The organism is Streptomyces sp. NPDC079020 (assembly GCF_044542225.1).
Classification (GTDB): Bacteria; Actinomycetota; Actinomycetes; order Streptomycetales; family Streptomycetaceae; genus Streptomyces.
In genome coordinates this window covers 224,189-338,946 of the sequence record NZ_JBITUB010000005.1, presented here as the reverse complement: position 1 = coordinate 338,946, position 114,758 = coordinate 224,189, and the positions used below count along the sequence as shown (strand labels likewise).

At 70.7% G+C, this 114,758-nt stretch carries 95 protein-coding genes and 1 pseudogene (2 of these 96 running past the window's edge); 46 read left to right on the top strand and 50 right to left on the bottom strand.

Annotation, left to right across the window (positions count from 1 at the left end):
• On the bottom strand, positions 1 to 1,361 hold the 5' portion of the coding sequence (locus tag ACIGJO_RS13290; RefSeq protein ID WP_399956567.1) for a methylmalonyl-CoA mutase family protein. The gene continues 499 nt to the left of window position 1, outside the view; only the first 1,361 of its 1,860 coding nucleotides appear in the window; it begins with the start codon at positions 1,359 to 1,361; the stop codon falls past the left edge of the window.
• 261 nt (positions 1,362 to 1,622) lie between these two features.
• Here ACIGJO_RS13290 and ACIGJO_RS13285 point away from each other — a divergent pair, with 261 nt between their 5' ends.
• The 3 genes from ACIGJO_RS13285 (at position 1,623) to ACIGJO_RS13275 (ending at position 4,273) form a co-directional block, all read left to right on the top strand.
• Complete coding sequence (locus ACIGJO_RS13285) at positions 1,623 to 2,420, top strand: tyrosine-protein phosphatase (protein WP_399956564.1); 798 nt, start codon at positions 1,623 to 1,625, stop codon at positions 2,418 to 2,420.
• Between the two features lie 126 nt (positions 2,421 to 2,546).
• Positions 2,547 to 3,470: a hypothetical protein gene (locus tag ACIGJO_RS13280; RefSeq protein ID WP_399956562.1), complete on the top strand. Its 924-nt coding sequence runs from the start codon at positions 2,547 to 2,549 to the stop codon at positions 3,468 to 3,470.
• Between the two features lie 164 nt (positions 3,471 to 3,634).
• Entirely contained in the window at positions 3,635 to 4,273 is a 639-nt protein-coding gene (locus ACIGJO_RS13275) for a GNAT family N-acetyltransferase (protein WP_399956559.1), read from the top strand.
• Positions 4,274 to 4,388: 115 nt separating this feature from the next.
• Here ACIGJO_RS13275 and ACIGJO_RS13270 read toward each other — a convergent pair whose 3' ends face one another.
• The 6 genes from ACIGJO_RS13270 to ACIGJO_RS13245 form a co-directional block, all read right to left on the bottom strand.
• On the bottom strand, positions 4,389 to 5,057 hold the full coding sequence (locus tag ACIGJO_RS13270; RefSeq protein WP_399956556.1) for a hypothetical protein: 669 nt from the start codon (positions 5,055 to 5,057) through the stop codon (positions 4,389 to 4,391).
• A gap of 303 nt (positions 5,058 to 5,360) precedes the next feature.
• Positions 5,361 to 6,356, bottom strand: coding sequence for an ArsR/SmtB family transcription factor (locus ACIGJO_RS13265; protein WP_399956553.1), 996 nt, complete (start codon positions 6,354 to 6,356; stop codon positions 5,361 to 5,363).
• A 251-nt stretch (positions 6,357 to 6,607) separates the two neighbouring features.
• Positions 6,608 to 7,030, bottom strand: a complete 423-nt coding sequence (locus ACIGJO_RS13260) for a lasso peptide biosynthesis B2 protein (protein ID WP_399956550.1) — start codon at positions 7,028 to 7,030, stop codon at positions 6,608 to 6,610.
• Entirely contained in the window at positions 7,027 to 7,290 is a 264-nt protein-coding gene (locus ACIGJO_RS13255) for a lasso peptide biosynthesis PqqD family chaperone (RefSeq protein WP_399956547.1), read from the bottom strand. Before ACIGJO_RS13255 ends, ACIGJO_RS13260 begins: the two co-directional genes overlap by 4 nt.
• Positions 7,268 to 9,106, bottom strand: a complete 1,839-nt coding sequence (locus ACIGJO_RS13250) for a lasso peptide isopeptide bond-forming cyclase (protein ID WP_399956544.1) — start codon at positions 9,104 to 9,106, stop codon at positions 7,268 to 7,270. Before ACIGJO_RS13250 ends, ACIGJO_RS13255 begins: the two co-directional genes overlap by 23 nt.
• 9 nt (positions 9,107 to 9,115) lie before the next feature.
• Complete coding sequence (locus tag ACIGJO_RS13245) at positions 9,116 to 9,250, bottom strand: lasso RiPP family leader peptide-containing protein (RefSeq protein ID WP_399956541.1); 135 nt, start codon at positions 9,248 to 9,250, stop codon at positions 9,116 to 9,118.
• A gap of 502 nt (positions 9,251 to 9,752) precedes the next feature.
• Here ACIGJO_RS13245 and ACIGJO_RS13240 point away from each other — a divergent pair.
• Complete coding sequence (locus tag ACIGJO_RS13240; RefSeq protein ID WP_399956538.1) at positions 9,753 to 10,964, top strand: MFS transporter; 1,212 nt, start codon at positions 9,753 to 9,755, stop codon at positions 10,962 to 10,964.
• A 125-nt stretch (positions 10,965 to 11,089) separates the two neighbouring features.
• Positions 11,090 to 12,211: an IS701 family transposase gene (locus ACIGJO_RS13235; RefSeq protein ID WP_399956535.1), complete on the top strand. Its 1,122-nt coding sequence runs from the start codon at positions 11,090 to 11,092 to the stop codon at positions 12,209 to 12,211.
• Between the two features lie 17 nt (positions 12,212 to 12,228).
• Here the strand turns inward: ACIGJO_RS13235 and ACIGJO_RS13230 are convergent, their stop codons facing one another.
• The 6 genes from ACIGJO_RS13230 to ACIGJO_RS13205 all read right to left on the bottom strand — a co-directional run bounded on the left by ACIGJO_RS13230 (position 12,229) and on the right by ACIGJO_RS13205 (position 23,934).
• Positions 12,229 to 13,017: a BTAD domain-containing putative transcriptional regulator gene (locus tag ACIGJO_RS13230; protein ID WP_399956532.1), complete on the bottom strand. Its 789-nt coding sequence runs from the start codon at positions 13,015 to 13,017 to the stop codon at positions 12,229 to 12,231.
• Between the two features lie 256 nt (positions 13,018 to 13,273).
• Positions 13,274 to 14,197, bottom strand: coding sequence for an LLM class flavin-dependent oxidoreductase (locus ACIGJO_RS13225; RefSeq protein ID WP_399956529.1), 924 nt, complete (start codon positions 14,195 to 14,197; stop codon positions 13,274 to 13,276).
• Positions 14,194 to 15,351: an acyl-CoA dehydrogenase family protein gene (locus tag ACIGJO_RS13220; protein ID WP_399956526.1), complete on the bottom strand. Its 1,158-nt coding sequence runs from the start codon at positions 15,349 to 15,351 to the stop codon at positions 14,194 to 14,196. The genes ACIGJO_RS13225 and ACIGJO_RS13220 overlap by 4 nt, the downstream gene beginning before the upstream one ends.
• Positions 15,352 to 15,404: 53 nt before the next feature.
• On the bottom strand, positions 15,405 to 16,388 hold the full coding sequence (locus tag ACIGJO_RS13215) for a TauD/TfdA family dioxygenase (RefSeq protein ID WP_399956523.1): 984 nt from the start codon (positions 16,386 to 16,388) through the stop codon (positions 15,405 to 15,407).
• A gap of 53 nt (positions 16,389 to 16,441) precedes the next feature.
• The gene (locus ACIGJO_RS13210) at positions 16,442 to 23,647 is read right to left on the bottom strand and encodes an amino acid adenylation domain-containing protein (protein WP_399956520.1); all 7,206 of its coding nucleotides are present in this window, start codon (positions 23,645 to 23,647) and stop codon (positions 16,442 to 16,444) included.
• 62 nt (positions 23,648 to 23,709) lie between these two features.
• The gene (locus ACIGJO_RS13205; protein WP_399956517.1) at positions 23,710 to 23,934 is read right to left on the bottom strand and encodes an MbtH family protein; all 225 of its coding nucleotides are present in this window, start codon (positions 23,932 to 23,934) and stop codon (positions 23,710 to 23,712) included.
• A 349-nt stretch (positions 23,935 to 24,283) separates the two neighbouring features.
• Here ACIGJO_RS13205 and ACIGJO_RS13200 point away from each other — a divergent pair, with 349 nt between their 5' ends.
• The 7 genes from ACIGJO_RS13200 (at position 24,284) to ACIGJO_RS13170 (ending at position 32,915) form a co-directional block, all read left to right on the top strand.
• Positions 24,284 to 26,101, top strand: a complete 1,818-nt coding sequence (locus ACIGJO_RS13200) for an amino acid adenylation domain-containing protein (protein WP_399956514.1) — start codon at positions 24,284 to 24,286, stop codon at positions 26,099 to 26,101.
• Positions 26,102 to 26,177: 76 nt separating this feature from the next.
• Positions 26,178 to 27,539, top strand: coding sequence for a DUF6002 family protein (locus ACIGJO_RS13195; protein ID WP_399956511.1), 1,362 nt, complete (start codon positions 26,178 to 26,180; stop codon positions 27,537 to 27,539).
• Positions 27,540 to 27,590: 51 nt separating this feature from the next.
• The gene (panD, locus tag ACIGJO_RS13190) at positions 27,591 to 28,010 is read left to right on the top strand and encodes an aspartate 1-decarboxylase (RefSeq protein ID WP_399956507.1); all 420 of its coding nucleotides are present in this window, start codon (positions 27,591 to 27,593) and stop codon (positions 28,008 to 28,010) included.
• A complete protein-coding gene (locus ACIGJO_RS13185; protein WP_399956504.1) occupies positions 28,007 to 29,152 on the top strand; it encodes a GNAT family N-acetyltransferase in 1,146 nt (381 codons plus the stop codon). Before panD ends, ACIGJO_RS13185 begins: the two co-directional genes overlap by 4 nt.
• A gap of 21 nt (positions 29,153 to 29,173) precedes the next feature.
• Positions 29,174 to 30,994 carry an asparagine synthase (glutamine-hydrolyzing) gene (asnB, locus tag ACIGJO_RS13180; protein WP_399956501.1) on the top strand — a complete coding sequence of 607 codons (1,821 nt, stop codon included), beginning with the start codon at positions 29,174 to 29,176 and terminating at the stop codon, positions 30,992 to 30,994.
• A gap of 45 nt (positions 30,995 to 31,039) precedes the next feature.
• Positions 31,040 to 32,722, top strand: coding sequence for a DUF885 family protein (locus tag ACIGJO_RS13175; protein WP_399956498.1), 1,683 nt, complete (start codon positions 31,040 to 31,042; stop codon positions 32,720 to 32,722).
• On the top strand, positions 32,682 to 32,915 hold the full coding sequence (locus ACIGJO_RS13170; protein WP_399956495.1) for a hypothetical protein: 234 nt from the start codon (positions 32,682 to 32,684) through the stop codon (positions 32,913 to 32,915). The genes ACIGJO_RS13175 and ACIGJO_RS13170 overlap by 41 nt, the downstream gene beginning before the upstream one ends.
• Before the next feature lie 127 nt (positions 32,916 to 33,042).
• On the opposite strand, the gene ACIGJO_RS13165 is transcribed toward ACIGJO_RS13170, so the two are convergent.
• Entirely contained in the window at positions 33,043 to 33,429 is a 387-nt protein-coding gene (locus ACIGJO_RS13165) for a VOC family protein (protein WP_399956492.1), read from the bottom strand.
• Positions 33,430 to 33,798: 369 nt separating this feature from the next.
• On the opposite strand from ACIGJO_RS13165, the gene ACIGJO_RS13160 reads away from it, so the two are divergent.
• Entirely contained in the window at positions 33,799 to 34,377 is a 579-nt protein-coding gene (locus ACIGJO_RS13160) for a DUF6328 family protein (protein ID WP_399956489.1), read from the top strand.
• 38 nt (positions 34,378 to 34,415) lie between these two features.
• Here the strand turns inward: ACIGJO_RS13160 and ACIGJO_RS13155 are convergent, their stop codons facing one another.
• Positions 34,416 to 35,240: a VOC family protein gene (locus ACIGJO_RS13155; RefSeq protein WP_399956486.1), complete on the bottom strand. Its 825-nt coding sequence runs from the start codon at positions 35,238 to 35,240 to the stop codon at positions 34,416 to 34,418.
• A 13-nt stretch (positions 35,241 to 35,253) separates the two neighbouring features.
• Positions 35,254 to 35,589, bottom strand: a complete 336-nt coding sequence (locus ACIGJO_RS13150) for a DUF6479 family protein (RefSeq protein WP_399956484.1) — start codon at positions 35,587 to 35,589, stop codon at positions 35,254 to 35,256.
• Between the two features lie 194 nt (positions 35,590 to 35,783).
• Here ACIGJO_RS13150 and ACIGJO_RS13145 point away from each other — a divergent pair, with 194 nt between their 5' ends.
• From ACIGJO_RS13145 to ACIGJO_RS13115, 7 genes are all read left to right on the top strand, one after another.
• A complete protein-coding gene (locus ACIGJO_RS13145) occupies positions 35,784 to 36,170 on the top strand; it encodes a hypothetical protein (protein WP_399956482.1) in 387 nt (128 codons plus the stop codon).
• A complete protein-coding gene (locus ACIGJO_RS13140; protein ID WP_399956480.1) occupies positions 36,170 to 36,736 on the top strand; it encodes a 2Fe-2S iron-sulfur cluster-binding protein in 567 nt (188 codons plus the stop codon). Before ACIGJO_RS13145 ends, ACIGJO_RS13140 begins: the two co-directional genes overlap by 1 nt.
• The gene (locus ACIGJO_RS13135; protein ID WP_399956478.1) at positions 36,733 to 37,767 is read left to right on the top strand and encodes an FAD binding domain-containing protein; all 1,035 of its coding nucleotides are present in this window, start codon (positions 36,733 to 36,735) and stop codon (positions 37,765 to 37,767) included. Before ACIGJO_RS13140 ends, ACIGJO_RS13135 begins: the two co-directional genes overlap by 4 nt.
• Before the next feature lie 47 nt (positions 37,768 to 37,814).
• Complete coding sequence (locus ACIGJO_RS13130; RefSeq protein WP_399956476.1) at positions 37,815 to 39,914, top strand: xanthine dehydrogenase family protein molybdopterin-binding subunit; 2,100 nt, start codon at positions 37,815 to 37,817, stop codon at positions 39,912 to 39,914.
• A 170-nt stretch (positions 39,915 to 40,084) separates the two neighbouring features.
• Complete coding sequence (locus tag ACIGJO_RS13125; protein ID WP_399956473.1) at positions 40,085 to 40,543, top strand: ATP-binding protein; 459 nt, start codon at positions 40,085 to 40,087, stop codon at positions 40,541 to 40,543.
• 147 nt (positions 40,544 to 40,690) lie between these two features.
• The gene (locus ACIGJO_RS13120; protein WP_399956470.1) at positions 40,691 to 42,103 is read left to right on the top strand and encodes an NADP-dependent succinic semialdehyde dehydrogenase; all 1,413 of its coding nucleotides are present in this window, start codon (positions 40,691 to 40,693) and stop codon (positions 42,101 to 42,103) included.
• A gap of 91 nt (positions 42,104 to 42,194) precedes the next feature.
• Positions 42,195 to 43,154 (top strand): D-2-hydroxyacid dehydrogenase family protein, encoded by a 960-nt coding sequence (locus tag ACIGJO_RS13115; protein ID WP_399956467.1) that lies wholly within the window; start codon positions 42,195 to 42,197, stop codon positions 43,152 to 43,154.
• Between the two features lie 67 nt (positions 43,155 to 43,221).
• Here the strand turns inward: ACIGJO_RS13115 and ACIGJO_RS13110 are convergent, their stop codons facing one another.
• Entirely contained in the window at positions 43,222 to 44,340 is a 1,119-nt protein-coding gene (locus ACIGJO_RS13110) for a chemotaxis protein (RefSeq protein WP_399956464.1), read from the bottom strand.
• A gap of 164 nt (positions 44,341 to 44,504) precedes the next feature.
• Here ACIGJO_RS13110 and glsA point away from each other — a divergent pair, with 164 nt between their 5' ends.
• Positions 44,505 to 45,863, top strand: coding sequence for a glutaminase A (gene glsA / locus ACIGJO_RS13105; RefSeq protein WP_399956462.1), 1,359 nt, complete (start codon positions 44,505 to 44,507; stop codon positions 45,861 to 45,863).
• Between the two features lie 45 nt (positions 45,864 to 45,908).
• On the opposite strand, the gene ACIGJO_RS13100 is transcribed toward glsA, so the two are convergent.
• A complete protein-coding gene (locus tag ACIGJO_RS13100) occupies positions 45,909 to 46,727 on the bottom strand; it encodes an endonuclease I family protein (RefSeq protein ID WP_399956459.1) in 819 nt (272 codons plus the stop codon).
• A 259-nt stretch (positions 46,728 to 46,986) separates the two neighbouring features.
• Here ACIGJO_RS13100 and ACIGJO_RS13095 point away from each other — a divergent pair, with 259 nt between their 5' ends.
• The 3 genes from ACIGJO_RS13095 (at position 46,987) to ACIGJO_RS13085 (ending at position 49,785) form a co-directional block, all read left to right on the top strand.
• Positions 46,987 to 47,205: a hypothetical protein gene (locus tag ACIGJO_RS13095; protein WP_399956456.1), complete on the top strand. Its 219-nt coding sequence runs from the start codon at positions 46,987 to 46,989 to the stop codon at positions 47,203 to 47,205.
• 103 nt (positions 47,206 to 47,308) lie between these two features.
• Positions 47,309 to 48,466 (top strand): methyltransferase, encoded by a 1,158-nt coding sequence (locus ACIGJO_RS13090; protein ID WP_399956453.1) that lies wholly within the window; start codon positions 47,309 to 47,311, stop codon positions 48,464 to 48,466.
• A gap of 128 nt (positions 48,467 to 48,594) precedes the next feature.
• Positions 48,595 to 49,785: an acyl-CoA dehydrogenase family protein gene (locus tag ACIGJO_RS13085; protein WP_399956449.1), complete on the top strand. Its 1,191-nt coding sequence runs from the start codon at positions 48,595 to 48,597 to the stop codon at positions 49,783 to 49,785.
• A 303-nt stretch (positions 49,786 to 50,088) separates the two neighbouring features.
• Here ACIGJO_RS13085 and ACIGJO_RS13080 read toward each other — a convergent pair whose 3' ends face one another.
• The 8 genes from ACIGJO_RS13080 to ACIGJO_RS13045 all read right to left on the bottom strand — a co-directional run bounded on the left by ACIGJO_RS13080 (position 50,089) and on the right by ACIGJO_RS13045 (position 60,690).
• The gene (locus ACIGJO_RS13080; protein WP_399956446.1) at positions 50,089 to 50,427 is read right to left on the bottom strand and encodes a winged helix-turn-helix domain-containing protein; all 339 of its coding nucleotides are present in this window, start codon (positions 50,425 to 50,427) and stop codon (positions 50,089 to 50,091) included.
• Positions 50,428 to 50,523: 96 nt separating this feature from the next.
• Positions 50,524 to 50,670, bottom strand: a complete 147-nt coding sequence (locus tag ACIGJO_RS13075; RefSeq protein ID WP_399956443.1) for a hypothetical protein — start codon at positions 50,668 to 50,670, stop codon at positions 50,524 to 50,526.
• Positions 50,671 to 50,731: 61 nt separating this feature from the next.
• Positions 50,732 to 52,033, bottom strand: coding sequence for a Wadjet anti-phage system protein JetD domain-containing protein (locus ACIGJO_RS13070; protein ID WP_399956440.1), 1,302 nt, complete (start codon positions 52,031 to 52,033; stop codon positions 50,732 to 50,734).
• Positions 52,017 to 56,258 (bottom strand): TIGR02680 family protein, encoded by a 4,242-nt coding sequence (locus ACIGJO_RS13065; protein WP_399956437.1) that lies wholly within the window; start codon positions 56,256 to 56,258, stop codon positions 52,017 to 52,019. Before ACIGJO_RS13065 ends, ACIGJO_RS13070 begins: the two co-directional genes overlap by 17 nt.
• Positions 56,245 to 57,483, bottom strand: a complete 1,239-nt coding sequence (locus tag ACIGJO_RS13060) for a TIGR02678 family protein (protein ID WP_399956433.1) — start codon at positions 57,481 to 57,483, stop codon at positions 56,245 to 56,247. Before ACIGJO_RS13060 ends, ACIGJO_RS13065 begins: the two co-directional genes overlap by 14 nt.
• Positions 57,480 to 59,036: a TIGR02677 family protein gene (locus ACIGJO_RS13055; RefSeq protein WP_399956430.1), complete on the bottom strand. Its 1,557-nt coding sequence runs from the start codon at positions 59,034 to 59,036 to the stop codon at positions 57,480 to 57,482. Before ACIGJO_RS13055 ends, ACIGJO_RS13060 begins: the two co-directional genes overlap by 4 nt.
• Positions 59,037 to 60,285: 1,249 nt before the next feature.
• Entirely contained in the window at positions 60,286 to 60,480 is a 195-nt protein-coding gene (locus ACIGJO_RS13050; RefSeq protein ID WP_399956427.1) for a hypothetical protein, read from the bottom strand.
• Positions 60,481 to 60,507: 27 nt separating this feature from the next.
• On the bottom strand, positions 60,508 to 60,690 hold the full coding sequence (locus tag ACIGJO_RS13045) for a hypothetical protein (RefSeq protein WP_399956424.1): 183 nt from the start codon (positions 60,688 to 60,690) through the stop codon (positions 60,508 to 60,510).
• Between the two features lie 417 nt (positions 60,691 to 61,107).
• Between ACIGJO_RS13045 and ACIGJO_RS13040 the strand changes: the two genes are divergently transcribed.
• Entirely contained in the window at positions 61,108 to 61,401 is a 294-nt protein-coding gene (locus tag ACIGJO_RS13040; RefSeq protein ID WP_399956421.1) for a hypothetical protein, read from the top strand.
• A gap of 6 nt (positions 61,402 to 61,407) precedes the next feature.
• Here ACIGJO_RS13040 and ACIGJO_RS13035 read toward each other — a convergent pair.
• From ACIGJO_RS13035 to dacB, 3 genes and pseudogenes are all read right to left on the bottom strand, one after another.
• A pseudogene (locus tag ACIGJO_RS13035) lies at positions 61,408 to 61,823 on the bottom strand (prenyltransferase); the annotation flags it as partial.
• A gap of 38 nt (positions 61,824 to 61,861) precedes the next feature.
• Complete coding sequence (locus ACIGJO_RS13030; protein WP_399956419.1) at positions 61,862 to 62,305, bottom strand: DUF6228 family protein; 444 nt, start codon at positions 62,303 to 62,305, stop codon at positions 61,862 to 61,864.
• Positions 62,306 to 62,560: 255 nt separating this feature from the next.
• On the bottom strand, positions 62,561 to 64,114 hold the full coding sequence (dacB, locus tag ACIGJO_RS13025; RefSeq protein ID WP_399956944.1) for a D-alanyl-D-alanine carboxypeptidase/D-alanyl-D-alanine-endopeptidase: 1,554 nt from the start codon (positions 64,112 to 64,114) through the stop codon (positions 62,561 to 62,563).
• On the opposite strand from dacB, the gene ACIGJO_RS13020 reads away from it, so the two are divergent.
• Positions 64,098 to 64,283: a hypothetical protein gene (locus ACIGJO_RS13020; protein ID WP_399956988.1), complete on the top strand. Its 186-nt coding sequence runs from the start codon at positions 64,098 to 64,100 to the stop codon at positions 64,281 to 64,283. The genes dacB and ACIGJO_RS13020 overlap by 17 nt on opposite strands.
• 431 nt (positions 64,284 to 64,714) lie before the next feature.
• Here ACIGJO_RS13020 and ACIGJO_RS13015 read toward each other — a convergent pair whose 3' ends face one another.
• From ACIGJO_RS13015 to ACIGJO_RS13005, 3 genes are all read right to left on the bottom strand, one after another.
• Positions 64,715 to 65,527 (bottom strand): DUF4097 family beta strand repeat-containing protein, encoded by an 813-nt coding sequence (locus tag ACIGJO_RS13015; protein WP_399956416.1) that lies wholly within the window; start codon positions 65,525 to 65,527, stop codon positions 64,715 to 64,717.
• Between the two features lie 242 nt (positions 65,528 to 65,769).
• The gene (locus ACIGJO_RS13010) at positions 65,770 to 67,107 is read right to left on the bottom strand and encodes an FtsX-like permease family protein (RefSeq protein ID WP_399956413.1); all 1,338 of its coding nucleotides are present in this window, start codon (positions 67,105 to 67,107) and stop codon (positions 65,770 to 65,772) included.
• Positions 67,107 to 67,847 carry an ABC transporter ATP-binding protein gene (locus ACIGJO_RS13005; RefSeq protein WP_399956410.1) on the bottom strand — a complete coding sequence of 247 codons (741 nt, stop codon included), beginning with the start codon at positions 67,845 to 67,847 and terminating at the stop codon, positions 67,107 to 67,109. The genes ACIGJO_RS13010 and ACIGJO_RS13005 overlap by 1 nt, the downstream gene beginning before the upstream one ends.
• A 146-nt stretch (positions 67,848 to 67,993) precedes the next feature.
• Here ACIGJO_RS13005 and ACIGJO_RS13000 point away from each other — a divergent pair, with 146 nt between their 5' ends.
• The 5 genes from ACIGJO_RS13000 to ACIGJO_RS12980 all read left to right on the top strand — a co-directional run bounded on the left by ACIGJO_RS13000 (position 67,994) and on the right by ACIGJO_RS12980 (position 74,573).
• Positions 67,994 to 69,172, top strand: coding sequence for a sensor histidine kinase (locus tag ACIGJO_RS13000; RefSeq protein WP_399956407.1), 1,179 nt, complete (start codon positions 67,994 to 67,996; stop codon positions 69,170 to 69,172).
• A gap of 35 nt (positions 69,173 to 69,207) precedes the next feature.
• Positions 69,208 to 69,873, top strand: a complete 666-nt coding sequence (locus ACIGJO_RS12995) for a response regulator (RefSeq protein WP_399956404.1) — start codon at positions 69,208 to 69,210, stop codon at positions 69,871 to 69,873.
• A gap of 598 nt (positions 69,874 to 70,471) precedes the next feature.
• A complete protein-coding gene (locus tag ACIGJO_RS12990; RefSeq protein WP_399956941.1) occupies positions 70,472 to 71,212 on the top strand; it encodes a class I SAM-dependent methyltransferase in 741 nt (246 codons plus the stop codon).
• A gap of 102 nt (positions 71,213 to 71,314) precedes the next feature.
• Positions 71,315 to 72,205 carry an oxygenase MpaB family protein gene (locus tag ACIGJO_RS12985; protein WP_399956401.1) on the top strand — a complete coding sequence of 297 codons (891 nt, stop codon included), beginning with the start codon at positions 71,315 to 71,317 and terminating at the stop codon, positions 72,203 to 72,205.
• Positions 72,206 to 72,233: 28 nt separating this feature from the next.
• On the top strand, positions 72,234 to 74,573 hold the full coding sequence (locus ACIGJO_RS12980; protein WP_399956398.1) for a tetratricopeptide repeat protein: 2,340 nt from the start codon (positions 72,234 to 72,236) through the stop codon (positions 74,571 to 74,573).
• Between the two features lie 210 nt (positions 74,574 to 74,783).
• On the opposite strand, the gene ACIGJO_RS12975 is transcribed toward ACIGJO_RS12980, so the two are convergent.
• The 11 genes from ACIGJO_RS12975 to ACIGJO_RS12925 all read right to left on the bottom strand — a co-directional run bounded on the left by ACIGJO_RS12975 (position 74,784) and on the right by ACIGJO_RS12925 (position 88,830).
• On the bottom strand, positions 74,784 to 75,758 hold the full coding sequence (locus tag ACIGJO_RS12975; protein ID WP_399956395.1) for an acetylxylan esterase: 975 nt from the start codon (positions 75,756 to 75,758) through the stop codon (positions 74,784 to 74,786).
• A gap of 4 nt (positions 75,759 to 75,762) precedes the next feature.
• Positions 75,763 to 78,201 (bottom strand): polysaccharide lyase 8 family protein, encoded by a 2,439-nt coding sequence (locus ACIGJO_RS12970; RefSeq protein WP_399956392.1) that lies wholly within the window; start codon positions 78,199 to 78,201, stop codon positions 75,763 to 75,765.
• A gap of 11 nt (positions 78,202 to 78,212) precedes the next feature.
• Entirely contained in the window at positions 78,213 to 79,379 is a 1,167-nt protein-coding gene (locus tag ACIGJO_RS12965) for an SGNH/GDSL hydrolase family protein (RefSeq protein WP_399956389.1), read from the bottom strand.
• Entirely contained in the window at positions 79,367 to 80,449 is a 1,083-nt protein-coding gene (locus ACIGJO_RS12960) for a right-handed parallel beta-helix repeat-containing protein (RefSeq protein WP_266928730.1), read from the bottom strand. Before ACIGJO_RS12960 ends, ACIGJO_RS12965 begins: the two co-directional genes overlap by 13 nt.
• Entirely contained in the window at positions 80,446 to 81,072 is a 627-nt protein-coding gene (locus ACIGJO_RS12955) for a DUF624 domain-containing protein (protein WP_399956386.1), read from the bottom strand. Before ACIGJO_RS12955 ends, ACIGJO_RS12960 begins: the two co-directional genes overlap by 4 nt.
• Before the next feature lie 3 nt (positions 81,073 to 81,075).
• Positions 81,076 to 83,088, bottom strand: coding sequence for a hypothetical protein (locus ACIGJO_RS12950; RefSeq protein WP_399956383.1), 2,013 nt, complete (start codon positions 83,086 to 83,088; stop codon positions 81,076 to 81,078).
• A 3-nt stretch (positions 83,089 to 83,091) separates the two neighbouring features.
• Entirely contained in the window at positions 83,092 to 84,885 is a 1,794-nt protein-coding gene (locus tag ACIGJO_RS12945) for a heparinase II/III family protein (RefSeq protein ID WP_399956380.1), read from the bottom strand.
• On the bottom strand, positions 84,873 to 85,637 hold the full coding sequence (locus ACIGJO_RS12940; RefSeq protein WP_399956377.1) for an SDR family NAD(P)-dependent oxidoreductase: 765 nt from the start codon (positions 85,635 to 85,637) through the stop codon (positions 84,873 to 84,875). The genes ACIGJO_RS12945 and ACIGJO_RS12940 overlap by 13 nt, the downstream gene beginning before the upstream one ends.
• A gap of 45 nt (positions 85,638 to 85,682) precedes the next feature.
• On the bottom strand, positions 85,683 to 86,600 hold the full coding sequence (locus ACIGJO_RS12935) for a carbohydrate ABC transporter permease (protein ID WP_399956374.1): 918 nt from the start codon (positions 86,598 to 86,600) through the stop codon (positions 85,683 to 85,685).
• Positions 86,587 to 87,423 carry a carbohydrate ABC transporter permease gene (locus tag ACIGJO_RS12930; protein ID WP_399956371.1) on the bottom strand — a complete coding sequence of 279 codons (837 nt, stop codon included), beginning with the start codon at positions 87,421 to 87,423 and terminating at the stop codon, positions 86,587 to 86,589. Before ACIGJO_RS12930 ends, ACIGJO_RS12935 begins: the two co-directional genes overlap by 14 nt.
• A gap of 141 nt (positions 87,424 to 87,564) precedes the next feature.
• A complete protein-coding gene (locus ACIGJO_RS12925) occupies positions 87,565 to 88,830 on the bottom strand; it encodes an ABC transporter substrate-binding protein (RefSeq protein WP_399956368.1) in 1,266 nt (421 codons plus the stop codon).
• Between the two features lie 225 nt (positions 88,831 to 89,055).
• Here ACIGJO_RS12925 and ACIGJO_RS12920 point away from each other — a divergent pair, with 225 nt between their 5' ends.
• On the top strand, positions 89,056 to 90,153 hold the full coding sequence (locus ACIGJO_RS12920) for a LacI family DNA-binding transcriptional regulator (RefSeq protein WP_399956365.1): 1,098 nt from the start codon (positions 89,056 to 89,058) through the stop codon (positions 90,151 to 90,153).
• Between the two features lie 56 nt (positions 90,154 to 90,209).
• On the opposite strand, the gene ACIGJO_RS12915 is transcribed toward ACIGJO_RS12920, so the two are convergent.
• A complete protein-coding gene (locus ACIGJO_RS12915) occupies positions 90,210 to 92,063 on the bottom strand; it encodes a serine hydrolase (RefSeq protein ID WP_399956362.1) in 1,854 nt (617 codons plus the stop codon).
• 223 nt (positions 92,064 to 92,286) lie between these two features.
• Between ACIGJO_RS12915 and ACIGJO_RS12910 the strand changes: the two genes are divergently transcribed.
• Together ACIGJO_RS12910 and ACIGJO_RS12905 are read left to right on the top strand one after the other, a co-directional pair.
• Entirely contained in the window at positions 92,287 to 93,396 is a 1,110-nt protein-coding gene (locus ACIGJO_RS12910) for an NAD(P)H-dependent flavin oxidoreductase (protein ID WP_399956359.1), read from the top strand.
• Positions 93,393 to 94,943: an acyl-CoA synthetase gene (locus ACIGJO_RS12905; RefSeq protein WP_399956356.1), complete on the top strand. Its 1,551-nt coding sequence runs from the start codon at positions 93,393 to 93,395 to the stop codon at positions 94,941 to 94,943. Before ACIGJO_RS12910 ends, ACIGJO_RS12905 begins: the two co-directional genes overlap by 4 nt.
• An 83-nt stretch (positions 94,944 to 95,026) precedes the next feature.
• On the opposite strand, the gene ACIGJO_RS12900 is transcribed toward ACIGJO_RS12905, so the two are convergent.
• Positions 95,027 to 97,438 (bottom strand): penicillin acylase family protein, encoded by a 2,412-nt coding sequence (locus tag ACIGJO_RS12900; protein ID WP_399956353.1) that lies wholly within the window; start codon positions 97,436 to 97,438, stop codon positions 95,027 to 95,029.
• 150 nt (positions 97,439 to 97,588) lie between these two features.
• Between ACIGJO_RS12900 and ACIGJO_RS12895 the strand changes: the two genes are divergently transcribed.
• The 3 genes from ACIGJO_RS12895 (at position 97,589) to ACIGJO_RS12885 (ending at position 100,899) form a co-directional block, all read left to right on the top strand.
• Positions 97,589 to 99,097, top strand: a complete 1,509-nt coding sequence (locus ACIGJO_RS12895) for an acyl-CoA synthetase (protein WP_399956350.1) — start codon at positions 97,589 to 97,591, stop codon at positions 99,095 to 99,097.
• A gap of 301 nt (positions 99,098 to 99,398) precedes the next feature.
• On the top strand, positions 99,399 to 99,905 hold the full coding sequence (locus tag ACIGJO_RS12890; RefSeq protein WP_399956347.1) for a sortase: 507 nt from the start codon (positions 99,399 to 99,401) through the stop codon (positions 99,903 to 99,905).
• Between the two features lie 445 nt (positions 99,906 to 100,350).
• The gene (locus tag ACIGJO_RS12885) at positions 100,351 to 100,899 is read left to right on the top strand and encodes a class F sortase (RefSeq protein ID WP_399956938.1); all 549 of its coding nucleotides are present in this window, start codon (positions 100,351 to 100,353) and stop codon (positions 100,897 to 100,899) included.
• Between the two features lie 94 nt (positions 100,900 to 100,993).
• On the opposite strand, the gene paaK is transcribed toward ACIGJO_RS12885, so the two are convergent.
• Both paaK and ACIGJO_RS12875 read right to left on the bottom strand, forming a co-directional pair.
• Positions 100,994 to 102,283: a phenylacetate--CoA ligase PaaK gene (paaK, locus tag ACIGJO_RS12880; protein ID WP_399956345.1), complete on the bottom strand. Its 1,290-nt coding sequence runs from the start codon at positions 102,281 to 102,283 to the stop codon at positions 100,994 to 100,996.
• A gap of 147 nt (positions 102,284 to 102,430) precedes the next feature.
• A complete protein-coding gene (locus tag ACIGJO_RS12875; RefSeq protein ID WP_399956342.1) occupies positions 102,431 to 104,092 on the bottom strand; it encodes an FAD-dependent oxidoreductase in 1,662 nt (553 codons plus the stop codon).
• Between the two features lie 266 nt (positions 104,093 to 104,358).
• Here ACIGJO_RS12875 and ACIGJO_RS12870 point away from each other — a divergent pair, with 266 nt between their 5' ends.
• The 7 genes from ACIGJO_RS12870 to ACIGJO_RS12840 all read left to right on the top strand — a co-directional run bounded on the left by ACIGJO_RS12870 (position 104,359) and on the right by ACIGJO_RS12840 (position 109,646).
• On the top strand, positions 104,359 to 105,477 hold the full coding sequence (locus tag ACIGJO_RS12870) for a TcmI family type II polyketide cyclase (protein WP_399956339.1): 1,119 nt from the start codon (positions 104,359 to 104,361) through the stop codon (positions 105,475 to 105,477).
• A gap of 96 nt (positions 105,478 to 105,573) precedes the next feature.
• Positions 105,574 to 106,023 (top strand): cupin domain-containing protein, encoded by a 450-nt coding sequence (locus ACIGJO_RS12865; protein ID WP_399956336.1) that lies wholly within the window; start codon positions 105,574 to 105,576, stop codon positions 106,021 to 106,023.
• Complete coding sequence (locus ACIGJO_RS12860; RefSeq protein WP_399956333.1) at positions 106,020 to 107,288, top strand: beta-ketoacyl-[acyl-carrier-protein] synthase family protein; 1,269 nt, start codon at positions 106,020 to 106,022, stop codon at positions 107,286 to 107,288. The genes ACIGJO_RS12865 and ACIGJO_RS12860 overlap by 4 nt, the downstream gene beginning before the upstream one ends.
• On the top strand, positions 107,285 to 108,535 hold the full coding sequence (locus ACIGJO_RS12855) for a ketosynthase chain-length factor (protein ID WP_399956330.1): 1,251 nt from the start codon (positions 107,285 to 107,287) through the stop codon (positions 108,533 to 108,535). The genes ACIGJO_RS12860 and ACIGJO_RS12855 overlap by 4 nt, the downstream gene beginning before the upstream one ends.
• A 16-nt stretch (positions 108,536 to 108,551) precedes the next feature.
• Positions 108,552 to 108,809: an acyl carrier protein gene (locus ACIGJO_RS12850; protein WP_399956327.1), complete on the top strand. Its 258-nt coding sequence runs from the start codon at positions 108,552 to 108,554 to the stop codon at positions 108,807 to 108,809.
• 2 nt (positions 108,810 to 108,811) lie between these two features.
• Positions 108,812 to 109,291 (top strand): SRPBCC family protein, encoded by a 480-nt coding sequence (locus ACIGJO_RS12845; protein WP_399956325.1) that lies wholly within the window; start codon positions 108,812 to 108,814, stop codon positions 109,289 to 109,291.
• A 22-nt stretch (positions 109,292 to 109,313) separates the two neighbouring features.
• Entirely contained in the window at positions 109,314 to 109,646 is a 333-nt protein-coding gene (locus tag ACIGJO_RS12840) for a TcmI family type II polyketide cyclase (RefSeq protein ID WP_399956322.1), read from the top strand.
• Positions 109,647 to 109,742: 96 nt separating this feature from the next.
• Here ACIGJO_RS12840 and ACIGJO_RS12835 read toward each other — a convergent pair whose 3' ends face one another.
• From ACIGJO_RS12835 to ACIGJO_RS12825, 3 genes are all read right to left on the bottom strand, one after another.
• Positions 109,743 to 110,822 carry a methyltransferase gene (locus ACIGJO_RS12835; protein ID WP_399956319.1) on the bottom strand — a complete coding sequence of 360 codons (1,080 nt, stop codon included), beginning with the start codon at positions 110,820 to 110,822 and terminating at the stop codon, positions 109,743 to 109,745.
• A gap of 35 nt (positions 110,823 to 110,857) precedes the next feature.
• Positions 110,858 to 111,928, bottom strand: coding sequence for a nitrous oxide reductase family maturation protein NosD (locus ACIGJO_RS12830; protein ID WP_399956316.1), 1,071 nt, complete (start codon positions 111,926 to 111,928; stop codon positions 110,858 to 110,860).
• Positions 111,929 to 112,127: 199 nt separating this feature from the next.
• Positions 112,128 to 113,756, bottom strand: coding sequence for an acyl-CoA synthetase (locus ACIGJO_RS12825; RefSeq protein ID WP_399956313.1), 1,629 nt, complete (start codon positions 113,754 to 113,756; stop codon positions 112,128 to 112,130).
• A gap of 168 nt (positions 113,757 to 113,924) precedes the next feature.
• Here ACIGJO_RS12825 and ACIGJO_RS12820 point away from each other — a divergent pair, with 168 nt between their 5' ends.
• Positions 113,925 to 114,725 (top strand): crotonase/enoyl-CoA hydratase family protein, encoded by an 801-nt coding sequence (locus ACIGJO_RS12820; protein ID WP_399956310.1) that lies wholly within the window; start codon positions 113,925 to 113,927, stop codon positions 114,723 to 114,725.
• A 15-nt stretch (positions 114,726 to 114,740) separates the two neighbouring features.
• On the top strand, positions 114,741 to 114,758 hold the 5' end (the start) of the coding sequence (locus ACIGJO_RS12815) for a Zn-ribbon domain-containing OB-fold protein (RefSeq protein WP_399956308.1). The gene runs 939 nt beyond the window's last position; only the first 18 of its 957 coding nucleotides appear in the window; the start codon lies at positions 114,741 to 114,743; its stop codon lies beyond the right edge, outside the window.

The window sequence follows — 114,758 nt, the reverse complement described above, 5'->3', positions numbered from 1 at the left end:
GACAGCTGCGGGAACTCGCCGACCCCGGTCACCGGCTCCTTGCGCCGCGCCAGGTCCTTGGACCGGGCGGCCCAGGTCGCGGCGAGCCGCTCACCCACCATCCCGGAACGCAGCGCGGCGGCCTGGCCGCCCGCCCGCTCGATCTCCTGGAAGAAGGACCAGGCGGAGGCGGCCAGTTCGTCGGTGAGCCGCTCCACGTACCAGGAGCCGCCCGCCGGATCGATGACCCGCGCCAGATGCGACTCCTCCATCAGGATGGCCGAGGTGTTGCGGGCGATCCGCCGGGCGAACGCGTCCGGCAGGCCCAGCGCGTGATCGAACGGCAGCACGGTCACGGAGTCGGCGCCGCCGACACCCGCCCCCAGACAGGCCAGCGTGGTCCGGAGCATGTTCACCCAGGGATCACGACGCGTCATCATCACCGGCGACGTCACGGCGTGCTGACGCTGCGCACCTGCCGCGGCGGCCCCGCAGACCTCGGCCACCCGCGCCCACAGCCGGCGCGCGGCCCGCAGCTTGGCGATGGTCAGGAACTGGTCGGCGGTGGCCGCGTAGCGGAACTCCAGCTGTGCGCAGGCCTCTTCGACGGACATGCCGGCCCCGGTCAGCTCCCGCAGACAGGCCACTCCGGTGGCCAGGGAGAGGCCCAGTTCCTCGGCGGCCGAACCGCCGGCCCCGTGGTACGGCAACGCGTCCACGCTCAGCGCGCGCAGCCCGGGATACTCGCGCTCGCACACCTGCGCCCAGTGGACGGCGGCCGAGAAGTCGGCCTCGGCGCCCGTGCGGGCCGCACGGCCGAGAGGGTCCGCGCCGAGACTGCCGCGCACGGCGTCGGCCGCCACCCCGCGCTCCTGGCAGAGCCGGATCAACTCCCTCGCGGCGGAGTCGAATTCGGACGCGGCGTCGAGGGCGACGGGGGCCAGGTCGAGAAGGACACCGTCCAGCGCGCGGGCGAGGCCGGAGACCGGAACCCCGTCGGGGCCGCCCACGGCCAGCCACAGCGAGGTGACACCGTTCTCCAGATCGCCGAGCAGGGCCTCGTTGAGCCGGGCGGGGTCGGTCAGCGCGTGCCGCTGCCGTACGTCCCAGCCGCCCGCCGCGGTTCCCTCGGCCCTGCTTCCCCGGGTGAAGGGGGCGAAGCCGGGAAAACCGGTGTCGGGCGAGGTGTCGTGCGAGGTGTAGAGGGGGCGGGTGGTGAGCCCGTCCTCCAGTGTGGTGGACAGCGCTTCCTCGGCTGCCGCGCCCGAGACTTCCTTGCCCGACTTGCGCAGTACGCCTTCGACAAGGCTCTGCCACTGGTCGCGGGAGGGGTCAGGGAACTCGGCGGCCAGGGAGAGCCCGTCAGCAGGCAGGACCGTCATGCTCAGATGTTAGGTCAGGGCATGGAATGAGCAGCAGGGGAACCGCCTGTGACCTTGCCCTCTCCGGAACGCACTTGATCCTTTACGGACCGTGGCGTAACCGGGGCGGCCCGTGTGCGCGCCGGAGCGGCGCGGACGGGCGAGCGGCCGATGCCCCCGGGTGGTATCCGGCGTTTTCCGTTGTCGATTCGTGCGGCGCGTGCGACTTTGATCCTGATATGTGTAATTCGTTGAACTCATAGGGGAAAGAGGCATTTCATCGTGCAGACCGCCCGGGCCGTCCCGGCCGCCACTGTTGTCAATCTGCGCGATCTGGGCGGTATCGCCCTGGGGTGCGGCCGCCGGGTGCGGCAGGGGGTGCTCCTGCGTTCGGGGCAATTGAGTGACTACGACCCGCAGGGGGACATGGCGGTGGCCGCCCTCGGTATCCGTACCGTCGTCGACCTGCGTACCGCCGACGAGCGCCAGTGGGCGCCGGACCGGCTGCCCGCCGGGGCCCGACTGTTCGTCGCCGATGTGCTGGGCGGAAACCCCGGGGTCGCGCCGGCCCGGCTGCGCGCGCTGCTCGCGGACCCGGCCGAGGCGGGCCGTGCGCTCGGTGGGGGCAGGGCCGAGGGGCTGTTCGCCGACACCTACCGGCAGCTGGTGCTCTCGCCGTCCGCCGCGGCCGCCTACCGGGCCTTTCTGGAGACGGCGGCCGACGCGCGGGCCAGGCCCGTGCTCTTCCACTGCACGGCGGGCAAGGACCGTACCGGCTGGGCGGCGGCCGTCCTGCTGATGATCGTGGGCGCCCCGCGGGAGACCGTACGCGCGGAGTTCCTGGCGGTGAACCCTGCGGTGCGGGCCGCCTTCGCGCCGTACGTCCAGAAGTTCCTGGACGCGGGCGGGGACCCCGGCATCGCCGCCGCGATCACCGAGGTCCGCCCCCGCTATCTGGACGTGGCGCTGGACGCGATGGAGGAGCGGTGGGGCGGGCTCGACGGATATGTGCGCAACGGGCTGCGGATTCCCGAACCGACGGTGGAGCGGCTGCGCGGCGAGCTGGTGGTGTCCGGCTGAGTGGCCCCCAGGCTTGACTTCATACCCCCAGGGGGTATGTTCTCGGTGTCGGGAGGAACACCCGTCCTTGGCGTCCGCCATCGACCGTGCCCGTCATCGACATCCGTCGGCCACAGGGAGACCGTCATGAACACCGGACTGAGGATCACCGCCTTCGCCGCCGCGCTCGCCGCGACGTTCGGTACCGCCTACGGCGTGGGCCGGGGTGTCGACCCGGTGTTCGAGGCCGCGCCCGGTCATGCCGCGCCCGGCCGTGCCGCGCAGCAGCCGGACGGGCACGGCGGACACCAGGAGGAAGCGGCGGGGGCGGCCGAAGGCGGGGAGGGCGCGGACCGGGGGGCGGCCGGCGGGCTGCAGGTGTCCGAGGGCGGCTACACCCTGGACCTCGACACCCCCACCCTGGCCGCCGGGGTCCGGAGCGAGATCCGCTTCGCGATCAAGGACGAGCACGGCCGCAAGGTCACCGCGTTCCAGCGCGAGCACACCAAGGAACTGCACTTCATCATCGCCTCGCGCGACCTGACCGAATACCGCCATGTGCACCCCGTGCGCGCGGCGGACGGCACCTGGTCCACCGTCGTCAGGCTGCCGGACGCCGGCGGGTACCGCGCCTTCGCCGACTTCACCCCGGCGGGCAAGGGCGCCACCGGCCTCACGCTCGGGGCGGACCTGGCCGTCGCGGGCGACGCCCGCCCGCAGCCCCTGCCGCCGGTCCGCGACACCGCCGCGGCCGACGGGTACGAGGTCACCCTCGACGGCACCCTGCCCGCCGGGAAGCCGGGCGAGCTCAAGCTCACCGTGAGCAGGGGCGGCCGCCCGGTCACCGACCTCCAGCCCTACCTCGGGGCGTACGGGCACCTTGTCGCCCTGCGCTCGGGCGACCTCGCCTATCTGCACGTTCACCCGAACGAGGGCGGCCCCGGTCCGGAGGTGTCCTTCACGGCCACCGCGCCCAGCAGCGGCACCTACCGGTTGTTCCTGGACTTCCGGCACGAAGGAAAGGTCCGCACCGTGGCGTTCACCGTTCACGCCGGTCACGCCGGTTCCTGACCCGGCGGGGCGGTGCGCTCCGGGGAGGAGGGGTGATCCTGATGCCGCCCGAGGGGCCGCCGGTCGGCCCGCGTCCGACGGGGGTGGCGCTCACGCGGCGTGCGAGTGCCGCCCGGCAGCCTTGCCCGGCAGTCCCCGCCCGGTCGATGAGTAATACTCCGTGTATGACTTCAGGCATTACGTTCCCCGGGGGCGGTACGCACCGCGACGACGTGGTGATCAGGCGGGCGACGGCGGGCGACGCCAAACGGCTCACCCGTCTGGTCAGGACCTCGCGTGCCTACGAAGGCCCCTACGCGCCGATGATCGCGGGCTACCGGGTCGGGCCGGACTACATCGAGGCACACCAGGTGTTCGTGGCCACCGCGGGCGCGGGAGCCGCCACGGCACCGGGCGTCGGTACGGGACCGGGCGTCGGTACGGGACCGGGCGTCGGTACGGGACCGGGCGCCGGTACCGGACCGGGTGTCGGCACGGACAAGGGCGCGGCCGCCGGTACGGGTGCCGGGGCTGGCACCGGGACCGGCCGGGTACTCGGCTTCTACTCGCTGATCCTGTCGCCTCCCGAACTCGACCTGATGTTCGTCGCCGACGACGCCCAGGGGCTCGGCATCGGGCGTCTGCTCGTCGGTCATCTGCGCGACGAGGCGCGGCGGGCCGGGCTGAGCCGGGTGCGTATCGTCTCGCACCCGCCGTCCGAGGGCTTCTACCGCAGCGTCGGAGCCGAGCGTGTCGGAACCCTGACCGCCAACCCGCCCGCGGTGATGTGGGACCGGCCCGAACTGGTGCTGCCGGTCGTGTGAGCGGCCCGCGAGGCCGACTCCCGGGCGCCGCGCCCGGCGGTCCCCTCATGGTGTGATGAGGTGACGCTGCTCAGCGGTCGGGCGCTCTGCCCGTCCTGCGCGATCGTCGGACCGGTCACCGCGGGGAATCCGGTGTCCCACGACACGGTTCGATCTCCGGCGTGGGGGATTCGATCTCCGGTGCGGGGAAGCCGCCGAGGGGGCGGTTTCGGCGGGTGAGGGTCCGGTCGAGCAGCTGTGCCAGGTGGGGCACGGTCGCCGGAGGCAGGTATGCCTCGGCGCCTGCGTCGAGCAGGCGCCGGACGGGGCCCTGATAGCTGACTCCGAGTTCGTCGTCCTCGATCTCGGCGACGACGACCCGGGCCCCGGGGAACGCCGACCGCAGGCTCCCGATCAGCTGCGGGCTGACCGGCGGCACCAGCAGGACATCGGCCGATACGGGCGCGGCGTGGATGTCGAGCACGAGGTAGTCCGCGCCGAGTCGCTCGGAGAGCGAGGCGCGGGCCGAATCCGACAGCTTCATCGCCGTCACGACCACCGTGACGCCTTTACCGGCGGGCGACGGCTCCTCGTCGGCCGCGCTCGGCGTGACCGGATCCACGACGGTGCCGATGACGACGGCGCCGGGGACGCCGGAGATCCTCGCGACCGGTTCGCCGCCCCGGGTGATCACCAGGTCCTCCCCGGGGGCGAGGGCGTCGATACGGGCCATGACGTCCGCGGGCAATCGCGTCGCGTCGATCGCCCGCGCGGCGCGCTCATCGGACGCGAATGCCCGGCTCATGATCCTGCCGCGGTGCGCCGCTCCGGCTTCCGGCGGTCACTGTGACCGGTCCCGGGACGCGTACGGGCATTCCTTCTCCAAAAGTCATCCGTCACATACGAGGCCATGGTTTCGGAGAATAACGCGGGAGGGGGCTGCCCCCGGGACCGGCTCGCCCGCCGGCGGCGGTCCTCACCGGGCACCTCGTCTCCGTGCCGGAGGGGCGGGCGTCACAGGGGGAGCCGAGGGGGCCGGAGCGTCCGCCCGGTCTCGCGGGCCGGTGCGCGCGACTCGGCGTGGCGTATGCCGGACGGGCCCGTCGGCTCAGCCGGACTGGGCGTCCACCAGGGTCGTGCCCGTGGCCGAGCGGGAGTAGAGGACCGACCGGCCCGCGCGTCTGCGCTGGATCAGGCGGGCCTCAAGCAGGATCTTGAGGTGCCGTCCCACCGAGCCCAGGCCCTGGCCGGTCAGGGCAACCAGCTGCGTGGTGCTCTTCGGGGTGTCGAGCAGCATGAGGACGGCAGCACGCCCGGTGCCGAGCAGCGCACCCAGGGACTCGGGAACAGGGGCGCGGCCGGCCCCGGCCAGAGCGCCGGCGCACGGGTAGACCACGGCGCACCGGCGCACCGTGCGGTCGGCGGGCACGGTCGGCGTGTTCCAGCAGACCCAGCTCTGACTCGGGGTGACGGGGACGAACATCAGCTGTGCGCCGGAGACTTCGAGCGATGGGCTGTCACAGGTGGTGATCTGCAGCCGGTTCTGTCCGAGCCAGCGCATGCCCGGACGCATGCCGGCGAGGGCCGCGGCCCAGCCGCCCTGCCCCAGCCGGGCCGTGCGGGCCACGACATCGGCCTCGATGATGTGCTTGCGCGCCGGCCACGAGGGCAGCACCGTCTCGGTCCATACCCATGCGAGCAGGTCGGCCGCGCGCTCCGCGAGGTCGTCGCTGTGGTCGAGGGGAGCGGGCAGCGGGCCGGACAGCGACTCGCGCAGATCGGCGCGGGCGGTGGCCGCGGGGGTCCGGCGGACTTGTTCGACTTCCTCGGCGAACGTGCGGTCGCCCTCGTCGGCGGGTGTCGGCGTGAGGAACGTGGCATTCCAGCTGCGCCCGAGCGCGGCACGTACCAGCGACGCCGTGGTCGCGTCCCGCGCCAGCCGCTCCCGGTAGCGCGGCAGATGGGCACCGAGCCAGTCACGCTCGCCGCCGTGCGCCGCCGCGCCCCGGTGCAGGATCTTGAGGCAGGCCGTGGTCTCGGCGAGCGGAGACGTGACGAACCGGCTCGTGGCCAGTGTGTCGGCGCTGACCTGCCACCAGCTCATGCTTCGGCCTCCCGGCGAAACAATAACGCCGCGCCGGACCGCGCGGGACGACTTCCCGCGTGCTGATGGATCAAGAAATCTGCCGCACCGCGGAGTTCACTCCGCTTCTCCTCGCGTCCGCCCCTCCGGCAGGCAGGACATGGCCGGCCCCCGGTACATGGCCGGCACCCGGTCGGGACGGTCACCACCGGCCGGCCGGCGGAGGACCGAGGCCAACTGGTCCTCCCGGGCCGGTGGGTGGCCTTCGGGACTCATCGGCTGTCCGCCGGCGGGACGGTGAGCAGCGGCCGGTAGTGACCGGCGGGGTGGGGTTCACCGATCGGTTCCCCCTCCGCTTCCACCCACGCGTGGGCGGCGAAGGGATTGGTACGCACACCGGTGCACCAGGTCGGCCACGCGCCCTTGCTGCGACAGAGCAGAGCGGTGGCGATGGAGCGCTGGAGGCACGCCTGCCCTGCGCAGCGCATGCTCACAGCCACCACGTCCCGGCGCGCCTTCGTCGCCTGTTCGGCCGTGGCGGGCCTGGCACCGAGGCGCGCGTGTTCCAGAACCCATCGAAGACGGGCCGGGCGCAACCTGGCCAGCAGCCTGGAAACGGCGACGATGAGCAGTGGCCAAAGGCGCCGGTGCAGCGGCAGGCGCGGGCGCCGCGACAGAGCTACGGGGATGCTCATGGACCCGTCTCCAGCAGGCGGGCCGAACTCAACTGCTCGGAGAGCCGGGCTATGTCACGACGTGCCTGATCCTCTTCGATCCTGTACTGGGTGGACAGGGCGGAGACGACCTGGTCGACGCTGCTTCCCTCCAACAGGCTGCGCAGGACGTACGCCCCTGAGGAGTTGAGCTGCCAGTACCGCCCGGTTCGCTGATGGAGCAGGACAACACCGTCATCCGTGTCGGTGGTCGCTACATCAGGATGTAGGCGCAAGGCCATCGATCCTCCTCAGGTTGATGCGTCGTCGGGTGGACCGGAACCAGGTCTCACAGCCAAGGAGGTGCTCGATGGCTATATACATCGTGCCGTCGGCCTGGGGTGCCAGCAATTTCGTCCGCAGTACATCCGTGTCGATCAGGCCATGGGCGGCCAAGGCCGAGTCGGAGAAGGTCTCCAGAATCGCAGGAAGATTTCGCCGCCAGCCGGTGTACAGGTCCCTGCTGAACTCGCCTTTCGTCGAGCGGTCCAGCACCGCATCGGGCACGATCCCACGCATGGCGTCGGCCAGCAGCGGTTTGTAACGCCACGGCATGGCTCGTTCATGAAGACGGACGGCCAGAGCCGCTTCTACGACACGATCGTCCAAATAGGGCATGTGCAAGGAGACATGGGCCTCGGAGAAAAGGTGCGCCAACTGCCGGTATGCGGCCCCGGTGGTGCGCAGTGCGAGGAGGAACTGATGCTGGCCCCGGTCCGGCGCCAGCGGGCGAACGCTCTCCGCTGTGCGGCGCAATTCCTCACGTGCGGCGGCCGAGGTGTCCTCGGTTACCCATTCGGCGGCGCGCAAGGGCGTGAAACCCCAACTCAGAGAGGGATATCTCGGTGATGGCGGTGGCGCCAGAAGGCTGTCCGCCTGGGCCCGCCACCACGACGAGACATCGCCCCTGTCGGCCAGTTGGGCGACCGTGGCGCCAAGAGGCCAACGGCTCAGGGCGTAGTGGGCGCGCACATGCCGAAGCCCGGTCCGTGGCCTTCGCCTCAGCAGCCCGTGCACATAGCCGGGAAACTTGAAGAAGAGCTCGTCGCCGCCATGTCCGGCAAGGTGCAACCGCGATCCGTGCTCGGCCAGCAGACCGGCCGTGTAGCGCATCCTGGCGGCAGTGCGCGTGAAGAGGTACGGCTGCTCGGTGTCGGCCGGCGTGTCCGGATCGGCGAAGACATCCGGCAGCCGGCTCTGCGGCGCGATCAGATGCTGCGCCTGCGGCAGGGACTGTGCGGCATGAGTGGCGAAGAAGGCATCGTCGTTGCCCGGGTCGGCCTCACCCCAGCGAAAGGTGATCAGGTCCGGGGTGTCCCTGGACGCCAGAAAGCACAGCGACGTCGAGTCCATCCCGCCGGACAGATCCGCGCTCAGCCGGCCACTGACGGGACGCCGAGGCACGGTTGCCGTCATCAACGCGTCTCGGACCGCTTCGGAGCCCTGCTCGAGCGACTGCTCCGGAACCGGTGGTCGCCACCAGCGGATTTCACGGATGCCGTCGGGTTCCATGATCAGGGCATGGTCCGGGGGCAGTGTCGTGACGCCCTCCCACATGCTCTGTTCCCCCAGTGGCGGCGGCAGCAGACCACCGCAGGCCACGCGGACGGCAAGAGCCTGCTCGTCGACCCGGGCATCCTTCATCGCGGCCAGGGTCACCGCGGAATCGGAGGCAACCGGCAGCCCGCCGAGCTTCGCGTGAAACACGCGCCGCAGACCGGTGACGCTTCCTTGGACCCGTACACGTCCCCGGGATGCGGCGACGAGGTGAAAACTCCCCGGCAGCGCCCGGGCCAGAGTGTCGATGTCTGACAAATCTCCTGTTCGCCCGGTCATTTCGACCAGACGGGCCGTGGTGACCGGGCAGAACCCGATCACCACGACATGCACTGGGCCGACGTTTGCCACGAGCATCTCGTCAGGTGACCAATGGCCGATGAGCCATGGCCGCCCGGACGGATGTGCCAGCACCTGCGGCGCCTCGAACGGAACCGAGACACCGGAAATCTGTGCCGCGGGCACATCCGGCAGAACGACGAACCCAGTGCGAACCGTCATCGACCGGCCTCAGGAGAAAAGCTGGCCGGCGGCGTCGGGGTAGCGGAACCCGAAGCCCAGCGTGTCCTCGGAGAACTCGCCGACCTCCACGAGGGCCGGGGGCTCATACAGGTCCGCGATGACCTTTTCTTCCGTATTCTCCATCACATGCCTCCTGTTATACGGGCGCACTCGGAGCGTGAATACGCTTTCACGTCAATCTATAGAACTGGACGATAAGGAACACCGTTTTTCCGGTCAGTTGATCACGTCGCTCATCTCTGCTTCAGGTCAGGAAGGAAGATGCCCCTTCCCTATCGTGACCAGCACGTGGATATTCGCATCCTGGTGACGGCGCGGGGGAATCGGCCAGATCCGGGCTTCTGGGGCCTGGCGATTTGTCGTCCGTGCGGAGTGCGCACGGTATCGCCCGTCGCACCGAAAACCGGGACTTCGTTTCCTTGTACGGAACTCGTGGCGGATTGTCGCGGCGGTGCGGCGAAGAGCCGACGCGGAGCGGGCGGGCCCGTGGGCAAACGAGGTGGGTGCGGAGTCACCGGTGCGCACCCATGGGAGCCGCGCGGGCGCCCGGCCGGGGAGGCTCATTGGTTTCGCCTCCCCGCGAAAATCTGGCGATCCGTGGATGATGCCGGAGAGAATCGCCGCCATGCGTACTTATCGGGAACTCTTCGTTACCAAGGAGTTCACCCCGCTCTTCCTCGCCTCCGCCGGGCAGACCGCGGCTCAGACGGTGAGCGGACTGGCCCTCGGCATCCTGGTGTACCAGCAGACCGGCTCGGCGCTGCTGTCCTCGCTGGCGATGTTCGCCCCCGCGCTCGCCCATATGGTGGGGGCGGCGACCGTGCTGTCCGGGGCGGACCGGCTGCCGCCGCGGGCCGCCATGACGGGCCTCAGTCTGCTCTTCGCCACGGGTACGGCCCTGCAGGCGATCCCCGGGCTCCCGGTCTGGGCGCTGTTCCTGGTGCTGCTGGGGCTCGGCGTCGTCGGGTCGGTCAGCGGCGGGGTGCGGTACGGGCTGCTCAACGAGATCCTGACCAGGGACGGCTACCTGATGGGGCGGTCCGTCCTCAACATGTCGGTCGGGATCATCCAGATCTGCGGATTCGCGCTCGGCGGCGCCCTGGTGATGATGTTCTCGGCGCGCGGCACACTGCTCCTGTCCGCCGTCCTGTATCTGCTGGCCGGCGTGGTGGCGCGCTGTGGGCTCACCAGGCGGCCGCCCCGGGGCGCCGGAAAGACGTCGGTCGCCGAGACCTGGCGCGTCAACGCACGGCTCTGGTCCTCGGTTCCCCGTCGGTACGTCTACCTCGCGCTGTGGGTGCCCAACGGCCTGATCGTGGGGGTGGAGTCGCTCTACGTCCCGTACTCGCCCAGCGACGCCGGGCTGCTCTTCGCCTTCGGTGCCGTGGGAATGCTGGTCGGGGACATCGTCGCCGGCCGCTTCCTGCCCGCCCGGTGGCGGGACCGGCTGGCGGTCCCGCTCTGTGTGCTGCTCGCAGCCCCCTATCTGCTGTTCGCGCTGCATCCGGGCCTGCCGATCGCCCTGGTGCTGGTCACGGTCGCCACGCTCGGGTACGCGGCCGGGCTGCTGCTCCAGAACCAGCTGATGGCGCTGACCCCCGACGAGCTGAGCGGGCAGGCTCTGGGCCTGCACAGCTCGGGGATGCTCACCATGCAGGGGGTCGGAGCGGCCTTGGCCGGCTCGGTGGCCGAGCTCACGTCGCCGTCCACCGGGATCGTGGTGACGGCCGCGGCGTCGCTGGTCACGACCCTGCTCCTGGCCCCCGGACTGCGCAGGGCGACGACGGCGGGCCGGAAGGAAGACCCGGATCAGGACGCCGTCCCCGCCCAGCGGTAGCGCTCCCGCCACCCCCGGCACGCCGTGGCGGGCGCAACGCCGGCCGCGTACGCCGGCCGTGCCGGTACACGTGGCTTCAACCTCGCTTCCATCCGGCTTCCATCGACGCCGCGCAGCCTGGACCGGTGCTGACTTCGAGCGATGACCTGTCCCGGTTCTGTGCCTTCCTGTTCACATCGATGTCCCGTGCCGACCAGCGCCGCTGGGGAGAGGTGTACGTGCGCGGCCTGGTGGAGGTTCCCGGCCGGAAATCGGTGCGCCGGATCTCCGAGCGGGTCCTGGGGCGGCGGGCCGATCAGAGTCTGCAGCAGTTCGTCAACCAGAGCTCCTGGGCATGGGAACCGGTCCGCCGGAACCTCGCCCAGGAGACCGCCACCGCCCTGCGCCCCACGGCCTGGGTGGTCGGGGAAGTCGTGATGCCGAAGAACGGCAGGAGTTCCGTCGGCGTCGACCGGCAGTTCTCGCAGTCCGCCGGCCGGGTGCTCAACTGTCAACTGGGGCTCACCGTCATGCTGGTGTGCCCGGACGGTGCCGTACCGGTCAACTGGCGGCTGCTGCTGCCGCCGTCCTGGGACGCCGACGAGGAGCGTCGCTCCCGCAGCAGGGTGCCGGGCCGCGAGCGGCACCGTTCGCGCTGGCACTATCTGTTCGAGGCCCTGGACGAGATGGTCGTCACCTGGGGCATGCAACCGCCGCCGGTGGTGGTGGAAGCGCGGGGGAACCCCTCGGCGGACCTGTTGATCCGCGGTCTGGAGGTTCGTGGACTGCAGTACATCGTACGGGCCTCGGCCACCGCCCCCCTGGCGCGCCTCGACTCCGGTGAGGTGGTGACCGGCGCCGAAGGTCTGGCCCGGTCCGTCGGCCGCCGGGGCACGTCACCGCACTGGCGCCACGGCCGGCCCCGCGGTCCCCGCTACGTCACGGCCCCGCTGCCGCCCGGCGCGCCGCCGTACGGCGCGGGCGGCGCCGCACGTCCGCAGCGGGCCCGGAAGGTGATCGCGGAGTGTCCCCCGGACCGCGGCTGCCCCGAGTCGGTGTGGATCACCAATGTCGAAGTCGCCCGGACCGCCGCGGTGTTCGAGTTCCTGTCCCTGCAGTCCAAGGCAGCCCGGGAGCTGGAGGAGCTGAGCGAGACGGTCGGACTGCGGCACTTCGAGGGCCGGTCGTTCTGCGGCTGGCACCATCACGTCACGCTGGCGTCGGCGGCGCACGCCTATGGTCTGTCCCAGCGCGCGGCGCGGTACTGACACGTGTCCCTTCCGGCTCAGGCGACCGGGCCGCCGGTGAGCAGATCGAGGGTGCGCGCCAGCGCGCCGGACCGGCAACGGGGCGGTTCGAGCTCGGGGTCGGCCGAGAGCAACGCCTCGTGCAGCCGCTTGATCCGCCGGGACGGCTCGATGCCGAGCTCTTCGGCCAGTGTGCGGTGCAGCTTGCGGAAGACGGCGAGGGCCTGTGCCTGGCGCCCGGACCGGAAGAGGGCGACCATCAGTTGCGCGTGCAGATTCTCGTGGACGGGGAACTCCTCGGCCAAGCCCACGAGTTCACCGATCAGTTCGTTGTGCATCCCGAGCTTCAGCTCGGCCTCGATGCGCAGTTCCAGGCTGTTGAAGCGGACTTCCCGCAACCGGGCGAGATGGGTCGCGATGATCGGGCCCGCGTGGATGTCGACGAGTGGCGGTCCCTGCCAGAGCCCGAGCGCCTCGTTGAGTGTCGCGGCCCCGCGCTCACAGTTGTCGTCGGAGAAGGCGCGCTTCGCGTCGTCGACACAGTCCATGAAGCGGAACAGATCGAGTTCGGGCCGCGCGACGGTCAGCAGGTAGCCGCGCTGGCGGGTGTGCAGTTCCGTGCCGGTCGGCACGGGGCCCGTGCGGGCCTCGTGCAGGGCCCGCCGTATCCGCATCGCGTAGGTACGGACCGTGGTGACCGCGCTGGGCGGTGGGCTGGTCGCCCACAACTCGTCGATGCACATGGAGGTGGAGACGACCTCGTTGGCGTGCAGCGCGAGGAGCGCGAGGAGCTGGCGCGGCTTCGGCGCACTGGGTGCGCAGTCCACTTCTGTGTCCGCACCTCCGAGAAACAGCGGCCCCAAGACTTTGACCTGCACGAACGCCCCCCGAGATGAAGCCGGATCACATCTGCAGCCGCAGGGGCGAGGACGTCCGGCTCGCCCACACGGACGGTCGCTCTGCTCCGCCTCCCCCCATCGCGCTGCATCGTATGCAGCGCTCAGGGGCGACTCAATGAATCCGGGCGGAAGTGGCCTGTTCCGGGTGCTTGACGATCCCCGCCGGGCACCGGCCCGACGGGGATCACCTGGAGGCCAGGGCGGCGTCGACGGCCGTCTCGAAAGCGTCCCGGCTCCCACCGAATATCCCCTGTGTACGGGGATAGTTGACTACTACATCGGTGAAGCCGAGCTCCCGGCAGCGCCCCAGCACATCCAGGAAACGTTCCGGTGACGCGTACGGTGACTCGACCACCCGGCTGACATTGACCAGCCGGTCGATGTCCGGCACCGCGCGTCCCACCCGCTCACAGGCCTCGTCCAGCCGGGAGTGCTGCAGGGCGAGGAGCTTCCAGCTCTCCTCCTCCGTGCGGCTGCCCGGCTGCCGGGCGTCGCCGATGGTCACCCAGCACTGCCCGTACCGGGCCGCGAGCTCCAGGCCCCGCCTCCCGGCCGCCGCGATGGCGAAGGGTACCCGGGGCCGCTGGACGCAGCCGGGGATCATGCGGGCGTCCACGGTGTCGAAGTAGGCGCCCCGGTATGTGGTGACCGGATGCCGCAGCAGCAGATCGGACAGTTCCACGAACTCCGCGAACCGGTCGGCGCGTTGGGACGGTGACAGATCCGGCGTGCCCAGCAGCCGCGCGTCGGCCCCGGGGGCGCCGGCCCCGATTCCGAGCACGAAGCGGCCGGAGGAGATCTCGTCCATGGTCATCACGTGCTTGGCGAGCACCGCGGGGTGCCGGAAGTTGGGCGAGGCCACCATGGTGCCGAGGCGGATCCGGTCGGTGACCGCGGCGGCCGCGGTGAGCGTGCTGAGCGCGTCGTACCACGGCTCGTCCCGCAACGAGCGCCACGAGTGGTGGTCGAAGGACCAGGCGTGGTCGAGGCCGAGCCGGTCGAGGCTCTGCCAGATCGCCCGTGTCCGCTGCCACGTGTACTCCGGCAGGACAACCGCACCGATCCGCGGTGTCCCGTTCCCGGAGCCGGTCGTGGTTCCCCCGGTCACGAAGTGCCCAGACCGGAGGTGACCAGTTCGCGGCAGAGATAGTTGGGCGGGCCCATCAGGGTGACCGCACGCGCGTCCTGGGCGAGCCGGTTCAGCGGATGGGTGCGGGAGAAGGCGGCGCTGCCCGCGATCTCCTGCGCGCCCCGGCAGATCGTCTCGGCCGTCTCCGAGGCGAACACCTTGGCGGTCAGGGCGGGCACCGTACGGTCGCCGTCCGCACGGGTGGCAGCGTCGACCACGCCCCGGACGGCCGCGAGCCGGGAGCCGAGCTCGAAGAGGAGATGCCGGTAGAGCGGGCTGTCCACGAGGGAGCGCCGCCGGGCGGCCTCCAGGGCCAGGTCGTGGGCGGTCTCGGCGACACCGAGCGCGACAGCCCCGAGTGTCAGGCCGAGGACATGGGGATGGCCGATGACCGTCGGGGTGTCGGCGGACCGGGCGAGCATGTCCCCGGGCCCGGCCGCATAGGCGTCGAGCCGGATGAGGCCGGTCGCCGAGCGTCGCATACCCGCCAGGTCCAGGACCCCGTCGACCTCGAAGCCGGCCCCGGCCGCCTCGACGACGAAGATGCCCTGGTTCGTCTGGCCGTAACTGCCCGTGGCAGGGCCGGAGTCGCCGGTACGGGCCAGGATCAGATAGAGGTCCGCGACCCCGGCACCCGTGGTGAACGTCTTGGCACCGCTGAGGTCCCAACCGCCGTCCGCGCGCGCGGTCGCCGTCGTGGCGATGTGCTGCTTGGCGGCGCCCGCGCCCGGCTCGCTCCAGGACGAGGCGAAGATCTGCCCGTCCCGGGTGATCGCCGTCAGACAGCGCTTCTTCTGCTTCTCCGAACCCCAGTCGATGACCCGGCTGACGGCCGCGTGATGCAGGAACAGGATGATGCCCATGGAGGCGTCGACCCGGGCCAGCGACGTGATCGCCGCGTTCACGTCGCGCCAGGAGGCGCCCAGGCCGCCGTACTCCACCGGGACGGGCAGCCGGAGCAGCCCGCTCCCGCGCAGCGCGGCCAGGGCGGTGTCGCTGGGCCGTCCCCCGGCATCGTCGCCGGCCTCGCCGCGGAGCGCGTCGAGCAGGCCGGTCAGATCCGGTAGCTGCGGGGGCCGAAATGTGGTGGACCAGTCCATGGTTGCTCGCTGACTCTGATCGGTGTTTGGCATGGAGCCCCTTCCTGACGGGCCGTCGCCCCTGGCTCTCGGCGCGCAGTGGCGGTCTAGCGGACGAGTACGTGGCCGTCGTCGGTCCGGTAGGAGCGGGAGCGGCGCAGGTCCGTCATGGCGAAGGTGCGCTGGACCCAGCGGTCCCTGCCGTCGTAGCGCGGCCGGAAGGCGGTGCGGCCGTGCAGGCAGAGGCGGTTGTCGACGATCGCGAGATCACCGGAGAACATGCGCACGGTGCGCGAGACGCTCGCGAGCACCGCGGACAGCTCACCGAGCGCGGCCCGGCCCTGTTCGGTCAGACCGGCGGTGGCCGCGAAGTCGACCCGGATATCCGGATCGTCGGGGTCGCCGGTCAGCACGGCGTGCTGGGGCACGGCCTCGCTGCCCCCGCCGAACGACGGCGGCGGCTGAGTGGTGAACTCGGGCCGTGCCAGGCATTCCCTCGTACGCTCGGACAGCAGGGGGAGCGCCTCACGGATGCAGGCCGTCGACAGCCCGGCCCGCCGTTCGTGGTCCGGCCGTAAGCACAGGAGCATCACGAAGTCGGGCCGGTGCAGGTGGAAGGCGTTCTCGTTGTGCATCATCAGGTCCACCGAACCGGCGTTGCCCTGGAACTGTTCCTGCCCCGGCACCGGCACGACGTCCTGCACCAGGGCGCCGGACTTCTCCGCCAGGAACGCGGCCGGGTCACCGAGGCCGCACGCCGTCATCACCAGCAGCGCGGCCACCTCCGTCGCCGTCTGCTGGACGGAGCCCGCGGTCATCGGTGTGTCGCCCGCTGTTCCCTCGTCCACCGGGAGCCCACGCATGATCAGGGCGCCGCCCGGTCCGGGGTCGCGGCGGAATTCCCGTATCCGGCGCCGGTAGGCGGCCGGCAGGTCCTCCCAGGCGGAGCGGGCCGCGTCCACCCAGTCGATGTCGTCGATCTTGTCCGCCGCCGACATCAGCCGCCGGACGACCCGGCTCATCGCCGCCGCATCCGGCGCGGACACCGTATGGACGGGATCCGCGGCACCTGCCTGCGCGGTGTTCAGCATGGTTTCCTCCCCAAGGGACCTCGATTGACTGGTGAACTCCGTTGCCCGGAGGGTCAGGTCCGCAGTGCTCGGAGTCTGCGCGCGACGATCGCGCCGATCAGACCCGCCGGCCGGCCGTGCATCATGTCGCCGTGCAGACAGCCGACGGGGTGGACCTCAAGGCCCTCCGAGACGAAGGGCCGCCAGGCGCCCCAGTCCCCCGACTCCTGATCGTCCGCAGCGCTGAAGAACAGCGCGTCCCCGCGGAACACCGTCGGGGTGTGGCCGCGTCCCAGGGCCGCGTGCCGCAGGAAGGCCCGCCCCATGGCGGACACCGTCTCCTCGTCGAGGCCGGCCAGCGGTCCCTCGCCCACCCCGGTCAGCCGCACCAGGTCGCCGATCTCCAGCGGCCTGCCGGGGGTGCTCTCCGCGTTCCCGCCCAGCGAGGCGAGGAGTTCGGCGAGCGGGTCCCGCACCGGCGGGCCCTCCTCGCCCCGCCCGGCCGGATAGCCGTCGAGCATCGCGAGCAGCTCCACCTCCTCGCCCCGCTCCTGCAGGTGCGTGGCCATGGCATGGGCGACCACCCCGCCGAAGGACCAGCCGAGCAGGCGATAGGGGCCGGTGGCCTGGACGGCGCGGATCTGCCCGACGTAGTCGGCCGCCATTTCCGCGACGCTCGCCGGGCCCGGCTCCGCGTCGCGCAGGGCGCGGGCCTGGAGGGCGTACACCGGCTGGTCCGGGTCGAGTGCGCCGAGCAGTGCCGTGTAGACGGAGCCGATTCCGGCCCCGGGGTGCACACAGAACAGCGGCGTGGTCCCGTCGCCCGTGCGCAGCGCGAGCAGGCACTCCGGCGTGTCCTGCCGCTCCCCGCCCTCCAGGCGGGAGGCGAGCGCCGCCACGGTGGGCGCAGTGAACAGATCCTGGATGGTCAGGCGCACGCCGAGCACCGGCCGCGCCCGTGACACCAGGCGCGCGGCGAGCAGCGAGTGGCCGCCCAGGGCGAAGAACCCCTCGTCCAGGCCGACCTGTTCCAGGCCGAGCACCTCGGCGAACAGGGTGCACAGCGCCTTCTCCAGCGCCGTCGACGGCTCGCGGCCCGGCGGTGCCTGCCCGAGGTCCGGTGCGGGCAGCGCCGGGCGGTCGAGTTTGCCGTTCCTGGTCAGCGGCAGCCGGTCGATCACGGTGTACGACGAGGGGCGCATGTACTCGGGCAGCAGACCGACGGCTCCCGCCCGTACGGCGTCCACGTCGATCGGCCCGGCCGCGGCGGGCACCAGGTACGCCGCCAGACTGCTGCCGCCGATCACCGTGGCGGCCGCCGAGGCGACGCCGGGCTGTGCCGAGAGCACCGCTTCGACCTCGCCGAGTTCGACCCGGAAGCCGCGCACCTTGACCTGGTCGTCGACCCGGCCGACGAACTCCACCTGGCCGCTCCGGTGCCGGCGCACCAGGTCGCCGGTCCGGTACATACGGGTGCCGGGCGGGCCGTAGGGGTCGGGCAGGAACTTCTCCGCCGTCGCGTCCGGCTGGTTCAGATAGCCGCGCGCCAGGAGCCCGCCGCCGATGTGCAGCTCCCCGACGACGCCCGCCGGCACGGGGGAGAGCGCCGCGTCGAGGATGTACCACTGGGTGTTCCAGATCGGATGACCGATGGTGACGCCGCCGGTGGGCACCGCATCGCCCGGTGCGATACGGAACTCGGCGCAGCCCACCGTGGTCTCCGTCGGCCCGTACTCGTTGACCACGGTCACACCGGGGTGCCGGGCCCGCCATTCGTCGAGGGCGGCGCCGAGCAGGAGTTCGCCGCCGAGGACCAGCTCGCCGGTCGGGGCGTATGTGTCGGGCAGGATCTGGAAGAGCGCGAGGTGCGAGGGGGTGGCCTTGACAAAGGTCGGCTGCCGCACGTCGTCGGGGCGGGCGTCGTCGAGGGTCACCAGCTCCACGGCGCCGCCCGCGGTCAGGGGGCCCCACAGGCCGGTGACCGTGAGGTCGAAGGCCACGGGCGAGTGCAGCAGCGCGCGGCCCGCCATGGCCGGATAGGCCTGCCGGGCCCAGGCCAGGTACAGGTTGAGCGAGCCGTGTTCGATCACCACGCCCTTGGGCTCACCCGTGGAGCCGGAGGTGTGGATCACATAGGCGGCGCTCCGCGGGGTCAGCCGCGCCGTGCGCTCGCGCGCGGTCAGGCCGTGCGCGGCGCGCCGCCGGACGGCCGCGGCGGTCCGGGGGGCGTCGAGCACACAGAGCGGCAGCCCGGGAAGCCGGTGCGCCAGCGCCTCGGTGGTCACCGCCAGGACGGGTGCCGCGCCCGCGACGACCTTGGCGATGCGCTCGGCGGGCTGGTCCGGGTCCAGGGGCAGATATCCGGCCCCGGCCTTGAGGACGCCGAGCAGCGCGGCCACGAGCTCGGGTGTCCTTGGCAGGGCCACCGCGACCAGCGTCTCCGGCCCGGCGCCGAGGTCCATCAGATGCCGGGCCAACCGGTTGGAGCGCTCGTTCAGTTCCGCGTACGTCACCGTGGTGGCGCCCTCGTGCACGGCGGGCGCGTACGGGGTTCGCCGGGCGTGCTCCTCGAAGAGCTCCGGAACGGTTCTCTCCGGGACCTCGGCCGCGGTGTCGTTCCCCTCGGCGACGAGGCCGCGGCGCTCGTCGGCGGTGAGCAGGTCGAGCGAGCCGATCCGGCGGTCCGGGTCGGCGACGACCTGTTCCAGGAGGCGGTGCAGGCGGGCGGCGAGCGTCTCGGCGGTGCCGCGGTCGAAGAGGGCCGTGGCGTACTCGAGGACACCATCGATCCCGGCCGGTGCGCCGGCGGCGTCCCGGTGGTCCACGAGGCCGAGCCGCAGGTCGAACTTGGACACGTCGAAGCCCACCGGCTCCTCGGCGCAGTCGAGTCCGGGCAGCTCCAGACCGTCGGCCACGCTCCCGTCCAGCTGGAGGACCACCTGGAAGAGGGGATGGCGGGACAGGGACCGGTCGGGGTTGACGGCCTCCACCACACGTTCGAAGGGCAGTTCCGCATGGTCGTACGCGGACAGATCCGACTCCCTCACCCGGTCCAGGAGGTGCGCGAAGGTGGGGTTCCCCGACACATCGGTGCGCAGCACCAGTGTGTTGATGAAGAACCCGACCAGGTCCTCCAGGGCCTCGTCGGCGCGCCCGGCCACCGGCGCGCCGATCGGGATGTCGGTGCCCGCGCCGAGGCGGGACAGCAGCGTGGCGAGGGCGGCCTGCAGAACCATGAAGACGGTGCAGCCGTGCTCACCGGCCCGGCGCAGGAGCCGCTCGTGGAGCGCGGCGTCGAGCTCGACGGGGACCGTGGCGCCGGAGCTGTCCGCCTGCGGGGGCCGCGGCCGGTCGTAGGGCAGTTCCAGTTCGGCCGGTACGCCGGCCAGGCACTCCCGCCAGAAGGCCAGTTGCCGGGCGGCCGGGCTGTCCGGGTCGTCCTCGTCGCCGAGCACCGTGTGCTGCCACAGGGTGTAGTCCGCGTACTGGACGAGCAGCGGCGCGAGAGAGGGGTCCCGTCCCTCACGCCGCGCGGTGTAGGCGGCCGACAGGTCGCGCAGGAGCACGCCCAACGACCAGCCGTCCGAGGCGATGTGATGGGCTACCAGGGCCAGGACATGGTCGTCGGCGCCCGTCCGGTACAGGGCGGTGCGCAGCGGGGGCTCGGTCTCCAGGTCGAACTCCCGTGCCCCGAGGGCGGCGAGTGTGCGCGCGAGGCCGGCCGGAGGGCAGTCGACGGGCTCCACCGTCACCGGTACCGCCTCGGCCGGCAGGATGTGCTGCCGGGGCTCGCCGTCGTGCTCGGGGAAGACCGTGCGCAGTGCCTCGTGCCGGGCCACCACGTCGGTGAGCGCGGCCCGCAGTGCTCCGGAGTCCAGCGGACCGCGCAGACGCAGGGCGAAGGGCAGGTTGTAGTCGGAGCCCTGGCCGATCCGGCTGAGGAACCACACACGCCGCTGCGCCGCGGACAGCGGCAGCACGGCGGGGCGCTGCGCCGGCGTGAGCGCCGTGCGGGAGCCCGAGGCCCGGGAGAGGCGCGCCGCGAGGCCCGCGACGGTCGGGCTCTTGAAGAGGTCGCGGATGCCGAGTTCGACGCCGAGAGCGGAGCGGGCCCTGGCGATCAGCCGGGTGGCGAGCAGCGAGTGCCCCCCGAGGTCGAAGAAGCCGTCCTCGGCACCGACCCGTGGCAGGGCGAGGACCTCGGCGAACAGGCCCGCGAGAATCTCCTCCTGGGGGCCGCGGGGCGGGCGTGAACCGGTGTCGGAGTCCTGGCCGGGCGCGGGCAGCTCCATGCGCAGCAGCGCTCGGCGGTCGAGTTTCCCGGTCGCGGTGAGCGGCAGCCGGGGGACGGTGACGAAGTAGCCGGGGATGAGGTAGTCGGGCAGCGACTCGGCCAGCCGTCCGCGGAGCCGGGCCGGGGCCGGGGGTACCGGATCGTCCGTCGTGAGATAGGCGACGAGGCGGCGGTCGCCGGGTGCGACCTCGACCGGGAGTACGGCGGCCTCCCTGACGTGCGGCAGCGCTCGCAGCCCGGCCTCGACCTCGGCGGGCTCCACTCGGTAGCCGCGGATCTTGACCTGGTCGTCGGCGCGGCCGAGGAACTCCACGGCGCCGTCGTGCCGCCACCGCACCAGGTCGCCCGTGCGATACATCAGCCGCCCGGGTCCGTCGCCGAACGGGGACGGCAGGAACCGCTCTGCGGTGAGACCGGGGCTGCCCACGTAGCCGCGCGCCGGCCAGGGTTTGGTGACGTAGAGCTCGCCGGGCACCCCGACGGGGACGGGCCGGAGCCGTTCGTCCAGGACGTGGACGCGGGTGTTGGCGATGGGGGTGCCGATGGGCGGGTGCGTCGGCCAGTGCTCCGGTGGGCCGGTCATCAGGTGGGCCACCACCGCGTGGGTCTCGGTGGGACCGCACTGGTTCTCCAGTACGACGCCCGGCAGCCGGGCCAGGAAGGCACGGATCTCCGCGGTGAGGACGAGCCGTTCGCCGGCCGTGACGATCTCCCGCAGGGGGAGGGGGGCCGCGGCCTCGGCGGCGTCCTGGACGGCGAGTTGTTCGAGGACCATCGGCGGGCAGAACAGCCGCCGGACGTCGTGCGCGCGGATGGCGGCGAGCACCCGCCGCGGGTCGCGGCGCTCCTCCTCGCTGATCAGCACGAGGGCGCGGCCGGTGAGGAGAGTGGTGAACAGCTCCTGGAACGAGGCGTCGAAGTGAAGTGCGGAGAACTGCAGCGTATGTCCGGTGACGGTGGTCCGGTCGATCTGCCACTGGATGAGGTTGACCAGCGGCGCGTGGGACATGGCGACGCCCTTGGGCCGCCCGGTGGAGCCGGAGGTGTAGATCATGTAGCAGAGGTTGTCCGCGCCGGCCGCGGGCTCCGGGTCGGTGTCCGGCCGGTCCGCTGGGGCATCGTGGCCGAGCGGGACGGCGACCGTGGCGGGCGGCAGCAGTGAGCTGAGCGTACGGTCGGTGACGGCGGTGCGCGCCCCCGCGTCGTCGATCAGGTGGGCGATGCGCTCCGCGGGCTGCGTCGGGTCGAGCGGCAGGTATCCGGCACCGGCCTTGAGCACACCGAGCAGCGCCGTCACGAAGCCGGCGCCGCGCGGCAGCAGCAGCGCCACCGGTTCGTCGGTCCGTACGCCGCGGGCGCGCAGCTCGTGGGCCAGCCGGTTGGCACGGGCGTTCAACTCGCGGTAGGAGAGCCGTAGGCCGCCGTCGATCAGCGCCACGGCGTGGGGGGCGCGGCGGACCTGCCGTTCGAAGGCGTCGGTCACGGTGCCTTCGGGCACCGGGCGGTCGGTGTCGTTCCAGGCGGCCAGGGTCGCGTCGAGCTGTCCGGAGTCGGCGATCGGCAGATCCGCCACCGGGCGGTCCGGGCCGAGTGCGGCCTCGCCCAGCAGATGCGCGTAGTGGCGGGCGAAGCCGCGCACCGTGGACTCGTCGAAGAGGTCGGTCGCATAGACCAGTTCGCCCTGGAGCGGCCCCGATCCCGGGTCGGTCAGATGCAGCGCCAGGTCGAAGTTGGTGGAGGTGTGCCGGGGCCGCACGCGCTCGACGACGGTGTCGGCGAGCGTGGCCGTGGCGGGGGCCTCCGAGAGGTCGAACCAGGTCTGGACGACAGGGTTGTGACTGACTTCGCGGGGCGGCGCGAGCTCCTCGATGAGGTGCTGGAAGGGCACGTCCTGGTGCGCGAACGCGTCGAGGACCGTGCCCCTGGTCCGGTCGACGAGGTGCGCGAACGTGGGGTTGTCGGTGAGGTCCGCCCGCAGGGGGAGGGTGTTGACGAAGAAGCCGACCATGTCCTCCAGTTCGGCCTGTGTACGGCCCGCCGACGGACAGCCGACGAGGAAGTCGACGCTGTGGGCGTAGCGGGAGAGCAGGACCTGGTACGCGGCCAGCGTGGTCATGAACAGCGTCGCACCGTGGGCGCGGGACAGAACGCGCAGCCGCTCCGCGGCGTCCTCGGGGACGGTGAAGCCGACCCTGGCCCCGTGGTATCCGGGGGTCGCCGGGCGCGGCCGGTCGGTGGGCAGCTCCAAGGTGGTGGGGGCGCCCCGGAGGGCGGTGCGCCAGTGGTCGAGGTGCGGGGCCAGGCGCTCCGGCGTCAGACGGCGTTGCTGCCAGGCCGCGTAATCGCCGTACTCGACAGGCAGTTCGGTCCAGGCCGGATCGGCACCGGAGCGGGCGGCGCGGTAGGCCAGGTCCAGGTCACGCTCGAAGACGGCGGTGGACCAGCCGTCGAAGGCGATGTGGTGGATGACCGCGACGAGCACATGGTCGTCGTCGCCGAGGCGCAGCAGGCGCGCGCGCAGGAGCGGCCCGGTGCCCAGGTCGAAGGGGGTGCGCACCTCCGCGGCGATGATGTCGTCGGCGGCTTCCTCGGGGGCGCGGCGGTCGCTGAGGTCGGTCACCGGCAGGGTGACGCGGTCGGCCGGTCCGGCGACCGCGTGGGGATCGCCCCCGTCGTCGGCGAAGTGAGAGCGCAGGGGGGTGTGACGCGTGACCACCAGGTGGAGAGCCCGGCGCAGGGCGGGGACGTCGAGCGGGCCCCTGACGCGGTACACGGTGTCCGCGGTGATGTAGGCGATCGAGCCGGGGTGCAACTGCTCGATGAACCACAGGCGTTGCTGGGCGAAGGACAGGGGGGTGCGGTCACCGACGTGCCCCCGGACCAGGGCCGTCGACCGGTCCGTGCGGGCGGGAGCCGCGCCGCGCAGACGGCGGGCGAGCAGCTCGGCCTGGGCGGCGGAGAGCTGCGAAGAGTGCTCGACTGACATGGACCCTCCGAACGTGTGACCGGGGCGCGTAGCTGTGGCTGCGGCGGACGGGGCCGCCGTGGCTACGGCGTCGGGCTGCTCACGTCCCGCTCGGCCAGGGCTCTGCGGACGCTGAGCGGCGTGATGTCGGTCCAGACCCGGTTGATGTGGTCGAGACACTCCGCCCTGCCGCCCTCGACCCCGGCCTCGCTCCAGCCGGCCGGGGTCGCACGGTCGGCCGGCCAGATCGAGTACTGCTCCTCATGGTTGACCACAACCTTGTACGCGGCGTCGGCACCGTTCGGCATGGCGCGTCCTCTTCTTCGAGGGAGTGGGGAGCGGGCAGCGGCCCCGGGAGGAGAGGCAGCGGCGCGGGCGGCGCCCGGCCCGAGGGTGTCCGGCCCTGGAAGATCATCAATAGACGGCCGCCGCGGCGCGGAGCAAGAACCCCCGGCAAAGTCCCGGGGTACTACGTTCAGTCCGATGCTGGGCCGACGTTTTGTTTGGTTTTATGGCCAATTATGCGTGGCAAGAACCGCGCGCTACTTCGTTCAATCGGCGTTGTTCGCGCCGATGAGGGTCGCAGATGCTGTTGGCGATCAACCTGTCCATGTCCGCAGCGCAGCCGGATCGCCGTGTCCGTAACAAGGAGCCGCCTTGGACATCATCGAGCGTTTCGAGGAACGGGCGAGCCTCGACCCTGACGCCACAGCGCTCGTGGCGGCTCAGGAGCGGATGACCTACCGCGAACTCGACTCCCGTGCCGACCGGCTGGCACATCTGCTGCAGCGGCGCGGTGCCGGCCCCGAGACGGTCGTCGGTCTGTGCATGGACCGCAGGCCCGAGGCGTTCGTGGCGATGCTCGCCGTGCTCAAGACCGGCGGCGCCGTCCTGCCGATGGACCCCGGCCACCCCGCGCAGCGGCTGCGGGACAACCTGGCCGCGTGCGGGGCGCTGCTCCTGCTCACCGAAGCCGCCCACACCGATGCGTTCCAGGGCCTGGACATCCCGGTGCTGCCGTGCGAGGAGCTCGCGGACACCGTGGCGGAGTACCCCGCGACCCGCCCCGCCAGGTTCCTGCACGAGGCGGCACTGCGCCATGTCCTGTTCACCTCCGGATCCACCGGGCGCCCCAAGGGCATCGGCCTGCCCTCGGCCAGCGTCCGCAACGTCGCCGAGTGGGCGGTGCACCGCCTCGACGGGCCGCAGGTCTTCCTGCAGTTCACCTCGCTCGGCTTCGACGTCTCCCTGCAGGAGATCTTCGGCGCCCTGCTCAGCGGCGGCTCCCTGGTCCTGGTGCGGGAGGAGCACCGTCAGGACCCGGCGGCCCTGCTCGATCTCATGGTGCGCGAGCGCGTGGAGCGGATCTATCTGTCCCCGGCCTTTCTGCGCCAGCTGGCGCGCGCCGCGCTCCAGGACAAGGCCCGGCTGAGCGCGCTCGTCCTGACGGAGATCGTGTCGGCCGGGGAGCCGCTGCGTCTGACGCCCGAAGTCCGGGAATTCATCGGGGCGTTGCCCGGCACCGTCCTGGAGAACCAGTACGGCCCCTCGGAGACGCACCAGGCCACCGCCTGCACCCTGACCGGCGGCCTGGAGCGATGGCCGGACACCCCGCCGCTGGGCCGTCCGCTGCCCGGCGTGCGCGGCCACGTCCTGGACGGGCGTCTCGCCCCGGTCGCGGACGGGCAGCCCGGTGAGCTGTACCTCACCGGCGTCGGCGTCAGCCGGGGCTACCTCGGGCGGCCCGAGCTGACCGCCTCGCGTTTCCTGCCCGACCCCCACGGAGCCCCCGGCGGCCGGATGTACCGCACCGGCGACGTCGTACGCCGCAGTAGCACTGGTGAGTTCGAGTTCGTCGGCCGGTCCGACGGCCAGGTCAAGATCCGCGGCCACCGCGTCGAACCGGGCGAGGTGGACGCGGTGTTCACCTCGCACCCGCGGATACGGGAGGCCGCGACCGTCGCCCACCGGGCGGGCGACGGCACCTGGGAGCTGACCGCGTATCTGGTGCCGCGGCCGGGTGCCGTGCTGCCGGCCGCGGCGGAGCTGCGCGCCTTCGCCGGGCAGCGGCTGCCCGACTACATGGTGCCCGGTGCGCTGATGGCCCTGGAGGAGCTGCCGCTCAACAAGAACGGCAAGGTCGACCGCGCCGCACTGCCCCGGCCCGACGGGGTGTGGCGTGACGGCTCCACCGCGTACATCCCGGCGCGGAACCCGCAGCAGGTCCTCATCCGGGACATCTGGGCCCAGGCCCTGGAGCGGGATCCCGGACACATCGGCATCGACGACGCCTTCCTCGACCTCGGCGGCAACTCCCTGCGCGCCATGCAGGTACTCGCGCGTGTCCGGCAGGTCTTCGACGTGGACCTCCCGGTCCGTGTCCTCTTCGATTCCCCCACGGTCAGGCGGCTGGCCCGGGCCGTGGAGGAGGCCATCATCGCGGACCTCTCGGCCGCACCGGCCTCCGACTCCTGACCCCGACCTCCCGACACCACGTCTCGCGTCCCTGACGACCCATGTACGAACGGATTCCAGAAGGAGTGGTTCACTCATGTCTGCTGCGGGCCAGGCAGCCGGTACCGGCGGCGTCGTGCGCAACGTACTCGACCGGTACTTCCAGGAGATCCGGGCGGCGGCGCGCAAGGCCGGTGCCGCGCGTACCGCACCGCCGGAGATAGCGCTGGAACTCGACGTCAAACCAGCCGAGTTCACGAAGTTCACCGAGGTCACCGACGTCGGCCTGACCCAGGTGCAGTCGCGTACGTACATTCTCGACCTCATGCGCAACCCCGGTGCGCGGACGACGAAGACCGTCGCGTCCCTGCTGATGATCGCCCGCGCGGCCGCTCACATCCGCCGCACCGGCGAGCGGGTGCTGCTGCTCACGCCGACCTCCGGCAACAAGGGGACGGCGCTGCGGGACGCCGTGGCCCGCGCCTACGAGACCGGTCTGGCGACACCCGACGAGCTGCGCATCGTCATGCTCGCCCCCAAGGCGTCGCGGACCAAGCTGCGCGACTGCGCACTGACCGCCGACCGGTCGCTGCGCACCGCGAATCCGGTGGTCGTCGCCGATGTCGAGCAGCCGGCCGACGTGAAGCTGCTCAGCAGCGAGGTCGTGGAACGGTACGCCGCGGAGATCTTCGACACCACCGGCTTCCGGGTCTGGTACACGCTCGACCTCGACAACTACCGCATCGCCGACGCGGCACGCGCCTTCGTCGAGGCCGAACTGCTGCCCCTCACCGAGCAGTCCGCGCCCCGCGTGCACGCCCACGCCGTCTCCAGCGCCTTCGGTCTGCTCGGCTACCACCTCGGGCACCAGCTGCTCACCGAGGGCCTGACCGGTTTCGCGGCGCCCGCCCGGCACCCCGGCTTCTTCCTGATCCAGCAGCTCGCCACCGCCGACATGGTGACCAGCCTGCTCGGTACCAAGGTGCCCGAGTACACCCACGACCAGGAATCCGGTCTGTGGCGGCAGTCCGGGGCGCCCGCGTTCCCCGCGGTCACGGACCATCCGCACGAGGTCATCGACGCCACCTTCTACACCAAGGAGCCGCCCACGCGGCCCCAGGTCAACGGGATCGTCGCCCGTCACGGCGGCGGCGGTGTCGTGGTCTCCCGCCGGGAGTGCCTCGACAGGTTCGACCAGGTGCGCCCGCTCGCCGCCGAGGCCGGGATCACGATCGCCCAGGACCCCGCCCAGATCCGTGAGTGGTCCCTGGTGAAGGCGCTCACCGGCGTGCTCGTGGCGCGCGAACGCGGCCTGATCCCCGCCGGCACCGACGTGGTGGTGCACGCGTCCGGCTACTACAGCGACGAGCTGCTCGCCCCGCTGCGGGACGAACACCTCACTCCCGCCGACACCGCGGACGACCTCGCCAAGACCGTCCTCGCCGCTGCCCACGAGTAGACCCGGCCGCCAAGAGGCCCAAGAGGCCCAAGAGATCGAGAGGCGTCAACGATGTTCCGTACGATGCTCAAGTCCAAGATCCACCGTGCCACGGTCACCCAGTGCGATCTGAACTACGTCGGCTCCCTCACCATCGACGCCGATCTGATGGACGCCGCCGATCTGCTTCCCGGCGAGCTGATCCACCTCGTGGACATCAACAACGGCAACCGGCTCGAAACCTATGTGATCGAGGGGCCCCGGGGCAGTGGTGTCATCGGCGTCAACGGCGCCGCGGCCCGCCTCGTCCAGAACGGCGACCTCGTCATCATCATCGCCTACGCGACGGTCCCCGACGCCGAGGCGGCCAAGACCGACCCCAGCGTGGTCTTCGTCGACGACCGCAACCGGGTCGTGCACCGCGACGCCGCCCTGAGTGCCGTGCCCGCCGGCTACGGGCTGACCTCCGGGGACACGGTGGAGGCCGGGTGATCCCACCGAACTGGCGCTACATCTGGAACAACAGCGGCGACCCGCGCGTCGTGCGGGCCCACACCCTGGCCGACGCTGCCGCCGCCGCCCGGCCCGGCGTCACCGTCTCCCGGCCCGCGGACGGGGGAGTGGTGCTGGCCTACGGCGGGCTGCCCCAGGGCCTGACACACGTACTGCCCTTCCTGGAGCAGCGGCGCGGTACGGCGTCGCACCGCACCCGGCGGGTCACGACCTGGGCCGACCTCGCGAGCGGGCGCGCCGCTCCCGGCGCCGACATCCTCGCGGTCGGTGTGCTGCGCGGCCGCGCCCCGGTCCGGCCGCCGCGGCACAGCCTCCTGCTGCCGTTCAGGATCACCCTGTCGGTACCGGTCGGGCCCGACCCGCAGGACGTACTGAGCAGGCTCTCCCGCAAGGCCCGGCAGCAGCACGCACGCGAACTCCGCTCCCGCGGCCGGAGGCTGGAAGTGGCCCGGGGGGAGGAGGACTTCGCGCACTTCTACGACGGCATGCACCGGCCGACCATGACGAACAGACACGGCGACTCCGCACGCTCGGAGGAACGGGAAAGCGCCCGGGTATGCCTCTTCCGGCGCGGCGTGCTGTTCTTCCTGCGCGAGTCGGACCGCCGGGTCGCGGGGATGCTGTGCCGGCTCGAAGGCCGGACGCTGGTCGTGCGCCTGGCCGGCGTGGACGCCGGCGGCGCCGACGCGTACCGCTCCGGCACCTACATGGCGATGTATGTGCTGATCCTGCAGTGGGCGGCCGCGCACGGTCTGACGCGGGTGGACCTGTCCGGGTGCGAGCCGTTCCTGAGCAAGGGGATCCTCCAGTTCAAACGCAAGATGCACCCCGAGATAGCCCTGCCCGACAACCACTTCCACCACAAGCGGCTCGTGCTGCGGGTCCGCAGGGACAGCCCGGCCGTCCGTGACTTCCTGACCGCCAACCCCGTGCTCGGTCTCGGCCGGAACCAGGAACTCGAAGCGGCCTACTTCCACGACGCGGAGCGGCCGCCCCGTCTCGACCTGCGCTGGCAGTGCCCCGGCGTGCGGGGGCACCGGCTCGTCCACTTCGACGACTTCCTCGCCGGCCTTCCCGGCTCCTCACCGCGGACGCCCGCTGCCCGACCCACTCTTCCCTGACGTCTACACAAGGAGCGCGTGATGTGTGGCATCGCCGGCTGGATCGACTTCTCCCGGGACCTCACCCTGGAGCGGCAGACCGTGGAGGCCATGACCGGTTCCCTGTACCGCCGGGGGCCGGACGCCGACGGGGTGTGGCTCGCTCCGCACGTCGCGCTGGGCCACCAGCGCCTGGCCGTCGTCGACCTGGAGGGCGGCAAGCAGCCCATGATGGCGTACCGGGGCGCGCCCATGTCCCCGGTGGTGCTGACGTACAGCGGCGAGGTCTACAACTTCCGTGAACTGCGGGCCCAGCTGTCCTCACGCGGCCACCGCTTCGAGACGGTCTCCGACACCGAGGTCGTGCTGCACGCCTACCTGGAGTGGGGCGTGGCCTTCGTCGACCATCTCACCGGGATGTTCGCCTTCGCGATATGGGACGCCGGCCGTGAGGAACTGCTCCTCGTACGCGACCGGCTCGGCGTCAAACCCCTCTACTACCACGCCTACGACGGCGGCCTGCTGTTCGGCTCCGAGCCCAAGGCGATCCTGGCCAACCCGCTGTTCACCGCGAGGACCAGCGAGGACAAGCTCCCCATTCTGTTCAACCCCCGCCTCGCCATGCCGTGGGAGACGCCCTACACCGATCTGCGCCAGGTACAGCCCGGCCATATCGTGCGCGTCGACCGGTCCGGTGCCCATGAGACGCCCTACTGGCGGCTGGTGAGCCGGGAGCATCACGAGGACGGACCCGCCACCGTGACCCGGGTCCGGGAGATCCTGGAGGACGTCGTCCTGCACCAGATGGTGGCGGACGTGCCGCTGTGCACCCTGCTGTCCGGCGGCCTGGACTCCTCGACGATCACCGCCCTGGCCGCCGCCCATCACCCCCGGGGGCTGCGCTCCTTCTCCGTCGACTTCGAGGGCGCCGACGACGACTTCCGCGCCACCGCCCTGCGACCCGAACGCGACACCCCCTTCGCCCTGGCCGCGGCCGCCCACCTGGGCGTCGACCACACCTCGATCACCCTCGACCCGGCGGCGCTGCCCGGGGTCGTGCCGGAGACGCTGCTCGCCCGCGACCAGCCCAGTCTCGGCCAGTTCGACTCCTCCATGTACCTGCTCTTCCAGGCGATCCGGGAGCGGTCCACGGTCGCCCTCTCCGGCGAGGCGGCCGACGAGGTGTTCGGCGGCTACCCCTGGTTCTTCGACCGCGGCACCGTCTGGGGCGACACCTTCCCCTGGCTCGGCAACAGCCCCCGGCTCACGGACTGCCTGGCGCCCGACGTCCGGGCCCGGATCCGTCCCGACGACGACGAACGCGACCGCTACGCCACGCTCCGCTCGCGCGTTCCGCGCCTGCCGGGCGAGTCCGGACTGCAGGCCCGGATGCGCGAGGTCCTCTACCTGAGCCTGCAGGGACCGCTCCTCTACCTCCTCGACCGCAAGGACCGGATGAGCATGGCCGTCGGTCTGGAGGTGCGGGTGCCGTTCTGCGACCACACGCTCCTGGAGTACGTGTGGAACGTGCCGTGGAAGATGAAGGTCGCCGACGGGCGAGAGAAGAGCCTGCTGCGTTCCGCCGCCGCCGACCTGCTGCCCCGCGAGGTGCTCCAGCGCCGCAAGAGCGCCTACCCCGCCACCTTCTCGTCGGCCCACGCCGCCGCCGTACGCACCGCTCTGGACGCCGTGCTGGACGACGGTGACTCCCCGCTGGCGGGACTGCTCGACGTACCCAAGGTGCGGGAGCTGGCCACGGGCCGGACCCAGATGATGACCATGGCCGACAATCTGCACCTGCTGCTGCCCCTGATCGAGGTCGACCGCTGGATGCGGACCTACAACGTTTCGCTGACAGCCTGAGCGCCCGACAGCCCAGGGCGCCCCACCGGGACCGAGGAGACACCGATGGACAGCGGCAAAAGCCGGCTCGCCGGACTGGCAGCGGAGTTCTGGACATGGCGCGAGGCCGCACAGCCCGACTCCTACGACGACATCACCCGGGTCGAGCGCCCCAGCGGCTGGCTGCCCGACTGGTCGCCCGAAGCGATCGCCGAACGGCGGCGTGTCCTGAAGGAATTCACGCGCCGCCACGGTGACCTCGACATGTCGGCGGCGTCCGTCCCCGACCGGGTCGACGCGGCCCTGCTGGGTTCCGCGCTGGCCCGGGTGCACTGGGAGCTGGATCAGCTGCGCGACTGGCGCCGCAACCCCTGTTTCGCCATCGACCAGGCCCTGGTGCCCGTCTACAACCTGCTGCTCGAACCGCCGCCCTTCCACGGCACACGCGCTCAGGACATCATCGCCCGCCTCGGCCGCGTACCGGAACTCCTGGAGCAGGCGAAACACCACCTCACCGGTCATGCGGCAGGCCCCCTCGCCCAGTACGCGCTGCGGCTGCTGGACACCGCCGACCAGGCTCTGGGGGCGGCCATGGCGGGGCTGGCCCCGTTCCTGACCGCAGAGCGGGCAGCAGCCCTCCTCGCCGCCACCACAGCCGCGCAGCACGCGCTCGTGGACTACCGGGAGTGGCTCCGGGAGCACCTGCCGGCCTTCACGGGGGCGATCAGCCCGGGCCCCGAGGCCTTCCGCTACTTCCTGCACCGCGTGGCCCTGCTGCCCTACCCGGTCCAGCGGCTGCGGGACATGGGCCGCCAGGAGTACGCCCGCGCCGCGGCGGCCGAGCTGGTGCTGCGCCGGCGCCACCGGGACCTTCCCGAGCCGGCGCTCCTCGCCGGCACCACGCGGCAGATCGAGCGACAGCGCACGGACGAACAGAACATCCGGATCTTCCTGCGCGACGAAGGCCTCATCGATCTCCCCCATGACCTGCGCCACTACCGCAACGCCCCCATGCCGCCCCATCTGGAACCGCTGACCTGGCTCGGCGTCCCGCACTACATGGCCTCACCCCGTCAACCCGGCCAGGACGCCCTGCGCTACATCCGCGCCCCGCGCGCGGACCTGCCGTACTTCCAGCGCGCGGAGGCCCACGACCCGCGTGTCGGCGTCATCCACGAGGGCGTTCACGCCTGGCAGTCCGCACTCTCGTGGCGCCATCCCAACCCACTGCGACGCCACTACTACGACTCCGCGGCCAACGAGGGTGTCGCCTTCCACGCGGAGGAACTCACCCTGCACGCCGGGCTGTTCGACGACGACCCGGTCAGCGCGCTGTTCGTGGTGAACGCGATGCGCCTGCGTGCCCTGCGGGTGGAGGTGGACATCGGCCTCGCCCTCGGCGAACTGACCCTGGAGCAGGCCGCCACCCGGCTCGCGGAGTACGTCCCCATGGACCCCGGGACGGCCTGGGAGGAGGCGGCCTTCTTCGCCGGTCACCCGGGCCAGGGGCTGAGCTACCTCATCGGCAAGATACAGATCCACGACCTCCTCGCCGACGCCGCCCGGCGCGGGGGCGACACCTTCGGGCTCGCCTCCTTCATGGGGCGCCTGTGGCGCGAGGGCAACGTCCCCCTGTCCCTGCAGCGTTGGGAGCTCCTCGGTGACCGGGACCACGTGGAGGCGGCCCGGCGGCTGGGAGGTGACCGAAGTGCGCCTGCTGGAGACCTGGCGGAAGCTGCTCTCGGGTGACGAGGGCGGCACCGGCCCGGACGGCGCGGGCGGTGCGCGCCTGCGAGCCGGCATCCTGGCGGGCCTGACCTGCGGAACGGTCGCGGTCCACGCGCTCGCCCCGATGGCGCGGGAGCACCTCACGGAACGCGAGGAGCAGGCTCCGGGACAACGCGCGAACCGGGTACGGCACCACGCCGGAAACGGGCCGTGACGGGCTGCCGCACACGGTGTGGACGACCGCGGGCCCGACCGCCGGGAGCCGGTCCCACGGCAGCTGCCCGTCCGTCGGGCGGACCGGGCAGCTGCCGTGTCATGGCGTGCTCACAGGCGCCGTACGGCTACGAGATGCCGCCGTACGGGCGGGTGATGAGCTCCAGGGCATGACCGCTCGGGTCGAGGAAGTACACGCCCCGGCCGCCGTCGTTGTGGTTGATCTCGCCGGGGAGTTTCTGATGGGGATCGGCGTAGTAGGTGAGCTCCTGCTCCTTGATCCGGGCGAATGCCGTGTCGAACTCCGCCTCCGAGATGAGGAAGGCGTAATGCTGCGTCGTGATCGAATCCGCGGGAATCGTCGCGAAGTCGAGTGTGACGCCGTTCGCGAGGTCGACCGGAATGAAAGGCCCCCATTCCGGCCCGGTCTCCAGGTCCAGAAGGTGCGCCAGGAAATCGGCGGATTCCCGGTTGTTCCGGCAGTGAACGATGGTGTGATTCAACTCTATTGACACTGTGGAATGCCTCCAACGGGCATCTCACGGGCTACCTCCACGCCTCACCCGGCCGGTGACCGACGCGCGATGCCGTGCGGGGATCTTAGGCAGGCGGACGGAGGGACGTCGAGGGGTCCCGTAGTGATGGCTCAATTCCGCCCACTGCCCACCACCGGCCCCTTCCTCAGGCACCGCCCTTCCCCCGTCCAGCCTACCCACCGGCCTCCCCATCGGCCTCCCGCCCTGCGGCCGTCTCCGGCGGGCGGGGCCGCCCGTGATGCGCTCACCATGGAGGCAGAACGTTCACCACGCGGCACCGGGGAACGCGCGGTACCCGGGATCCACCGTGACGGAGAGATCCGTACAGGCGCAGTGAGGAGGCATCCGGTGGTACGGAGTTCTGACGGCGCCCGGGACGGGGAGGCGGACGACGGGGCGGCCTGGGGAGCGGACCGGGCGACGGCCCGGGACAGCGGGCGTCAGGAGACCGAGGAGCAACGGGCGGACCGGCGGTGGGGCGATCTGCTCCAGGAACTGCGTGTCGCCCAGACCGGCGTACAGATCCTCTTCGGCTTTCTGCTCGCCGTGGTCTTCCAGCCCCGGTTCACCGAACTGTCGGTCACCGACCGCAACATCTACGTGGTGACGGTGATGCTCGGCTCGGCGACGGCGGCCACGCTCATCGGGCCCGTCTCGTACCACCGGCTGCTCACCGGCCGCCGGGTGAAGCCGCAGACGGTCGTCTGGGCCTCCCGGCTGACCGTGCTCGGCCTGGTGCTGCTGTTCTGCACGATGTGCTCGGCCCTGCTGCTGATCCTCCGTGTCACCCTGCACAATGAACTGGCCCTGTGGCTGGTGGGCGGCATGGCGCTGTGGTTCCTGGTCTGCTGGTTCGCGTTCCCCCTGTGGGAGCGCGCCCGCGCGGGCGCGCCGGGCCGGGGCGGGCGCCCGGCCCCGCGGGACTGAGCGGCCCGCGGGGCGGAGGGAGCGCAGGACCGAACGGCTCAGTCGTCCGTCCGCGCCGGGCTGCGTACATCGGTCACGGTGAAGAGCGCACCGTCCGGGTCCCGCAGGGTCGCCTCACGGCCGCGGAGCACGGCCTGTTCCTCGACCAGGGTGCCGCCGTGCCGCTGTGCCGCCGCGACGGTTCCCGCCAGGTCCGTCACGGGGAACTGCACCTGCCAGTGCGGGCGTACGAGGGGGTCGACGGCCGCCTCCACCGCCCCGGAGCTGATCCGGGCCAGCGGCCGTCCGTCGCACCGCACGATGACCTCGTCCCCCTCGTACGCGACGTCGCAGCAGCCGGGACGGCCACTGGCCCAGCCGAGCACCTCGCCGTAGAAGATCGCGGCATCGAACGCGTCACGGGTGCGCAGCCGCAGCCAGGCGTGCGAATGGCTGTCCGGGGCCGGTGGTGAGGTGGCGGGCCCGGTCCGCTCCCAGAGGCCGAACGCCGCCCCGTCCCGGTCGGCGGCCAGGATCCCGCGCCCCTTGCCGAGCGTCAGCGGGCCGACCGCCACCGTCCCGCTGCGCTCGCGGATCCGGGCGGCGGCGACATCGGCGTCCTCGACGGCGAAGTACGGCATCCAGGCGATGGCGACCTGGTACACGGACGACATGGCGTTGATCCCGGCGACGGGCACCCCGCCGCGGCGGGCGACGGTGAACTGCCGGCCGAGCCGTCCCGGGCGGAACGTCCAGCCCAGGACGGCACCGTAGAAGCGCTGCGCGGCCTCCTGGTCGCTGGTCATCAGATTGACCCAGCACGGTGCCGCCGCTCCGGTCAGCGGCGCCGCACCCGATCCCGTACGCGGCTTTTCCGAGGTCATGAACCCACTGCCTTCATCGGTTCTGCGGGGGATCCGGGTCGGGTGGGATCACCTCATTGCCGTGATCACCGAGTTCGTAGGGTGACAGGCCGCTGCCGTTCTCCGGGAACCGGTCCGAGCCGTGCTTGTCGGGCTCCTCGATGTGGGTGCGGTGGTCGGGTGCGGGGGGCTGCTCGTCGGGGCGCGGCGGTGGCAGCTCCGTGTCCCGTTTGCGCATGCCCCACCAGAAGGCGCCGATCAGCACGGCCACCACGGCGACTCCGGCGATGGGCAGGACAACCCCTATGGCGCCCGCTCCGTCCGCGAGCGTGGTGGCGAGGAAAGCCTGGGCTCCGTTCGTTACGTCCATGCATGCCGCATACCCCGGACCAGGGCCAACAGTCAGTTATTCACATAAATTCATATTTTATGAGGACGTAAGGGCGAAAAAGTTTCACCGCAGTGCCGGACGGCCGAGTGCCGCTCTCGTGTCGCCGCCGGCCGGCCGCGGGGTGAGCCTGGAAGAGGTCCCCGAATTTCCGGCTCCAGTGGGAAGGAACCACGGTGAACAGCACGCGAGAGCAGAGCCGCGACCACCCGGCGGGCCGCGAGGTGGTGGTCGCGCTGACCGGATGCTCCACGCAGGACGCACGGACCGTGTTCGACGTGCTGCGCCGTTCCTTCGACTCCGACCGTCCGGAGAGCGATTCACCCAGGCAGGCGGAAGGGCCGCGGCCGACCGTGTGGATGGCCACGGTCGACGTGTCCGAGGCCAGGGCCGAGGCCGAACCGGCCCACCTGTCGGCCCCCGTGATGATCGACGCGCAGGGCGGCTACTGGGCGGTCGAACGGCTGCGTCAGCAGCTGACGGGTGCGTTTGCCGTGCGGGTCGTCGGGACCGCGGCCGGTGACCAGGAGGAAGAAGTCCGTCTGCGCTTGGAGAGCCACTAGTGGACCCGTACAAGGCCGGAATCCGGGATGCCGGGCAGCGGCGGGACGCGGGCACGTCCTCGACGCTCACGCTGTACGTCAACGGCACCGCGGCGACCCTCACCCTCGACCACCGCACCACCGTCCTGGACATGCTGCGCGAGCACCTCGGACTCACGGGTGCGAAGGAGGGCTGCGACCACGGGCAGTGCGGAGCCTGCACCGTGATCGTCGACGGACGCCGTGCCAACAGCTGTCTCCTGCTGGCCGTCGCCCACGACGGCGCCGCGGTCACCACCGTCGAGGGGCTGGCCGAAGGCGACCGGCCGCACCCCGTGCAGCGGGCCTTCGTGGAGCGGGACGCCCTCCAGTGCGGCTACTGCACGCCGGGACAGATCTGCTCCGCCGTCGGCATGCTCGGCGAGGCGGCGGACGGGTTCCCCTCGCATGCCACTGCCCGGGGCCTCGTCCACGGCGGGTCCGCCGTCCTGGACGCGGACGAGATCCGCGAGCGCATGAGCGGCAATCTGTGCCGCTGCGGCGCCTACCCCCGGATCGTCGAAGCGATCGAGGACGTGGCGCCGTGAAGCCGTTCGCCTATCTGCGCCCCGCGTCCGCCGCCGAGGCCGTGCGCCTCCGGGCGGCCCGGCCCGGCTCCCGGTTCCTGGGCGGCGGAACCAACCTCGTCGACCTGATGAAGCTCGGGGCCGAGACCCCGGACCTGCTCATCGACGTCAGCGGGCTCCCGCTGGACCGGGTGAGCCGGACCCCGCAGGGCGGCCTGCGCATCGGAGCGACCGTACGCAACAGCGACCTCGCCGCACACCCGGACGTACGCACCCGCTACCCCGCGCTCTCCCAGGCGCTGCTGGCCGGAGCCTCGGGACAGCTCCGCAACACGGCCACCACCGGCGGGAATCTGCTCCAGCGCACCCGCTGCCCGTACTTCCAGGACATCTCCAAACCCTGCAACAAGCGGTCACCCGGCTCCGGCTGCCCCGCCCGCGACGGCGCCCACCGCGACCTCGCGGTCCTCGGGCACTCCGCCGAGTGCGTCGCGACGAACCCCTCGGACATGGCTGTCGCTCTGGCCGCGCTCGACGCCACCGTCCTGCTGCTCGGACCCGAGGGCGAGCGCGCGGTACCCGTCACCGAATTCCACCGGCTGCCGGGGGAGAACCCGGATCAGGACACCACGATCCGGCCCGGCGAGCTGATCACCGATGTGCTGCTCCCGCCGCGCCCCGACGGTGCGGTCTCCCTCTACCGCAAGGCCCGCGACCGGGCCTCGTACGCCTTCGCCCTGGCCTCCGTCGCCGCCCTCGTCCAGGTGCGTGACGGCCGCATCGCGCACGCGGCCCTGGCCTTCGGCGGGCTCGCCCACCGGCCGTGGCGCGCCCGCGCGGCGGAAACGGTACTGAGGGGCGCACCCGCCACGCCCGCCACCTTCGCGCGTGCGGCGGACGCCGAGCTCGCCGCCGCCCGGCCGCTGCGCGACAACGCCTTCAAGGTGGACCTCGCCCGCCGGCTGGCGGTCGACGTGCTGAGCGAACTGAGCCGACCGCCAGGACCGGCGGATCCGGCAGGACCGGCCGGGCAGCCCGCCCGGTCGGGCTGAGCCCCCCGTACACCCCACACCCCCCATCCGGATCAAGGACTTCCGCCATGAGCCACGCCCCCCAGCCGCCCGGTGCGCCCGTCGTCCGCCGCGAGGCACTGGACAAGGTCACCGGCGGCGCGCGCTACGCGGCGGAGCACACCCCGCCCGGCTGCCTGTACGCCGTCCCCGTCCCCGCCACCGTCGCCGCCGGGCGCGTCGTCGCCGTGCGCACCGCCGACGCCCTCGCCCTCCCGGGCGTGCACACGGTCCTCACGCACGAGAACGCCCCGCGGCTCAAGGACCCCGACGACCCGATCCTCGCCGTGCTCCAGGACGACCGCGTCCCGCACCGCGGCTGGCACATCGCCCTGGTGGTCGCGGACAGCCCCGAGGCTGCCCGGGAGGGGGCCGCGGCCCTGCGGGTCGAGTACGAGCGCGCCCCGGCGTACGACGTCACGCTCACCGACGACCACCCGGGCCTCTACACCCCGGAGCAGGCCAACGGCGGCCATCCGGCCGTCCGGGAGCGCGGCGACTTCGACGCGGTCTTCGCGGCGGCGCCCGTACAGATCGACGCGACGTACCGGCTCGGCGCCCTGCACAACCACCCCATGGAGCCGCACGCCTCCACCGCGGTGTGGGCCGACGGGCATCTGACCGTCCACGACTCCAGCCAGGGTTCGACCTGGGTGCGCGACAGCCTCGCCCGGACCTTCGGCCTCGAACCCTCGCGGATCACCGTCGTCTCCGAGCACGTCGGCGGCGGCTTCGGCTGCAAAGGCACCCCGCGCCCGCAGGTGGTGCTCGCCGTCATGGCCGCCCGGCACACCGGCCGTCCGGTCAAACTGGCACTGCCCCGAGGGCAGTTGGCGGCGGTGGTCGGACACCGCCCTCCCACCGTGCAGCGGGTGAGGATCGGCGCCGACCTCGACGGGATCATCGGCGCGCTCGCCCATGAGGTGGTCACCCAGACCTCCACCGTCACCGAGTTCGTCGAGCAGGCGGCGGTGCCCGCGCGCACGATGTACATCTCGCCGCACAGCCGCACCACCCATCGGGTGGCCGCCCTCGACGTCCCCAGCCCGTCCTGGATGCGCGCACCCGGGGAGGCCTCCGGGATGTACGCGCTGGAGTCGGCGATGGACGAACTGGCCTGCGCGCTCGGTGTCGACCCGGTCGAACTGCGGCTGCGCAACGAGCCGGCGAGCGAACCGGACAGCGGCCGGCCGTTCAGCAGCCGGGGCCTGGCCGCCTGCCTGCGCGAGGGCGCGGAACGCTTCGGCTGGTACGACCGGGACCCCGCCCCCGCCGCCCGGGAGGAAGGGCGGTGGCTGCTGGGCACCGGGGTGGCCTCGGCGACGTACCCCGTGATCGTCGCCCGCTCCACCGCGTCGGCGCACGCGGCACCCGACGGCGGCTACCTCGTCGCGGTCAACGCCACCGACATCGGCACCGGCGCGCGCACGGTCCTCGCGCAGATCGCGGCGTCCGCCCTCGGCGCACCGGTGGAGAGCGTCCGTATCGCCATCGGCGACAGCGACCTGCCCACCGCCCCAGTGGCCGGGGGCTCCTCGGGCACGGCCTCCTGGGGCTGGGCGGTGCACAAGGCGGCCACCGCCCTGGCCGCACGGCTGGAGGCGCGCACGGGACCGCTCCCCGCCGAAGGCCTCACCGTCACCGCCGACACCGAACAGGAAACCTCCGGGGAATCCCCCTACGCACGGCACGCCTTCGGTGCCCACTTCGCCGAGGTGGCCGTCGACACCGTCACCGGAGAGGTCCGCGTACGGCGGCTGCTCGGTGTGTACGCGGCCGGGCGCATCCTCAACTCCCGTACCGCACGGTCCCAGTTCATCGGCGGCATGGTGATGGGTCTCGGTATGGCGCTGACCGAGGGGAGCACCATGGACCCCGCTTTCGGCGACTTCACCCAGAGCGACCTCGCCTCGTACCACGTGCCGGTCAGCGCGGACGTGCCCGACATCCAGGCGCACTGGATCGACGAGGACGACCCGCACCTCAACCCGATGGGCAGCAAGGGCATCGGTGAGATCGGCATCGTCGGCACCGCCGCCGCCATCGGCAACGCCGTGCGCCACGCCACCGCGGCGCGGCTGCGCGCACTTCCGCTCACGCCGGACAAGCTGCTGCCCTATCTGCTCTGAAGCCCACAGAGGGCCACTCATCAGGGCATATGGCCCATCTGTTGCGCATTCGGCACCCCCGGGTCACTCTAAGGAGTGACCCAGAAGTGATAAGTGCTCACGCTTCGTATTCGGGGGTCGGTGGTTCACCGGGGTGAAGCACGTGGGCCTCGCGGTGAGGAGCATCGACGATGACCGTTCCACTCGACCGGCACTACCTGGTCGAACTGCAGGTATCGGCTGAGCGCGTCGCCCAGCTGCGGCGGATCGTCGCCGCGCACCTGCGCCACTGGAGCCTCGATCTGCACGTCCGGCCGGTGTGCCGGGCGCTGGACGAGCTCCTGACCAATGTCCACCGGCATGTCGGTGACGACAACGAGAGCGTCATCGAGCTCCGCTGGACGGGGCGGCACGTCACGGTGTCCGTCGCGGACAACGGCCGCGAGATGCCGCGGCTGCTCGGCGCCGGTGGGGGACTGGGCCGGGTGATGGCCCTGAGCGACAGCTGGGGCACCTGCCGGACCACCGAGGGCAAAGTGGTCTGGTTCACGCGCTACGCCGAGGCGCCGCGCACCGCGGGACTGCTCCCGCACACGCCCCTGCCCGGAACCGGCGAGTCCCGGCTCCAGCCCCTCGCGCTGCTGGTGTGAGGCGCCGCGCGGCTCCCCGGCGGGCGCGGATCCGGTGCCCGGGGAACGCCTGATCCGCGTCCGCCGGGCGCGTGCGGCGAGGGGCCGCGTTGCGCGGCCCGGCGTGGCGCGGCACGGTCGGAGTACCGATGCAAGGAGGCCACTGCCATGCCCATCGCGACGGTCAACCCCGCGAACGGCGAACTGCTCCAGTCCTACGACGCGCTGGGCGGGGAGGAGATCGAGCGCAGGCTCGTCGCCGCCCGGACCACCTTCGGCCAGTACCGCACCACCACCTTCGCCGAGCGGGCGGGCTGGCTGAACCGGGCCGCCGACCTGCTGGACGGGGACCGCGACGAGATCGCCCGCACCATGACCACCGAGATGGGCAAGCCCGTCGGGGCGGCCCGCGCGGAGGCCGCCAAATGTGTCAGGGCGATGCGCTGGTACGCCGCCAACGCCGAACGGCTGCTGGCCGACGAACACCCCACGGACGCCGACGCGCACGACGCCGGCGCCTCCCGGGCCCTCGTCCGTTACCGTCCGCTGGGCGTCGTCCTCGCCGTGATGCCGTGGAACTTCCCGCTGTGGCAGGTGGTGCGCTTCGCCGCGCCCGCCCTGATGGCGGGCAACGTCGGACTGCTGAAGCACGCCTCGAACGTCCCGCGGACCGCCCTGTACCTGGAGGACCTGTTCCGCCGCGCCGGCTTCCCCGCGGGCTGCTTCCGTACGCTGCTCATCGGCTCCGGGGCCGTCGAGGCGATCCTGCGTGACAGCCGGGTCGCCGCCGCCACCCTCACCGGCAGCGAACCGGCCGGACGCGCCGTCGCGGCGGTCGCGGGCGACGTGGTGAAGAAGACCGTGCTGGAACTGGGCGGCAGCGACCCCTATCTGGTCCTGCCGTCGGCGGACATCGAACGGGCGGCCGCGACGGCGGTGACGGCGCGTGTACAGAACAACGGCCAGTCGTGCATCGCCGCCAAGCGCTTCATCGTGCACACCGACGTGTACGACGCCTTCGCCGAGCGCTTCACCGCGGGCATGAGCGCACTGACCGTCGGGGACCCCCTGGAGGAGTCCACCGACGTCGGGCCGCTCTCCAGCGAGCAGGGCCGCACCGATCTGGAGGCACTCGTCGACGACGCCGTCGACCGGGGCGCGAGCGCGCTGTGCGGCGGGCGCAGGCCCGGGAACCTGGGCGCGGGCCTGGACCGGGGGTTCTTCTACCTCCCCACGGTGCTCACCGGGGTCACCGCGTCGATGCGCATCCACCACGAGGAGGCCTTCGGACCCGTCGCCACGCTCTACCGTGTCGCCGACCTGGACGAGGGGGTGCACCTGGCCAACGACACCCCCTTCGGGCTCAGCTCCAACGTATGGACGCGGGACCCGGCGGAGATGGACCGCTGCGTACGCGACCTGGAGGCGGGCGGCGTCTTCTTCAACGGGATGACGGCCTCGCACCCCGCGCTGCCCTTCGGCGGGGTGAAGCGTTCCGGCTACGGGCGGGAGCTCGCCGGGCACGGGATCCGCGAGTTCTGCAATGCCACCACGGTCTGGTACGGCCCCGTCCACCCGTAGCCGCCGGTCTCCGTCGCCCCCGCGGGTCCCTCTGCCGCCCCCCCATGAGCGATCATGAGGGCGCCGGACGCCACGAGGGGGAGAGACCGCGATGAAACTGCGCTGTGCCGTGCTCGACGACTTCCAGTCCGTCGCGACCACCGTCGTCGACTGGTCCCCGGTGACCGAGGACGTGGAGGTCGTCCCGTTCGGCGAACACTTCGGTACGCCGGACGAACTCGCCGCCGCACTCGCGGACTTCGACATCGTGGTCACCCTGCGCGAACGGGTCGCCTTCCCCGCGGAACTCTTCGCCCGGCTGCCCCGGCTCAGGCTGCTCGTCGCCTCCGGCATGCGCAATTCGGTCATCGACCTCGCCGCCGCCGAACGCCACGGGGTCACCGTCTGCGGCACCGCCAGCTCCTCCGCCCCGCCCGTCGAGCTGACCTGGGCCCTGCTGCTCGGCCTGGCCCGGGGCCTCGTCACCGAGGCGACGGCCCTGCGCTCCGGCGGCCCCTGGCAGTCCACGCTCGGGGCCGACCTGCACGGCCGGCGCCTGGGTCTGCTGGGTCTCGGGAAGACCGGCGGCCGGATGGCCGCGATCGGCCGGGCCTTCGGCATGGACGTCCTGGCCTGGAGCCAGAACCTCACCAGGGAGCGGGCCGAGGAGACCGGTGCCGGTCTCGCCGCCTCCCGGAGGGAGCTGCTGGAGACCAGTGACTTCGTCTCCGTCCATCTGGCGCTGAGCGACCGCACCCGGGGGCTGATCGGAGCGGCGGAGCTCGCCCTCATGCGCCCCACGGCGTATCTGATCAATACGTCGCGGGCCGCCATTGTCGACCAGGACGCCCTGCTCGCCGCGCTGCACGCGGGCACCATCGCGGGTGCCGGCGTCGATGTGTTCGATGTCGAGCCCCTGCCGGCCGGACATCCGATGCGGACCGCGCCGCGCCTGCTGGCGACCCCGCACCTCGGCTATGTCTCGCGCGGCAACTACGAGACGTACTACGGCCAGGCCGTCGAGGACATCGAGGCGTTCCTGGCGGGCAGGCCCGTGCGCCGCCTCGGCTGAGCACCGCGCAGTCGGCACGCCGGGACGGGACGGCCGAGGGCCGGGCCGCTCCCGCCGGGCCGGGGTCTCAGTAGCGCAGGGCCGCAGCGATCCGGCCGTGCTCGGCGAGGGAGTCGTCGGCGACGAACACGACGTCGGCGCCGTTGTCCAGGGCCGCCTCGACGAGCTCGTCCACGATGTCCTCGCGCACCTGCCCGTCCGCCGCCCGCGCACTCTCGTCCGCGGTCACCGGCTCCAGGTGTTCGTCGCGGACCCTGACGGTCCGCTGGACATGCTCCTCGACCGCGACGAGCCCGGCGCGGCCCTCCCGCACCGCCGCCCACACCTCGTCGAGTCCGCCGGCGAACGCGCGGCTGCCGCGTGCGTGGTCGAGCCTGGTGTCGATCTCGGCCGCCCGTTGCCCGGACCCTTCCTTCAGGGCGGGGCGCAGCTCCTTGAGCAGCTCGGCCGGCGGGATGTCGGCGGGCGCCCCCTTGGTGACCCGGCCTGCGGCCGACCTGCCGCACTCGCCCACCTCGTCGAACATCGCGAGCGCGGGTGCCAGGCCGAAGAGGTACAGGGGGCGGGGGTCGGTGGCGAGCACTCCGCGCAGCTTCTCGTCGACCGTGCGCAGGAACTGCCGGGTCTCCTCGTCGCTGAAGGTGCTCGGGGTGTCGCCGATCCGCTCCTCGCGCTGCGGGTTCGGGGGCTCCTTGGGGGCGGTCAGCGGGAACCCGCCCCGCTCCTGCGGACGGACGCCGTCCGTGGTGCCGCTCCACAGCGCCGCGTGGTCGGCGGCGACGGTGAGCACCCAGAACGGCCGGGCCTGGGCCTTCGCGGCGACGAGGTTGCGGGTGAGGTAGGTGTCGCTCAGAACCACCCGTTCGGGTGCCGTTCGGGGCAGCTGCCAGATCTGGTACTCCTCGGCCGTGGCCAGGATGACCAGGGAGTCCAGCGCCCGGCGCGGGTCCACCTCGGCGACCGCGCGGTCCAGCTGTCCCTTGACGGCGGCGGCGGCCTCGCGGGTCACCCGCGGATCGGCGTCCAGCCGGCTGCCGGCCTCCGCCACCAGATTGCGCAGCCGTACGGAGTCCTGCGCGTTGTCCGGCGCCCGCCGGTGCGTCGGCATGGTCAGGGACACGGCCGGATAGGGCCTGGTCGCCCGCAGCTCCTGCAACAGACCGGCGGTCAGGGCGTCCGTATCCATCGTTCCCTCCGGGGGCTCGCTCCCGCTCCCGGATGGAGCGGGGGAATCAACGAGTCAATTCATACCTTTTGAACCTAATATGGGCGAATTGGTGATCGGTGTGTACGACCCTGGACGGACGGAGGGTCCGTGAACCGGAACAGTTCCGCGCAGGGCTCCACGACGTGAGCGCCGCCGATGCCGTGACCGACGCCCTGCGTGAACTGCGTGCCGAGTTCGTCGGCGTACGCGAGGGAGAGCCGGCCGACTACATCCCGCAGCTGGCCCTCGCCGACCCGGACGCCTTCGGGCTGGCCCTGGTCAGCATGGACGGGCACCGCTACAGCACGGGCGAGGCGGATGTCCCCTTCACTCTCCAGTCGGTCTCCAAACCCTTCGTCTACGCGCTCGCCCTGTCCCTCCTCGGCCTCGACGAGGTGGGCCGCTGGGTGAGCGCCGAACCGAGCGGCGAGGCCTTCAACGCCATCAGCCTGGAGCCGGGTACCGGACGGCCCGCCAACGCCATGGTCAACGCCGGCGCCATCGTCACCACCGCGCTGGTCCCCGACAGTCCGGACGCGCCCGCGTTCGACCGGATCCTGAGCTGCCTGGGCCGCTTCGCCGGACGGCCGCTGGACGTCGACGAGGAGGTGTACGCCTCCGAGGCGGCGACGGGGGACCGCAATCGCGCGCTCGCCTATCTGCTGCGCAGCGCCAGAACCCTGCCCGTCGACCCCGTGGCGGCGGTGGAGACGTACTTCCGGCAGTGCGCCGTACGGGCCACCGCCGTCGATCTCGCCACGATGGCCGCGACCCTGGCCCACGGCGGCGTCAACCCGTACACGGGCGACGCCGTGGTCTCGGCGCGGGTCGCGGCACAGGTGCTCGCCGTCATGGCCACCTGCGGGATGTACGACTCCTCCGGCGACTGGCTGCTGCGGGTCGGGCTGCCGGCCAAGAGCGGTGTGTCGGGAGGGCTGATCGCGGCGGGGCCGGCGCGTTTCGGCCTGGCCACGTACAGCCCGCCGCTGGACGCGTCCGGCACATCGGTCCGCGGTCACGCCGCGCTCGGCGCCCTGTCGCGGCGGCTCGGACTCCACCTCATGAACAATCCGGCGCTGCCCGGTTCCACCGTCGCCCTCGTCACCACCGCCGACGATCTGCCCTCGGCGCCCGCCGGCGGCCGCGAACGCGCCCTGCGTGAACGGGTGGGGGTCGTGGCCGCGCAGGGTGCCCTCGACTTCCCCGCCGCGGAACGGGTGCTGTACGCCCTGGACGAGTCCGGACCGGACCGGAGCGGCGCCGTCGTGCTCGACCTGAGCGATGTCACCTCCATCGACTCGGTGGCCCTGGCGACACTGCACTCCGGACTGCGCCGGCTCGCGGGCGACGGGCGGCGCGCGGCGGTCGTCGACCCGGTGGACCGCCTCGGCCCGCCCGACCTCGTCCGCGAACGGACCGGGCAGGCTCTGCCGCGCTACGCCTCCCGGGAGGAGGCCGTCGAGCGGTGCGCGCACGCGCCGGACGCGCCCCCGGCGAGGTGAGGCGGATGCCCGCCCGCGCCGGGGGCGTGTGCCGGAACGGTTCTTCTACCAGATGGCCTCGACCCACTCGGGGTGGTCGATGAACGGGTTCCGGTTGTGCTGGTACTGGTCGAATATGACGTCGTTGCGCCGCTTCTCGAAGGTGTCCGGCGGGTCTTCCTGGCTCCACTGCTTCAGTACGGACAGCTTGCCGATGTTCGGGGCCGAGCCGTTGCCGACCCGCTCGTTGGGTTCGAGGTCGGCGAAGGAGTCGTCGCCCTCGTAGCGCACCGCCATGTAGAGGATCATGCGGGCGACGTCGCCCTTGACCGCGTCGCGCGGTTCGAAGGAGTCGCTGTCGGTGTAGTTGCCCGGCGCGTCGCCGAGCTCGCTCCCGCCGTTGTCGAAGTCCTTGTTGCCGCGGGTGGAGTTGACCTTCACGTTCGTCGGGCGCAGGTGGTGGATGTCGGTGCCCGGGCCGGTCGCGGTGCCGAAGTCGCCGTGCGACTTGGCCCAGACGTGCTCCCGGTTCCACTGGTTCGTGTTGCCGCCGTTGTCGTTCTTGGACTGGGAGCGCCCGGTGTAGAGGAGGATGACGTTGGAGGAGTTGGTGGGATCCTCGTCGGTGTCCTTGAGGGCGGTCCACACCTGGCTGTAGGACAGCTTGGTCTGGTCGCTGATGATCGTGTGCAGGGCGCCCTTGAGCTCGGTGCCGGTCTTGCCGAGGGCGTCCTGGTAGTACGTGTCGTCGAGGGCGGTGGACGAGGCTGCCGGCCCGTCCGGCAGGGCCTGGGCGGGCGCGGCGGCCGCGGTGCCCGCGAGCACGGCCACGGTGGCCGCGGTGGCCAGCAGTGGACGCGCGTAGAACAGATGACGACGGGACATGTGGGGTGTCCTCTCCGGAAACACGGGTGCCACGACGCCGCCACTGGGTGGAGGCGGTGCCGCGGTCGTTGTGTGATGTGTGGTCAGCCGGGAGCCTTCCACACGCACAGTGACCCGTGTGTGAACGCTGCGTACCTATCATGTGCAGGTCAAGTGAGGGTGCGGCGCCGCCGCCCCGGGAAGCGGCCGGGGCGGCTTCTTCCTCGGATGCGGCCACGCCCGCGCGGGGCGAGAATTACGGCAAGGACGAGGAGGCGGTATGAGCGAAGAGCCCGAATCCGTATCCGTGACCACGGCCGTGCCCGAAGGGCAGTGGGTGACTCCCGACCGGCTGCTGCACACGGGCGGTAGTGATCAGCCGACGGCGGAGGACCTGGTGCTCGCCTCGGGGCGGGACCTGACACCGCAGACGCTGGAGTGGGCACGGCGCAAGCTGGCCGCCGAGGGGCGGTCCGCCATCGACAAGCGGCTTCCGTAGCGGCCGGGGCCGGGGACGGGCCGGTACGGGGGCCGCCGGGCATCCGGGTGTGTGTGGGGCGCCCCCGGATGTTTCCCCGGCGCTCGGCTAGCCTGAGTGCACAATGAACCGTTTGACGACGTCACAGGGCGTACTCGACCTCGCCCGCTTCCCCGAGCACCCGCGCGACCCGTTCCGCGCGTGGGACGCCGCCGATGAGTATCTGCTGCGGCACCTGGCGGACCCCGGCACCGGGGCTCCCGCGGACCTCTCCGGCACGGTCGTCGTCGTGGGCGACCGCTGGGGCGCCCTGACCACCGCGCTCGCCGGTGAGCGCCCCGTACAGATCACCGACTCGTACCTCGCCCGGCGCGCCACCCTGGCGAACCTCGCCCGTAACGGCGCCGACGTGGACGGGGTGCGGCTGCTGTCCGCCCGCGACACCCCGCCGGACCGGATCGACGTCCTGCTGGTGCGGGTGCCCAAGAGCCTCGCGTTCCTGGAGGACCAGCTGCACCGGCTGGCGCCCGCCGTCCACGCGGGCACCGTGGTCGTCGGCACCGGCATGGTCAAGGAGATCCACACCTCCACACTCAAGCTCTTCGAGCGGATCCTCGGGCCGACCCGTACCTCGCTCGCGGTGAAGAAGGCGCGCCTGATCCTCTGCACCCCCGACCCGGACCGGGCCCCGACGCCCAGCCCCTGGCCGTACCGCTACGACCTGCCCGCCGGCGTCGGCACCGTCTCCGGCCGGACCGTGACCAACCACGCGGGGATCTTCTGCGCCGAACGCCTCGACATCGGCACCCGCTTCTTCCTCGGTCATCTGCCCGCACGGACCGGCCCCGAGCACGTCGTGGACCTGGGCTGCGGCAACGGGGTGCTCGGTCTGTCCGCCGCGCTCGGCAACCCCGAGGCGACCGTCACCTTCATCGACGAGTCCTATCAGGCGGTGGCCTCGGCCGAGGCCACCTTCCGGGCCAACGCCCCGGCCGGAGCCAAGGCCGACTTCATCGTCGGCGACGGCCTCGCGGACCTCGCCCCGGGCAGTGTGGACCTGGTGCTCAACAACCCGCCCTTCCACTCCCATCTGGCCACCACCGACGCGACCGCCCGGAACATGTTCCACGACGCCCGCACCGCGCTGCGGCAGGGCGGCGAGCTCTGGGTCGTCGGCAACCGCCACCTCGGCCACCACACCCAGCTGCGCCGTATCTTCGGCAACTGCTCCACCGTGGCCGGTGACCCGAAGTTCGTCGTCCTGCGCGCCGTCAAGCGCTGACGGCGGCCCGCGGAGCCTTCCGGTTCCCCGGTGCCCGGCCATCCGCCGCCCTTCCAGATTCTTGCAACACGTTCTACTGTGTGCGCCGCCGCACACGGGCGACGCGAACGCGAGACTCTGGAGGGGCCGTGCACCTCGAATACACGTCCGAGCAGCAGCAGTTGCGCGCCGAACTGCGCACGTACTTCGCCGGCCTGGTTCCCGACAACGCCTACGCGCGCTACGCGGAACCCGCCGCCCAGAAACGCTTCTACCGCGAGACCGTCCGCCGGCTCGGCACCGACGGCTGGCTCGGCGTCGGCTGGCCCGAGGAGTACGGCGGACGCGGGCTCTCCCCGATGGAACAGTTCATCTTCTTCGACGAGGCCGCCCAGGCTGGCGTACCGCTGCCGCTGATGGCCCTCAACACCGTCGGACCGACGATCATGCAGTTCGGCACCGACGAACAGAAGGCGTACTTCCTGCCGAAGGTGCTCTCGGGGGAGATCGACTTCGCGATCGGCTACAGCGAACCCGACGCGGGCACCGACCTCGCCGCGCTCCGGACCCGGGCCGTCCGCGAGGGCGACGAGGAAACCGGCCGCTACATCGTCAACGGACAGAAGATCTGGACCACCAACGGCGACACCGCCGACTGGGTCTGGCTCGCGGTGCGCACCGACCCCGACGCCCCGCCGCACAAGGGCATCACCATGCTGCTGGTCCCCACGAGCGACCCCGGCTACTCCTGCACCCTGATCAACACGCTCGCCTCGCACGACACCAGCGCCAGCTACTACGAGAACATCGAGGTCCCCGTCTCCCGCCGCGTCGGCGACGAGAACAAGGGCTGGCGGCTCATCACCAACCAGCTCAACCATGAACGCGTCACCCTCGCCGCCCACGGCACCATGGCCGTCCGCGCCCTGCGCAACGTCCAGCGCTGGGCCTTCGGCACCAGGCTGGCCGACGGCCGCCGGGTCGTCGACCTCGGCTGGGTCAGGGCCCTGCTGGCCCGCACCCACACCCGGCTCGACGCGATGAAGCTCCTCAACTGGCAGATGGTCTCCGCCCTCCAGGACGGCACCCTCACCCCGCAGGACGCCTCGGCCGTCAAGGTGTACGGCTCCGAGGCGCGCCGAGACGCGTACGCCTGGCTGATGGAGGTCGTCGGTTCGGCGGGGCCGCTCAAGGAAGGCTCGGAGGGCGCTGTCCTCCACGGCGAACTCGAACGCGGCTACCGGTCCGCCGTCATCTTCACCTTCGGCGGGGGCAACAACGAGATCCAGCGGGAGATCATCTCGTGGATCGGCCTCGGGATGCCGCGGGTACGGCGGTGAACGCGTGTGACTGCAAAAGATAGTTGTCACATCCAGAGGCTGGTTGTCACCATGACCGGGTGGCGGTCTTGGGCAGGTGAGCCGGGACACGGTAGCTGGAACCTGGCCAGGCATGTTGGAACTGGTTGGCTCGCGATGACCCTGGCGGTGGCCTGGTTGTCGATGGCATCGGGTTGGATGAGCATGTGGCGGTCTATGACGTAACCCGGCTTTCCGCCACGGCTGATCCGCGGGACCTGTGCCGTTCCCTGGCGATGCTCGATTCGATCCCGAGCCCGGAATCGGAAGGTGGGTGCTGCTCCTTCAACGCCACTTGGGCTGATAGCGGGAGGAGCGCCTCGATGCGCAACGGTCGGGACGAGCGCCCGGTTGTGTTTTCGGCGGCCGGGGCCTATGTGCGCGGCCTCGACCATGAATCGCCGATGAGCCCTTTGGAAACGATGGCGAGCCCTGGCCGGGCGTGGGCGACGGGGCAACCGTGTCTTCCAGGCCTTCGTCGACGAGCCGACGCAACTTGCGCACGCCCTGGATGGTGTATGTCAGGTGGAAGCGTCGGCCGATCACCGTCTTCACGCGGCTCAGGGTCCAGCGTTGATCTTCCCAGCCGTGTGAGGCCGACGCTTTGGCGAGCTCCGCCTCCATCTGGGTGAACCGCTTCCGGCTCGGCCTCGGCAGCGACGCCGGCCCCTGTGACCGCAGAGCCCGCGGACCGCCCTCGCCCTACATCCGCCACCATTGCTACACCGAGCGGACGCTGACTCGCAGGTCCTTGGCGATCACCGAGCTCGCCTCGCCCCGGGCGAACCGCTCGGCCGCCTCAAGTCGTAGCTCTTTGCGAAACCGCTGCCGTTTGGCGGTCGGCCCGCCCTGTTGTGGATACCGCATGCCTCGGTGATACCGCAGCCGACGACCAGCCGTCAGCCCCTACAACTCCACGAGTTCAACCTCAGTAACCACCAGCACCACAGAGGTCTGTCGAGTAGCTGAAGGACGTGCGGATCTGCTCCAACTGCTGATGCAGCTGAGGCAGCACCAGCTCATGCAGTCCTTCCTGTTCGCAACGGCAACCGTTGTTGTCGGCGATGGCGCGAGCCAGGGCACGGAACGCCGTCGGTGCGCTGACGGCCTGCTTCTCCGCTCGCGCACGCCATCCATCGAGCGCGTCGGATTCCTCCTCCAGCAAGTAGCCCGACTCATACAGTTCAGGGCTCATGCCGACGGGAGTGATGGAACGGCCGCTCTTGGCGCTCAAGTTGATGATGATGTCGATACCTGGTGGGTCGAGATCTCCCCACGCAGCGAGAGGGATTTCCGGGAGCTGCGAAAGGAAGAGTGCGAGGGCCTCTGAGGCGTAGCCCTCCATCCAAATACAAAGCCATCGCTCTGGGACTCTGGTGCGGTTGAGCGCTTGGAACGTCTCCTGGTTCTCAATCAGCAATACGCCGTCGGCGGATACCTCAAATTGTCCCTGGGTAGCAGCGGCTTTGCCAGGGATATCAACGAAAGGCCTGGCGACCGACGCATCGGCCACCAGGCTGTCGAGGCGCCAGTTGGCAGGGCCGAGCATCCGGATTCCGGTGTCGGAGGTGTAGACAGCTTGGTCGAAGGGCAAGCCGATGACGTTACTGAAGGCGTTCCTGGTGGGTTGTGTCCACTTCTTGCTGCCGCCCAGGGCTCGGACGGCAAGCTCGCGTTCGGCGAACTTCCAGCGTCGAGCACGCCCCCGGAACCATTCGGCAGCAGCAGCGAGTGCCGCAGCGTAGGTGGGCCATTTGCGGGTTCCCGTGGCGGAAGCTTCAGGGGCCATCCAGGACGCGGGGTCGGCCAGGCTCATGAGCAGCGCGAGCTCGGCTGCGAGCTCAGGTACGCCGGTGATGCACCGGGACAGTGTGGTCCGGGCACGCTCGATGTCGGCCTTCTTGAGGATGCGGCGGTAGCGGGCGCGGCCTCGGTTGGTTACGAGGGGACCGCCCGTTCCAATCAGCATCTGGCGCAGCGACAGTGCGAAGGCACCGGTCCTCAAAGCCTCGTCTGCTCGATCGAGGTGGATGTATGAGCCACTGAGGGATTTGCCGCCGAACATGCTGAGGAGGTCAGCTCGTTGCTGTGCCGTCATCGGCAGTTCCATTTTGCGGTCCACACCACCGCCGTTGGCGATGCGACGGCGGGCAGCCGCGCAGAACGCGGCGCCACCCGGGGTGAGAGCCCATTGGGCCAGCACCTCAGGCAGTTCAATTCTCCGGGTCATCGTCGCTGTCTTCCTCGTCATCCATGGTCGCGCCCGCGTCACTGAGGTCTTCGTCCTCGTCGAATTCCTCGTCGAGGACGTCCTCGACGTCGTCCCAGTCAATGCCCATGTCGAATGTCGCGTCCTGGCGCAGCGCCGGGTCAGGCAGGTCGTGCCGTTGAGCGCCGTCCCACAGGATCGGTGTGGTGAGGACGCCTGGCAGGCCGGGGTGGCGGAAGAGCTGGTAGGTGGCCACTTTGAGGACCTCCTTGTGGAAGCCCCATTCATCGTGGCTGGCCATGACGACGTCCAGGTCGAGTTGGCTGAGAAGTCCCATGCAGCGGCCGCGCATCTCGGTGTCGACGCCAGCGAATGCCTCATCGAGGTAGATGGGGCGGGGCGCGGTAGGCGACGCGCCTTCGTAGTGGGCCGCTGCGGCGACGAAGAGGGGAAGCTGGAGTGCAACCGCCTGCTCGCCGCCGGACCCGCGCTGTTGCTTCTGGTCGGTCAGGTTGGTCCACTTCTGATCGGGGCCGGCCTTGTGGCGGATGCGGATGCGGCTCCAGGACCGGTAGTCGAGGGCTTCGCGTAGATGGGCCCGCCAGTCCGCAGAGCCTTCGTTCGCCCGTGCGGCCTCCACTTGCGCGACGAGAAAACGGATGAGCCGTTCGCGGGCCGTGTCCGAGAGGTACGCGGTGGACTGCCCGTCCAGGGATTCCAAAGCTTCGCGGACATCTTCGTCCTGGCCGGGGTCGGCTTCCCAGACGAGCTTCATGAGGTGGCCAGATGACGTGGGGACCCGCTGGAGCAGTGTGTTCATGCGCTCGATGAGGTTCGCGGCTTCGGCGCGACGCCGTCGCAGGTGGTCGCCGAGTCGTCCGAGGAGCACCTCAGTGAACAGTTCGTGCTCATCGTCACCGAGCAGGCCACGCCGGGTGTCGATCTCGTTGGCCATGATGTCCCGCGTCTGCGGAACGGTGCGACTTTCCGCATTGTGCACGAGGGTCACCACAAACAGTGGGCCGTCGTATTCGGCGCGCGGGCGCCAGTCGGGCCCGGCAAGTTCGGCCTGCAGCAGTCTGAACTGGGCATCAGCATCGTTCCGCGCTTGGTTCCGCGCCTGTTCGCTGGACGGTTCGTCGGCCAGCTGTTCCACAGTGACGCGAGCCTGGGTCGTGATCGCGGACTCATCCCCGAAATCAATGGCGTTCGCGCCGGCCAGGTCCAGATATCCGCGCCGTGCCAATCGCCGGTAGTCCTCCAGTGCGGTGTGGTATTGGACATCCTTGGCCACACACTGCTCCTTGGCCCCGTTCACTGCTTCGCCCAGTGCGCCTACCTTGCCCGAGACCTCCTTGGACTGGCGATCGTTGGCGTCCAGAGAGGCCTCTGCGGCTGTCAGGCCGTTGGTCGCCCCATCAAGGGCGGCCAGCACCTTGTCCACGGCGGCGCCGGCAAGGCGCCTGCGTACCTCGAGTTTCTCTTTCTTCTCCGCCAGGTTGCTCCCAGCGTCCCTCAGCTCCTCTGTACGGGCGTCGAATTGCCGCTTGGCGCCCGCGAGGCGTGTGTCGCACTGCTTGATCGCACCGCTGCGACTGAGGTGCTCTCGCGCAGCGTGGAACAACTCGGCGACGCCGGTCGCGTAGCGCTTCAGCGCCTCCTGTTCTCCGGTGATGGCGACGGCCTCGGGCCGAATGCCGCGGGGGCGTGCGTAGTCCTCCAGGACCCGCTTGGCCTTATGCAGTTCGTCCTGGAGAACTTGCTGCTGGGCTTGCGCTTGCCGTGCCTCCTGGTCGAGCTGCTCCAGCAGCGCTCGTGCTGCCGCCAGCGCCTGACGAGCCTTTCGTACGTCACGGTCCTTGTGGCGCGGTTCGTTGCGTTCGGACATCAGGTCGTCCAGACGATTCCGGGTGACGGCGACCTGCGTGTCGAGGTCCGCGATGTTGCCGTCGAACTCCTGCAGTTGGAGATCGAGGCTTTCAAGGCGGCGCTGACGCTCCGCAGCACGTGCGGCGGTGCCGATGTGGGCGGCCTTTGTGCCCGTCGTACGACCGCGTAGCAGGCCGATGCGCCAGGTACCGTCCGTGCCGACGCTTGTCGTGGAGGAATGCGGTCCGTCCTGGCCGTCCAGGGCGATCGAGGCCAGGATTTGGCCCGTCACAGACTCTGGAACCAGCGGGTGATCGACGGGGCGCAATACGGCGGACAGGGATCGGGCCGGGGTGCGCTCCGGCTCGGAGGCGACCAGCATCGTCTCCAGGGTGTCGGCGGAGAGTGCCTTGCCGCCAGGAGTGACCCAGGCGTCCAGCAGTCCGGCGCCGAGGAGCGCGGCCTCCAGGTGGGCGGCTTCCTTGTCGGTCACTGCCGGGGCGAATTCAAGGAGGTTCCACAGTGGAGCGCCGTCCGGGGCGGTCGCCGTACGGTCTCGACGTGGCGTGAGCGGGGCAGGTGGTTCGGGATCAACCTGTGCGGCGACGCGGGTGCGCTCGTCGGCGATCTTCTTCCGCTGCTTGTACAGGTCCTTTCGGTCGGCCCTGAGGTCGGCGAGGGCCTCAGTCAGACTACGCTCGATCGGCTGAGCTTGGGCTGCGATCAGTTCAGCCAGGCTCAGCCCAGCATCTTCACTGAGTGTCGGGACGGCGGACACGAGGTCACCCAGTTGGTGTTCGGTGAGCTGGAGTTGTCGGCAACTCTCAGCCCACTCGATGAGGTAGGCCCGGAGTTCGCGCACGCGTTGGGCGACGGCCGTCTCGTGACCGTCGCAGGTCTCTTTGGCCGCGGAACGCCGCTCGATGAGCTTGACGCACAAGTCGGTCGCCGTCTGGTGCTTCCCGTTGGCCTTTTCGATCCCCTTGGCCAGCAGGGCCGCCTGCGCCAGTACCTGGAGTCGCCCGTTCACCTGGGCCATCAGGGTCTTCCGGACGGATTCGGGGTCGTCGCGGAACGTGTCACGCTGACTGTGGTGCTCGGCCTCCAGCGCGGTGCCGCCCACGCTGAGCTCTGCTTTCCTCTCCGCGCTGACGAGCCCTTGGTGCGCGGCATCCAGCGCCTCACGTTCCTCCTCCAGTTCGGAAACCGCCTTGTCACGGCCTTCGGCCGCCTCCTGATGGCGGGCTTGAGCCTTGCGTAAGAGCTCTCCGGCGTCGATCACCTGTCTTTGGAGCTCGGTGATCAACCCGTGCTGCTCCATCTCTGGTTTAGCTCGGAGTTCCGAGATCCTTGTCTGCAGTGTCTTGCACTGCTGTTGAAGCTTGTTCTTGTCATCGTCGCAGCGGCGTAGCCGCTCTTGTTCCGCAGCGAGCTCTTCTTCTTTCTTGCGCTGGGCCTGCCGTGCTGCGCTTCGCTCGCCTTCGGCGGTAACGAGGATCTCGGCGTCGCTGCGGACGACCCGGCGGGCCAGACAGGCGTAAGAGGAGAGGAAAGTGTCGATGTGCCCCTTGCTGTGAATGAGGTCCTGAAGTTCCTCCCGCTCGCGGGCGAGTTCGTCGAACTTGCTGGCCAGGTCTTCAAGAAGCATGCTGCTGACCGGGGGGAGTCCTTCACTGAGCAGTGCACTCAGCTTGCCCACCGTCAGATCCTCACTCAGCTTGGGCCGGCGCAGGGTCAGTAAGAGGTCGACGAGTGAGTTGAGGCGGGTCGGGGAAAACCCGAAGAGCTGCTTGGCGATGGCCTCCCGGTAGTGCTTGGCCCGCTCGTGAACGTCATCCTTGCCCAGCACCGCTTCCAGTTCGGCACGGTTGCGGGGCCTGCGGTCGTCCAGGTATAGGACGAAGTCGTCATCCACCCGCTGGTTCGTGGTAAAGAACCACTTGGCGCGCAGCCCCGTCGTGTCGGACGCCAGGGCATGCATGCCGATGCCCACGGTCAGGAACTCGTGGTCGCCGGACTCCGTGACGCGGCCGTACTCGGTCCATACGTAGCTGATCCGCTGGGGAACCCCGCCGTAGAGGATGTTGTCGCGCATGGAGCGGGCCGCGTTGCCGAACGGGTCGAGACGGCGGGCGTTGAGGATGCCGTCGAGCAGCAGTGGGCTGGTGACTTCTAGCGCCTTAGTCTTGCCGCTGCCGTTGAGGCCACGCAGGATCAGCTTTCCCCCGTAGAAGAAGAACACCTGCTCCTCGTACTCCCAGATGCCGACCAGCCCCATGCGCAACGGCTGAAACCGCCGCAGGTCGGGAACCGGCAACTCGCCGTCGAGGAGTTGCTGCAGGGCCGGGTCGACAGCCGAGGGCTCAGAAGATGTCATCACGGTCTTCACTGTTAGTGGCGGTCGGAGGAAGGTCGTGCGGGCCGAAGAGCATGAAGTCGTCTGCCCCACGGCGCATGCCCTGGCCTACCGGGGCTCGGTAGCGGGCCAGTGCGGGGCGGACGCGCACCCCGCCGGAGACACGGTCTAGGAGCCCAAGGCGTACCAGGATGGGCACGGCGGCGTCCTGGACGCGGTGCGCGTCGAGCGGCTGCCTTTTGATCTTGGGGATGAGGTTGACCAGGTCGCTGGCCACCTGGTCGGCGAGTTCGAGAAGTCGAGAACGCGAAACGAACGTCTGATGCGGGGACGTGCGCATCGCCTCGTGGCACAGGCTGTCGGCGAGGACCAGCGCAGCGAAGGAGGGAGCGCTCGATTTCGGGAATCTCAGATCGGACAGCTCCCCGTCGATGATGGCCGCGCCCTCAGCGCGCACCTCCACCCGCGCGTCGAGCCCCAGCCGTACGGTGGTGATCAACTCGTCGAGGTGCGTCTGGAAGTAGTCGCGCTGGTCCCCGGAAAGATCGTCCACATAGGTGACCGGTTCATCCACCAGACGTCGCATCACAGCATGCCGCACCAATTCCTCAGGCGGTCTTCCTCGCTCGCGTGCGCAGGCGTTGAGCCAGTCGTCCGGCCCAGCCGCATGTACGGGGGCCACCCGGCTGGCCAGCATGATCGCCGCCGTACGGTAGTCGACGTTGTAGAGCGCGTTGCCGTGACCGGCGATGTACTCCTTCTCCTGGTCGCGGGTCGTTCCGGCCTCGCCCTGGGGTGCGAGGACTCCGTACCGGCACAGCAGACGCACCATGGCGACCAGATCGAACCTCTCTTGGTGCACTGTGGCGTCGAAGCGGCGCAGCGCACTGTGAGTACTAGTCAACGCGGTGATTTTCTCCGCCATTTCGCTGATGACGGTCTGCGGCCCACAGTCCTCCAGGACCGCTAGAAGGAGGCAATACAGGGCGGCTTGGCGGGCCGTGGGTGTGCCGTCGTGCTGCAGCTCGCTCGGCTCGGGCGTCTTGAACAGACGAAGTCGGTCGCGCTCCACGTGCAGGTGCCAGCCCAGGTGGTGCTCGAACCAGGTCCGCAGATCGGCCTGATGCTTCCGGGCCAGGTCGAGGGTGCGGGTGTGACGGCCTCGACGGTGCAGCAGTGGCTGAACCAGCAGCGCCCGGACGATGAGGTTGCGTTCGGCAGCGGCCTCGCCGCTTCGCCCCGTCACGCGAACTTCCCTGTGATGATGCGGACGGTCAGCTCCATATCGGCGATCCTCATCTGCCCGCCGCGCATGGCGACCGCGGCAGCCGGTCCGGCGGACGCGGGGGCCAGGGTGATCGCAAGACGTCCATCAGTGGTACGGGCCCGGCGCACGCCCGCGCTGTCCCGGGAGACGGATAACACGCAGTCCAGGCAGCGCAGCAGCACCGACGACTCCGCATCGCTCAGCTGCCCCAGTTCGGAGAGCCGGACACTCCCCCGCGCGGCCAACGCCTGCTCGGCCGAGGTCTCCTCGTGTCGGTGCTTGCCCAGTTCGGCAGCGAGAAGGCTCTTGGCACGGCGCGGGCTGCGTACCCGAGGTGGTGGGCCGACCCTTGTCCTGGGGCCGGAGGCCCGGAGGGTGGCCGAGACCGGAGCAGGGGGCCCGTCCCACCAACTGGCCTGCGGCAGAAAGTCCGCATCGTCGTCCACTGCACGCGGTGTACCCAGGTGACGGGCGGAGTACATGCCGAACGCGGTGCGCCACAGTGCGGACACCTTCGGCTCGGGGGCATCATCCATCGCGTCGAACCACGTGGCCAGTGTCACCAGGTCGGCCGCTCGGTCCACCCTGCGGAAACGCTGCTCGTTGATCTGCCGGATCGTCAGCAGAATTTGGTTGACTGCGTCGGACGCCCTGTCCTGCAGAGCCTGCGCCACCGGCAGGCGGTCGTGGCCGTCGAAGAACCAGCTGCGTACCCCAGCCCACTGCCGCACCAGACGTTCGGTGTCCCGAGCAATGATCTCTTCTTTGGTGGTCCCTAGCTGTGGCGCCGGCTCTATCGCGGCGATATCTCCAAGCCGCGCGGTGATACCGGCCTTCTCAGCCCGTTCGATTATTCCGGAGATGAGCGGTCCGCTGCGGCTCAGTGCGAGGATGAAGGTTTGCAGGTAATCGACGACGACGTCTTTGTAAGCGAGAAACGCCTCCACATCCGTTGCGTCGTCGACCGCGAGAGACCGATTGAGTCCCTGTACGAAGAGCTTCGCGTTCTCGGTCAACTGCGTGAAGCCATTGGCCAGGCGCTGGAAGGCGCGGCCCGCACCTGCAAGATCCGCCGGTGCGGCTTCGACCGCGTGCACCAGTACGATCAGCGCCTCCTGGACCTCCGGAAGCATTGAGGCCTGCAGTGCACCCGCAGCGCCCAGTTCCTGGTCGATCAACGTCAGCGTCCTGTGGACCTGGGCGCCCGTAGGGGTCAGCTGGTACAAGAAGTCCTTGCGGATGAACTCCTGTACGGTGCCGCTGCGTCGGAGGTTGTAGATCCGGTCCACATTGCCCCAGCCGTGCAACGTATCCAGGAGTTCATCAACCGGGGGCATCTGCTCGAGCAGCTCATGGGCAGATTTCAGCCGCTTGGCTACCTTCTGGCCAATCTCGGCCGTCGGGAGGTGGATGCCGAGCCGAGACTCCTCTTCCAAGAGGACGTCCAACACCAGTCGGAAGAACACAGCGTTCTCGCGCGTCAGGTAGTTGACCAGCGGCATGCGGTGGCCGAAGCCGTGCAGAGACGTCATAAGTCCTGATTTAGATAGAGATTGAGCATCATCATCACTGGTACTACTCATACCGTCTCGATGGTGGGGCTGATGTGGTTTTCGAGATACAGCTGCCGGACCGGTAGGGCATCAGCCGCATCACCCGGCCCACAGCCCGACGGGGGATACCGCGCCATGCTCGTGATCTCTCGTCGCACGGATTGGCACACATTGCTCGGTGATGCACGGCATCCAGGGCGGCCCGCAGTCGTCATCCGAAAGCCGACGGCGCTCCCAACGCAAGGGGAGAGCCCGCAGCGCGTGGCAGCTCATGTGCCGCTTTCGTGGCCCTGCCGCATCGCCGTGGAACGTTCCGTCAACCAGGGCCCGCAGGGCGCCGCCTTTCGGACCGCGCCAGCCGTAGACGTCCGCACCTGTGCCGGTGAAGGGGCATTCAGCCCAGCTCCCCGTGCCCGTGCCGCTGAGGTGGGTTGAGTTGCAGGAGTCGATGTCGTCCGGGATGACGTTGTCCTCCCCGATGCGGGGTTCCAGCCGTGCGAGGTCCACCCGGGGGTGAGCGTGCCAACGACCAAAGAACCCCAGAGAAGCTGCCTGAACCGTCATGGAGTTGGTGACGCATGTGCTGGGTCTGTGATTCTGCAAGGATTTCAACCTGTCGACAAGGGTCTGAAAACGAGGAGCGCGCTCCAAGAACTAGTTGGCAGAAGTGCAGGTCAGAGACTTCCGCAGGTAACACGAATGGGCTGTGGTCACAGCGCGCATGACGAGGCTTTTGTGCGAACGGCGAGCTGGCCAACCATTCGGTTGCCATCACGCACGACGTGCTGTCGCTGGCGCCGTACGTGGCCGACTGCATCAAGTCCGGCGGGTTCGACCTCCGGTTGCTGCTGCGGCACTGCCCCGGAGGGATCCTGAACCGAAGGCCGGTCCACACTGCTTTGTCCACATGGGTGCGCTCCCTGAAGAGGGAAACGCCGGCGGGCGCCAGCTCTGCGCGGACACGCACGAGACACACCAGGTGTCTCCAGCGTCCGGCTGCTCCCAAGGACACGTCAGCGCCGTCGCCGACTCCCCGCTTGCGGATCCGGAGCAGGTGGCCGCGACGGCGCCCGCCGCCGCTGGTGATCTTCCATGAAGGAGAACAAGAGGCAGAGCCATACGCACGGCCACTCTCACCAACGGCCGTGTCATGCCCGCACCCCAAGACAGGGGCCGGGATCCGGGACATGGTGGGCGCCTGTGTGCGGGACGGACGAGGAGACCGCCGTTACGGGGCCGCCTGGTTGCCGCCGTTGTTGAGCCAGGCGCGTGCGGCGCCGTTCGTCGGGTCGACGATGAGCCATGTCTCGGCCGATCGGTCGTCGTGCACGAGGAGATAGTCGGCGTCGCCGTCCGCGTCGATGCCGGCGAACTGGACTTCCGCGCCGCCGCCGTGCCCAGTGCCCTCGGCGACGAGCCCCATCGAATGCCACCCGCTGTTGCTGTTCTCTCAGACCCCCTCGTTGCGGAACGCCTCGACGGCGCCGTTCTCGTGGACCGCCAGATAGTCGGCGTCGTGGACCTTGTCGAGGTCGGCCAGGCGTACGGTCCCCCCTCGGCCGGCCACCCCGTTGCCCTCGGCGACCTTGCCTCGGTTCTCCCAGCCGTCCGCGATCTTCGTCCACAGATACACGGCACCCGTGTCGGTGAGGACCGCGTAGTCGGGCGGCCGTTTCCGTCGAAGTCTGCCAGCCGGGCACTGCCCTTCACTCCGACGGAGGCACTGTCGGCGGGGATCTGTTCCTGCGTGATGCGGCCCAGCTCGGACCAGCCCCCACCGGGATTCTTCACGCACAATTGGGGTCGCCGCCGTCCCCGGGTCCGCCGGTTCGGCCACCCATCGCAGCTCACCATCTTCATGACCGTTCACGAACCGGTCCGCCATGTAGGTGTAGCCGTCGTCGTTCGGGTGCAGCTGGTCCAAGAGCATCGGGCCCGTCATCGGACCCAGCTCCGCCAGCACGATTTTCTGTCCCTCGCCTGGAACGCGTGGCCGGGACACGGCGCGGTGGTGGGTTTCACCGGGGCGCCGAGCGGCAACCCGGAGTCCATGTCTCACAGAACAGGCAAGGGAAGCGTCACCGCCGCACGGGTCGTCGCCGCGGTGGCGGACATCATGGCCGTCGTCATCGGCCTGTGGATTCTGATGTACCTGCTCGACGCCAACCGGGCCAACAACCTGGTGCAGTTCGTCCAGGAGGCCGCTCGGTGGCTGGCCGGCTGGTCGTACGACCTGTTCACCTTCGACGACGCGTGGGCACGCGTCGTCTCCGGTTACGGTCTCGCGGCCGTCGTCTATCTCGCCGTGGGCCACGCGCTGGCGGGCAGGATCCGCCGCTACTGACGGCCCTTACACCCAGCCGCAGCGGTCCGGTTCCAGCCCGGACGGCAGTCGTTCGCCGACGCTGCTCGCGGTGGTCGCCTCATCGCCACCCGGGCGCGGCCACCGCCAGCAGCAGCGATCCGACGGTCCAGGTGGTGAGTTCCTCGTTCCGGAAGGCCCGGCTGCCCTCGAAGACGTACTCCGTCCAGCGCATCCCGCCCCTCGGCGCGCAGGTGCTGGATGGACTGGAGGTCCTCCAGCGCCCGGTCGGCCCCCGTCACCCAGAGCGCCAGGGCGAGTTCGCCGCTCTCGCCGCCCGTCACCCAGGGGCTGGGCAGCACACAGCGGACCCCGGGACCGGGGACGATGAAGCGGACCCAGCCCTCCTGGATACGGCGAGTGCCGGCGGCTCCGGTGAGCGCGCCGCCGAGGACCGGGTAGTGAGTGCGTATGAGTGGTGGCTTCGGAGCCACTGGGACAGCTACCCCTGGCGGAAGAACTCCCGCACGTCGGCAGCGACGGCCGTCAGCCCCTCGCCCGCGTCAATCATGGTTGTCACAGTGCACTCCCAGCCGCTGGAGAAGACGTCGGCTCGCAGGGTCCAGCTCAGACACACGTGACCGCCCGAACCGAACGTCGCTCCCACGACCAGCTCGTTGCTGACCCAAGTCCGCTCGCCCTCCCAACCGCGGAAGTCGCGCGCAAGACCGTCGAGAAACTCGGTCAGGTATCCCGCACCGTCCCAGGCAGACACGGTCACCGCCCCGATCCGTGCGCGCAGGCCGTTATCGACAGCCTCCACGGCGAATACGACCTCGAACTCATCCGTCCGCGACCAGTCGAACAACCGGACGGAGGGTGCTTGCGACTCCACCCCCCGAACGACGAGCTCGATCTGCCCGGGAACAACCTCGATCAGACTCACCCACTGAGGATAAGGACGCCAACACGGCCCGGTCATCGCCATGACGACGCGGCGCTACGTTCCGTCGACGTCGGAGGGCTCCACACCCAGACCTCCGCCAGGAGCGTCGCCGTCAGCGGTGATCTTCCGGAGTCGGATTGTTCAACTGTCGACAGCTGAACACGCGAGCCCGCCAGTACCTGTGCCGCTGTACCCCAAGGCTGGAACCGGCCGGTCGCGGTGGTGGGTCGAGCTGGTCCGTAAGCCCCGAGTCCCTCACGCCTTGGGTGACGTGTAGATGCTGGCAGTCATCGCTCCCAGTTGCCTGTTGGCCCTGAGTGCCAGGTCGATGGCATCACTCACGGAATTACTGGGCACCGGGACGTTATTCAGGTATATCGCGAAGGCATAGCGGCGGCCGTCCTTCGCATCGATATATCCTGCGAGCGCCTTCGTGCCGAGAGCCAGTTTTCCCTTGTCAGCGCTGACCAAAGTGCCGGACTTCGCACGGATTTGCCCTGCGGCAGGATCGGTGCGGTCGATGACATCGGCAAGCGAACCATCGACCCCCATACTCGGCATGGAGTCGTGGAAGACATCAAAGTTGTCCTGCCGGGCAAGGTGCCGCAGCAAGGAAATCTGCGCGGTCGGCGTCGCCTTGTCGCCGGGGAGGCCCTGGGCGTCCACGAGAGTGAGTGACTGCGGATCGATACCGGCGCGAGCAAGGAATTCCCGCTCGATTTTCATCCCGTCCGCGTAGGTCCGTTGGCCACGCTGTACTGCCATCAGCGGTGGCAGAAGATTGGCCCCGAGGTTGTGACTGACCTTGTTGATCAGCTTTGCGTATTCCTTGAAGGGCGGCGATGTATAGGTTGCCGATACAGGCATAGCCTTCACATCCTTCGACGGCGGGAGCTTGCTGCTGGGGTTCGCTCCCGTCCGGAGGGAACCCACGCCGACGCCATTTCGTGCCAGTGCCTCGACAAGGACGGTTCGGGCAAAGGCCGCCGGGTCGGGGACCTGGTACGTCGTCATGAACGGGGCCTTCGCATCCGCGGGTACGGAACCTCGCACCCGGACATGCCCAGGGGTGACACTTTCGGTCGTCACCGCCGGCTTGCTTCCGGCGGGTGTGGTCGCCACCTGTGCGTCGACGTCGAAGGCCGCCGTCTTCGGGCGCCAGTCGACCTTCGCCGGCTGGTCGGGTGCGCCCGGCGTGATGAGCACGTCAATCAGGTTGTCATTGATGACGGTCGGGGTGACCGGCACCCCGCCGATCGACACCGGATCCCAGAGCCGATCGTCAATCACCACGTCACCGTCGATGTGACGGATACCGCTCGCAGCGACCTGCCGAGCCAGTTCGTTGATGCCTGCCAGCGGATCCCCTTGAGTCGGGGTCGCCATCCCAGGTACAGCATTGGCGTCATAGTGGTCGAAGTCAGGTACGTCGAGTGTTCCTGACGCAGTGGTCCGCCCGCCGAGTGCCAGGTCGCCGCTGCCGACCATGATCAGGTTGCCCGACGGCCGCCCGTCGGGCGATACCGTGCCTGAATGGACTACCGGAGTGCGGAAGCGATGGTCCTCGCCCAGGACATCGAGCGCGGCACCTACCGCAAAGGTCTTGGCCGTCGAGCCGGTCATGAACTGAGATCCGGTGTCCTTCGACTGGACGATTTCTCCGGTCTCCAGATCGGCTACTTGCACACCCCACTTGCCTGACGACCACGGTGCCGTGTTCATGAATTTCTGCAGATCGGCACTGACTCGCGCAGCGCCTTGCGAGGGAAGAGCCGAATGGTCCAGGGAGTTGTTGGAGCATGCCGACATCGTGACAGCGGCCGCCATCGAAGCAGCAACTATCAGAGTTGAGCGGGGCCGCACCCGGCGGGCCCTGCGCCTGAAGACACGCGAGGATCTACTGGACATCATTTCTTTCCTGATTCATTTTCGTTCTGCGCGGCATGGGGAATCGGTCGAACGCTTTCAGGTCGTCTGAAAGGATTCGCTCGGACGATCCATGTAGCAGGCCGGCGGATGGTGGGGGAGCCCCCCGGCGTCCAGGGCCTCGGGGAACCTCCGGCGTCCAGGAACTGCGAGTCAACTCGCCCTGCCTGTCGCGGAGGCTGTGGGATTCCAGAGGCCGGGGGGAGCAGTGATCGATCGACTGAGCCAGTGGGCGGCGCTATGGACTGGCGCGGTTCGCGCTTCCGCGCGAGCCACGGGTGCTATGCGTGCGGAACGGCGCCGCACTGCGGGCGGGATGTGCGTGGAGCTACCGGCGGCCGGCGCCGGTCAACGGTTGCCCACGTTTCATGGATTGCCCGGCTCCGGCGCGCACAGGTGAGCGCTGATGGCTGCCCATCCCGCCGGAACCATGCGGGAGTCGGTCCGGCCTGATTCTGGTGAAGACCGTCCATGGCGTCAGGGCTAAAATGCCTTACCGAGGGCGATATCGCCGTTACGCGTGTGAACCATCACAACGTGATCGCTCATATCGTCTTTCGTGACATCCACGGTGATGTCGCCCTTTTTTGTGGCCGTGTCGACCGCGTACATCGCCTCCGGCAGGCCGAGCTTGATGCTGCCGTCCTGGCTTCGCATGTCGACGAGGTCGGGTACGGAGGCGAGGCTCACATCGCTATCGCCGTTTCTTGAGGTGACGGTGACCGATTTTGCGGAGATCCTGTCGGCTTTGATGTTTCCGTCGCGGCCCTCCAGATCCAGATTGGCTCCGCTCAGGTCCGACAACTGCACGTCGCTGCTGCCTGCTCTGGCCGAGAAGTCGGCAGTGAAGCCGGTGGCTCTGATGAGGCCCTTGTCGTTCTCGGCGGTGATCGCGACGTCGCGCGGTACCTTCACGTCGTACTTCGCCTTGCAGTTGATGGAGATCCCTGTGCAGTCGAGCGAGAGTGTGAGAGTGCTCCCTTCGAGCTGCCATCCCGGTTCCTTTTCCCCGCCCACCTTCGTGCCGCTGATCCGGCGTTCCACCTGAACATCCTCGACGTCGGCGGCTACAAGTTCGAGATCGGCGGAGTTGGACTTCACGGTCAGGCTGTCGCCGCTGAAGTCGAACGATTTCGATTCCACGGTTGTGCCGGCCGGGTCGCCGTCGGTGGTGCATCCCGTCGCCGCGACGGCGAGGAGAGCGACCCCGCCGAGGGCGAGCAGGGTGTGTGGCCTCATTCCCATGGGGTTAATTCCTTCGTGATTCGGGACATGCGGGTGATGCGTGCGGTTCATGGCGTTGGTGGTCAGTTCGAGAGGTGCGGTCGCGCCGATGGCGCAGCTGTTCCGTGACGTCGGAAGAGCACCCGAATACCGGCTGGTGGGGACACTGGTGTCGTAGGCCCCATGGGGCCGACCAAACGTCTACCGGTGGTGCGGGCAACCTCGTCCGAGCCCGTACCCGCTGGTCGATACCCGCGAAGGTTGGGTGGCGGGGGAGGCGGGGCTCCGGCGGCACGTGCGGCCATCACTTCGATTCACGAGCGCAGAGCCCGCGCCGGGACCGTGCGCGATACGCGGAGAGCCTGGAGGGCCAGAGCGAGACACGTGGTGACGAGTGTGACGCCGGCGAGCGCACCGAGTGTTGCCCAGGGAAGACCGTCCAGAACCTGGACGACGCCGATCCTGGCCCCCACGGCGATGGTGACACTCGTCACCGCGATCGAGATCGCACCGAAGATGATCGCCGTCCCCGCGTAGATCGCTCCCTCATAGATCGTTGATCGTGTGAGCACGCCCGGCCGCGCACCGGCGACCGTCACGATGGCGGAATCACGTGTGCGTTCCCGCCCGACCAGTGCGATCACGGCGAGGCCGCCGACCCAGGACACGACGAAGACCCAGCCCAGCACGACCAGGACGTCGTCCAGTCCGGCGGAGCTTCCGGGCATGACGTTCCCCATCACCATGAAGAGCCCGACGAACGACAGGGAGAGAGCGAAGGGCAGCACTGTGGTGACGCTTCTCGCCGCGCGGGTCCGGCACGATTGCACGGCAAGGTGCCAGGCGACGCCGCGCGACGGCACGAGTGCGGTCCAGGATTTCATCAGAGGTGTGAGCACCCACGGCCCCATCAGCAGCAACAGGCAGATGAGGAAGAGATTGCCGGTGAAAGCGAAGGCCGTCCGCTGTTCGATCCCGCCGTCGAGTTCAAGTCCCAGCCCGGGAATCCACATCCCGACCACACCGGCCAGGAGGCAGAGGGCGAGAATGCCGCGAGCGACGCCGGGCCGCGCCGGTGGATCGGAGAGGTCCCGGAAGGCGCGCATCTCCGGTGTCCTGGCGGCACGGCGTGTGACTCCCCAGCCGCCGAGCAGACACGGGACCACTCCGGACAGCACGCTCGTGCCGATGTGCCAGAGCTGGAAGCCGACCGTGGCTCCGTGCAGGTCGAGTCCCGTTGTCGTCCACTGTGAGAGCGCGATGCTCGCGACGAGGGGGGCCAGCGGTACCGCCAGTGCGCCGGCCATCGTGCCGAGCACGACCAGTTCTGTTCTCAGAACGGATCTGACCCGATTGCGCGGTATCCCGAGGATCACCCACAGGGCGTGTTCGCGCCGCTGGGTCATCAATGTCAGACCGACGGTGGATGCGACGATGCCCACGGCGGCGAGCACGGTGAAGAAGACGATGTTGCCGCCGAGCGCGATCGACGCGGAGACCATCCGCGCATCGCCTGCCGCCCGCGCCGCGGAGACAGCGGTGAACATGGCGATGACCGAGCCCGCTGAGCATGCCGCGCCGACCGCTGCGCACAGGAGCGTCCACAACCACATGGATGCCTGCATGCGAACGTCCGACAGGACAAGTCGCATCACGATGCTTCCTCCCCCGCCTCGTCCTCCGACTGCGCCGCGAGGACGGCATCGCTCACCGCGTGGGAGTCGCCACCGGGAATGATCGCGTGTACCCGCCCGGACCCCATCACCACGACCTGGTCAGCACGTGCGGCCGCGTGGGGGTCGTGTGTGACCATGAGAACCGTGGTTCCCTGCGCGGGAAGTGCCTGCAGCCAATCGAGCACGACGTGACCCGACTTGAGGTCGAGCGCACCGGTCGGCTCGTCGGCGAAGACGACCCGCGGCTGATTCGCGACGACCCGGGCCACCGCGACGCGCTGACGTTCACCTCCGGAGAGCCGATCGGGGCGCCGCCGCGCGTGCTTGGCGATACCGAGCCTCGACATGGCGTCACCGACCCGCGACTTGGGCACCCGGTGGCCGGCGAGTCGCGCGGGCAGGGCGATGTTGTCCTCGACCGTCAGCGAACTGACGAGGTTGTACTCCTGGAAGACGAAGCCGATGTTCTCGCTGCGAAACGCGGCCTGCCCCCGAGGGGTGAGCGACAGGACATCCGTTCCGAGGATCTCGATGGAACCTGCGGTCGCTCGCTCCAGACCGGCCGTGCAGAGCAGGAGCGTCGACTTTCCCGACCCGGAGGGGCCGACAATGGCGGTGAGCCGGGCTTCAGGAGCGTCCAGGTCGATATCGTGCAGGACGCGTGTCGTCTCGCGGCGGCGGCCAGGGACGGGGAAGTCCATCCGAAGGCCGCGCAAGCGAATGGACGGTGCGGAAGCGGCGGCTGAGATAAGCATGTCTCAAGCTAAACAGGGCACGACGGGATCGGCGCGGGTACCCGCACTACTTGAAGGTAGACCCAGGTCTACCTTCGTTCGATCCGGAATATGCGAGAATGCTGGCCATGGCGCAGTTTCGTGTTGTCCGGAGGGTGCTGACGGAATCCATTGCAGCAATGGCCTTCCCGTTTCTGCTGCTTTCCGTTCTCATTGCGCCGGTATCAGCCCCGGTAGTGGCGGAGACGGACCGTTCGAGAGCCCGGTTCTGCGGCGTCGAGACGATGCCCCTGAGACCCTCTGCCGACAGCTGGGCGCAGTGGGTGGCGCGCCAGCTGCGCTCACGGTCAATATGGCGCACTGACTTCCCGATTTACGTCACCGCCGTGATCCTGTCCGTGCTGTCACTGGTGGTGGCCTTCTTCGGATTCATCGGCGCTGTCGCGCTGATTTTCTCTCCCGTCCTGTGGCTCTTCGGCATCGCCGCACAGGTCGGGCCCTTCACCCCGAAAACCATGCAGGAATCCCTCCTGGCAATGCCCGCGGGTATTGCCCTCGGTGCGGTCACCGCGAGCATGCTGACCGGAATTTCTCTTCTTCGAGACCTTTTCCTGCGTACCTTTTCCGGAAGTCGGGATACGGATCTGCTCGCGAAGCTGGAGGAGCTCCGTACCAGTCGGGCTTCGCTGACAGCAGCTTTCGAATTCGAGCGACAGCGCATCGAGCGTGATCTGCACGACGGCGCCCAGCAGGAGCTCGTCGCCGTCGTCATGCGTCTTGGGATGCTGGAAGCCACAGCCACAGCCACAGCCACCGCTGCCGACCAGGAGCGAATCGTGCGGCTGGCGCGTCAGGCCCAGGGCCACGCGGAGCGCGCACTCGAACGGCTGAGGGAGACGGTGCGCGACATCCACCCCCGTGAACTGAGCGACCTCGGTCTCATCGCCGCTGTCCGGGAGCTGGCCGCGCGATCGCCTTTGCGGGTCGAGTTGACCACCACCGGCGATGACGCCCAGCTTTCGTCACCGACTGCGACGGCCGTGTACTTCACGGTGTCCGAGGCTCTGACGAATATCGCGAAGCACGCGGGTGTGGGAAGCGCTCGGATCGATATGCGATGCACCGCAACCGGCGTGCGTGTGCGCGTGCGCGACGACGGTGCAGGCGGTGCGAGAATCGACGCGGGTTCCGGGCTCGCCGGACTGCGTGAGCGGATGCGAAGCGTCGGTGGGAATCTCGAAATTCTCAGCCCGGCGGGTGGCGGAACGGAAGTCGTAGCGTCCGCCCCCAGCCAACCCGCGTGGTGATAAAATCGAGCAGGACGAGCCGGTAGGGAGGGGGCATGAGAATTGTCCTGGCAGACGACAGCGTATTGATACGCGCCGGCATCCGGGAGATTTTGACTTCCCACGCCCATGATGTGATCCGCGAATGTGAAGACGCCGACGAACTGGTCGCCGCCGTCGATGAACTCGCGCGTGCCGGCGCCGCCCCGGACGTGGTGATCACGGACGTACGCATGCCCCCCAGGAACACCGATGACGGACTCCGCGCCGCTATCGATCTGCGGTCGCGTCACCGGGATTTGCCGGTGCTGGTTCTCTCCGCCTATGTCACGGGCCCATATGTACGGGAGCTTCTGAACGGTCCCGGTGCTGACGGAGCCGTCGGCTATCTGCTCAAGGAGAAGGTGGGCCGAGTCGCCGACTTCCTGCGAGCCATTGAGACGGTCTCCGGAGGCGGGGTCGTGATCGACCCCGAGGTTGTCCGCCACGTCACCCGCGCGGACTCGCCGCAGGGGCCGCTGGCCCGGCTTACCGCTCGTGAACGAGAGGTGCTCGCCCTCATGGCCGAAGGGCGCTCCAACGCGGAAATCGCGACGGAGCTGTTTCTTTCGGGGGCTTCCGTGAGTAAGCATGTGGCGAACGTGTTCGTCAAGCTCGGCATGACCCCCGACGAGGACAACCGACGTGTGAAGGCCATTCTGACCTGGTTCGAATACCACTAGCGGCTGTGGGTCGATTGAGTCCGGACTCGACCCCGACGTCTCCACCTCGCGCATTCATGGCGCCTGTTGTCCGAGCGGGTGGTACGACGCGATCCGTCCGCTCGACACCCTCCCGAACCCCGGCCGATCAGGCACACCGAGCGGCCTGTCGAACGTGAACCGGCCCACCGGAACCGTGGAACCCGGCGCACACCCGACGCGACGACCCGGCCGTCACCACACCCACGACCGGCCCGCACAAGGAAAGCGGCCCGCCGATGGATCCGATGGGCCGTCAGGAACGAAAGCCCGAGGCCAACTGCGTGCCTCGGGGTGGCCTCGCGGCACGAACGACTGCCGTCTACCAATGTGTCGGCCGAATCGCCTGCTCCGGGGCGGACGCCGCTGAATCCGGTTGGCATATCCGCAGGTCAGAAACGTTCCCAGGTGTCCACTATCGGACTCGGTCACCACGTGTTGTGACGAGGATTCCCGACGGGCACGGGGCACGGGGCACGGGGCACGGGGGCGCGGGGACGGGCGGCGGAGCGGATCGGATTCCTCTGTCCGCGCGGAGTAATCGCTTGATGAGGCACGGGACTTGGCGGACACTGTCGCGGTGTTCACCGATGCCGACGTTGCCGCGCTGTATGACGTGCTGAACCCGTGGGACCCCGTTCGACGGGCCGAGGACGGCTTCTACTTCCCGTTGGTCATGGACGCGGAGTCGGTGCTGGACATCGGCTGTGGCACCGGGGCCATGCTGCGGCTCGCACGTGAGCGGGGCCATCGCGGCCGGCTCGCCGGGCTGGACCCCGATCGTGCCGCGCTGGCGCGGGCCCGGCGCCGGGCCGACATCGAGTGGAGTGAGGGCACCGCGGCGGACGCGAGGAGCGGCGCCGGATTCGCACTGGCGACGATGACCGGCCACGCCTTCCAGAACCTGATCACCGATCACGATGTGCGCTCCTCGCTCACCGCGATCCACGGGACGCTGCGCCGGGGCGGCCGATTCGTCTTCGAGACCAGGCATCCGCAGGCGCGGGCCTGGGAGGGGTGGACCCCGGCGAACCCGGACGACGTCGTCGAAGTCGTCCACGAGGACGGCCGCGCCCTGCGCTACTGGCACGACGTCGATTCCGTCACCGGTGAGGTGGTCACGTTCCACGGGACGGTGGCCGATCCGGACGGCACCGTGCTCCGCGTGCTCCGTGAAAGCCTGCGTTTCCTCGATGTGGCGGCGCTCGGCAGGTTCCTCGACGGGGCGGGCTTCGAGGTCGAGGGGCAGTACGGCGACTGGCACCGGGGACCTGTCACCGGGGACAGCCGGGAGATCGTCACCGTCGCCCGTCGCGGCTGAACCGTGTCACCGCGCGGCCCTCGCGCTCCGGGTGCCCGGAGGGGGACAGTGTACGGACGTGCCGGCACCGGACCTGGGGCACCGAGCGGGAGGCAGCAGCGGATGGATGACATGGACCCGGGGCTCTTCGGACCCCGATCGGTCACCTGGCAGATGCACGGCGACCCGATGATGTGGGTCGCGGGGGTGCGGGCGCTGTACCTCCAGGCGCTGCACCCGCGCGCCGTCCGGGGCGTCATGCAGAACTCGGACTTCCGCGAGGACGCCTGGGGGCGGCTGATGCGTACCGCCTCGTTCGTCGGCACCGTCACCTACGGCACCACCCCCGCCGCAGAGAAGGCCGGTGCCAGGGTCCGCAAGATACACAGCGTCCTCAAGGCCACCGACCCGGCGACCGGTGAGACCTACGGCATCGACGAACCGGAACTGCTCCTCTGGGTGCACTGCGCCGAGGTCGACTCCTACCTCCAGGTCGAACGCCGCTCCGGCTACCCGCTGACCGACGCCCTGGCCGACCGCTATGTCGACGAACACCGCCGGAGCGCACGCCTCGTCGGACTCGATCCGGACCGTGTGCCCGCCTCCACCGCCGGGCTCACGGCCTACTTCGACGGGGTGCGCCACGAACTCGCCGCCGGAGAGGAGGCGTTGGATGTCGATGACTTCCTGTGCAACCCGCCCGTACATCCCCTGCTGGTTCCGGCGCGTGCGCTGCTCTGGCGGCGCGTGGCGGCGCTCGCCTACCAGTCGCTGCCCTCGTACGCCCATGAGCTGTACGGCCGTCCGGCGCTGCCCCCGGACGTCGTCGACCGCCGTCTGCGCGCCGTCGGTACCGCCCTGCGCGCCGTACCCGCCCGGCTGCGCTGGCAACTGCCGCCGGGACACATTCTGAAGGCGATGGCGCGACTCGGCCCCGGAAGCCGCCCCACCCCGTACAAACTCCGCAGACAGGAAGCCATACTGGACGGGGGACCGGGGAGGGTGCGGGCGTAGACGGAGCGACGGGGGCGAGAAGCAGGCGATGGCGGACACCAGGCTGATCCAGAGCCGGTACCGGCTGCTCGATGTGATCGGGCGCGGGGGCATGGGCGAGGTGTGGCGGGCGCGGGACGAGTCGCTCGGCCGCCAGGTCGCCGTCAAGTGCCTCAAGCCGGTGGGATCCCAGCACGATCAGTCCTTCACCCGCATACTGCGCGAACGCTTCCGGCGCGAGGCCCGGGTGGCCGCCTCGCTCCAGCACCGCGGTGTCACCGTCGTCCATGACTTCGGCGAGCACGAGGGCGTTCTCTTCCTGGTCATGGAGCTCCTGGACGGGAGCAATCTGAGCCAGCTCCTGGAGGAGAACAGACAGCACCCGCTGCCTGTCGAGGACATCGTCGACATCGCGGAACAGGTCGCCGACGCCCTCGGATACACCCATCAGCAGGGCATCGTGCACCGGGACCTCAAGCCCGCCAACATCATGCGTCTCGCCGACGGCACGGTGAAGATCTGCGACTTCGGCATCGCGCGGCTCGGCCGGGAGATCGGCTTCACCTCGCGTCTCACCGGCACCGGCATCGCGATGGGCACCCCGCACTACATGTCGCCCGAGCAGATCAGCGGCGGCCAGGTCGACCACCGCAGCGACCTCTACTCGCTGGGCTGTGTGCTGTACGAGATCGCCACGGGCGTACCGCCGTTCGACCTGGACGACGCCTGGTCCATCCTCGTCGGACACCGCGACACCCCGCCGGAACCGCTGCGCAGCCACCGCGCCGAACTCCCGGGCTTCCTCGACCGCGTCGTCCTCGACCTGCTGGCCAAGACGCCCGACGGGCGGCCGAGCGACGCGGGCGACCTGCGCCGCCGGATCGTGCTCGGGCGCACGGGCGGGCAGCCGTACGCCGGTGTTCCCGGGCGGGTCCACCTGGCCGCGCAGTCCCGTACCCCGCAGGCCCCGGACCCGTCCGTCCCGGCCCTGCCCCTCCCGCAGCCTGCCCGTCCGCCCGCCGTCCGGGAGCCGGGGCTGCCGGCCTGGACGCGCGACATGACCGCGGGTCACCAGGCGACCGGCGCGCTGCTGCCCGGCGCGTACCTGCCCGACCACTCGGCCGGACTGACCGGGCAGTGGACGACCGGCATCGCCTTGCCGGCCCCCTCGGACGGCGGCCCGTCCGGCCCGCCCGGGTGCCCCACGACCGCCCCCGCCGCCCTGCCGGGCAACGGCCCCTCGCCCGCACTGGTCGACGCCCTCGCCGTGCGCCACGGCGAGGGCGTCGCCCTGAGCCGTCGTGGGCTCTGGGAGGAGGCGGGCGAGGCGCACCGCGCCGTCGCCGTCGCCCGCGAACAGGCGCTCGGCCCCGATCACCCCGACACGCTCGCCAGCCGGTACGAGACCGGGTTCGCCCTCAGCCGCACCGACCGTGCCGCCGATGCCCTGCGGGAGTTCGGCCGGGTCGCCGAGGGCCGCGAGCGCACCCTGGGCCCCGATCATCCGGAGACCCTGGCCGCCCGGCAGGAGACCGCGTACGTGCTGGGCAGGCTCGGCCGGCACCTCGACGCCCACCAGGTGTACGCGGCCGTTCTCGCCTCCCGTGAGCGCTCCATGGGCCACGATCACCCGGACACGCTGCGCTGCCGCCACAACCTGGCGTACAACCTCAGCAGGCTCGGGCGGCTGGAGGAGTCCTGCCGGATGGCCCGGGAGGTGGCGGACGCCCGCGCCCGGCTGCTCGGCCCGGCGCACCCCGACACCCTCGTCACCCTCTACGAAGTGGCGTACACCCTCGGTCAGCTGGGGTGCTGGGAGGACGCGCTGGCGACGTACCGGGAGGTGGCACGGGCCCGTGCCGTCACGCTCGGCGCCGATCACCCCGACACCCTCTCCGCCCGCTACGAGATCGGCATCAGCCTGGGCAGGCTGGGCCTCGGCGCGGAGGCCCTGGAGCTGTACGGCGATCTGGTCACGGACCGGACCAGGATCAACGGGCCCGCCGACGCGGAGACCCTGCGCGCCCGGCACGGACTCGGGGTCAACCTGGGGCGGATGTCCCGCTGGGAGGAGGCGCTCGCCGAGGCGCGCGAGGTGTGCGGGCTCCGCGAGCGGACGCTGGGCCCCGACCACCTCGACACCCTCATCAGCCGCCGCGAGATCGCCGTGGGGCTCGGCTGGCTGGGACGTTGGGCGGAGGCCCTCACGGTCTACCGGGAAGTCGCCGAGGCCCGCGGCCGTGTACTGGGCGCGGACCATCCCGATGCCCTGGCCAGCCGGAACGACGAGGCGCACTGCCTGGAACAGCTCGGGCGGACGGGCGAGGCGGCGGAGCTGTACCGGTCGGTCGCCGCGCGGCGCGGGCAGCACGTACCTCCGCCGCGCTGAGCCCACGGCACCGCGCTCGCCACAGCTCCCGGCGGGCCACTGCTCCCGGCACGGAACGCCACAGCTCCCGGTACGCCACAGCTCCCGGTGGGCCACCGTTCCCGGCACGGCGTGCCGCGGGGCACCGGGCCGGAAGCGGCGCGGGGCGGACGCCCGGTGTGCCGACGATGACCGCCGCACCACCCCGGACGCCCGCCCCCGCCGGACCCGCTACCGGCCGAACACGCCCCGCAGCGCGCCGAGCTTGCGCGGCAGGTCGTACTCCGCGCCGCCCTCGTGCCCGTTGTACGTGAACACCTCGATCTCGGCGGGTCCCGCGTAGCGGTGATAGGCCGCGAACACGGTCGAGGACGGGCAGATCTTGTCCATCAGCCCCACCGAGAACCACGCCGGAGCGGTCGCCCGCGCCGCGAAGTTGACCCCGTCGAAGTACGACAGCGTCTCCATCGCCTCCTCGGCCCGGAACCGGTGCCCGGACAGCCAGCGGGCGATCTCCGCGTACGGTCCGGCGTCCGTGATCTGCGAGGCGCGCCGGTAGTGGCAGAGGAACGGCACATCGGCGACCACCGCCGCCGGATCGTCGCGCAGCCCGGCGACGGCGAGCGCGAGCCCGCCGCCCTGGCTGCCGCCGAGGACCGCGACCCGGGAGGAGTCCACGGCCTCGTGGGCCTTCGCCGCGTCGACGGCCCGCACCGCGTCGGTGATGAGCCGGCGGTAGTAGTGCTTGTACGGGTCCTCGATGCCCCGGGTCAGGAAGCCGGGGGAGGAGGAACCGTGACCCTCGGGCCCGATGTCCGGGGTGTCCGCGGTCTGCTTGCCACCGCCGCCCTGCCCCCGGTTGTCCATGATCAGGTGGGCGTAGCCGAGCGCGCTCCAGGTCAGCCAGGAGTAGGGGATGCCGCGGCCGCCGTTGTAGCCGATGTACTGCACCACGGCGGGCAGCGGGCCCGAGCGGACCTTGGGCAGCATCAGCCAGGCCTTCACCGGCTGGCCGCCCCAGCCGCGGAACGTCACGTCGAACACGTCGACGGTCGCGAACCCGGCGTCGTACGGGACGAACTCGGCGTCGAGGCCGTGCCGTTGCGTCTCGGCGAGGGTCTTCGCCCAGAAGGCGTCGAAGTCGGCCGGCTCCTGCGGCTCCGGCCGGTATTCGCGCAGCCGCTCCAGGGGCATGTCGAACAGCAAGGGTCTAGCTCCTCTTCAGCGTGAGGTTGAGGGTCGCACCGTGGTGCGCGGCGGTGTCGGCGGTGATCCTGATGCCGTCGGCGGTGGGTGCGGCGCTGATCCCGGGGTCGGACGAGGCGAGCGTCAGGCCCCGCCCGGTCAGCTCGATGACCACGGAGGACCGCAGCTGGGTCGGGTCGGACAGCGACACGGTCACCGTCTTTCCGGCCGGGCGCACGAGAACCGAGGCCGGACCGTCGGCCTTGAGCTCCTGCGCGGTGCCCGCGGTCCAGAAGTTGGCGGCGAGCAGGCCGTCCGCGCAGCGGCGTACCGCGTGCACGGCGGTGGAGCCGGCGACCAGCTTCACCGGCGGGGCGGCCGACAGCAGCTTCGTGCGCTCGGCGGAGGCGGCCGGGGCCTGGAGGTAGAAGTAGCCCGCGTCGCTCGGCGCGGTGCCGTGGTCCTGCCACAGCGTCAGGTACGGGCGGGTCACCGGGGTGTCCGTGCCGTACTTGAGGTTGATCTCCCGCCAGGTCGCGGTGCGCTCCTCGCGCAGGCCCCGCAGCGCGGTGGCCGTGGGGAAGACATAGCCGCCGGTCCCGGCGACATGGAGCCACTTCACCTGGTCCAGCTGGGCCGACCAGCCCGCGTCGGTGGGCGCCGCCTTACCGTTGACCAGCAGCGCGGCCTTCGGGTCGCGCAGCTTGCGGTTCTCCACCACCGTCTCGGCCCGGCCCGCGTCCGCCGTGATGCCCGAGCCGACACACGCGATGACATCGTCCAGGCAGAACCAGCTCTTCAGCCCGTGCAGGGTGCTGCCGAACGCGCGCAGTTCCATGCCGTAGGCGCCGAGCGTCGTTCCGGGGAGCGAGGTTCCGCCCGCCCAGTCGGCCGTGCTGGTGGTGCGCTGGCCCGCCGCGTCCGCCGGCCGGCCCGCGATGACGGTGGTGCCGGGCAGCCTGGCCGGGTCGACGGTCGGCCAGTAGTCCTCGCTGTAGTGCCCGAGGTCGTCCGTGTACAGCAGCACCATGCCGTCGGAGAGGTGCCAGGCGTGCAGGTTCTCGTTCTGGATCGACTCGTAGTTGTAGATCCGGGTCGAGTACGCGGAGATACCGAGTGCGAACGAGGGCCTGTGGTGCGCCGCCTTGTCCATCCGGGGGTGCTGCTTGTGCGCCACCAGCGGGCCGCGGGCGGGCACGGCGGAGTCGATGACCTGCCGGGCGGCGACCAGCGAGGCCAGATCGGTGACGGCGAGGAAGTCCCGGTAGGTGTCCTCGGCGATCCACTGCTTGACCAGTGCGGTGAACCGTTCGCTGCTCTCGCCGGGGAAGCTCGGGATCAGCCGCAGCACCGCCTCGATGACCGTCTGCGCCGAGACATGGCCCTGCTTGCTGGGCCGGGCGATCTCCCGGCCGCAGACCGAGGCCATCATGTCGCCGCGGGTCATCAGGGGGTCGAAACCGTCGTCGACCCAGCTGCGGACGTTGTCGAGATCGGGGTCGGTGACCTTCCACGCCGTACCGGCCAGCAGGTTCAGCAGCCGGGAGAGGTTGTTGAGCAGTTCCTTGCCGTAGCCGCCGTTGTACGGGTGCTTGTAGTGCTGGAGGAACGAGCCGTCGGAGTAGAAACCCTCGCCGGTGCCGGCCGCGCCACCGGTGCCGTTGAAGGCGAGGACGCTGTTGGCGCCGGAACCCTCGACGTCCGAAAGAGCGTCCCGGACCCGGGCCAGCGCGTCGCTGTCGTCGCGCAGCACGGCGTTGACGGCGACGACGGTGGAGATCCACACCCGGTTGGCGCCGGTCGCGATCTGCCGGTCGGCCCGCCAGAGGTTCGGGTCCGGGGTGTAGTGCCGCACCGCGGTGGTGATCCGGGTCAGCCGCTCGGCGCCGAGCACGTCGTACAGCAGCACCGAGGCGTCGTTGAGCGCCAGCGCCGAGCCGATCTCCCAGTCCCAGTCGTTGTCGAACCGGGTGTGCTCGGGGCCGTAGCGGTGGGTCAGCATCCAGTCGATGCCGCCGAGCAGTGAATCGCGCAGTGCGGTGTCGCCGTACTGCGGGGTGCCCGGGACCGCCCAGGCGGTCGCGGCCGTGGCGAGCCGCTTGAACGACGTGGTGACGTGGTTGGAGAGCGTCGTGCTGGTCAGATCGGGGAACAGCCCGTCGGTACGGGTGGGGTCCAGGCCGTTGGCGGCGGTGGTCGCGGCCCGGCCGATCCGGGCGATGGCGGCGGCGATCCGCGCGTCGCTCTGGTCGAGACCGGGGCCGCCGGTCAGCAGGGTGTGCCAGCGGACGCGCAGCGATGCCGCGTCCCCGGTGGCCGCCTGCGCGCTGCCGCCGAGAGTCAGCGGCAGCGCGGCGGCGGCGCCCAGCGCGGCGGCACCCGCGAGAACGGTGCGCCGGGTGGCGCCGGTGGGCGTGATCCGGGGGGTGGCCGGGGAAGTGCCTCGGGTGGTGCCTCGGTTCATGATGCGGGCCCTCACAGGAGGTGTCGGCGGTCCACGGCCGCGGCGAGCGCGGCATGGCCGGAGGGGGTGGGATGCAGGCCGTCACCGCTGTCGTACGCGGGCAGCAGGCGTGCGGGGCGGGCCGGGTCGCGCAGCGCGGCGTCGAAGTCGGCGACGCCGTCGAAGAGCTGTCCGGTGCGTACGGCGCGGTTGATCCGCTGCCGGACCGTGTCGAGCTCCGGTGTCCAGCGGATCCACCCCTCGAAGGGGGTGATGGTGGAACCGATGATCCGCAGCCCGGCGCTCCGGGCCCGCAGCGCCAGCTGCCGGTAGCCGGCGAGGACGAGCGCGGGATCGGTCTGGCTGGGCGGCTGCTGGACGTCGTTGATCCCCAGGTGCACGATCACGGAGCGCAGTCCCGGCAGCGAGAGCACATCGCGGTCGAAGCGGGACTGGCCGCCGGGACCGAAGCGGGCGTCGTCCAGCAGTACCCGGTTGCCGCTGATCCCGAGGTTGGCGACGGCCGAGCCGGGCAGCCGCCGGGCCAGCTGGTCGGGCCAGCGCAGATCGGCGTCATCGGGGGTCCCGACGCCCTCCGCGATGGAGTCGCCGAGGACGGCGACGACCGGTCCGTGCGCCCCGGTCGTCTCGACGCCCGTCAGCAGGAAGACGGAGGTGGTGCGGACGCCGTCGACCGTGTGCGACGCATGGGTGTTGCGGTGGAAGGACAGCGGCCCGGTGGGACCGGGCAGCCGGGTCGTCACCGTCAGCCGTGACCCGTCCGCCGCCCGCAGCCCCTCGACCGTGTCACTGGTGAGCGAGGCGCCCGCGGCCAGCCACGCCTGGCCGCGGCCGGCGAACGTGACGGGGCGCCCGCCCGCGGTCACCGGGCCGATCAGGACCGGTACGGTGCCGAAGGCGTTGCCGTACCGCAGCCGTACCTGCCCGCCCGCCGACAGCCGCAGTACCGCGGTGAACTCGCCGTCGGTGAGACCGGCGCTCGCCACGGTGTCGGCGGGCGTCGGCGCGGTCTGCGCGGTCGCCCAGGACGTGGTCCAGCGCGAGCGGCGCGCAGCCGTCCGGTCCGCGGCGTCGGCGGTGGGAGCGGCCAGTGTCACCGCGGCCACCCCGGCGGCCCCGGCGGCCGCCGCCTGGAGTACCCCGCGTCTCGCGGGCCCCCGGCCGGTCACTGGGGGCACGCGCCGGTCGGGTTGTACTCGGCACCGTAGGTGCCGACCGCGTTGCCGCCGGTGTTGCCGCTCATGGTGTTGGTGCAGACGTCGTTCTGCGGGGTGCGCATGAACTTGATGCCGCCGCCCGCGTTGCCGGTGATGGTGTTGCCGTAGACGCTGGTGTCCGTGCCGTCCGTCGCGGTGTCGCCGCCGAGCCGGATGCCGGCGCCCGTGTTGTCGTGAACGGTGTTGTACCGGAAGATGTTGCCGCTGCCGCGTGCGTCCAGCCCGCCGGAGCTGGAGTCCTTCTGGCCGCTGCAGTCGTTGTACTCGACGTAATTGTTGGTCGAGTTCTCCTTCACGTCCACGCACTCGTTGCCCTGGGTGGCGATGGTGTTGTGGTGGATGCGGTTGTTCCTGCTGATGTCGGCGGCCGCGTCCGGGGCGCCATTGGCACCCTGCTGCTCGGGGGCGGTGCCGAGGTAGATGCCCTCGCCGTTCTTGCCGCCGCCGCCGAACTTGAAGTCGGCCACACCGCAGTTGGTGATGGTGTTCTCGTCCACCTCGGCGCCGGTGACGAGATAGCGCAGCCGCAGGCACTCGTCGGCGGCGTTCTTCAGGGTCATCCCGGTGATGCGCAGTGCGCCCACACCGTTACCCGGAGTCGTGCTCATGACATATATGAGCTTGAGGCGGTAGCCCGACACATCGGTGGACGACCCGTGCAGCCCGTCCACCGTGAAGCCGCTCAGCGTCGTCGAGTCGTGCTGGACCTGAATGATCCGGGCGTCACCGGCGCCCTTGACCACCGCGTTCGAGGGGCCCGTGATGGTGACCCCGGCGCGCTTGGTGATGACGTCCTGCTTGTACGTACCGGCCGCGAGGTTCACGACCGCACCCGTCGGGGCCAGATCCACGGCCTTCTGGATCGTGGCCAGCGGGGCGCCCGCCGACGTACCGGCGTTGCTGTCGCTGCCGGACGGCGAGACGTAGTACGCGCTCGCCGCCTCGGCGGCGGCCGCCGGGGAGGGCAGGGCGAACGGGGCGACGCCTGCGGCGAGCGCCGCGGCGAGGGTGGTGCGCATGACACGGCTCATGGGGTATGCCTCCTGGGATCCGCGAAGGACAGAGCGAGCAGTACGGGGATGCTGGGGCCCAGAAGCAGCGGACCCAGCGGTACGACGAGGGAAAGCAGCACGGCGGAGATCACCGCGCCGAGCAGTGCGGTGCCCCGGGCCGGAGACCCGAAGCCGAGCGCCAGCGCGCGGAGCGACCAGGTCCGCGGAGAATCCTCCGGACTGAGGCCGGCCTCCGCGGCGAGCGCCACGTGATGGATGACGAGCGCGGCCGCGATGCCCGCCTGGGCGGCGAGCACCACGAACGTCCAGGGCTCGGAACGGCCCAGGAAGTAGACGATGTTGGCGGCCAGCATGCCCGCCGCGGCGGTGGACAGGAGCCCGTGCCGCCACAGCGCGCGCCAGTACCGCCCGAACGCGGTGAAGGTGTTGGTGAAACAGTGGCTGTCCCCCTCCGCGCGCCACCGCTGGAGGGCGTACCCCATCGCGGCGAGCGCGGGCAGCCACGTCACGACACCCAACGCCAGCACGGCGAACGCGGCGCCGGCGGCAACCGGATACGCCACGAACTCCAGGCGGCGCAGCAGTGTCGGCCAGCCGGACGACTTGGGCGCGCGCTGCGGCGCGGAGAGGGTTGCCCGCATGGTTCAGCCGACCTTTCCTGTGTACGGCTCGGTGACATCGAGGAGGAGCCGGCCCTCCAGTTCCAGCCGGGTGGCCGCCACGACGTACGGCGCGTCCGCGCCGCCGAGGAGGACGGCCGCGGCGTCGGCGGAGAGCGCGGCGGTGCGGATCCGGCGGGCGACGGGGGAGAGGAAGACACGCTCCGCGGCGCCCTGCCCCGCCCCGACCGCACCCTCCGTACGGAAGACGACGCCGTGCCCCTCCTCGCACACGGCCGCTTCGGCCGTGCACGCCCCGCCCGGGGCGATCGTGGTGAGGAAGAGCCCGTCCCGGGACCGGGGGGTGGTGGCCCGCAGCGTGTGCAGGGTGCGGGTCAGACGCAGCTCCGGCGTACTGGACGTCGGGTTGGCCTCGACCTCGGTGACCTCGCAGCTCACGGAGGCGTCCAGCGGCGCGAACCGCTGGACGAGTGCGGTGGCCGCCCCCGACCGGATCAGCCGGCCGCCGTCCGCCAGCGGCTCGGTCGGCCGGTCGGTCTGGAGCAGGAACGTCCACTCGCGCTCCTCGTCCGCCTCGGCGAGGTCGAGCAGGACGAGCCGCCCCGCCGGGGTGAACACCAGGGTCCGGTCCAGCCGCCGTACCCCCAGCGCGGGGTCGTACATCGCGGCGATCCCGGCCGTCGCGTGTGCCCACCCGCCACCGGCGTCCACCAGCACATCGCGCTGACGGGCCTGGCGCTCGTACGGAATGTCCTTGTAGACGTGATAACGGTCCTCATCGGCATACCCCTGCCCGTCCACCAGCAGCAGATTGTGGTGCGCGGCCCGCTTGCGGTTGCTGTACCCCTCGTCCACGGCGAGGAACGCGCCCTGCGAGACCAGCACGAAGGAACCCGAATCCGGGTGGTGATGCCCCTGGTTCAGGGTCTCCCAGCCCAGCTCCGCCCGGTGCTTCTCACTCGTCTCCCACGCACCGTGGCCACCGCCGGGACTCGCCTTGAACGACACCAGCGTGGCGTCGTCCTCCCAGCCGGTCCGGGCCGCGAGCAGCCCCAGGTCCGGGAAGAACGCCCGGGTCTCGGTGGGCCGTGCCGCCGCCACGGACGGGTCGTACCAGAGGTACTCCAGGTACGCCTCCGGCAGGATGCCCGGCCGTACCCCGCTCTCCGCGGCCTCCGCCCACAGCAGTTCGCCCGAGGCCAGATCGCCCATCCACTGTGCCTCCGGGATGCCGTACTGCGCGGCCAGGCGGTAGTAGAGCCCGGCGCTGTGGCCACTGCGCCGGTCGTGGCAGTCCCCGTGGTCGACGTTGAACGCGAAGCCGGGCGCCGTCTGATGCAACCGGTAGCGAAAGGTATTGGCCAGGAAACCGCCCCGGTCCCACCAGTCGATGCCCTCGGCCTCCTGGAGGAGATCCAGATGGACCGCGAGGAACGGCACCCCGTAGCGCCAGTACACGACGCCCTCGGCATGCGAACCGTCCTTGGGCATCAGGTCCAGGACCGTGCCCAGATTCTCCTTGGCGCGCTCGGTCCACTCCTCCTTGCCCAGCGCGTAACCGGCCGTCGCCAGACCCGCGTAACAGATCCAGTTGTGGTTCTGCCAGTAGGACGAAGACCACCAGCGCCCCTCGCTCGCCACCGCGAACTCGTACAGCCGCCGACCCTGGAGCAGCAGCTTGTACCGCAGCAGGGCCCTTACGCCGTCCGGGAGTTCGTCACCGATCCACCGGAGGGCGAGCGAGAGGTGGTGCAGCAGCCAGCCCGCGTCCAGGTCGTGGTCGGGCATATGGGCCTTGCCCCAGTGCGGCAGGCGCACCGCCGCCTCGATCCACCGCCGGCTCTCCGCCAGATCGGCCGGGTCCCCGCCGATCCGGTACGCCAGCGCCGGATTGGACGCCGCCGGGCCCAGCCAGGTGATGCTGGCCGAGGGATGCGTGCGGGGCGGAGTCAGCCCGCGATGCCGGACCGCCTCCTCGCGCACCCGGGTCTCCTGGGCGGGGCGCGGACCGGGCGGCGGGGTCGCCGAGAGCAGCAAGGATCAGCCCTCCGTCCGGAAGCGCGCCGTCGTACCGTCCGCCAGTTCCACCGTCAGCTCCTCGCCGTCCAGTCGTACCTCGCTCACCGCGGGACCCGCGGACGCCGCCTGGTACACCGAGGCGAACACCACGTGCTCCGACTCCGCGGTGAGGTCGACGCGGGTACGCGTGCGCTGCGGGTCGTCCGCGGGACCCGGACCCGGCCGCGTCAGCGGACGCACCGTGACCCCGGAGGTGTGGGTGTGCCAGCCGTGCAGGGTCTCGTCGCCGTACCAGGTGGTGCGCAGCGGACCGGCCGCCTGCACCTGGACGTCCAGCGAGGTGCCGGGACGCAGCTGCGCCGTGACCCGGCGCGCCTCCCGGCCCGTCACCGTCAGCAGATCCACCAGATAGCAGGCGCCCACCGCGACATGCCGGACCGCGCGCACCCCCTCGTACGCCTCGGTGACCTCGGCGGTCACCGAGACGGCGTCCGAGCCGAGCAGCGTGCCCGCGCACTCGGCCTGCTCGGCGCCGTCCACCCGGAACGCCGGGTGGGCCTCGGTCGACGCGTAGAGATCACGGAACTCGGTGTGGGCGTACGGCACCTGCCCGGGATCCGGTTGCCACGGGGTGGTGTCCCCGTACAGATACAGCGACAGCTTGTCGCGGTGCCCGTGCGAGCCGCCGTGCGGGCCGAAGTCCACCAGGGCGTGGATGCCCGCGGCGCGCAGCACCCCGTACCCGGCCACCGGATACACGGTGACGGGCGTGGCGGGCGCCGGGCGCTCGGGCAGCGGAGGGCCGGCGAACCAGCCGTCCAGCAGCGCGTCGAGCCCGTCGTCGGCCGCGCCCAGCTCCTCCCGGGCCCGCGCGGCCACCGGCTCCAGCGCGGCAGAGGGCACCAACTGCTGTGCCAGCGCGACCAGTTCGAGCCACTCCAGGGCGAGGGGAGCGCGCAGGTACGGGCCGTCGTGCAGCGCGGGCAGAATGCCGCCCGGAGTCGCGATCGTGGCCAGCACGTCCGTCATCCCGGCCAGCACGCCCGCCACATCGGCGGGTATGGCCGACGGGTCGGTGGAGCGCAGCGCCAGCAGCGCCGCCCGCAGGACGAAGCCGTGGTAGTAGGTACTGCCTTCCCACTCCCAGCCGTCCTCGGCGACGGCGGCCCGCAGATGCGCGTACAGCCCGCCCTCGCCCTCCAGCCACTCCTTGGCCCCGTCCCACTCCCGGCCCCGCACCGCCGCGGCCGCACGGCTCGCGGCGGCTCCGGCGGAGTTCAGCCACGCCGTGTAGTTTGAGGCCAGATGGCCCTGGCCGGTGAGCACCTCACGGGCGTCGAGCGCGGCCTGTTCCAGGTCGTCCAGCAACGGCAGCAGAACGGCCAGCCCCTGGACACCCCGCTCGGCGAGCGTGCTCACCGTGTCGCCGACGTTCACCGCCCAGATGGCGTCCGTCAGCGCCTGGTGGAACAGCCGGCCGCGCAGCATCCAGGTCTGCGCCTCGCCGTGCCGGTCGGTGGCCAGCTCCGCGTACAGCGCCGCGTACTCCACCAGCCGCGCCACCGCCTCGGAGTCCTGCCCGCCGCGGTGGGCGAGCACCCGCAGGTGCCGCGCCCACGCCTGGTGCGACAGCACCGTCCAGGCGCCGCGCACCGCCTCGTTGTCCACCCGGCAGCCGTGCGCGCAGCGCGCGCCGCCCGCCGGGAAGACGCCTGCGAGCAGATCGCCGTGCTCCAGCTCCACACCGTGCGCCGGGCAGATGTACGCGTGCCACCAGCCGCCGCGCACCCGGGCGATCCGCCTCAACGCGGCCATACGCCACCGTCGATGTCCACCGTGGTGGCGGTGAGGAAGCCGGAGGCGGGCGAGGCGAGGTGCACCACGGCAGAGGCGACGTCCTCCGGGGTGCCGGCGCGGCCCACCGGGATGCCCGCCTCCATCGCCTGCTGCGCCTCGGGCGCGGTGAACGTGTCGTGGAAGGCGGTGCCCTTGATGAAGCCCGGGGCGACCGTGTTGACGGTGATCCCGGTACCGGCCAGCTCCTTGGCCAGGCCCTTGGTGAACCCGCGGATACCGGCCTTGGCGGCGGCGTACGCCACCGAACCCGGGCCGCCGCCGTTGTGCGCGGCCAGCGAGGACATCGTGATGATGCGACCGGCGGACGACTGTGTCAGATGCGGCAGCGCGGCCCGTACGGTGCGGAAGGCCGAGGTGAGGTTGACGGAGAGGACCTGGTCGAAGTGGTCGTCGCTCATCTCGGCGATCTTCGCGCGGCCGATCAGGTGGCCCGCATTGCAGACCAGTACGTCGAGCCCGCCGAGGAAGCCGGTGGCCTCCTCGACCAGGCGGTCCACATCGGCGGTGACCGTCACATCGGCCTTGAACGCCTTCGCCCGGCGGCCCAGTGCCTCGATCGCGGAGACCGTCTTCGCGGCCTCGTCGGCGGAGGAGTGGTAGTGGACGGCGACATCGGCGCCGGCCTCGGCGAGGGCGACGGCGATGGCACGGCCGATGCCGTGGCCCGCCCCCGTCACCAGTGCGCGGGAGCCGTGGAGATCAGCAGACATGGGTGAAGCCCTTTCGATAACCGGTCGTCCGAGGACCGGAACCGGTCACTTGAGACCGGCGGTTGCGAAGCCCTGCACGAAATAGCGCTGGCCGATGAGGAAGAGAATGACCATGGGCAGGGTGGCCAGCGTGGTGCCGGCCATCAGGAAGTGCCATTGCGGGCCGTTCTCCGTCTTGAAGACGGAGAGCCCCACCTGGATCACGCGGAGGCTGTCCGTGCGGGTCACCAGCAGCGGCCACAGGAAGTTGTTCCACGAGGTCTCGAAGGTCAGCAGCGCCACGGTGGTGAGCGCGGGCTTGACCTGCGGTGTCATGATCCGGGCGTAGATCCGGAACTCGCCGAGCCCGTCGAGCCGGGCCGCCTCCTCCAGCTCCACCGGGAGGTCCAGATAGAACTGGCGGAAGAGGAAGACCGCGAACGGGGTGACGGCACCGGGGACGATGAGCGCCCACCAGGTGTCCAGCCAGCCGCTGCCGCCCTGGCCGAGGATGTCGTTCCCACCGGCCAGCGGCATGAAACGGACGATCAGGAACTCCGGCAGCACCTTGGTGTACGTCGGGATCATCAGCGCCGCGATGAACAGGAAGAAGATCACTTCGCTGCCGCGGAACCTGATCCGTGCCAGCGCGTACCCCGCCATCGAGGCGATCAGCACATTGAGCACGGTGTGGCTGAGGGCGATGATGAAGCTGTTGCGGGCGTACGTGGCGAACGGTGCCGCCTTCAGCGCGTCGACGTAGTTCCCGAACGCCCAGTGCTCCGGAAGGAGTCCGGCGTCCTGGGAGGCGATCTCCACCGGCGTCTTGAGCGAGGTGAGCACCATCCAGACGAACGGCACCACCATCAGCAGGGAGACCACCGACAGCGTCAGATAGAGCGCGATCCTCCCGGCGGAAACCGGCTTGCGCTTCTGCCGGGGCCTCGGCGCGGACGCCGGCTTCTGCAGCTCAGCTGTGGCCACGGGTGCCTCCCATGATCCGCCGGTTGACCAGGGTGAAGCCCATCAGCAGCACGAACAGCACCAGTGACTGCGCGCTGGCGTAGCCGACGCGGAACTCCCGGAAGGCGGACTTGTAGATCTCGAACGTCATCATCGTGGTGCTGTTGGCGGGGCCGCCGTCGGTGAGGATGTAGATCTGGTCGAAGGACTGGAACGCGGTGACCATCGAGGTGATGAGCACGAAGAACGTCGCGGGCTTCAGCAGCGGCAGCGTGATGGAGAAGAACTGCCGCGCCTTGGAGGCGCCGTCCACCGAGGCCGCTTCGTACAGCTCCCTCGGCATGGACTGGAGCGCGGCCAAGTAGATGAGCATCTTCATGCCGATGCCCTGCCAGATGCCGACCAGGATCACCGAGGGCATCGCCCAGCTCGTCGAGGCCAGCCAGGCCGGACCGTCGACGCCCACGAACGAGAGCAGCGCGTTGAGCAGGCCGTTGCCCGGGTTGTAGATCCACAGCCAGACCAGCGCGATGGCGACGGTCGCCGTGATCTGCGGCAGGAACACCGCGGTACGGAAGAGGCCGCGCGCCTTGAGACCGGTGTGCAGCGCCAGGGCCACCAGCAGGCCGAGCATCATCCCGACCGGCACGGTGAAGAAGGTGTAGATGACCGTGTTGACGATGGACTTGCGGAAGACCGCGTCGTCCATCATGTCCCGGAAGTTGTCCAGGCCCACGAACTGCGGCGCCGTCAGCACGTCGTACTTCGTGAAGGCCAGGACCACCGAGGCCACGACCGGCAGGCCGATCCACAGCGAGGCGTGCAGCAGCGCGGGCGCCACCATGAGCATGCCTGCCCGGCGGCGTCGGCGCCCGGGTCCCGTGGGGACCCGGCCGGTGCGCTTCGGCGCCGATTTCTCAGGTGCGGCGGGCGGCCGCGCGGGCCGTGCCTTCATTACGGATGTCGCTCCCACAGTGACGGGTCCTCACATCCGGCCGATGGCGGCCTCGGCGAGCCGGCCGAGTTCCGCGATGGCGTCCTTCGCGGACTGGCCGCCCACGATCGCGGGTTCCAGCGTCGGCTTGATCTTTTCGCGGATCTCCATCCAGGCCGCGGTACCGCCCTCGGAGACGGCGTGCTGGAGGTTCTGCAAGGAGAGGTCGACGAACTGGTTCTCCTTCACATAGTCGGAGTCGTTGAGGTCGCGCAGACCCGGCACCGAGCCGCGCTGCGAGGCCGCGCCGAGGATCGATTCGGGGCTGGCGAGGTACTCGACCAGCGCGCGTGCCGCCGCCGGGTGCTTGGAGCTCGCGGACTGGGTGACGAGTGTGCCGCCCTGGAGCATCGCCGGCTTGCGGTTGGCGAGTATGAACGCGCCCAGCTTGTCGCCCTCGATCAGGTCCGGGTTCAGCTCCTTGACCTGGACCCACTGGGCGCTCGTCGACATCATCATCGAGGCCTTGCCGGTCTGTATGTTCGTCGGTGCGCCGAGCTCCGTCTTCTTGGCGTAGACCGCCGAACCGTCCTTGACCAGGTCCTTGAAGAACTGCAGGGCCTCGACCCCGCGGGCGTCGGTGAACAGCACCTTCTTGCCGTCCTCGCTGAACAGCCGGCCGCCGTTGGCGAAGAGGAAGGTCTCCCAGCACTGGCGCAGTTCGATGGAGAACGGGTCGAATCCGACCCGTCCGTTCCTCGTCAGCTGCTTGGCCACGGCACGCAGCTCGGCCCAGTTGGCCGGGGTCTTCTTGATCCCGGCCTCCGCGAAGTGGTCCTTGCGGTAGACCACGATGCGGGTGTCCAGGATCACCGGAAGCGCGTACAGCTTGCCGTTGTAGCGGGACGGCGCCAGCACCCGCTCCTCGTAGTCGTGCGCGGTGGCCAGCTTCTCCGGCAGCTCGGCGATCGCCTTCTTGGCCGCGAACGGCGGGATCCAGCCCACACCCATCATCAGGACGTCGGGCAGCAGCCCGCCCGCGAGACCGGTGGTGATCTTCTCGTTCAGCTGGGCGTACGTGGTGTAGTCCACGTTCACCTTGACGTCCGGATACTTCTTCCGGAACCCGCCGAGGATCTTGCCCTCCAGCAGCGTCTTGCCTTTGGCGCCTTCGTAGATCGGGGTGAGCAGTGTGATCTCACCTTCGGCGGGGCCGTCGGCCGAACCGGCCGACGAGGAGCCGGTGCCGCAGCCGGTGAGGGCCGCGGCAGTGCCCGCGCCGATGACAGCGAGCAGCGACCGTCTGTTGAGTTCCATGGGACACCCCTTGAGGTGGAGGCTGTGGATCGATCCAGCGATGGGTGTCCCAGCCATGGCTGGGAAGTGCTGGTAAATCGATGCACTGAGACTAAGAACGCTCCGAGAGTGGCGTCAACAGCTGATGCACAACAATTTTTCGGGAAAGTTAACGGGTGTATCGATGGAGAGAGTTAAGTAAATCGATACACTACGATCGGCACGGTGTTCTGAACCGGAGGTGGCATGAGCGGGGTTACGATCCATCAGGTTGCGGCGGCTGCGGGGGTGTCCGCGAGCACGGTCTCCAACGTCCTCAACGGGCGTACCGACCGTATGCAGGCGGCGACACTGGCCCGCGTCGAGCAGGTCATCGAGCAGCTGAGCTACCGGCCCAACCGGGCCGCGCGGATGCTGCGCACGGGCCGGATCAAGGTGATCGGCCTCATCGTGCCGTCCGTCGCCAACCCCTTCTGGGGGGCGCTCGCCCGTGAGCTGGAGGCCATCGCGCTCGCCGAGGGCTACCACGTCCTGCTCTGCAACAGCGAGCGCGACCCGGCCCGTGAGCTCAAGTACGGCGAGGAGCTGCTCGCGGACGGGGTGAGCGGCGTGGTGCTCTGTTCATCGCTGCCCTCGCTCGAACATGTCGCGCCGCTGCTCAGCCGGGGTCTGAAGATGGTCGCCTTCGACCGCACGGCCCAGGCGGGCGACCCGGCGTCGCTGGCCAGCATCAGTGTGGACAACGCGATGGGCGCCGAGCTCGCCACCAGGCATCTGATCGAACTCGGCCACCGCAGACTCGCCTTCGTCTCCGGTTCCGTCAACAGTGTCAACCGCCGCGAACGGCTCCGCGGCTTCCGCGCGGCCCTGGAATCGGCCGGTCTCGACCCGGCCGACGCGATCGTGTGGCCGGGCGCGGACACCGCGGAGTTCGGTGACAAGGACGCCGCCGAGCTGGGCCGGAACGCGGCCCGCGAGCTGCTGGCCGGGCCGCGTCCGCCCACCGCGTTCGTCGCGATCAACGACATGTGCGCGATCGGGATCTGCCGGGGGGCCAAGGACGCCGGGCTCAGCGCCGGAGCGGACATCTCGGTGGTGGGCTTCGACGACATCCTGCTCGCCGACCTCTTCGAACCCCCGCTGACCACGGTCCGCCAGCCACTGCCCGAGATGGCCGCGGAGACGTTCCAGCAGCTCAGGGCCCGGATCGACGCGGCCCCCTCGGCAGGGCGCTCGCTGCTCATCCGCCCCCGGCTGGTGGTACGGGAGTCGACGGCGCCGGCACCGGTACGGGTGCCCGCACCCGCCGCCGTGCCGGCGTCCGCGCCCGCACCGGTGGCGTGAGCGCCGGTGCGGGCGGGCCGGTGGCACGGCGGCCGGTGCGGGCCCGGACGCCGGTCTCAGTCCGCCGAGGCAGTCCAGCCGGCCGCCTCGATCAGTACGGCATCCCGCGGTCTCGACTCGTCGAAGACCGTGCGGCCGCCGTCCCGGACCCGGATGCCGTCCACGTAGGCGCCCCGGCCCACATACAACTGGTCCGTGGTGTAACGCCAGCGCAGCCGTACCTCCTTGCCGCGCCATGCGGCCAGGTCCGCCTCCAGGCGGTGCCAGCGGCGCCCCGACCAGCCCGACACCGCGCCCGCCGGGTGGGGCTGGGGCTCCGGCTTTCCTGCTGAGTCCGACGCCGCGGTGGTGAACGGCACCGGCTGCCAGCTCGCCCCCGCGTCGGCCGACACCTCCAGGGCGAGGACGTCGGAGCCGGGCTCGGTGTCCCACCACAGCGCACAGCTCAGCCCGGCCCGCGCGGACACCGGGCGCAGCGCGGGCAGCGTCAGCGTGGCGGTGGTGGCACCGGCCATGCCGGAGAACCAGGCGGTGCGCCCCCGGGCGGGCCGCACCGCGACGGCCCGCGCCATCCGGTTCGCCACCGCGACGCGGGGGGCGCTGCCCGAGCGCCAGTTCCGTACGGGATGCACGGAATTGCCCAGCACGATCAGGAACGAGTCGGTCGACGGGTCCAGCACCAGGCTGGTGCCGGTGAAGCCGGTGTGGCCCGCCGTGCGGGGCGTGGCCATCGCGCCCATGTACCAGTGCTGGTAGAGCTCGAAGCCGAGGCCGTGCTCATCACCGGGGAACGCGGTGTTGAAGTCGGTGAACAGCAGCTCGACCGAGTCCTCGGACAGGATCCGGGAGCGGCCGTAGACCCCGCCGTTGAGCAGCGTACGGGCGAGGACCGCCAGGTCCCAGGCGCAGGAGAACACCCCGGCGTGGCCCGCGACCCCGCCCAGGCTGTGGGCGTTCTCGTCGTGCACCTCGCCCCAGACGAGCCCGCGCTCCAGCCCCGACCAGGGCAGCCGGGCGTCCTCCGTGGCCGCGATCTTCGGCTTCCAGGAGGCGGGCGGGTTGTAGCGGGTGCGGTGCATCCCCAGCGGAGCGGTGATCTCCTCGCGGAGCAGTCCGTCCAGGGGGCGGCCGGTGATCCGCTCCAGGATCAGCTGGAGCGAGATCAGATTGAGGTCGGAGTAGAGATAGGCGCTGCCGGGCGGGCTCGTCGGCACCTCGTTCCACAGCAGCCGCAGCTTTCCCTCCCGGGTGGGCTCCTTGTAGAGGGGGATCCAGGCCCGGAAGCCGGAGGTGTGCGTCAGCAGCTGACGGACTGTGATGTCCTGTTTGCCCCCGCCCGCGAAGTCCGGGAGGTACGAGGCGACCGTGGCCTCCAGCTCCAGCGCGCCGCGTTCGATCTGCTGCACGGCCAGGATCGAGGTGAAGAGCTTGGAGACCGAGGCGAGGTCGAAGACGGTGTCCTCGGCCATCGCGATCTGCTGCTCGGGCGGGAACTCCACCCCCGTGTCGGTCTTCTCGTCGTACGCGGCGTAGCGCACCGCCTTGCCGATCGGCCGGTGCAGCGCCACCGTGCCGCCGCGCCCGGCGAGCAGGACCGCGCCCGCGTACCAGGGGTGCGCGGGGGAGTCGGCGAGGTATTTCTCCGCATCCATGACGAGTTGGTCCAGCGGCTCCTGGAGGAGCCCCGCACGCGCGGCGGAACCGCGCCGCAGCGTGGGGCGCCCCCGCGCCGGTCCGCTGTGCCCGCCCTGGTCCATGCCCGTACCCACGCCCGTTCCTGTGCCCGGCTCCGCCCCGGCGGCCGTCCCCGCCAGGGGGATCGGTGCCAGGACGAGCGCTCCGCCCAGGGCAAGTATCCCGCCGCCCAGCCTCCGGCGGCCGAATCCTCTCCCCGTCGCGTCCCCGGTCATCCGCAACCCCTTCCCGCATCTGGGGGCGCCCCGCGGGCGGCACCCGCGTGTCGGCGCCCGCGCGAAAATAACTTTCGCGATCTCTCCGAAGAGTGAAACTTCTTGCCGCCGCCGAGATTACTGTCACCTCCGCCGCCCCGTACGGCCCCGGCGTCACAAAGAATCTGACACTGCATCAGAAAATCTCTTCCCTCGGTTGTCCGGCTGCGGCATCCTGCGGCCCATGGAGACGGAGCTGAGCAAGAAACTGGGGATCGAGCACGCCATCTTCGGCTTCACGCCGTTCCCCGCGGTGGCCGCTGCCATCACCAGAGCCGGCGGTTTCGGTGTGCTCGGGGCGGTCCGCTACACCGCGCCGGACGACCTGGCCCGCGATCTCGACTGGATGCAGGCGCATACCGACGGCAAGCCGTACGGCCTGGACGTCGTCATGCCGGCCAGGAAGGTGGAGGGGGTCACCGAGGCGGACGTCGAGGCGATGATCCCGGAAGGGCACCGCAGGTTCGTCCGGGACACCCTCGCCAAGCACGGCGTCCCCGAGCTCGCCGAGGGCGAGGCATCCGGCTGGCGCATCACCGGCTGGATGGAGGAAGTCGCCCGCAGCCAGCTCGATGTCGCCTTCGGCTACCCCATCAGGCTCCTCGCCAACGCCCTCGGCTCCCCGCCCCCCGATGTCGTCGCACGCGCGCACGGGAACGGCGTGCTCGTGGCCGCGCTCGCCGGCAGCGCCGAACACGCCCGGCGGCACGCCGAAGCGGGCATCGACATCGTCGTCGCCCAGGGCTACGAGGCGGGCGGCCACACGGGCGAGATCGCCTCCATGGTGCTCGTCCCCGAGGCGGTGGACGCCGTCGGCCCGCTGCCCGTCCTCGCCGCCGGAGGCATCGGCAGCGGTGAACAGATCGCCGCCGGACTCGCCCTGGGCGCCCAGGGCGTCTGGCTCGGCTCCCTCTGGCTCACCACCGAGGAGGCCGACCTCCACTCCCCGGCGCTGACCCGCAAACTCCTCGACGCGGGATCCGGCGACACGGTCCGCTCCCGCGCCCTCACCGGGAAACCCGCCCGTCAGCTGCGTACCGAATGGACCGAGGCCTGGGACGACGCCGCCGGACCCGGCACCCTGCCCATGCCGCTCCAGGGACTCCTGGTCGCCGAAGCGGTCTCCCGGATCCAGAAGTACGAGGTCGGCGCCCTGCTCGGCACACCGGTCGGCCAGATCGTCGGGCGGATGAACACCGAACGCAGCGTCCAGGCGGTCTTCGACGACCTGACCCGCGGTTTCGAACGCGCCGTGGACCGCATCAACCGCATCGCCGGACGGAGCGCCTCATGAACCAGCCGCCCAACGGGTTCTGGGCCCAGGCCACCGCCGACCCCGGCCGCACCGTCCTCGTCGCACCCGACGGCGAGGAGTGGAGCGCGGGCCGGCTGCACGCCGCCGCCAACCGCATGGTCCACGGACTGCGCGCGGCAGGCCTCGGACAGGGCGACGCGTTCGCCGTCGTCCTGCCCAACGGCGTCGAGTTCTTCACCGCCTACCTCGCCGCCGCCCAGGCCGGCTTCTATCTCGTCCCCGTCAACCACCACCTCATCGGCCCCGAGATCGCCTGGATCGTCGCGGACTCCGGCGCCAAGGTGCTGATCGCCCACGAACGGTTCGCCGAGGCCGCGACCGCCGCGGCCGACGAGGCGGGACTGCCCGCCACCCACCGCTACGCCGTGGGCGCCATCGACGGCTGCCGCCCGTACGCGGAACTGCTCGACGGCGGACCGGACACCCCACCGGGGGACCGCACCCTGGGCTGGGTGATGAACTACACCTCGGGCACCACCGGCCGCCCCCGGGGTATCCGGCGGCCGCTCTCCGGAAAGCTCCCCGAGGAGAGCCACCTCGGCGGCTTCCTCGGCATCTTCGGCATCAGGCCGTTCGACGGCAACGTCCACCTGGTCTGCTCGCCGCTCTACCACACGGCCGTGCTCCAGTTCGCGGGCGCGTCCCTGCACATCGGCCACCCCCTGGTCCTGATGGACAGATGGACACCGCAGGAGATGCTCCGGGTCATCGACGCGTACCGCTGCACGCACACACACATGGTCCCGACGCAGTTCCACCGGCTCCTCGCCCTGCCCGACGAGGTGAAGAGCCGCTACGACGTCTCGTCCATGCGGCACGCCATCCACGGCGCCGCCCCCTGCCCCGAGCACGTCAAGCGGGCGATGATCGACTGGTGGGGGCAGTGCGTCGAGGAGTACTACGCGGCCAGTGAGGGCGGCGGCGCGTTCGCCACCGCCGAGGACTGGCTGAAGAAGCCGGGAACCGTCGGCAGGGCCTGGCCCATCAGCGAGCTGGCCGTCCACGACGACGACGGGAACCGTCTGGCACCCGGTGAACTGGGCACCGTCTACATGAAGATGAGCACCGGCGGCTTCAGCTACCACAAGGACGAGACCAAGACGCGGAAGAACCGCATCGGCGACTTCTTCACCGTCGGTGACCTGGGCATCCTGGACGAGGAGGGCTATCTCTTCCTCCGCGACCGCAAGATCGACATGATCATCTCGGGTGGCGTCAACATCTACCCCGCCGAGATCGAGGCGGCCCTCCTCGCCCACCCCGCGGTCGCCGACGCCGCCGTCTTCGGCATCCCGCACAGTGACTGGGGCGAGGAGGTCAAGGCCGTCGTCGAAGCGGCCGAGGGCCACGAGCCGGGTGAGGCGCTGGCCGCCGGGATCCTCGCCCACTGCGAACAGCGCCTCGCGGGGTTCAAGCGGCCCAGAAGCGTCGACTTCATCGCCGTGATGCCCCGCGACCCCAACGGCAAGCTGTACAAACGGCGCCTGCGCGACCCGTACTGGGAGGACCGCCCCGGCGCCCTGTGATCCGGCGGCCGGTGCCCGGGGAGGGGCGGCCCCCCCGGGGCACCGGCCGGGATGCCGGTCAGCGGTGCCGTCAGCGATGCCGGTCAGCGGTGCTCGCGCACCCGCTCCACCCGCAGATCCGGCGAGCGCATGATGTCCTTCTCGCAGAACCGCGAGGTCACCCAGCGCTCCTGGGAGTACAGCCGGGTCTGGTCACTGAAGTGCGCCGACGCGGGGTTCGACGACTGGGAGTACGTCAGCAGCGTCCTGGCGACCGGACATTTCCCGCCGTCCCAGCCGACCGCCTGGATGTAGCTGGAGCCGTCCGACACCTCGGTGTAGCCGCCGGCCGCCGCGTTCCACCGGGGCTCCGTCTTGTTCCAGATGCCCAGTGACTCCGTACCGCCGCTGATCGGGAGGCGCTGCCCGTTGCGCGCGACGAACTGGTGGTCGCCCAGTGGGGCGTCCAGGGCGATCCCCGCCGCCCGCAGCTCCGTCACGGCATCGGCGAGCGCCGCCGTGACCCCGGGGGCCGAGGTGTTGAGGGTGTTCGGGGTCCGTACCGGATCGGCGGGGCTGTACGGCACCTGCCACAGCCGGTCGGCGGGTACCTTCGCCGCCCGGCGCCAGAAGCGGTCGAAGAGCAGCGCGCCCCGGCTGCCGGTGTCCACACTCCGGTCCCAGCGGCTCAGCACCGGGCAGGCCGCGGACACGTCGACCGGTGAGCCGTCGGTGCCCACCGCCGTGCCGCCCGGAAGCGCCGAGCACGCCGCCGCCATGTCGGCGGCCGCCAGATCACCGGCGGGCGCGCGGTTCGCGAACTGCTGGCGCTGCAGGTCGGCGACGCGCAGCCGCCCCCGCTCCGCCATCGCCGACACGTCCTCGACCGCCCCGCGCGTACGCATCGAGCGGTTCGTCCCGATGGTGCCGAAGACCCGCTCGTAGCCCGTCAGCGGGTGCTCGGCGTTCGTCAGCCAGGCACTGTCGTTGGAGTTCTCGACGTACGGGGTGTCCTTCAGCGTCGGCATCCGGCCCGGACCGAAGATCCCCGGCTGCACCGCGTCCGGGTCCGACCCCGGCGCGCAGTCGCTCCTCGAGCCGTCCAGCACCGCGAGCCCGGACGCGGGGTAGGTCGCCCCGCCGAGCGCGGTCGAGCAGCGCCGGGCCAGGTCGTCGGTGATCCGGGGCAGGACCTGGGACTGGGAGAAGAAGGAGTGCCCGGAGGAGTCGGCGGCGATCGTGTTCACCCAGGGGAGGCCCTGTGTGCGGCGCAGCGTGTCCTGGATTCCGGCGGTGCCGCGTGCCTTGCTGAAGCCGAGAGCCGTGTCCGAGGCGCGCAGATTCGACGCGTTCGGGTCGTTCAGCGCGTACGCGGTGTCCGCCGTCCACGGCAGCGGCAGCCCGGTGCCGAGCGAGGTGACGACCGGCCCGAACCGGGTCCACCACTGGGCGCGGGTCACCGGGGCGGCGCCCTTCACCGGCACCGAGACCGTGCGCTTGACCATCCGCTCCGGTACGCCGTCCACGAGGTACGCGGTCGGGTCGGCCGGGTCCAGGGTCAGCTGATGCAGATTGAGCGTGACGCCCGTGGCGACCGTATGGCTCCACGCGATGTTCGCGTTGTGCCCGATCGACATCGTGGACGAGCCGAGGAGCGACCCGCCCGAGACGTTCAGTTCGCCCGGGATGGTCTGCTGCGACTGCCAGAACCTGCGTCCGCCCTGCCACGGGTAGTGCGGGTTGCCGAGCAGCAGCCCGCGTCCGTTCGCCGTCGTCGTCCCGTTGAAGGCGACGGCGTTGGAGCCCATGTCCGCGTTCTGCGTGGACAGCAGCCGTGCGGCCGCCTCCGCCGCCTCGCCCGGAGTCACACCCGGCTCCGCCGCCGCGCCGGACGGGGGCCGCGCGGCCGTGATGCCGTCGATGGCCCGGCCCTGGCCGCCGAGCACGGAGAGGGCGAAGGCCCGGACCGCGACGTCCAGCGCGGTGACGGGCCGTACCCAGGAGGCACCCCGGCAGGCCGGGTCGGTGATCCGGTTCTGCTTGATCCAGGCGTTGTACCCGGCCGCGAAGCCGCGCATCGACTCCTTCGCGTCGCGGCTCGGGCCCGCCGGCGCGGGGGTGCTCAGCAGCTTCTCGACGGTGCGGCCGTCGCGGACCCCGCGGAAGTACAGATCGCTGGAGAGGTTCGTGGTGGCCGAGGACAGCGAACCGTCCGGTACCCCGTCCGCACCGAGGTACCCGGACCGTTCGCCGCGCACCGTGAGGAACCCGTCGGCCAGGTTGCAGACCTGATCGGCCGCCTGCGCCCAGCCGTTGCCGAAGCCCAGATTCGCGTAGTCCTTCGCCACGATGTGCGGAATGCCGTACTCGGTGTACCGGATGACGGCGGAGAGACCGCCGCCGGAGGGGTGCCGTTCGTGCGGGGCACCGGCCGCGGCGGGCGGCAGCCCGGCCGACATGCCGGCCAGCGCGAGACCGGCGACCGCGATCACTCTCAGACGGTTACGGAGGGACAAGTCTGCTCCCAACTGTACGGGTGGGAAGGATGGTTGCCCGAGGCTGCGGGCAGCCTGGCGTCACTCAGCCAGCAGCCCCGGGCATCTGTCAACCGGTTGATCGCTATCCAGCCTCTTGACCACCCGTTCGTGTCCGCACAAGATCACGCCATGACAGGTGTACGCAGCAGCACAGTCGATGGTGTCGTGACGCGCAGCGCACGGCGCACCCCCGGCCGCACCGCCCTGCGGTACGGCGGACGGACCTGGACCTACGGGTCCCTGGAGACCGCGGTCAGTACCGCGGCCGCCGTCCTGACCGGCGAGCACGGCCTGCGCCCCGGAGACCGGGTCGCCTCCTACGCGCACAACTCCGATGTGTACCTGATCGCCTTCCTGGCCTGTGCCCGCGCCGGGCTCGTCCATGTGCCGGTCAATCAGAACCTCACCGGCGAGGATCTGACGTACCTTCTCGGCCAGTCCGGCAGCTCACTCGTCCTCACCGATCCGGACCTCGCCGGACTGCTTCCGGCCGGAACCCGGGTACGCGCGCTGCGCGACGCGCCGGACAGCCTGCTCGACGCGCTGGACACGCCCCGGCCCTTCACCCCCGAGCGCGAGCCGGACGCCGATGACCTGGTGCAGCTGCTCTACACCTCCGGCACCACCGCCCTGCCCAAGGGCGCGATGATGACGCACGGGGCGCTGGTCCACGAGTACGTCAGCGCGATCACCGCGCTCGGTCTGGCGGCCGGGGACCGGCCCGTGCACTCCCTGCCGCTGTACCACTCCGCCCAGATGCATGTGTTCCTGCTGCCGTACCTCGCGGTCGGCGCCGAGAACACCATCCTCGACTCGCCGGACGCCGCCCGGATCTTCGACCTGGTGGAGGCCGGGCAGGCGGACAGCCTCTTCGCCCCTCCCACGGTCTGGATCGGGCTGTCCAACCACCCGGACTTCGCCACGCGGGAACTCGGCGCGCTGCGCAAGGCGTACTACGGGGCGTCGATCATGCCCGTACCGGTCCTGGAACGCCTCCGTGAACGGCTGCCGGACCTGGCCTTCCACAACTGCTTCGGGCAGAGCGAGATCGGGCCGCTGGCCCTCGTCCTCGGACCCGACGAGCACGAGGGCCGGATGGACTCCTGCGGCAGGCCCGTCCTCTTCGTCGAGGCACGGGTCGTCGACGAGGACGGCGATGAGGTTCCCGACGGGACGGCGGGCGAAGTGGTCTACCGGTCCCCGCAACTGTGCCGGGGCTACTGGGAGAAGCCCGAGGAGACCGCGGCGGCGTTCCGCGACGGCTGGTTCCGCTCCGGCGACCTGGCGGTGCGTGACCCGGAGGGGTTCTTCACGGTGGTCGACCGGGTGAAGGACGTCATCAACTCCGGCGGGGTGCTCGTCGCCTCGCGCCAGGTCGAGGACGTCCTCTACACCCATCCGGCGGTCGCCGAGACCGCCGTCATCGGGCTGCCCGACGAGCGCTGGATCGAGGCCGTCACCGCCGTCGTCGTGCTGCGCGGGGCGGCGACGGAGGCCGAACTGATCGACCACGCCCGGGAGAAGCTCGCCGGCTTCAAGGCGCCGAAGAAAGTGCTGTTCGTGGACGGACTCCCGCGCAACGCCAGCGGGAAGATCCTCAAGCGCGAGCTGCGGGACCGGTTCGCCGGCCGGCCGTAGGGACGGGTCCGGCCTGCGGAGTGCCCGGGTTCGGCCCTGCGGAGTGCCCGGCGGAACGCCTCCGGGCAGCCGCCCCGGTACGCCCGTTCGCCGTCCGCCCCGGGGGTTCACCTCCACGGCCGTCCCCGCGTCGGTGACCTGCGAAAACGATCAAGCAGGAGCCGTCGTTGCGGCTGACTGGGTGAGGCCGTTGGCGGTGCGTCATGTTGCGGAGGTGACGGGGTGTCGGTTGCCTCGGAGGCGGAGCACAGCAGAGGCGCCGCGCAGACCGGCCGGACCCTGCTCCCGTTGGAGGATCCTCATGCGCAACACACGCGTCGGCGCAGGCATCGCCCTGCTCATCAGTGCCCTGGGACTGTCGGTGCCGACGGCGGTCGCCGCCGACAGCCCGGCGGCCGAACGGGCCATCACCATCCGCCCGGGGCACGCCTCCGCGGGCTCCACCGTCACGGTCAGCACCGAGGCCTGCGGCAAGGAGACCTATGGCAAGGGGGTCTCCGAGCTGGGCGGGGACTTCCACCTCTTCGCCGGTGACCGCGAGGGAGTGCTCGTCGGTCAGTTCCAGCTTCCGCGGGAGGCCGAACCGGGCATCGACACCGTCACCGTCAAATGCCCGCCCCGGACCAAGCTGACGGCAACGTACAAGGTCGTCGGCCGGACCCCCAGCGGCTCGGTCGACGCCGGCTTCGGATCTCCCGCGAACCAGAGCACCCAGCTCGCGGTGGGCGGTGTGCTGCTCGCCGGAGCGGCCGCCGGTGGGGTGCTCAGGCTGCGCCGCCGCGTGAGCGGCGCCGCCGTCCGCACCTGACGGCACACCACATCGCATACGCCGTACGGGCCCCGGACGCCGCGTCGATCCGGGGCCGGACCGTGACCCCCCGTCCCACCCGCAGCGAGGCAGAGGCACAGACGCGATGGAAACCGGGCGCAAGACCAGCCAGTCCCCGCACTCGTTCGCCCCTCCGGCCAAGTACCTCGTCTGGGCCCTGCTGGCGGGGACCGTGCTCGTGATCAGCGGGACACGCGACAACGAGCCGCCGCAGCCTTCGGCCGCGCAGGCGTTCAGCACCCCGTCGGCCGCCCCGTCGGCGCTCCTCCCGGCCGCCTCGCCGGCGCCCCCCTCGCACGCTCCCGGGAGCGCGGCGCCGGTGGCTTCCGCACCCGTGCGGTCCGCCTCCGCAGCTCCCGCGCGGGTCGCTCCAGAGGCCACGCCTCAGCTCGCGCCCCCCGCGGTCCGGCCGGTGAGGCCGCCGATGGCCCAGGCCTACTTCGCCCCCGTACGCCGGGCGCCCGCCCGTACGGCCGCCCCCTCCCGGGCCGCGCGCCCCGCCGTTCGGCCGCTGCCCCCCTCGGACCCGGTCCGCCTGCGGATTCCCGCGCTCCGCGTCGACGCCCCCATGACGCGGCTGGGCCTGGACGCGGCCGGGGCGTTGCGGCCCCCGCCCGACAACAACCCGCTTCTCGCCGGGTGGTACGGCGAGGGCACGGCCCCCGGCTCGACGGGAACCGCGATCACCGCCGGGCACGTGGACACCCGCGTCGGCCCCGGTGTCTTCCAGAAGCTCGGCCTGCTCACCAAGGGCGCCGCCGTCGAGATCGTCCGGGCGGACCGGCGTACGGCGGTGTTCACCGTCGACGCCGTCGAGGTCTACGACAAGAAGTCGTTCCCGGACAAGAAGGTCTACGGCCCCTCGGAACGCCCCGAGCTGCGGGTGATCACCTGCGGTGGGGACTACAGCCGGAAGACCGGCTACCGGAGCAATGTCGTCGTCTACGCGACGCTGACCGCGGTCAGGGGCTGACCGCGCCCCGGACACCCGCCGGCGCCGCGGAGCCTCCCCGGCAGCGGGAGGCGAGCCGCCGGACCGGCGGAACACCGGCCGGGACGCCCGTGGTTCAGCCCTCGTCGCGCAGGTCCACGATCCGCCTGATCTTGCCGACCGAACGCTCCAGCGACCCGGGGTCCACGATCTCGACCCCGACCGACACCCCGATGCCGTCCTTCACCGCCGCCGCGATGGACGCCGCGGCGGCCGTCCGCTCCGCGGAGGTGGCTTCGGCCCGCGCCTCCGCCCGGACCGTCAGCGCGTCCAGACGCCCCTGCCGGGTCAGCCGCAGCTGGAAGTGGGGTGCCACCCCGGCCGTACGCAGGACGATCTCCTCGATCTGGGTCGGGAAGAGGTTCACCCCGCGCAGGATCACCAGGTCGTCGCTGCGCCCGGTCACCTTCTCCATCCGCCGGAAGACCCGGGCCGTGCCGGGCAGCAGCCGGGTCAGGTCCCGGGTCCGGTAGCGGATCACCGGCATGGCCTCCTTGGTGAGCGAGGTGAAGACCAGCTCGCCCTCCTCCCCGTCCGGCAGCACCTCACCCGTGAGCGGGTCGACGACCTCCGGATAGAAGTGGTCCTCCCAGATGTGCAGTCCGTCCTTCGTCTCCACGCACTCCTGCGCGACCCCCGGGCCCATCACCTCGGAGAGCCCGTATATGTCGACTGCGTCGATCGCGAAGCGCTCCTCGATCTCGCGCCGCATCTCCTCGGTCCACGGCTCGGCGCCGAAGATCCCGGTGCGCAGCGATGTCGTCCGCGGATCGATGCCCTGGCGTTCGAACTCGTCGAGGAGCGTCAGCATGTACGACGGCGTGATCATGATGACCTCGGGCCGGAAGTCCTGGATCAGCCGCACCTGCCGGGAGCTCATGCCGCCGGACGCGGGGATGACCGTGCAGCCGAGCCGCTCCGCGCCGTAGTGCGCCCCCAGTCCACCGGTGAACAGGCCGTATCCGTACGCCACATGGACCTTGTGCCCCGGACGGCCTCCGGCGGCCCGGATCGACCGGGCGACCACGTCCGCCCAGGTGTCCAGGTCCCGCTGCGTGTACCCGACGACGGTCGGCCGGCCGGTGGTCCCGCTGGACGCGTGGATCCGCCGGACCCGGTCCTCGGGCACGGCGAACATCCCGAAGGGATAGTTGTCCCGCAGATCGGCCTTGGCGGTGAAGGGGAAGCGGGCGAGGTCGCGGAGCGTACGGCAGTCCTCGGGCAGCAGCCCCGCCTTGTCGAAGGCCGCCCGGTAGAAGCCCACGTTCTCGTACGCGTGCTGAAGCGTGGCGCGCAGCCGCTCCAGCTGCAGCGCCTCCAGTTCGTCGCGGCCGAGCCGTTCCGCCGCGTCCAGCAGAGCCGTCATGCGCGTGTTCCTCTCCCGAACGGGCGACCGATCATTCGGTCGATCTTCCCGGGAGCAGTAATTCAGGACGGAGAGTCCCTGGCAAGAGGCGTGCGCGGCCGATCTCCGGCCGGGCCGGCGGATCGCCGTCCCGGCCGCCCGTGCGTGTCAGTCCCGGTGGAGCACGGAGGTCAGGACCTCGTGCAGGGTCGCCTCCGGGTCGGCGACGGAGCCCGTCGACCGCCAGGCCACGAAGCCGTCGGGGCGTACGAGAACGGCGCCTTCGGCGGTGATGCCGTGCGCCCCGGCCCAGTCGGCGCCCTCCTCGGTCTCCAGGGCGGAGCCCGGTGCCGTACCGATGCCGAAGGCGTCCAGGCGGACCGACAGCCGGCCGGCGACCCGCTCCGCCGCGCGGCGCCATCGCGTGTCCCCGGCATCGCTGAGCAGCACGAAGGACCGTTCGTACAGATCGAGTGTGGACACACGTTCGCCGGACCGGTGTACCCACAGATGCGGTGCGCGGGAACCCGGTTCACCGGTCAGCCGCATGCCGTCCGGAACCACCGCGACCCCGGGGTCCACCCCCAGCACGGCACCCTGGACGTAGCGGTAGCCCAGCACGACCGGCAGCATCCCGCCCTTCCGCCCGCCGCCCGGACCTCCCGGACCTCCCGGCCCCCCGGCCTCCGGAGCGGGGACGTAGCCGGGGTGGCTGTGCTCGCCGGAGCGGGCCGAGGCACGTGCGCTGGTCGCCCTCGCCACGGGAAGGCGCTCCGCCTCGTAGGTGTCCAGCAGACCGGGGCCCGCCGCGCCGTCGAGCACCGCGGCCAGCTTCCAGGCGAGGTTGTGCGCGTCCTGGATACCGGTGTTCGAGCCGAACGCGCCGGTGGGGGACATCTCATGGGCGGAGTCCCCGGCGAGGAAGACCCGGCCGGACCCGTACCGCTCGGCCACCCGCTCGGCGGCGTGCCACGGAGCCTTTCCGGTGATCTCCACATCGATCCCCGGTGCGCCCACCGCCCGGCGGATGTGCTCGGCGCACCGCTCGTCGGTGAAGTCCTCCAGCGTCTCGCCCCGGTCGGGCTGCCAGGGGGCGTGGAAGACCCAGCTCTCCTCGTTGTCCACGGGCAGCAGCGCCCCGTCCGCCTCGGGGTTGGTCAGGTAGCACACGATGAAGCGCCGGTCACCGACCACCGCCGCGAGCTGCCGGGACCGGAAGGTGATGCTCACGTTGTGGAAGAGGTCACCGGGACCCGACTGGCCGATACGCAGCTCCTCCCGGATCGGGCTGCGCGGCCCGTCGGCCGCGATGACGTAATCGGCGCGCACGGTGCTGTGTTCACCGCTCTCGCGGTTCTTCACCACCGCGGTGACCCCCGAGCCGTCCTGGGAGAAGGACATCAGCTCGTGCGAGAACCGCACATCACCGCCCTGCTCGCGGGCGTGCTCCAACAGCACTGGTTCCAGGTCGTTCTGACTGCACAGGCACCAGCCGCTCGGGCTGAAACGCGCGAGCGCGCCGCCGGGGTCGATCTCCTTGAACAGCCACTCCTGATCGTCGCCGGTCAGCGAGAACGCCTGGAGGATGCCGTGGTTGCCGGCGAGGACCGATGCGGCATCCCTGATCAGCGGCTCCGCACCGGCGACCCGGAAGACCTCCATCGTGCGCACGTTGTTGCCGCGCCCCCGGGGATGGATCGAGGTGGCCGCGTGTTTCTCGACCAGCAGGTGCTCGACGCCGAGGCGGCTCAGGAAAAGTGAGGCGGACAGGCCCACCAGGGAGCCGCCCACGATGAGGACAGGTACGCGGAGGTCGACGTTCTCGTTCATCTGCTGCTCCAGCTCGGACGCCGTGCGGACGCAGTGTCCATGCCCTTGCCGGGAGCGCTTCGGACGTCGGCTCACCTGAACGGTTCATAAATCTCGCACCAGCCGTACCAGCGTTCCACGATCAGTGAGGGAACGATGCCCGCGCTGTGGGGGGCGGACGGCACACATGCGGTCGGGCGAGTCCCCGCTGTGAACTCCACCGGAATCCGACGGTTGACGAAGGGCCACGGACGTGGCCGCCGCACCGTCTTGAAGGAGAGCGAAAGATGACGACCCTCTCGGAACGGACATCGCAGTCCGCCTTCGACGGTTCGAGGCTCCGCGTCGTGCTGCTTCTGGACCTGCACGACGGCGCCCAGAAGCAGTTCCTGGACGCGTACGAGCACCTGCGCAACCAGGTGGCATCCGTCCCCGGACACATCAGCGACCAGCTGTGCCAGTCCATCGAGAACCCCTCGCAGTGGCTCATCACCAGCGAATGGGAGAGCGCACCGCCCTTCCTCGCCTGGGTGAACAGCGAGGAGCACGTCGAGACGGTCCAGCCGCTGCACGGCTGTGTACGCGACACCCGGTCCCTGCGCTTCAGCATTCTGCGCGAGACCGGCAACACCTTCGTGGCCGCCCCGGATCCGGTCAAGGGCCGGCTCCAGTCCGCGCCCCGTCTCGGCGACGGAGTGGTGCGCCACGCCCTCACGTTCACCGTGAAGCCCGGCAGCGAGGAGACGGTCGCCAGGATCCTGGCCGACTACGACTCCCCGAAGGCGCGCGTCGACGAGAACACCCGGCTGCGCCGCACCTCCCTCTTCATGCACGGCAACCGTGTCGTACGGGCCGTGGAGGTCGAGGGCGACCTGCTGGCCGCGCTGCGCCATGTGGCCCGCCAGCCCGAGGTCAGGGCCGTCGAGGAAGCGATCAACCCCTATCTGGAGCAGGACCGGGACCTCAGCGATCCCGACTCGGCCCGGATGTTCTTCACCCGGGCGGCCCTGCCGACCGTCCACCATGTGACGGCCGGCCGGCAGAAGCCCGAGGACGTCAAGCGGCACGCGCTGTTCTACCAGGCGAAGGAAGGGTGCGGCATGGCGCTCGCCCGGCTGCTGGCGGGACAGGACGAGGAGGCGGCCGACAACCCGGACAGCCCCATCGACAGCAGCACCATCTTCCAGCGCGACGACGTCGTCGTCCGGCTCCTGGAGGTGGGCGGCCCGCTCGACGCGCGGCCCGCGCAGGCGCTCGGGATCGACGGCCACCGCAAGGCGGCCGTGCTGGGGCGCCTCCTGGCCGGCGGGGCGAACGGCCTGCCGACGACCGATCAGGAGGCCGCGCGCTTCCTCGCCCAGTCCGAGATGCGCCTGATCACCGACCGCCGGGCCACGGAGTCCTGATCAGCGCACCGTGCCTCGGCACCACGCAACCGCGGCGTCCGGACAACCACCCGACGCCGCCGGCCATCACGTACAACGCGCCTGGAGGAGAGCAGAATGACCACGTTCCGGCCCCGCATCGTCGACCTCGGCGAGACTCAGCCCAACCGCAGGCGCGGAGGAGACCTGCGCGCCATGCTCACACCCACGGCGGTGGGCGCCACCAGCGGCTTCATGGGCCTGGCCCTGGTCCAGCCGGGGGAGCGCATCGGCGAGCACTACCACCCGTACTCCGAGGAGTTCGTGTACGTCGTGCAGGGCCGCCTGGAGGTGGACCTCGACGGTGAGCCGTACTCCATGCGGCCCGACCAGGGTCTGCTGATCCCGCCGCACGTGCGCCACCGCTTCCGCAATGTGGGCGATGTGGAGGCGCGCATGGTCTTCCACCTCGGTCCGCTCGCCCCGCGCCCGGAGCTCGGGCACGTGGACACCGAGGAGACCGGCGCGGAAAGCGGTGGGACCCAGGGGCGGGGAGCGCCGCCAGAACGAACCGGGGCGGCTTCGTGAACCGGCGTGTGGCGGTCACCGGAGTCGGAGTGGTCGCGCCCGGCGGCATCGGTGCACCGGCCTTCTGGGACCTCCTGGCGGCGGGCCGTACCGCGACGCGCGGCATCACGCTCTTCGACCCGGCCGGCTTCCGCTCCCGGATAGCCGCCGAGTGCGACTTCGACCCGGCCGCGCACGGCCTGGACGAGGAGCTGATCGCCCGCTCCGACCGGTATGTCCAGTTCGCGCTGGTGGCCGCGGCGGAAGCGCTCGCCGACGCCGGGATCGACCCGGAGAAGGAGGATCCCTGGCGCATCGGGGTCTCCATGGGCACCGCGGTCGGCGGCACCACCCGTCTCGAACACGACTACGTCGCCGTCAGCGGGACCGGCGCCCGCTGGGACGTGGACCACCGCCCGGCCGGACGCCATCTGGAACGGGCCTTCTCGCCGAGCACCCTGGCCTCCGCTGTCGCCGAACAGGTCGGCGCGCACGGCCCGGTGCAGACCGTCTCGACGGGCTGCACCTCCGGCCTCGACGCGATCGGCTACGCCTTCCACGCCGTGGAGGAGGGCCGCGTCGACGTCTGCCTCGCCGGGGCGTCCGACTCGCCGATCACCCCCATCACGGTGGCCTGCTTCGACGCCATCAAGGCGACCTCCGCCAACAACGACGACCCGGAGCACGCCTCCCGGCCGTTCGACGCGGGCCGGGACGGCTTCGTCATGGGCGAGGGCGGAGCCGTGCTCGTCCTGGAGGATCTGGAGCACGCCCGCGCCCGCGGCGCCACCGTGCACTGCGAGATCGTGGGGTACGCCACCTTCGGCAACGCCTACCACATGACCGGGCTGACCCCCGAGGGCCTGGAGATGGCCCGTGCCATCGAAACCGCCCTCGACCACGCCCGGATCGACCGCACGCGGATCGACTACGTCAACGCGCACGGCTCGGGCACCAAACAGAACGACCGGCACGAGACGGCCGCGGTGAAACGGGCACTGGGCCGGCACGCCTACAAGGTGCCGATGAGCTCGATCAAGTCCATGGTCGGCCACTCGCTCGGCGCCATCGGGGCGATAGAGATCGCGGCCTGCGTGCTGGCGCTGATCCACCAGACGGTGCCCCCGACGGCGAACTACGAGACGCCGGACCCCGAGTGCGACCTCGACTACGTGCCGCGTGTCGCGCGCCCCCTGAAGCTGCGCAGCGTTCTCTCGGTCGGCAGTGGCTTCGGCGGATTCCAGTCCGCCGTCGCCCTGACCCGGCCCGGAGGGAGGACCCCATGAAAACCCCGCAAGTACGGCGGCCGGTCATCACCGGCATCGGCGTGGTCGCCCCCAACGGGACGGGCGCCGGAGCCTTCTGGAAACAGACCCAGGAGGGGGTGAGCGTCCTGGACGCGGTGTCGCGCGAGGGCTGCGGACACCTGCCGCTCCGGGTCGCGGGCGAGGTCCGTGACTTCGACCCGGTGGCCCTCATCGAGGAACGGTTCCTGGTGCAGACCGACCGGTTCACGCACTACGCGATGGCCGCGGCCGACCTCGCCCTGGACGACGCCCGGCTCGGCCGCGCCGACTACGAGGACACTCCGTACGGCGTGGGCGTGGTGACAGCCGCCGGATCAGGCGGCGGCGAGTTCGGACAGCGTGAGCTGCAACGGCTGTGGGGCCAGGGATCCCGTTACGTCGGGCCCTACCAGTCGATCGCCTGGTTCTACGCCGCCAGCACCGGGCAGATCTCGATCCGCGGCGGGTTCAAGGGGCCGTGCGCCGTCGTGGCCAGCGACGAGGCCGGCGGGCTGGACGCCCTCATGCACGCCGCCCGGTCCGTGCGGCGAGGCACCGACGCCGTGGTCGTCGGCGCGGCCGAGGCCCCTCTGGCCCCGTACTCGGTCGTCTGCCAGCTCGGGTACGAGGACCTCAGCACCTGCGACGATCCGGCGCGCGCCTACCGCCCGTTCACCGCGGACGCCTGCGGGTTCGTGCCCGCCGAGGGCGGCGCCATGCTCGTGGTCGAGGACGAGGCGACGGCCCTCGCCCGCGGGGCCGGGGGCCGGGCCGAACTGGCCGGCCACGCCGCGACGTTCACCGGGGCGGCCCGGTGGGAGGAGTCCCGGGGCGGGCTGGCGCGGGCGATCGGCGGCGCGCTGGCGGAGGCGGGCTGCGCGCCCGAGGAGATCGACGTCGTCTTCGCGGACGCGCTCGGTGTCCCGGCGGCCGACCGGGCCGAGGCGCTCGCCATCGCCGACGCCCTGGGCGCACACGGCCGGCGGGTGCCGGTGACGGCGCCCAAGACCGGCACCGGCCGCGCCTACTGCGGTGCGCCGGTGCTGGACACGGCCGCCGCCGTACTCGCCATGGAGCACGGCCTGATCCCGCCCACCCCGAATGTCTTCGACGTGTGCCACGACCTCGATGTGGTCACCGGCCGCGCGCGCCCCGCGGAACTGCGTACGGCGCTCGTGTTGAGCCGGGGGCTCATGGGATCGAACGCGGCGCTGGTGCTGCGGTATCTCCCCGGCACCCCCCTGTGAGAAGGAGAAACCCTTCATGACCGCTCAACTCACCTATGAGGAACTCGCCACGCTGATGAAGAACGGCGCCGGCGTCAGCGTCGATCCGCTGGAGATGGAGAGCCGGCCGGCCTCCGCGTTCGACGAGTTCGGTCTCGACTCGCTCGGCCTCCTCGGCATCGTCGCCGCCCTGGAGAACCGGTACGGCGTACCGCTGCCGGCCGACGCGGACAAGTGCAAGTCGCCCCGCGAGTTCCTCGACCTCGTCAACAGCAGCCTCGTGACAGGAGCCTGAAAGTGTCCGGACACACCGAGAACGACATCACCATCGCCGCCCCCCTGGACCTCGTCTGGGACGTGACGAACAACCTGGAGGAATGGCCGCGGCTGTTCAGCGAGTACGCGGAGGTCGAGGTGATCGAGCGGCAGGGCGAGACGACGACGTTCCGGCTGACGATGCACCCCGACGACAACGGCAAGGTCTGGAGCTGGGTCTCGGAGCGGACCACCGACCGGGCTTCGCGCACCGTCTCGGCCCGCCGCGTCGAGCCGGGCCCCTTCCAGCACATGAACATCCGCTGGGAGTACTCGGAGGTCCCCGGCGGCACGAGGATGCACTGGAAGCAGGATTTCGCGATGCGTCCCGACGCCCCGGTCGACGACGAGTGGATGACCGCGAACATCAACCGCAACTCCCGCGTCCAGATGGAACTCATCCGGGACAAGATCGAGCAGCGGGACCGGGAGCGCCGTGCCGCCTCGGTCACGGCCAACTGACCGGGCGGAAAGGCAGCCTTCGATGCACCACGCACTGATCGTCGCCCGGATGGCGCCGGGTTCGGCGCCGGACATCGCGGAACTGTTCTCCGCGTCGGACACCACCGAACTGCCGCACCTCGTCGGGGTCCGACGGCGCACGCTGTTCCAGTTCGGCGATGTCTACATGCACCTGATCGAGTCCGACCGGCCGCCGGGCCCGGAGATCGCCAAGGTGACGGAGCACCCGGAGTTCAAGAGCCTCAGCGACCGGCTCACCGCCTTCGTCAGCCCCTACGACCCGCAGACCTGGCGCGGTCCCAAGGACGCGATGGCCCAGGAGTTCTACCGGTGGCAGCGCGACGGCGCCCACTGAGACACGCGATCGCCCCGGATCCGGTGTGTGCCGGATCCGGGGCGATTCCCTGTGCGCCCAAGGACTGGTCCCACAGGGCTGGTCACCGGGCTGGTCCTACCCGGGGACGACGCATTCGAAGGCGTGCAGATACGCGTTGACCGGCCGGATCTCGCCGACGGCCAGTCCGGCGTCCGACAGACGGCCGGTCAGGCTGTCCCTGGAGTGCTTCGCGCCGCCGACATTGAGCAGCAGCAGCAGGTCCATGGCGGTGGTGAACCTCATCGACGGGGTGTCGTCGACGAGGTTCTCGATGATCACGACCCGGGCGCCCGGCCGGGCCGCCGCGACCACATTGCGCAGGGTCCGGCGGGTACTCTCGTCATCCCATTCGAGGATGTTCTTGATGATGTAGAGATCCGCCTCGACGGGGATGCTCCGCCGGCAGTCCCCGGCGACGATGTCCGCCCGCCCGGCGAGGTCGCCGCCGTCGCGCAGCCGGGCATCGGCCCTCGCCACCACGCCCGGCAGGTCCAGCAGGGTCCCGCGGACCTCCGGGTGCTTGTCCAGCAGACTGGCGAGCACATGACCCTGACCGCCGCCGATGTCGGCGACCACGGACACTCCGGTCAGGTCGAGCAGTTCGGCGACATCCAGCGCGGACTGCCTGCTGGAGGTGGTCATGGCGCGATTGAAGACCTGGGCCGATTCGGCCGCGTCCTGGTGGAGGTAGTCGAAGAAGCCCTTGCCGAACGTCTCGGCGAAGACGCTCGTGCCCGAACGCACGGCGTCGTCGAGCTGCGGCCAGACCTTCCAGGTCCAGGGCTCGGTGCACCACAGGGAGATGTACCGCAGGCTGTTCGGGTCGTCCTCGCGCAGCAGCCGGGACATCTCCGTGTGGACGAACGTCCCGTCCTCCCGCTCGCTGAAGATCCCGTAGCAGCACAGCGCCCGGAGCAGCCGCCGCAGCGGTACGGGCTCGGTGTTCACCTCCTTCGCGAGCTCCGCCGCGGTGGCGGGCGATTCACCGAGCGCGTCGGCGACGCCGAGCCGGGCGGCGGCGCGGACGGCCGCGGCGCAGGCGGCCCCGAAGACGAGCTCCCGCAGCCGCATGGCCGGGGGCGGGCCGGGGACGGGCGTCTGTCCCGGGGCGGGGGTGGCGGGGGTGGGCGCCGGGGTGGGGCTCACGGTGGTCATACCGCCTCGATTCTCCTCGTACGGGGGGACACGCCTCAGCACATCCCCGCGGGCTCGGACGTCCCGCACTGGTTACGGGCGAAGGTGTTGCCCGTTCCGGTGTCCCGGTCGGCGAGGTCGGCCGGCTGATTGCCCCGTACGACGTTGTCGCTGATGGAGTTACCGGTGTTGGGGGCGCCCACGAAGCTCTTGAACAGGACGATGCCGCCGGACAGCGGTGTGGCGCCCACGTTGTTCTCGACCACGTTGTCGCGGACGACGGTGTCCTCGCTGCCGGTGAGGACGATGCCGGTTCCCTGGATGGCCGACAGCCGGGGGGTCTCGGGGCAGAACTTGTTGTTCTCGACGATGCGGTTGTCCTGGACGGTCATCGCGCCGGCCTTCGGCTTCGACTCGTCGCCCACGACGAACACACCGCTGCAGTTGCCGGTCATGGTGTTGTCGTCGATCGCGAGATTCCTGACCCGGCGGGCGGTGACACCGATGCGGTTGCCGGTCAGCCTGTTGTCGCGGATGTCCGTGCCCAGGGTGTCGGTGGCCCCGTCCTCCTCGTCGACCGTGTTCGCGACGAAGACCCCGGCGTCGCCGTTGTCGCGGGCGGTGTTGTGCCGGAACGCGCCCCGGGTGGACCTCTCCTGGGCGATGCCCCAGGTGCCGTTCTTCTCGGAGGTCACCTTGTGGACGCTGAGCCGGTCGGTCCAGGAGGCCCAGATGCCGCTCTTGGCGAAGCCCGACACGGTCAGCGAGCGGATGCGGACTCCGTTCACGGGCTGTGCCTTCGTGCCCAGGACGCAGATGCCGTTTCCGCCCTTCGCGCAGGCGTTGGCGGTCTTCTCGGCGGCCGTCCCGGGCAGGATCACGGTCCTGTCCCCGGACCCGGCCAGGGTCAGGTCCGGCTTGGTGATCAGTACGCTCTCCCGGTAGGTGCCGGGCAGGACGACGACCGTGTCACCCGGCCGCGCGGCGTCCACGGCCTTCTGGATGGACTCGCCGGGACGGACGACGTGGCCCGCGGTGGGGGCGGCGGCGGAGGGGACGGCCGTGGCCAGTCCGGATGCTGCGATGGCGGCGATACCCGCCAGGCATGTGAGGTGTTTTGTTCTCATGAGCCGAAGCTATGGGGGATCACCCACCCCTGCCACACAGGGTGAGCGGATGGATACACCAGGTCCCTGAATGGCTTACTCCGGCCCGGTCCGGTGCTCGGTCCGGCGCCCGTCCCACCCCACCCCGCCCGCCGCTGTCCGCACCGCCGCTGTCCGCACCGTCGCTGTCCGGCCCGCCCCCCGTGCGGGCCGGGCCCGCTCAGTCCGGTGCGCCGGGGCCCGTGGCGACGACCGAGCGGGCCCACCGGTAGTCGGCCTTCCCGCTGGGCGAGCGCTGGATCCGGTCGGTGAAGACGGCGGTACGGGGGATCTTGTAGCCCGCCAGCCGGGTGCGGCAGTGCGCCTGCACCGCCGCGAGGTCCAGCGGGCCGGCCCCCTCACGCAGCTGGAGCACCGCCGCCACCCGGTTGCCCCACCGCTCGTCCGGCACCCCGGCGACCAGGACGTCATAGACGTCCGGATGGGCCTTGAGCGCCTGCTCGACCTCCTCCGGGTAGACCTTCTCGCCCCCGGTGTTGATGCACTGCGACCCGCGCCCGAGCACGGTGACGATGCCGTCCTCGTCGACCGTCGCCATGTCGCCGAGCAGGACCCACCGCTCCTCGCCCCTGCGGAAGAAGGTCTCCGCCGTCTTGCCCGGGTCGTTGTAGTAGCCGAGCGGTACGTGTCCGCGCTGCGCGATCCGCCCCGGCTCGCCGGGGGCCACCGGCTCGTACGTGGCCGGATCGACCACCTCCGTACGGGAGTTGACCCGGAGCCGGAATCCCCGGTCCGGCCCCGAATCGGCCGTCGCCGTGCCGTTGAAGCCGGATTCGGACGAGCCGAAGTTGTTGAGCAGCATCACCGTCGGCACCAGGGCCTGGAACTCCGCCCGCACCGAGTCGGACATGATCGCCCCCGAGCTGGAGACGGAGAACAGCGACGAACAGTCCGTACCCCTGAGCGGCCCCCCGAGCGAGTCGATCAGCGGCCGCAGCATCGCGTCGCCGACCAGCGACACGCTGGTGACCCTCTCCTTCTCGATCGTACGGAGCACCTCGTCCGGCACGAACTTGCGGTGGACGACGACCCGCTGGCCGAAGTTGAAGCCGATGAACGCGGTGAGCGTGGACGTGCCGTGCATCAGCGGGGGAGTGGGGAAGAAGGTGATCCCGTCACCGCCCGCGGCCACCCGCTCGGCCAGCTCCTGAGGGGACTTCACGGCCTCGCCGGTCGGCGCGCCGCCGCCGAGGCCGGAGAAGAACAGGTCCTCCTGGCGCCACATCACCCCCTTGGGCATGCCCGTCGTGCCGCCGGTGTAGATGATGAACTGGTCGTCGCCGGAGCGCGGCGCGAAGCCGCGCCCGGGGGACCCGGAGGCCTCGGCGTCCGTGAACGCCACGGCGTCCGGCCCCGGGGAGTGCGCCGCCGGTGTCCCCACCTGGAGGAGGTGCCGCAGCCCGGCGGCCTGCGGGGCGGCTGCCGCGACCCGCTCGCCGAACTCGGCGTCGAAGACCAGGGCCGCCAGATCCGCGTCGCGGTAGAGGTAGACCAGCTCCTCCTCCACGTACCGGTAGTTGACGTTGACCGGAACGATGCGGGCCTTGAGGCAGGCCAGCACCGTCTGGAGGTACTCGACGCCGTTGTAGAGGTGCAGTCCCAGGTGCTCGCCGGGCCGGATGCCCGCGCCGGCCAGATGGTGGGCGATCCGGTTGGCCGCGGCGTCCAGCTGCGCGTAGGTGAGCCGGCGCTCGGCCCCCGTACCCGGATGGTCGACGTAGACGAGCGCCTCGCGGTCGGGGACCACATCGACGACCGACTCGAACAGGTCGGCAAGGTTGTACTCCACCGTTCCTCCTGACCCCGGGGGTGCTGAGTGGCTCGGCGGTCATTAGAGCGCCGACCGGCACAAGTGGGAAGAGGGGCCGCCGAAGAAATCTGACTGAGTGTCAGAAAACTATTGAACTGAACACCCGCCTACTGCAACCTGTTCTGAATCTGGAGACGGAGGCAGGCAATGGGCGGTACGGAACATCTCGGGATGCGGCGCGAGGGCGCCACACTGGTGCTCACCCTGAACAGGCCGGAGGCGAAGAACGCACTCTCGCTGCCGATGCTGGTCGGCCTGTACGACGGCTGGCTCGCCGCGGACGCGGACGACTCGGTCCGCTCGGTCGTGCTCACCGGCGCGGGGGGTTCCTTCTGCGCCGGCATGGACCTCAAGGCCCTGGCGGGCGGGGGAATGGCGGGCGAGGAGTACCGGGACCGGCTGAAGGCCGACCCCGACCTGCACTGGAAGGCGATGCTGCGCCACCACCGCCCCCGCAAACCGGTGATCGCCGCGGTCGAGGGGTACTGCGTGGCGGGCGGCACCGAGATCCTTCAGGGCACCGACATCCGCGTCGCCGGAGCGGGCGCCACCTTCGGGCTGTTCGAGGTCCGGCGCGGACTCTTCCCCATCGGCGGCTCCACCGTACGGCTGCCGCGCCAGATCGCCCGGACCCACGCCCTCGAAATGCTCCTCACCGGCCGTCCGTACAGCGCCGAGGAGGCCGCCCGCGTCGGACTCGTGGGCCATGTGGTCCCCGAAGGCACCGCGCTGGAGAAGGCGCTGGAGATCGCCGAACGGATCAACGCCTGCGGACCGCTCGCCGTGGAGGCGGTCAAGGCCTCCGTCTACGAGAGCGCCGAGCTGACCGAGACCGACGGCCTCGCGGCCGAACTCGCCTGCGGCTGGCCGGTCTTCGACACCGCGGACGCCAAGGAGGGCGCCCGCGCCTTCGCCGAGAAGCGCCCGCCCGTCTACCGGCGCGCCTGAGCCAAGGAGACAACCGTGCCCGAAGTCCTCAGC

Bases quoted from the DNA above. Each gene is read 5' to 3' on its own strand.
- ACIGJO_RS13280 (WP_399956562.1), top strand. From the start codon at position 2,547: ATGAACACCGGACTGAGGATCACCGCCTTCGCCGCCGCGCTCGCCGCG.
- ACIGJO_RS13275 (WP_399956559.1), top strand. From the start codon at position 3,635: ATGACTTCAGGCATTACGTTCCCCGGGGGCGGTACGCACCGCGACGAC.
- ACIGJO_RS13270 (WP_399956556.1), bottom strand. From the start codon at position 5,057: ATGAGCCGGGCATTCGCGTCCGATGAGCGCGCCGCGCGGGCGATCGAC.
- ACIGJO_RS13265 (WP_399956553.1), bottom strand. From the start codon at position 6,356: ATGAGCTGGTGGCAGGTCAGCGCCGACACACTGGCCACGAGCCGGTTC.
- ACIGJO_RS13260 (WP_399956550.1), bottom strand. From the start codon at position 7,030: ATGAGCATCCCCGTAGCTCTGTCGCGGCGCCCGCGCCTGCCGCTGCAC.
- ACIGJO_RS13255 (WP_399956547.1), bottom strand. From the start codon at position 7,290: ATGGCCTTGCGCCTACATCCTGATGTAGCGACCACCGACACGGATGAC.
- ACIGJO_RS13250 (WP_399956544.1), bottom strand. From the start codon at position 9,106: ATGACGGTTCGCACTGGGTTCGTCGTTCTGCCGGATGTGCCCGCGGCA.
- ACIGJO_RS13245 (WP_399956541.1), bottom strand. From the start codon at position 9,250: ATGGAGAATACGGAAGAAAAGGTCATCGCGGACCTGTATGAGCCCCCG.
- ACIGJO_RS13240 (WP_399956538.1), top strand. From the start codon at position 9,753: ATGCGTACTTATCGGGAACTCTTCGTTACCAAGGAGTTCACCCCGCTC.
- ACIGJO_RS13220 (WP_399956526.1), bottom strand. From the start codon at position 15,351: ATGCCAAACACCGATCAGAGTCAGCGAGCAACCATGGACTGGTCCACC.
- ACIGJO_RS13215 (WP_399956523.1), bottom strand. From the start codon at position 16,388: ATGCTGAACACCGCGCAGGCAGGTGCCGCGGATCCCGTCCATACGGTG.
- ACIGJO_RS13210 (WP_399956520.1), bottom strand. From the start codon at position 23,647: ATGTCAGTCGAGCACTCTTCGCAGCTCTCCGCCGCCCAGGCCGAGCTG.
- ACIGJO_RS13205 (WP_399956517.1), bottom strand. From the start codon at position 23,934: ATGCCGAACGGTGCCGACGCCGCGTACAAGGTTGTGGTCAACCATGAG.
- ACIGJO_RS13195 (WP_399956511.1), top strand. From the start codon at position 26,178: ATGTCTGCTGCGGGCCAGGCAGCCGGTACCGGCGGCGTCGTGCGCAAC.
- panD (WP_399956507.1), top strand. From the start codon at position 27,591: ATGTTCCGTACGATGCTCAAGTCCAAGATCCACCGTGCCACGGTCACC.
- asnB (WP_399956501.1), top strand. From the start codon at position 29,174: ATGTGTGGCATCGCCGGCTGGATCGACTTCTCCCGGGACCTCACCCTG.
- ACIGJO_RS13175 (WP_399956498.1), top strand. From the start codon at position 31,040: ATGGACAGCGGCAAAAGCCGGCTCGCCGGACTGGCAGCGGAGTTCTGG.
- ACIGJO_RS13155 (WP_399956486.1), bottom strand. From the start codon at position 35,240: ATGACCTCGGAAAAGCCGCGTACGGGATCGGGTGCGGCGCCGCTGACC.
- ACIGJO_RS13150 (WP_399956484.1), bottom strand. From the start codon at position 35,589: ATGGACGTAACGAACGGAGCCCAGGCTTTCCTCGCCACCACGCTCGCG.
- ACIGJO_RS13130 (WP_399956476.1), top strand. From the start codon at position 37,815: ATGAGCCACGCCCCCCAGCCGCCCGGTGCGCCCGTCGTCCGCCGCGAG.
- ACIGJO_RS13125 (WP_399956473.1), top strand. From the start codon at position 40,085: ATGACCGTTCCACTCGACCGGCACTACCTGGTCGAACTGCAGGTATCG.
- ACIGJO_RS13120 (WP_399956470.1), top strand. From the start codon at position 40,691: ATGCCCATCGCGACGGTCAACCCCGCGAACGGCGAACTGCTCCAGTCC.
- ACIGJO_RS13115 (WP_399956467.1), top strand. From the start codon at position 42,195: ATGAAACTGCGCTGTGCCGTGCTCGACGACTTCCAGTCCGTCGCGACC.
- ACIGJO_RS13110 (WP_399956464.1), bottom strand. From the start codon at position 44,340: ATGGATACGGACGCCCTGACCGCCGGTCTGTTGCAGGAGCTGCGGGCG.
- ACIGJO_RS13100 (WP_399956459.1), bottom strand. From the start codon at position 46,727: ATGTCCCGTCGTCATCTGTTCTACGCGCGTCCACTGCTGGCCACCGCG.
- ACIGJO_RS13095 (WP_399956456.1), top strand. From the start codon at position 46,987: ATGAGCGAAGAGCCCGAATCCGTATCCGTGACCACGGCCGTGCCCGAA.
- ACIGJO_RS13090 (WP_399956453.1), top strand. From the start codon at position 47,309: ATGAACCGTTTGACGACGTCACAGGGCGTACTCGACCTCGCCCGCTTC.
- ACIGJO_RS13080 (WP_399956446.1), bottom strand. From the start codon at position 50,427: ATGGAGGCGGAGCTCGCCAAAGCGTCGGCCTCACACGGCTGGGAAGAT.
- ACIGJO_RS13075 (WP_399956443.1), bottom strand. From the start codon at position 50,670: ATGCGGTATCCACAACAGGGCGGGCCGACCGCCAAACGGCAGCGGTTT.
- ACIGJO_RS13070 (WP_399956440.1), bottom strand. From the start codon at position 52,033: ATGACCCGGAGAATTGAACTGCCTGAGGTGCTGGCCCAATGGGCTCTC.
- ACIGJO_RS13065 (WP_399956437.1), bottom strand. From the start codon at position 56,258: ATGACATCTTCTGAGCCCTCGGCTGTCGACCCGGCCCTGCAGCAACTC.
- ACIGJO_RS13055 (WP_399956430.1), bottom strand. From the start codon at position 59,036: ATGACGTCTCTGCACGGCTTCGGCCACCGCATGCCGCTGGTCAACTAC.
- ACIGJO_RS13050 (WP_399956427.1), bottom strand. From the start codon at position 60,480: ATGGGGCTCGTCGCCGAGGGCACTGGGCACGGCGGCGGCGCGGAAGTC.
- ACIGJO_RS13040 (WP_399956421.1), top strand. From the start codon at position 61,108: ATGTCTCACAGAACAGGCAAGGGAAGCGTCACCGCCGCACGGGTCGTC.
- dacB (WP_399956944.1), bottom strand. From the start codon at position 64,114: ATGTCGGCATGCTCCAACAACTCCCTGGACCATTCGGCTCTTCCCTCG.
- ACIGJO_RS13015 (WP_399956416.1), bottom strand. From the start codon at position 65,527: ATGAACCGCACGCATCACCCGCATGTCCCGAATCACGAAGGAATTAAC.
- ACIGJO_RS13010 (WP_399956413.1), bottom strand. From the start codon at position 67,107: ATGCGACTTGTCCTGTCGGACGTTCGCATGCAGGCATCCATGTGGTTG.
- ACIGJO_RS13000 (WP_399956407.1), top strand. From the start codon at position 67,994: ATGGCGCAGTTTCGTGTTGTCCGGAGGGTGCTGACGGAATCCATTGCA.
- ACIGJO_RS12995 (WP_399956404.1), top strand. From the start codon at position 69,208: ATGAGAATTGTCCTGGCAGACGACAGCGTATTGATACGCGCCGGCATC.
- ACIGJO_RS12985 (WP_399956401.1), top strand. From the start codon at position 71,315: ATGGATGACATGGACCCGGGGCTCTTCGGACCCCGATCGGTCACCTGG.
- ACIGJO_RS12980 (WP_399956398.1), top strand. From the start codon at position 72,234: ATGGCGGACACCAGGCTGATCCAGAGCCGGTACCGGCTGCTCGATGTG.
- ACIGJO_RS12970 (WP_399956392.1), bottom strand. From the start codon at position 78,201: ATGAACCGAGGCACCACCCGAGGCACTTCCCCGGCCACCCCCCGGATC.
- ACIGJO_RS12960 (WP_266928730.1), bottom strand. From the start codon at position 80,449: ATGAGCCGTGTCATGCGCACCACCCTCGCCGCGGCGCTCGCCGCAGGC.
- ACIGJO_RS12955 (WP_399956386.1), bottom strand. From the start codon at position 81,072: ATGCGGGCAACCCTCTCCGCGCCGCAGCGCGCGCCCAAGTCGTCCGGC.
- ACIGJO_RS12945 (WP_399956380.1), bottom strand. From the start codon at position 84,885: ATGGCCGCGTTGAGGCGGATCGCCCGGGTGCGCGGCGGCTGGTGGCAC.
- ACIGJO_RS12940 (WP_399956377.1), bottom strand. From the start codon at position 85,637: ATGTCTGCTGATCTCCACGGCTCCCGCGCACTGGTGACGGGGGCGGGC.
- ACIGJO_RS12930 (WP_399956371.1), bottom strand. From the start codon at position 87,423: ATGGTGGCGCCCGCGCTGCTGCACGCCTCGCTGTGGATCGGCCTGCCG.
- ACIGJO_RS12925 (WP_399956368.1), bottom strand. From the start codon at position 88,830: ATGGAACTCAACAGACGGTCGCTGCTCGCTGTCATCGGCGCGGGCACT.
- ACIGJO_RS12920 (WP_399956365.1), top strand. From the start codon at position 89,056: ATGAGCGGGGTTACGATCCATCAGGTTGCGGCGGCTGCGGGGGTGTCC.
- ACIGJO_RS12915 (WP_399956362.1), bottom strand. From the start codon at position 92,063: ATGACCGGGGACGCGACGGGGAGAGGATTCGGCCGCCGGAGGCTGGGC.
- ACIGJO_RS12910 (WP_399956359.1), top strand. From the start codon at position 92,287: ATGGAGACGGAGCTGAGCAAGAAACTGGGGATCGAGCACGCCATCTTC.
- ACIGJO_RS12905 (WP_399956356.1), top strand. From the start codon at position 93,393: ATGAACCAGCCGCCCAACGGGTTCTGGGCCCAGGCCACCGCCGACCCC.
- ACIGJO_RS12895 (WP_399956350.1), top strand. From the start codon at position 97,589: ATGACAGGTGTACGCAGCAGCACAGTCGATGGTGTCGTGACGCGCAGC.
- ACIGJO_RS12890 (WP_399956347.1), top strand. From the start codon at position 99,399: ATGCGCAACACACGCGTCGGCGCAGGCATCGCCCTGCTCATCAGTGCC.
- ACIGJO_RS12885 (WP_399956938.1), top strand. From the start codon at position 100,351: ATGGCCCAGGCCTACTTCGCCCCCGTACGCCGGGCGCCCGCCCGTACG.
- paaK (WP_399956345.1), bottom strand. From the start codon at position 102,283: ATGACGGCTCTGCTGGACGCGGCGGAACGGCTCGGCCGCGACGAACTG.
- ACIGJO_RS12875 (WP_399956342.1), bottom strand. From the start codon at position 104,092: ATGAACGAGAACGTCGACCTCCGCGTACCTGTCCTCATCGTGGGCGGC.
- ACIGJO_RS12870 (WP_399956339.1), top strand. From the start codon at position 104,359: ATGACGACCCTCTCGGAACGGACATCGCAGTCCGCCTTCGACGGTTCG.
- ACIGJO_RS12865 (WP_399956336.1), top strand. From the start codon at position 105,574: ATGACCACGTTCCGGCCCCGCATCGTCGACCTCGGCGAGACTCAGCCC.
- ACIGJO_RS12855 (WP_399956330.1), top strand. From the start codon at position 107,285: ATGAAAACCCCGCAAGTACGGCGGCCGGTCATCACCGGCATCGGCGTG.
- ACIGJO_RS12850 (WP_399956327.1), top strand. From the start codon at position 108,552: ATGACCGCTCAACTCACCTATGAGGAACTCGCCACGCTGATGAAGAAC.
- ACIGJO_RS12840 (WP_399956322.1), top strand. From the start codon at position 109,314: ATGCACCACGCACTGATCGTCGCCCGGATGGCGCCGGGTTCGGCGCCG.
- ACIGJO_RS12835 (WP_399956319.1), bottom strand. From the start codon at position 110,822: ATGACCACCGTGAGCCCCACCCCGGCGCCCACCCCCGCCACCCCCGCC.
- ACIGJO_RS12830 (WP_399956316.1), bottom strand. From the start codon at position 111,928: ATGAGAACAAAACACCTCACATGCCTGGCGGGTATCGCCGCCATCGCA.
- ACIGJO_RS12820 (WP_399956310.1), top strand. From the start codon at position 113,925: ATGGGCGGTACGGAACATCTCGGGATGCGGCGCGAGGGCGCCACACTG.